Origin of the sequence: Nostoc sp. (assembly GCF_036917235.1) — a bacterium.
Taxonomy (GTDB): Bacteria; Cyanobacteriota; Cyanobacteriia; order Cyanobacteriales; family Nostocaceae; genus Nostoc.
Window position 1 is genome coordinate 57,672 of sequence record NZ_JBALDU010000090.1, and the last position, 115,343, is coordinate 173,014.

The window sequence follows — 115,343 nt, forward strand, 5'->3', positions numbered from 1 at the left end:
GCATCAACCTGTGTAGTTTCAGAATCCGCGCACTGCAACTGTTGCGTACTCTCTTGTACCAAAATTGCTGTTGCATCTAAATTAGGTTTTGGTAAATACTTCATTTCCCAGACTTTGAGCAAAATCAGGTATTCGTAGAATGCCTGCAATGTACACCAAGCGACTCCGGCGCGTCCATCTAAACATCCGCCTAAGATAAAATACATATATATAAACCGTAGCAACGGTCTGGCGGGCAAACGTAAAGACAAATCTTTCAAGGCACGCCGTCTTTCGACTTCTGATTTGCCAAAGAATAAATCTTGCCAGTTAACTTTTCCCTGTTCTAACTGATACAATGTTTCTTGAGCTTCATCCGTAGAATAACGGTTGTGCTTGTCAATCCAGCGGCTCAAACCTTTGCTAGAAGTGTAGTGTGGGTATGTTTCTTTTAAAAAGCTAGTTGCACCCTCACAAACTTCTCGTTCAGTATGACCGTAGTCTGTAAACCACACTTTACCGTGGCGGAAGAGTCGCATTTGGTAACGCGGATACTGTGTGCTGTAGCGAATCCAACGATTCATGAACATGACGCGTTCAGCCACGTAGTAACCGATGTAGTCTGGATTCTGACTTGTCTTTTCGCATTCCGCAAACAGTTCTGGTGTCATACGCTCGTCAGCTTCGAGAATATAAACCCATTGATGCTTCGGGGGGATAGACTCTAACATCCAAGTGCGTTGGCGTCCGTGGCTTTCAAAAGCGTGTTGGACAACGCGAATGGGATAGCGACTAGCGATTTCCACAGTGCGATCGCTACTGCATGAATCCACAACAATGATGTCATCTGATAACATTGCCGATTCGATACAAGCAGCAATATCTAGTTCTTCGTTATATGTCAGTATGTAAATTGAGAACATTACTCAAGTTTTATAGCGATTTTAGTCAGTGATAATTGCCTTGTTATTGTTATTAGCTATTAGGCGCATGGCAGTATCAGCCGTCAATAATATTTGGGATACTTCTTACTGCCATGCCAATAGTAGATTAGCGTGCGGCAGTTCTAGGTTTACCACCTTGTACAGCACCCCTACCTCTCAAGCCTGTCCAGCCGATGATAATGTAACCAATGGACAATAGCAAACTGCTAATACCAATCCGCAGTCCAGACTTCCAAGCAGTATCTTTAGCCTGTTGCAGTGCGTCGTCTCGGCGCTGGCGAACTTGGCTCAGTTGTTGAGTTTGCAGCGTTTCAATATCTGTTTGTTGTTCGATAGCTTTGTCAAGTAGTTGGGGATTTGTTTTAGCCTTCTTCAGTAACTCTTTGATATTTGCGGGAATTTGAGGGCTTTCAATTGCTTGCTTATATTTTTGGTCATCTTTGAGAATTTCACTAAACTGAGCTTTGGTTTGGTTTCGCAACTGGTCTAGTTGGGCTTTTCCTTGATCGGTATTTAGTTGTGCTTGCAATTGCGATAATCGAGTGTTTAGTTGAGTTTCTGCCTGATCTGCTTCTTGAGTGATTCGGTTGAGTGTTTGAGTCTTGGCTTGATTGACGTTATTTAGGTGCAGGGGAAAAATCAGCAAGAACATTAACCCTAAAATACTTGAGATAATCGCGGCGGGAAATCTTAAATCGATACCTTGGGGGCGATCGCTTGCTGGATCGGCATTCTCAATCCAATAGGCAGCAAACAGAAGCCCTAAACCGACTAGAGGAACAATTCCTCGATCGACAAGCGCTGTTGCCAAATTGATTTGCCATACCCGATCGGTGGGTTGAAAGGGTAACAACAGAATCAAAAAGTCAACGAAAAAGGACAAAATGCAGATTATTCCAACTACCTTAAGTGTGAGAGCAGTACTCACGGAAGTAAAACGGTTAACCATAGTTTTTCAAACTGGTGGAGAATACGAGTGATTTTCATATTTCAAGCTACTTGAATATTGTGCCCATGACTATGACTATTGTGTAAAAACACAAAGCAGACTCAATATTGGTAAAGGCTATCTGCCTCTTGGTTTTTAACTAGGCCACAGTAACATTTGTTATCTACAGTGTCTTCAGGAAATTCCTGGTATTTTAAGATACGAAGTTGATGCAGGGCTAGAGGAACAGACTGATTAATTACCTAATCTCCCTAATTGCAGTTCTCAATCGGTCGTAATACAGACCTTTTTTAGGGGATCACAGATGTCCATTGGTGTCAAATTAAATCGAAACCTTTGCAATAAGGTTGTATCGACTTATCGCCCAATTTGAGGAAGCAATTATTACTGAGAGCAGATGCTACTAGAAGTGATTGAGCTTATACTGGGTCGAGATTTCTGGGAGTATCTCGTTTGCTATACTTACAGTAGTTTTCTTTCGCATAAAGTAGAAAGCTACGGGTTTTGAGGCAGGAGGTAGAAACTCTTTATATCTGATGCGTGAGTCCTGCATTTTTTACCTCAGTTACTTGCAAACTCCTGTATTTATACTCTTTTTTGCTAATTCCTAAAAAAATGGGCAAATCAGAAATAATAACTAACAATCAGGTATGAACATTACTAGAATCAGTTCGTCGATGATTTTTGTTAGCAAAAAGAGTGAATTTGAAGGAGTTAGACTCTGAAAGGTTTTGAATTCAAAGGTGTTGAAAAACTTATTGGCCCAATAGCCGCGCTTCTCGGCTTTGTGTATTTGTTGCAATGGTATATTGGAGACTTGCGATCGCCTTCCGATCCCATCTTTGAAAATAAACAGCCGCCTTTGGTGATGAAACAGGGCGACCCCTATATCCGCGCTTTAATGCGAACCATCTCGGCAAGTGAAGCTAGTGGAAACCGTCCCTATTCGCTGTTATACGGTGGACAGCAAGTCAACGACCTCAGCCGACATCCTGAGATATGCGTCACAATTGTCACAGGTCCCAACACAGGTAATTGTTCTACCGCTGCTGGCAGATATCAAATTATCAACATTACTTGGTATCGTTTAGCCCCTCGTTATCACCCAAAGCCAATGCAGATGATGTTTTGGACTGCTTATAGTTTTGAAGCAGAATATCAAGATGTAGTAGTTTACCGTTGGTTAAATGATTCTAAAGTTTGGGGAACTGATATTTCTCAACAGTTGCGTCAAGGAAAGTTAAATGATGTTTTGCGACGACTCTCTCCCACATGGACAAGTTTGGGATATGGCATAGAAACTAATTCTGTGAGTAACTCTTTGCCCAAGGTTTATCAGAAAATGTTGCAAGAAGAATTAACCGCAGCTAAACAACCAGCAGCCCCGAATTTGCCACCATCCCCAATTCCTTCTAGCAAGGCAGTGAAGAAGTGAGGTTATCTTCATTTTTAATTTGCTGCGGACAAAAAACTTTTGATATTTTCCACAAATGCCAAGGTATTTTCAAAGTGGATATTATGCCCAGCATTGCTAATTATTTTTATCTCAGCAAATTCACATGTTTTAGCCATTTCTGTATTAATAGATATAAATTTTTTATCGTATTCACCGACTAGTAAAAGCATGGGAATTGTATTTAATTGTAGCTTTTCCCATAAAGAAGGTTGACATCCAGTACCCATAAAGCGCAGTGATTTCTCTAATTCCTGTGGATTATTCTGCAACCGACTTTCTACCATGCGATCGTATTCTGGATGATTTTTTACATAACCAAAAATCGGTTGATTATACCAATTTGATAGAAAAGCGGCAAAATCACTTTTTTCAAATATTCTTGTTAATTTTCTACCTATTTGTGTATCACTTTTAATCCTTTCTAATCGTTCTGCTGCTGTTGGTAAACCTGGAGAAGCTGACTCTAGAACAACTTTATGAAAACGTTCTGGAAAATGCAGGGCTAGGTATAAAGCCAATCTTCCACCCATTGAATAACCAACTAAAAAGCATTTGGCAATTTTTAACTGATCTAATAAGTTGATTAAAGCATGAGCAGTATTTGCCATTGTATAGTATTTGTCTTCACCAAAAATTTTGGTTTTGCCATGTCCGAAGAGATCGAGTGTTAAATAGGAAAATTCGTTAAATAGTAATTTTATGGCTTCATCAAATTCATCAATTTTACCCATGAAGCCATGCAAAAAAAGAATTAGTGGTTTATCTAGAGTGCTAGTTAAAGAATAATAAAATTGATAATTTTTTAAAATCATAATCTAGCTAAAAATCAAAGGTAAGCCAAAAAAGTATTCACCGGGGAAAATGATTTTACCTTGGGACAAGCAAAAAGTGTCTGAACTCACGGAAGTGCATGAAGTAGCAGAAAAATTTATTCAGGCGAATTGCTATGTGCCCTCAGTGCCAGGTATCGGATCTCTGAAATGTTGATTAATCCGTAAAAAAGTAGGCTGTAATTAATATTTACAAACTTCTAAAAGCGTTAAATGTTAATTACAAGTCTTGATGCAAGAGAATAAACACACTCCACTCCATTCCAAAAGATACACAAGGGAGGTGTCCTTTCGGAGCTAAAGTATCAAAAGTAACTTTATTGTAATTAATCCAGTTATCGTTACTATCTATTCTCCACCCAACGCGAGCCCCAAACTTTTCCCACACTTCTTGCTGATATTCACCATCAACCTTACCACCAACACTGAGGTAAATTTCTTTTTGAACGCTGAAGCCAAACTGCCCATTGCTATATTTTACCCACAAGCGGTCAATTGTGCGGAGGTCTTTGCAAGGAAAGTTCAACAGTTCTTTGTTTCTAATCCACTCGCCTTCTTTGCGGTCTACAGCCTGAAGCATCACTAAATAAGTTTCATTGTCAGCGTCTTTCCAATTTCCTGCTGCTAGGTAGTCGCGTAGTTTTCTGTAATCTATTCCTACTTCTGAACGCAAATCATCAGATGTATTTTGGTTAACTAATAAATTTGTTTGGTTAACTAATAGACTTAACCATGCTTGCATTGAGCGCGACCGTTCATCTGCTTCTAACTTCATTCCCTCAATAATTGCCAGATTTAATTGCTCACTAATACTTCGGTTGTGTTGCTTTGGTTCAATTAAATCAATTTGATGATATTTGCGATCCCAGGAACTTGTAGGATATTCACCTGTTACTACATAGTAAAGTGTTGCCGCCAAACCGTAAATATCTACTGTTATATCTTTACTACCCGTCATTTGTTCATAAGGAGCAAAGTTTTTATTACCAAAACTTCTAGAGAAGGAAGTCGCTGGGGCAATATCTCCAGCTAAACCAAAGTCTATTAAAATCGGTTGATTACCACCTCGCAACATGATATTACCGGGGTGAATATCACGATGCACTATTGAATTTTGATGTATTGCTGCTACTGCGTCACCAATTTGGCAAATGTATTTTATAGCTTCTATTTCTGATAATGGTGTTGTTACTTCACCTTCAATTAAATCAAACAAATTTTTACCAGCAATGAATTCCATTACTAAGCAGGGTGTATTGCTGTCACCTTCTTCAAAAAAATCAATTACTCGGACAATATTCGGGTGAGGTGCTTGGCAAAGTTGCCCTAATAATTCAGCTTCTTGAATGAATTTCTCTACATAGCGGGGATATTGTCTATCCTTTTTTAGGCGCATATTAGGAGTTTTAATCACAACTGGCAGGTGAATTCGGCTGTGTACGGCTTTATAGGTAATGCCAAAAGCACCTTGTCCTAACTCGTCTTCAATGATGTATTGACCATTGTGTAGTTGATGACCTTTATTCCAGTACATATTCTATATAGTTTAGTATTTTATGTTGTTGAGAAGTCATTAGCTGCATTTTGCGATGTCCAGATCCCCGACTTCTCAAAGAAGTCGGGGATCTAACTTTTTGGTAGTTCTGTTGGCGTTGATTTTTGTGTGGGTGAAGGCGAAGGTTTAATAAAAAACTCTCGAATATCTCCTTGGAAAATTCCTGTGAATATTGCTATTAATGCGAGAATCAAACCTATTACTGTAAGCCATAATTCCAAATTAAATTTTCTTGGTTGTGGCTGATCTGGATTGACAATAGGTGTAGGTTTTAATCCGAGTGAATCTAGCCAAGCTTGAATTGACTGGGGGCGTTTCTTTGGATCTAAATCCATTGCCCGCACAATACCAAGATTGATATTCTCGCTAATTTGAGGATTCCATTCTCTTGGTTCTTTTAATGCAATATTATTTTGCAGTCGTTCTTTGGCGCTAGTGGGTAGTTGTCCTGTCAATAAGTTGTAAAGTGTGGCTGCAAGTGAATAAACGTCCGTATACGCCCCTAGTTCAATTGTCTGTGAATACAGTTCCGGTGGTGTAAAACCTGCTTCGGCTTCTGTTTCTACATTGCTCACACTCAGCTTTTTACTGTCGATTCCCCGTGCTAGCCCAAAGTCAATTAACACGGCTTCTTTTGAACCAGCCCTAATCATAATATTGGCTGGCTTGACATCTCTATGCACCAAATTATTTTGATGCACTACTGTTAACGCCTCGCCGATTTGTTGGATGTATTGCAGGGCGTCTGGTTCTGGCAAAATATTCTTTTGGCGATGGGCGAGATCGATTCCGTCAATGTATTCCATCGCTATGCACCACAAATCGTCCTCTTGAAAGGGATCTTCTAAAAGGCGGACAATATGGGGATGTTTGCATTTAGCTAGTTTGAAGGCTTCTTGAACAAATCTTTCCTGTAACCTTCTGAAGTCTGGCTGGTTCTGTAATTGATCATCTAAGGTTTTGACGACAATGCGATCGCCTTTTTGATCCCTGGCAAGATAGGTAATGCCAAAACGTCCCCCCCCTAATACACTTTCAAGGGTATATTTACCGCTCTGCAATTGCTTTGGAACTGCCCAGACCATTAGCTATGACTGTGAGACACTTGTGTTAATTTTGGCATAAAGAACCCTCTGCCTGAGCCAATACACCAAATCTTACATCTCTATAAAATGTCTTGTCGTGCTAGTTAATTTTTTATTTTTCTAATTTTTAAGGCAAAAATCGATCTAAAGCAGCTTTTAACTGTTTAATTTCAATGTCAATATTACCCTCTTGTGCAGCTCTACCAATACACTCAGTTAAATGTTCATCCAAAACAATTCGCGCGACTCGATCCAATGCGCCTCGCACTGCGGCAATTTGCAGTAGAACATCAGGACAAGGGGTACTTTGCTGCACCATTGCCTTAATACCACGAACATGTCCTTCTATACGCGATAATCGATTGACAATTCGCCGTAAAGACTCTTCGCTATGGACATGAGGATGAGTCAACTCTCCAGTTCCATGAGTACGATCTGTATGCTCGTGGTCTGTATCGTGATAGTGGGAATGTTCGACTTGCTGGGATGTTGGCAAGGATTCCTTACCTAATCGGTTTGATCCATTCATGGGCTATCAAAAGGCTTGTATTACTAAGATCCTAGTCTAGTACTCTACCAACCCAAAATTTCTGGGTGAAGGTAAACCCCATTCACCTAACTTTACTACTGACGATTGGCTTTTTCTTGAGGAATAATCTCCGTTACTACCCTACCGCTAGAACTGCCACCTTTGACAACAATATTTTCTGTTTGCAGATTACCAACTGCTGTTTCACCCGCAAAATTTAATGGTGGGTCAATTTGTCGATAAACAACATTTCCCTGAGCTTCAACTAACTTATTATCTAAATACCAAGTTAGTGTATTGGATCTTAGAGACTGCCGACGCTGACCAATGGCGTTGACGTTACCTTTTAAATAAACGGTTTTTTGCGGTATTTTCATTTCACCTTGATTAGCTGTCACTGTGACATTTTCGGCACGATGGAACATTCGTGTGGGAGAGTTTGTGGTGACAGTTTCTGTGTTCATGTTCCAGGTCATAGAGTTACTAGCTATTTGCAGTGGTGGGTCTAGTAATTCTAGTTGAGCATTCTTTTGGACAGTGGCAATTTTTGTTTTTAAGTTGACTTCGGCAGAATTTCCCTTACCGCGATCGCTAATTTTATTATCTTTGTAGCGGTCAATTTCTAGGGGGCGATCGCCAATCAGTTTTTCTTCTTTAATATTCCAGATTAAATGTTCAGTTCTCACTTGCATCTGGGGATCGATAGAATTTGCTACCACTCCTCCAGAAAATTCCATCCGCTGTTCGCGGGTTTTTACTCGCACTTCCTGCGCTACTGCTTGTAGTTTTTTATGAGTACCGTTAATCTTGTTACGAACAATCAACAAATCTTCTTTGGGACGCCATTCTAATTCATTACCTTGCAACACAATCCCATTACTAGGATCTGTGGCAAATATCTTACCTTTAAGAAACAACTGCTTCCCATCTTGTTCTATGTCTGCTACATCTGCCTTGATTTGGTAAACAATTTTGCCATCTTGATATAGTTCACCATAAGGACTTTCAGCCTGACCAATTTGTTTTTCTTTGGTGTATTTTGCGGTTTTAGCCCTGACTTTCCAAATTGGTCTTCCTACTTCATCTGCTTGTTCTAAGGTGACATCAAAGAAAGTCAAATTGCTATCTTTGTTAGAGGAATCCGCAGTATTTTGTTGCGAGGCTGGAGGGGATTTGCCCCCGCACCCAACTAAACCAAATACCAAGAAAAAGGTCAAAGGTAAAATAAGAAAGGAGGGAGTGGAGGAGAAAATTTGAATTTTTCTCTTTCCCCATCTCCCTCTTTTATGAAATTGATACGTCATTATTCTTGGATTTCTAGGTGTCCATCACTAGTTCTTGGATCTTCCAAAAAACCGATCCCAGATAATGGGCGGTATGGATAGCTTTGGCGAGGAGTTTTTTGAATATCTTCTTTGATGGCTTCTAAATCAATGTAGCGATCGCTTACATTAATTAAGCTGTCACTGGTCATGGAACGCAAGCTCACTACTTCTACCCGCACGCCACGATAGCTGACTGAATTTACCGCATAAGCCAAATCCCCATCACCGCTGACTAAAACTGCGGTATCATAAGAATCTACTAACGCCATCATGTCTACTGCTATTTCTACATCCAGGTTAGCTTTTTTAGAGCCATCTGGTAGCTGGACTAAATCCTTAGCAATGACTCGATAGCCATTGCGACGCATCCACAGCAGAAACCCCTGTTGCTTCTCGTTTGTCCGATCTACGCCAGTGTAGAAAAAAGAACGCAGTAATCTAGAACCTCCTGTTAATCGACATAATAGCTTCGTGTAATCTATTTCAATACCTAGTTGCAGTGCAGCGTAAAATAAATTTGAGCCATCAATAAATATGGCAACTCTACCCCGATTCTCCAAAACCTGTTCTGGCGTAAAGATTGAATCATTTTCCAAATTATTCAACATCATTGTGATACCTCAATTTTTATCCCTGTTATTTTTGATACGAATTACCAACTTTTAGATGCTAGTCACAGCGGCTTATGATAATGTTCTGCGGCTAATTTAAATTGAGCCACGATAAATTTTGTGAGAAAATAAAAAATTGAACAAAATCAGAGTTTGATAAGGACTAATCGTTTTTCGGGGGTTCTATTCGCTGAAAAACAGGTTGGTGTTTACCCAACTGTTGTTTGCTCGATAGTAGTCCCCATGTAGCATGGGTGGCAAAAGGAGCATTAACTGAACTTTGTATGCGATCGTTAAAGTTTATTCCAAAGCCCAGTTGCTGATAAATATCGCTACTGATGTTCGGAATAATTGGCGATAGCAGATAAGCTGCTAGTCTAACCGATTCTAGAACTGCGTAGAGAACCTTTTCCACCGACTCCTGCTGTCCCTGTTTATATAATGACCAAGGAGCCTGTTCATCAATAAACTTATTACTGGCTTGCGCCAATGAAAGTATGGCCACGCAGGCTTGACTGAAAGCTAGCTCTTGGTATGCTTGTTTTACTTGTTCCCCTAGACGTAAACCAATTGCTTTCAAAGGATTTTCGTCAGGAATCCCTTCATTGCCGATTGATGGGACATTATTCTCAGCACAGTACTTTTTCACCATGCTCAAAGTGCGATTGAGCAAATTACCTAAATCATTTGCCAAATCTGCATTCAGAACATTAATGAACCTAACTTCATTAAAATCTCCATCCTTACCAAATTCGATTTCCTTAAGGAAGTAATAACGAACGGCATCACTACCATAGCTCTTAACTAATGCCACAGGATCGAGGGTGTTACCCAGACTTTTGCCCATCTTCTGCCCGTCTTTAGTCAAAAAGCCATGCCCAAAGACTCTCTCTGGTAAGGGTAAGCCTGCTGACAACAGCATTGCTGGCCAGTAAACTGCATGGAAGCGTAGAATATCTTTACCAATTAGGTGCAGGTTGATTGGCCACCATGTTTCTAACGCATTTGCTAAAGTCGGTTCTGCATCTGGTTCTAGTAATGCTGTGACATAACCTAGCAGCGCATCAAACCAGACATAGAGAGTGTGCTTGGGATCAACTGGTACGGGAAAACCCCAATCTAAATTCACCCGCGAAATGGAAAAGTCTTGCAACCCTTGATTAACAAAGCTGAGAACTTCGTTGCGCCGACTTTCTGGTTGAATAAAATCCGGTTTAAATTGATAAAATTCTGTCAGCTTAGTTTGATATTTGGATAAGCGGAAAAAATAGTTTTGTTCGTCTCGCCACTCCACTTCTTTGTTAGTATGAATTGCACAACGGTGTCCTTCTAGCAGATCTCGTTCTTCTTTGAATTCTTCGCAAGATACGCAGTACCAGCCTTGTTGTTGTCCTTGGTAAATATCACCAGATTCCCAGACTCGCTCAAAGAATTCTTTGACGATCGCTTGATGACGAGGCGCAGTAGTCCGACTAAAGCGATCGTATTGAATGTCTAATAATTGCCATAAACTGACGAAACTAGGGACAATTTCATCACAAAATTCTTGTGGCGCTTTGCCTAAATTTTCTGCCGATCGCTGAATTTTTTGCCCATGTTCATCTGTACCTGTAATTAGTAATACTTGATAACCCAGTAACCTCTGAAATCGCGCCACTACATCGGCTGCGATCGTCGTATAAGCACTGCCTATATGAGGGACATCGTTTACATAATATAGGGGTGTGGTCAGCGCAAATGTCAATTCTTTTTTATTCACTAGATTCATACAAAATAAAAATTAACTTATTAAAACGTTTTACATCTTACCTTTTATCGGCAAAACTAGGCGATTATACAATATTATTACCATTTTTTCCAATAACATCTTCATACTAGCAAATTTATCAAGTCCATAATTGTTTTGTAATATGCATCAATTAAACTCATTTTTACCTAAAAAATGGAAATTCACTAATCATAATTTTTTCGAATAGTTTATATTAGATGATATTATTGTGATCGAGAATACATAATCAAGAATACAGAAAATCTAGTTGCTTTTGTAGATTAGATATTTCTATCTTAAGACGGTCATGGCATTAGTAAAGAAATGTAAAAATTAAATTAAGACGAATTGCCATATTTACCGGAAAATATATTGATTAGGTATGAGTGGAAATAGCCCCCTAGAGATTTCTCGCGCTTTGGTGGCGGCATTCTCAACGCAAATGTTCCGCTATTACGAAGACCGCATTCCCCAGGATGCGAGCGTCTTGGTAGTCAGCAATCACCGCAGCTTTATGGATGCACTGATTTTAATGGCAGCGTTATCGAGTCCGATTCGCTTTGCTTGCCATCACTATATGGGACAAGTTCCAGTCATGCGAGAGATTGTCACCGGTCAATTGGGGTGTTTTCCCTTGGAAGATACTCAAAACCGCCAGCAAAGCTTTTTTTCGCAGTCACAGGTGCTATTGCAGTCCAAGCAGATGGTGGGAGTATTTCCAGAAGGGACTGCACCAATGGTGAAATTTACTCAGCCAAGCCAGGTGGGTGAGTTTCAGCGGGGATTTGCTCATTTGGCATTGCGAGCAAATGTGCAGGATTTAGCTATTTTGCCGATCGCGATCGCCTCCTTAGAAGAAGTAAACACCAATGGCTTCCCATTAAGACTTTTAAGTGTATTCGACCCTTCAGAACCTTTATTTAATCAAAATGGTTGGCATCCCTTGGTAATTTATCGTCGAGTCGCGGTGTTAATCGGTCGTCCTTATTGGATTACGCCCCAACATCATAAAAAATATCACGGCAAACAAGCCAGAACTGTTGTGGCTGAACTGACGGAACACTGTCACGGCGAAATTAGCAATTTACTGCTTCAAGGTTGCTATTAAAGCTATTCGATTTTGCATTTTGGATTGTCTGCACAACTTTGAGTAGCTTGTTCCGAGACTTTTTTGTTTTTGCTCAAAAGTACCGAAGCTAATAAAAGCAACAATTTGCAGTCCAAAAGTTTTATACCATTGACTAATGACTAATGACCAATGACTAATGACTATCACAGAAGTTGAGCTAAACCCTTGTTTTCTGACTCCTAAACGAGTACAGCCAGAGTATCCACTATTGGTATATTTGCCAGGAATGGATGGAACTGGTCAACTATTGCGATCGCAAACCGCAGGATTAGAAACTGGCTTTGATGTGCGCTCTTTGGCGCTCCCCCGGAAAGACCTTAACACTTGGGATGCCCTAACTAAGAGTGTATTGGACTTGATCGACACCGAATTAGAAAAAAGTTTTCAAAGACCAGTTTACTTGTGTGGTGAGTCCTTTGGTGGTTGCTTGGCAATGAAAGTGGCAATCCAAGCACCCCATTTATTTAAGCGAATTATCCTAATTAATCCAGCTTCGTCCTTTCATCTTCGCCCTTGGTTAAGTTGGGCATCCCAGCTAACTTACTTAGTGCCATCAGGATTGTATGATGTTGGCGCACTAGGCTTGTTGCCATTTTTAGCATCTTTGTCACGCATTTCTCGCAGCGATCGCCACGATCTGCTAAAAACGATGCGTTCTGTCCCAGTCGAAACCGTTCTTTGGCGGTTGTCTTTACTGCGAGAGTTTGATATTGATGAGGAAAAGTTAAGGCGTTTAACTCAACCAGTTTTGTTGATTGCTGGTGCTAGCGATCGCCTTTTGCCTTCTGTAAATGAAGTGAACCGGATAGCGAACATCTTACCAAATAACAAGATTGTGGTGTTGCCCAATTGCGGACACGCTTGCTTGCTAGAGCAAGATACTGATCTCTATGAAATTCTTAAGGATAACGACTTTTTAGAAAGTAAAGCTGATATAGGTAGAGTTAAAAAGTAAAAAGTGTGATAAACATAAATTCATGCAGATCGCAACCATTTTTTATTTTGCTTTTTAACTTTTGCTTAGTTCAGTGAGAAGATAGGGAAAAGGACATCTAATATCTCATCACTTTCAAACAATACTTGCGTCCTCAAAAACCTTAACCATGTATTTTTGGAGACTCTCAAATGGTTGCTCTCAAAGAATTCCTTGGACAAGAATTAGACAAATTGAATGAAGAACAACTCAAACAAGTTAGAGATTTTATTGCCTTCCTCAAATTCCGCAGCAGAAATATTAGCTGGCAAATAGATAAAAATCAAATAGCTGCTCTTTATACTGAATTTGCCCAGGAAGATCGTCAACTAGCTGAAGCAGGATTAGATGAATATGCAGAACTTCTTACACAAGAAGATTTCAAATGAGGGTTCAACGAGGTGAAGTATGCCTAGCCAATTTAGACCCTACCAAGGGTTCTGAACAAGGAGGCACAAGACCAGTTATTATCTTTCAAGATAATATAGTCGCAGAATTCTCTACCACTATCATCACCATTCCTTTAACAACAAATTTGCGTCGTGCGTCTTTGCCAACCTGTTTATTAATTCAAAGTAGTGAAGGTGGATTAGAACGGGATTCAGTTGCTCTTTGCCACCAATTGCGAGTAATTGATAAAACAAGATTGCAAATAAAAGTGGGCGTTCTGACTCCAGAAATACTCACTATTTTAGAAGGCAAAGTGTTGTTGACATTAGGTTATCAGTGGTAAAATCACAACCTCTGTCATCCATCTTATGTCTATAGTTAAAGCTCAGAATAATTCCTATTTACTCTGACGAATTGTACTTATCGAGAGATGTCAAAGCCCCTCAAACTTCGCTACAACCAAAAGATAGAGGCTTTACAAGATGGTGTCAAGCAATGGCAGACAAACCCCAAGAAATAGAGGTGAATAAATTAGTTAATTCACCCAGAGAAACTTCAGAAGCAGGAATTCAGGCTCAATCATCAATAGAAAATGAACCGTCTATAGTAGAGTCTTTGATTAAAACTGTTGCTGAGACTGGCCAAGCAGTTTTAGATACAGCAGTAGGGGTGGGAGAAGCGACGGCAAAAGAAACACACAAGTTAATTGAGCAAACAACTCAAACCAGCGGTCAGTTTGTGAATCGCCTCAGCGAAAATTGGCTGATTAGAAAACTATCTGGAGTCTTAAATCTCAATTGGCTGATTAATGATAGTAACCTTGTTGATTTGGAACAAGCAGAAGCGGCGGTAAACAAGCTTAAGAAACAGTATCCAAATGAATCACCCAACCAGCTTGCTCACCGAATCATGGTGGAAAAAGCAACTCAAGCAGCCACAGTTGGACTAGCCACTAGTTTTTTGCCAGGAATAGCAGTGGCATTGTTGGCAATTGATTTAACAGCCACAACAAAATTGCAGTCAGAAATGCTTTATCAAATTGCATCTGTCTACGGGCTAGATTTAAAAGATCCTGCCCGCAAAGGTGAAATTTTAGCAATTTTTGGGTTGGCTTTGGGTGGAGGGCGTTTGTTGAAAGCTGCGGGGTTAGGCTTGCTGCGAAATGTGCCCTTAGCTGGTGCAGTTATTGGAGCTAGTTCAAATGCGACGATGATCTATTCATTGGGGTATGCTGCTTGTCGATTTTATGAAACCAAGCTGGATGAATCAACTTCCTTGGAATCGCCACAGACATTAGCAACATTAAAAGCCGAAAGTGAAAAGTATCTAGAAAGTGCGATCGCTCAAGAAGCCGTCATGGATCAAATCTTAGTTCACATGATCCTTGCTAGTCATCCAGATAAGACTTTGGAAGAAATTTTGCCAGAATTACAAGCTGTAAAACTCAGTCCTACCTCGTTGGATTCCATTGCCCAAAATATCAAATCACCTAAATCTTTAGATATACTGCTCAATCAGCTAAATCGTGATTTTGCTATGCCCTTGCTCGTTCAGTGTGAAAAAATTGCCCAGCTTGACAATAAGACTACATCACTTGAGCAAGAAATAATCGCAGCGATCGCCAGCAAATTTGATATTGACACAAATGGAATTGGGGCATAGGGCATTAGGCAGAGGAGGTAAAAAAGTGGAGTTATGAGCGCAGTTCGCTAGTATCAGACACAAAAATAGCCATTTTTAATAACTTTAAAGCCTGCCAAATTCCAACGGCTTGGCAGGCTTTTCTAGTGTTTTACTAAACTAATGTTCTATCATTAATTTTTTTCCAAATATAACTACCTCTCTTTTTTTAAACCTTTTCCTTTTATCTAATCTAAGTTTTTGCCTAGTTAATTCCTGAGCTATTAATTCCTGAGCGCGGCTCTCAATTTTTATTTGGTTTTCTATCGGCTGTTCTTTAATTTTTTCTCTTAGGCTTTTGCCCATTCTTCTTACCCTTCTTCTTTTAGTTTTTTAAGATGGCTCTTGTACCGTGCATCAGCCTTTTGAATTAAGTGTTTATAAAAAAGTTTTTGGCTAACGCCGGATTTGTCACCTGCTACTAATAAAATGCCTTGCCTCAATGGGTCAAAAGCAAACGCCACACGCCAAACACCACCAAAAGCTGAGAATCGTAACTCTTTCATGTTTCCGTAGTTCGACCCTTTGAGCGTATCAACATGAGGACGTTTTGCTTGTGGCCCAAACATTTCTAATACCTGAGCCGTAGCAAGCAACTCATTTTTTACTTCTTGAGGTAGAGCATTGAACTCAGACTCGAAATCATCATGAAACTCAACTTGCCATTCCACTAATTTATTATGGTTAAAACTTCATACATTTTCAAGCGTATTATCGATCGACACTCTCAGCGGTAACATTAATTATAGCTACTGGCCCCTGCTCCCTCATCTCCCTCATTTCCCCTATTCCCAACTCCCCTCAGCATTAAACAAGAATTTTGAGCAATACTGGTACAAGAAGGAATATTTACACAAAATCCCAAAATGACAATTCAACCTAGTGATAAGCCTTTACTAGAGTGGGCAGGCGATAGTTTGGCAATTGGATTATTTGAAGATGCAGTAGAGTTAACCGGAGAACTAGCTACTTTAGATCAAAAGTTTTCTGGAGTCTTAAAAGAACTGATTGCCGAAGAAGAATTTAAAGGTAAAGCCAATAGCACTATTTTCACCCGTGTAAATGCTGGTAGCCCAGTGCGGAAATTGATTTTAGTAGGTTTAGGCAAACCAGATGCACTAAAACTAGATACTCTGCGTCGTGCTGCTGCGGCTGTAGCCAGGGTAGGAAAAAAGCAAAAAAGCAAAATTCTCGGATTTAGTTTTCCATTGTGGAATAACGATCCAGCAGCGAGTGCCCAAGCGATCGCAGAAGGTGTGGAATTAGCACTTTACCAAGATATTCGCTTTAAATCCGAACCAGAAGATAAAGGTTCACAAATAGAAAGTGTAGATTTACTGGGTTTTGGTGGACAAGAAGCCGCCATTACCCGCGCTAATCAAATTGTTTCCGGGGTAAATTTAGCACGGCAATTAGTCGCAGCACCAGCCAACGCAGTCACACCAATTACTTTAGCCGAAACTGCTCAAGCGATCGCCAAGGATTATGGTTTACAACTAGAAATTCTGGAACGAGAAGACTGTGAAAAGTTAGGCATGGGTGCATTTTTGGGAGTAGCCCAAGCTTCCGATTTGCCACCGAAATTCATTCACTTAACTTACAAGCCAGAAGGTACACCCAAAAAGAAATTAGCAATTATTGGTAAAGGTGTAACCTTCGATTCCGGCGGACTCAACATTAAAGGTGCTGGTAGCGGCATCGAAACTATGAAGATGGATATGGGGGGTGCAGCTGCTACCTTGGGGGCAGCAAAAGCAATTGCTCAAATTAAGCCAGATGTTGAAGTTCACTTTATTTCGGCGGCGGCTGAAAACATGATTAGCGGTCACGCCATGCACCCTGGAGATATTCTCACAGCATCAAATGGTAAAACAATCGAAGTGAACAACACCGATGCTGAAGGACGTTTGACCTTAGCAGATGCCTTGGTGTATGCCGACAAATTGGGCTTAGATGCGATCGTTGATTTAGCAACCCTGACTGGTGCCAACGTCATTGCATTAGGTGACGATATTGCTGGTTTGTACACTCCCGATGATGCTGTAGCTTCCCAGATTGAAAAAGCTGCCCAAACTTCAGGGGAAAAGATTTGGCGGATGCCAATGGAAGAAAAATATTTTGAAGGGTTAAAGTCTGGTATAGCGGACATGAAAAATACAGGCCCGCGTCCGGGTGGTGCAATTACTGCTGCCCTTTTCCTCAAGGAATTCGTTAAACAAACCCCTTGGGCGCACATAGATATTGCTGGCCCAGTGTGGACAGATAAAGAAAATGGCTACAACAGCGCAGGGGCAACTGGCTACGGCGTTCGGACACTAGTTGATTGGGTGCTAGGAATTGGTGAATAGGGAGTGAAGAAGGGAATAGGTTACAGGTTACAGGGTACAGATTATTCCCTGTCACCTGTCACCTTTCCCCTAATCCCAATGCCCCATACCCAATGCCCAATACCCGAAAATTCGTGCTATCTTGAGCTTGCCAGCAAAAATTGTTGCAATAGTAACAGAATTAATTTGGCGGTCAGAAAATTAAGCTTTTTCGGGCATTGCCATCTGGTAAAATTTGTAAGGTTTCTAGAAGCTGTGAGCAATGGGATCGACTCGCGTACGGATCGCAATTGACGCAATGGGAGGGGATCATGCACCTGGTGAAATCGTTGCTGGCGCATTGCGGGCAAGAGAAGAATTGGGTGTAGATATATTGTTGGTTGGCGATCCCCAACAAATAGAAGCTGCCTTGCCATCAAAAACAAGTTTAGGGCAGGTGGAGATCGTGACTGCTGAAGAAGCGATCGCAATGGATGAGGAGCCTTTAAATGCAGTTAGACGCAAACGCAAGGCTTCTATCAATGTGGCGATGGATTTAGTCAAGCAGGAAAAGGCAGATGCCGTATTTTCTGCCGGTCACTCTGGGGCCGCTATGGCATCAGCTTTGCTCCGCTTAGGCCGATTGCCAGGAATCGATCGCCCAGCCATCGGGACAGTTTTTCCGACAATTATTGCTGGTAAGCCAGTGCTAGTACTTGATGTCGGCGCTAATGTAGATTGCCGCCCCAAGTTTTTAGAGCAGTTTGGCGTTATGGGATCGGCTTACAGTAAGTATGTCTTGGGTACAGATGAACCGAAGGTGGGTTTGCTGAATATCGGTGAAGAAGACTCGAAAGGCAATGATGCAGCAGTCCGCGCCCACCAACTGCTACGCGAAAATTCTCAAATTAATTTTATTGGCAATGCTGAAGGGCGTGATGTGCTTTCCGGTCGCTTTGATGTGATTGTCTGCGATGGCTTTGTAGGCAATGTATTGTTAAAATTTGCCGAAGCCGTTGGAGAAGTGATTCTGCAAATTTTGCGGGAAGAATTACCCCAAGGATTGCACGGTCAAATCGGTTCCGCACTCTTAAAACCCAACTTGAAGCGGATTAAGCAGCGAATGGATCACGCAGAACATGGTGGTGCTTTACTGCTAGGCGTGGCAGGAGTCTGTTTTATCGGTCACGGAAGCTCCCAAGCACCTTCAATTTTTAATGCAATTCGCATGGCAAAAGAAGCTGTTGACAACCAGGTGATACAACGAATTCAGTCCCAATATATCCTAGAGCGCGAGAGCGGTTAGTCATTGGTCATTGGTCATTGGTCATTAGTCATTCGTCATTAGTCATTAGTCATTTGTAAAGGACAAAGGACAACTGACAAAGGACAACTGACAAAGGACAACTGACAAAAGACAAAAGACAAAGGACAAAAAGCTGATAGCTTGGGAGATTAAGAGTGCAAAACTTAGGCGTAGCAATCACCGGAAGCGGCTCGGCAGTACCAGCAACTTCCCTACACAACGAGACATTGAGCGAACTAGTTGAAACATCAGATGAGTGGATCGCTACAAGAACAGGAATTCGTCAGCGTCGATTAGCTCTGCCATCTGAGTCCTTGAGTGGACTCGCTACTGCCGCCAGCAGTCAGGCGATCGCAGCTTCAGGAATTAAAGCAGAAGACCTAGACCTGATTCTGCTAGCGACTTCCACCCCTGATGATTTGTTTGGTAGTGCTTGTCAAGTACAGGCTAAATTGGGAGCTACCAACGCAGTAGCCTTTGACTTGACCGCTGCCTGTTCCGGCTTTGTGTTTGGTTTGGTTACAGCAGCCCAATACATTAGAACTGGTGTCTACAGAAATGTACTGTTGATCGGGGCAGATATCCTCTCTCGCTGGGTAGATTGGGAAGATCGCCGGACTTGTGTATTGTTTGGTGACGGTGCTGGAGCAGTGGTGTTACAAGCTGCCAAAAGCGATCGCTTATTAGGATTTGCACTTAAAAGTGATGGTACTCAAAACCATTACCTCAACCTTGCTTATGCAGGTACTTCCCAAGAACTGGTGACTGATGTAAATATCACCAAAGGCACTTACCAACCGATTACGATGAACGGCAAAGAAGTCTACCGCTTTGCTGTCCAAAAAGTGCCAGAAATAATTGATAAAGCCTTGTTTCAAGCCAACCTCAGCGTTGACCAGATAGATTGGCTGATATTGCATCAAGCCAATCAGCGGATTATCGATGCCGTTGCCCAACGCCTGAATATCCCAGAACATAAAGTTATCAGTAATCTCGCCCAGTATGGCAATACCTCAGCGGCTTCCATCCCCTTAGCTTTAGATGAAGCAGTACGACAAGGTAAAATTAAACCCAATGACATCGTTGCTACATCCGGCTTTGGTGCCGGTCTTACCTGGGGCGCGGCAATCTTTCAATGGGGAAGATAAATATTTTGTCATTAGTCATTAGTCATTTGTCCTTTGTGAATGACCAATGACCAATGACAAATGACCAATGACCACTGACTATTGACAAATGACAAAAACTGCATGGGTGTTTCCCGGACAAGGTTCCCAAACGCTGGGAATGGGAATGGATTTACTAGATATACCGTCCGCTAAAGACAAGCTTGCCAAAGCTGAAGAGATTTTGGGCTGGTCTGTAACTGAAATTTGTCAAACTCAAGAAGAGAAGTTATCACAGACGCTATATACCCAGCCAAGTCTTTATGTGGTTGAAAGCATTCTTGCTGACCTGCTTCGAGAACGAGGACATCAGCCAGATTTAGTTGCTGGTCACAGTTTGGGAGAATATACTGCCCTTTATATAGCGGGTGTCTTTGAGTGGTCGGCTGGTTTATATCTGGTGAAGCGCCGTGCAGAACTCATGGATAGTGCCGTCGGTGGTATGATGGCAGCTTTGATGAACTTTGACCGCGAACAGTTAGAAAAAGTCATTGCTCAAACGCCTGATGTGGTAGTAGCAAATGATAATAGTTCGGCTCAAGTGGTAATTTCAGGTACGACTGAGGCTGTACAAGCGGTGATGACTCAAGTTAAAACAAAGCGTGCTATTCCCTTAAAAGTTTCTGGAGCATTTCATTCACATTTAATAGCACCAGCAGCTGCGGAATTTCAAAACATTCTAGAATCTGTGGAATTTCAGCCAGCTATTGTGCCAGTACTGTCTAATGTAGAACCAATTCCGTCTATTGATGCCGAGATTTTAAAGCAACGCCTGAATAAACAAATGACTGGTTCTGTAAGATGGCGAGAAATTTGTCTGCAATTACCAGTTAACGGTATCGAGCGAGTAATGGAAATTGGCCCTAGTAAAGTGTTAACTGGCTTGATTAAACGTAATAGCCCTGATTTAATATTAGAAAATATCCAGAGTGCTGCTAATTTGTCTGTTTAATTTTTTTTAGCTTCTATCGGTAGGGTGACGACAAATTCTGCGCCCAATCCTTGCGTGGAATTATAATCAAGTTTACCTTGATGTAGTTCAGTCACAATTTGATAGCTGAGAGATAAACCCAATCCAGATCCTTTACGCACATCTTTAGTTGTGAAAAAAGGATAAAATAACCTTGTTAAAGTTGTGTCTGCAACTCCAAGACCATTATCTGCGATCGCAAGGTCTAGGTGTTGCGATACGATAAGAGTTCGCTGAAACTCGGATAAGGATTTTTGAGCAATTTAATCACTACAGGTAATGAGTCAGTTTCTCGATAACCGCGATAAACCAGGGTTCGAGAACCGTTGTAGAGTTTTTCGCTAACCTTGTATCCAGGAATACTGACTGTAGTGAGAAACATACTGTTAAATTCTAAATATTTCTAGATTTAGTGTTCCCCAATGAGTGAAGTAATTCATCTCTATAGCTTTTTTGCGTTTGATTCGGGTGTTGCGATCGCGTATGCTAAATTCAGTTTGATTTGCATTATCTTCTGTGGACAAAAACCGCGAACCGTTGATCAGTCTGGCACTTTACCACGCCTTTAAATGGTCAGTCGTCAGCCCGATGCTTCACGCTTATTTTCGAGGCCAGATTCATGGTGCGGAAAATGTCCCCAAATCAGGGCCGTTATTAGTAGTGAGTAATCACGCTAGTTATTTCGATCCGCCGATTGTCTCTAATTGTGTACGTCGTCCAGTGGCGTATATGGCGAAAGAAGAGTTATTTAATATCCCCGTTTTGGCGCAAGCGATTAAATTGTATGGTGCTTACCCAGTCAGCCGGGGAAATGCCGATCGCAATGCCATCCGCTCCGCCTTAGAATATCTCAATAAAGGTTGGGCTGTCGGTGTTTTCTTGCAAGGTACTCGCACCCCAAATGGTCGAATTACAGACCCCAAAAGAGGCGCACTGCTGCTAGCCGCGAAAGCAAAAGCCCCAATATTACCAGTAAGTGTCTGGGGTACTGAGAAGATTTTACAAAAAGGCTTGTCCCTACCTCACGCAGTTCCCATCACCGTCAGAATTGGTAACTTGATTGATGCTCCTAGTTCCAGTAATAAAGAGGAATTGGAAGCGTTGACACAAAAGTGTGCCACAGTAATTAACGAAATGCATGATTTAGGACGATGAATCTAGAGAAACTACAGATATATGCTTTAGGGAGGTAGAGATCGCTATTAGATTACTCTAATCTTAAACTCTATTCCTCTAGCCATAAAGTAAAGGACTTCCAAAAAATAAATCTCAATCTTACAGGGTGGCTAACTTGATCGCGCTAAACAACTAGCGTTTTTATGGCTTAATTACGAATTACGAATTACGAATTATGAATTATTATGAGCGGCTTTGAAGCCAAGAATTTTTGGGAGCGATTAAATAATCTGGCATTAGTTCGCTTTTTGCTTTTGGTTGCTTCTGGCTGGGCAATTGTACAACTTTTAGCTTATTTTGAATCGGTCATTGTTATTTTTACATTTGCAGCAATTTTAGCTTTTTTGCTCAGTTATCCTGTACAAGGGCTGCGGCGTTTTTTGCCCCACGGTATAGCTGTTGGTGTCGTTTTCTTGCTCAGTATTGTGATTATAGGCGGTCTGATAATTACTGTGAGCTTAACGGTTTTATCTCAAGGACAACAATTAATTAATAGTATCACTGCATTTTTAAATTCTTTAGTACCTTTATTAGAGGGAGTAGAAGGATTTTTGCGTAACCGTAATTTACAGATAGATTTAAGTTTTATTGAAGAACAATTGCGAAATCAAGCTGTATCAAGCCTTGTAACTAGTTTAGCTATTTTACAAGGGTTTATGACAAACTTTGTAACTTTTATATTGATTGCAGTTGTGGCTTTTTTCATGCTATTAGATGGAGATAAACTGTGGAATTTTATTTTAAAAATAGTACCAAAACAGCGCCGTAATAGATTTACAAATATCATCAGAAGGTCTTTTTTAGGATTTTTTAGAGGTCAGTTGCTATTAAGTGGATTTTTAACAATTTCGACGTTCCTAGTTTTTTTAATATTAAAAGTGCCTTTCGCTTTGATACTTTCAATAATAGTTGGAATTGTTGATATAATTCCAGGCATAGGCGCAACATTAGGAGTAAGCACAGTTACTCTATTTGTTTTGTCTCAAGGTGTTTGGTTAGCAGTCAAGGTATTAATAGCTTGTATTGTCCTCCAACAGATACAAGACAACTTGATTGCTCCCAGAATTATGCAAGGCGCGCTGAATCTTAATCCTGTAGTGGTGTTTTTTGCTTTATTAGTAGGGGCTAGAGTAGCAGGATTATTAGGTGTTTTTATATCTATTCCGATCGCAGGAGTAATTGTGTCTTTATTTGAAATTGATGAAATGAAATCTGAAGTTTAGTTATTGGTCATTTGTCAGGAACTCGGAACTAGTGAATAATGTAAAAATAGCCATTTACAAATAAACATTGGGAAGTAATGTCGGATTTAAGAGCGGAATTAACAGAAATTTTGGATGAGGCAGAGTGGGAATGGTTAATTCCTCATGTACAACGAGATGCAGTAATTTTGGTGGCACTTGATCTAGACTTGGTGGATGTTGGAGTAGCGATCGCCAGTGATAACATTCCATCAGTGGAACAGTGGATTGATAAACAATTAATTACCAAACCCACAACAGTACAAGTGGGAGAATGGAATGGCGATCGCACTAAGCGATTTAATACTCTCATCGTTCAGCCTTACGTTCTGGCGCAAGAAATAGTTGCTGCTTAATTGGTTTCTATGTTGTTTTCGATGACAGTTGGCGTTGGGGTATTTGCTTATAAAAGATAGCTTGGCGTGCTATTTGTTACTAGATTATTACCACTGACTAACTGGCTGATTTGATTAAAGCAAAATTTTCTCCTTTAAGATTTATCCATCTAGGAGCTAGAATTGTTACCATAATTTCAGATTAGATGTTGAAACCTTGATCCAATCTGAAACCTTAGAATTATTAGAATGGCATCGCCTGTGCCAGCACCTTGCCACCTTTGCCGCAACTAAGCTGGGGGCGACAGCTGCGCGTCATCTGAAAATACCTGATTCTCAGACCCAAAGCGAACAGTTGTTAGAGCAAACTAAAGAAATCTACCAACTAGAAACTCGCCTGACCACGGGACTCTCATTTGAAGGCATTCAAGATATTGGCGATTCCCTAGAACGAGCAGAACGCAGTGGAGTTCTGGCAGGAGAAGAACTGTTAGCGATCGCCACCACCCTCGCGGGTGCGAGAAATTTGCGCCGTGTCATCGACAATCAAGAAGATTTGCCGATATTGACTGAGTTGGTTGCCGATTTGCGGACTTATCCAGAACTAGAACAGGAAATTCACCGCTGTATTGATGAACGGGCCCAGGTAACTGACCGCGCGAGTCAAAAACTGGGAGAAATTCGTACAGACTTGCGGCGATTACGCAGCCAAATTACCCAAAAGCTGCAAAATATCTTACAGGCAAAATCTGGGGCAGTTCAAGAACAGCTGATTACGCAACGGAGCGATCGCTTTGTTATCCCCGTAAAAGCACCCCAAAAAGATGCCATTCCCGGTATAGTTCACGATACCTCTACCAGTGGTGCAACGCTATACGTAGAGCCGAATTCGGTAGTGCCTCTAGGCAACCAACTAAGGCAAATTATCCGAAGAGAGCAAGCCGAAGAAGAAACGATTCGCCGAGTTTTGACTGAACAAGTAGCCGCAGTTAAACCAGATTTAGAGAGATTGTTAGCGATCGCTACTACTTTGGATCTGGCAACTGCTAGATCCCGGTATAGCTACTGGTTAGGAGCGAATCCCCCGCGATTTATCCAGCGAGAAGATAAGGAAATCATTACCTTGCGGAACTTGCGACATCCTCTGTTAGTGTGGCAGCAACAGCACGAACAAGGGCAACCAGTAGTTCCTGTAGATTTACTGATTAGCCCACAAATTCGGGTAGTGACAATTACTGGGCCTAATACTGGCGGTAAAACTGTAACCTTAAAAACCTTGGGGTTAGCAGCATTAATGGCCAAAGTGGGTTTATTTGTCCCCGCCCGCGAACCAGTGGAAATACCTTGGTTTGATAAAGTGCTGGCAGATATTGGGGATGAACAATCCTTACAGCAAAGTTTATCCACATTTTCTGGACACATCCGCCGGATTAGTCGGATTCTAGAAGCATTGGGGAATGGGGAAGCAGAGGAGCAGGGGAGCAGGGGAGCAGGGGAGCAGGGGAGCAGGGGAGCAGGGGAGCAGGAGACTGGAGTTATTTCTCCATCACTCAGCACTCAGCACTCAGCACTCAGCACTCAACACTCAGCACTCAGCACTCAGCACTCAGCACTCGTTTTACTTGATGAAGTCGGCGCAGGAACCGATCCAGTGGAAGGTAGTGCTTTAGCGATCGCTTTGTTGCAATATCTTGCCAACCATACCCAGCTAACGATCGCCACTACTCACTTCGGCGAACTAAAAGCCCTGAAATACGAAGACGATCGGTTTGAAAATGCCTCTGTAGAATTTGACGAAAGTACTTTGTCGCCTACTTATCGTCTGCTGTGGGGCATCCCCGGACGTTCTAATGCCTTAACCATTGCCCTGCGCTTGGGATTGAAGCCAGAAGTTGTACAACAGGCAAAAACCCAAGTGGGAGAGGCCACAGATGAAGTTAACCAGGTGATTGCTGGGTTAGAAGCGCAACGCCGCCGCCAAGAAACCAAAGCTGCGGAAGCCCAAAGTTTGTTGCAGCAAGCGGAACGTTTATACAAACAAGTATCCGCAAAAGCCGCAAGCTTGGAGGAAAGGGAAAGCAGTTTGCGGGCTTCACAGGAAGTAGCAGTGCAACAAGCGATCGCTCAAGCAAAAGGTGAAATTGCCCAAGTTATCCGCCGCTTGCAGAAAGGTACGCCCACAGCCCAAGAGGCCCAGCAAGCAACTAATGCTTTGAATCAAATTGGCCAGCAATATCAGCCAGCAACGCCAGCAAAACCAAAAGTTGGGTTTATGCCCAAAATTGGCGATCGCCTCCGTGTTCCCAAATTGGGACAGGTAGCAGAAGTTATAACTGCCCCCGACGAAGATGGCGAGTTAAGCGTTCGCTTTGGGCTAATGAAGATGACTGTGAAGTTGCAAGATGTAGAATCTCTAGATGGTCAAAAAGCCGAACCAATCGTCAAACCCAAACCAGCCCCAGCACCAGTAACGCCACCACTGCAAACTGTCCCAGAAATTCGCACCTCGCAAAACACTATCGATTTGCGCGGTAAACGGGTGGCTGATGCCGAATACATTTTAGATAAAGCCATTTCGGAAGCTACAGGGCCAGTCTGGATTATTCACGGCTATGGCACTGGTAAGCTACGACAAGGAGTTCACGCCTTTTTGCAACAGCATCCCAGAGTGAACAACTACGAACCAGCAGAACAAGCAGATGGCGGTAGTGGTGTTACCGTTGCTCATATCAAATAAAGAGCAGGAATGCTATGTTACTTGAACTGAATCAACTAATTGTTAGAGCCGGTCATCAGTTGTTGATTAAAGATGTCTCCTGGTCGGCATACAAACGCATTTTAGCAGAATTGGGAGACAATCGCAGTTCTCGCATAGGTTACAGTCAAGGGGTGCTGGAAATAATGGCTCCATTACCAGAGCATGAAGTAGCTAAAGTTATTATTGGGGACTTGGTAAAAGTTTTATTAGAAGAACTCGATCTCGAATTTTGGAGTTTGGGTTCTACGACTTTTGATCAAGAAAGCATGGATGCTGGGGTAGAACCCGATGATTGTTTCTATATCCAAAATGAAGCTAAAATTAGAGGCAAAGATAGAATCAATTTAGAAACTGACCCGCCTCCAGATTTTGCTATTGAAATTGATATCACCTCCCGGACTCGTTTCAATAATTATCAAGCTTTGAGAGTACCGGAACTGTGGCGATGGAATGGAAGCAAGTTGGAAATAAACGTACTTTTCGATGGTGAATATATAGAATCAAATACCAGTTCGATTTTCCCAGATATCCCAATTTCACAAGTAATTCCTAAATATTTGATGCTAAGTAAAACCAATGGCAGAAATGCCACAATGAAAGCATTTCGTGCGTGGATAATGCAGCAAATTAATAGCCAGATTTAGTTAAAATCGTCTAAAATTAAAAATCGCAATAGTCTTTAGTACCTGTAATCTCTGCCCATCTCGCTGATAGTAACTTGGCATAGTCTAGGGGAAATAACCCATAGGAACCCAAAGAATATCCATCATTTACTTCAACTAACAATGTTTCTCCTTTATCGGTGCAACCAAAATCAATCGCATAACCGTTTGGAGCAGATTTATAAGCCTCTACCGCTTTTTCAATAACTCTATAATCAAAAGTGGTTCTCCAATCTCCCTTATAGATTCTCACGTCAAGAATTTTCCGATACCTGACAAAACACCGCCACTCTGCAAGGAAATTGACAGGTTCAGAACACCAAACTTCAGTATCTTCAAACTCATCGCCACAACTAATTAAATCCTTAGTGCTTCGTACTAATCTACCTGTAAACTTTTTGGAAGCATAAGCAGGTTTAATAAAGATATTCCATTCTTCTGGATGACTGGCAATGTAATTAATTTTTGATTTCCAGATTTTTCTACCTAAGAATTCCTGTAGTTCTGGTGGATAGTTAATTTCAACTGGACAAGTGATGTTTAATTTTTTGAGAGATGAATAGAACGCATCAATATATCCAACCACAACATTCTCTGGTTTTAAATCCGTAAAGGATTCTCCTTTAGTAAAAGAAATAATTTCCCAGCCCATTTTCCTGAAGCTATCGTAAGCAATAAAAAAATTGATACTAGCAAATTCACCTTCAGAGTCTTTTTGGATATAAACTTTCATCAAAGAGATAATTCCTTAAACAAGATAATTTAAAGCGTTTATTAAGCTATCTGACTTTTACCGTTAAGTCTCAAAAGGCTTATTCAGAATCGATTATGGAGAAGATGCAAAATATACAGGGCGTATATTACCAACTAAGTTGGACAAAATCACTAGGTCAACATCTTCAAATGCTAAGGAATGTGAATTAAATAAAGTACAACTCTTAATTTATGTAATCTAATGTTGGGTTACGCTGTCACTTCACCCAACCTACAAAGAATTGTAAGTTAATAAATCCACGTTCCTAACTTTATCAAACTTTTAGTTTGTCCTCAGTTTTATGGAGGTATCAATCGTCCTGTCCTGATGTTATCCAGCCTGTCGTTAATAGGACTTACGCAAGACTAAACGCGCCTAGGGGCAATTCATAAATTACCCCTACCTGAAAATCAGGCTTTTGGCTATTATTTGCGTAAGTCCTGCTGAAATAACAGGCTGCACACAAGGGAAACTGGTGTGGGATGACCTCCAGCAGCAAGAAGCGCCTTTAGCAAACAGGTAAAATATTTGTATAGTAATTATGTATACATAAAAAGCCAGTAATAAACATAAAGAAATTTCAAAATTTAAAACTGCAAATAAATTAAGAGGTATTCTAAATAATTAGCGTTTAGTATTCAAAACAATAGTTTATTTATACTCTTGTACGGAACTAGCAGCGAAAGTCGGGTAAACCTTAACTAGAATTGATAATTTTCTACTTTGTCCAAAATAAATTTTCATCTAGAGTAGGACAGAGATACCTGCTGTTTACCACATAGAAAATGGGAAACCAACCTTGATTCTGAAGAGTCTGGTTTCAAAATGGGTAACAGCAACATCCCCTATCAGCTTGATCACCTATGCTAAAAGTTATGCACTCGGCCGCCAACTCAGCCACTCCAAATTCCCAATGGGAGGATTTAATCAAGCTTCCAGCCCCAAACACAGTTCAATGGGACAATATCAAAACCCAATTAGACTTGGTGCTGTTGGCGCTAGAAACCTTAACTGGGATTGGTTCAGAGGCTATGCTTTCGGCGGCAACCGATCTGAATTTAGAGTCAAGAGTGCCAGACCGCGTAGCTTTATGGCGATTACGCCAATCAAATCCTCTACGCAAAGGTCAAGGAGGGCGGAAAAAGCTAGATGTCGAAGAAGCGCGATCGCTTGTTTTGATCATCTGCTATCTAGCCAAACAGCACCAGGAATTGATTCGCCGTGCTGTCGGTCTGTTAGAACAAATGGCAGAAAATAACCGGGAACCTCACCAGGCTGCTTTACTTGGAGACTATATTGATGCTTTTTGCAACACCTACCAAGAGCGAATGGAAGAGGACGAGCAAATCTCAACGGATTTACTAACCAATCTGGCCCTAAAACTGCTTGTAGATTTACTTTTTTACAGCGCTCCTGGTGGGCATCGCCGTCTCTGGCTAGCACTTATAGACCGTTCAACAAAATTTTAAATTTTAGATTTGAAATTCTTCAACCAAAATTTGCTCATGAAAGTTTGCTAGGTAAGGATTCCTTTTTGATGGTCATTAGCTCTTGGGCAATGCACAATCAGCAATGCTTCCTCCTTACACACCAGTTTGCACAACAGAAGGAACCTGACAAATTGCTAAGTGGAGGAATCCACCGTTCCAACTTTTCTTTGCAAGCAACTGGCTTAATTTTTGCAAAATCCCAATATAGTCTTCTTCGCAGTTCCTGTCATGCCTCTATCAAATTCAGTTATTCGTTGCTACACACCACCAACTTGCACGCTAGAAGTATTCGCACAAAGCTCACCTCTGTCTCGTTGGATGGGGAAAACTGTCCTCAAACATTTGAGCTTTGAGCTACGTTTTGACGATCCCCGACTACCAGAAGAACAAAGAGTTCCAATTCGGGGCGATCGCGATCAACTCGAAGCTTTATGTGATGCTGTTACCAACTATGTACAGCAATTTCTCCAACAGTCTCCAGAAAGCTTTTGGGTCAGTTTCTCCAGTACCCAAGAGTCAAGCACAGCACTGGATGAGCCAGAATTAAAGTCTTCAACAAAAACATTAAATGCCTTTAGTACCCAGATTCCAGGAGCAAATATCTACTTAGAACCAAGTAGCTATTTAACTCACAACCTATTTCTTGGTTCTCTTGCCAACTATTCATCTGGCCCCGTAATTCAACTCAGTCTGCTGCAACTATTCGATTTGGCAAGTGCTTTAGATGAATATTCAACTGATGTCATGGCACTTCCAACTCTCAACAGCACGAGTTCGACTCTGAGGTTTCCTGCTTGGGCGCCTATTGCCGCAGTATTAGTATTAGGTATAGGTTTTTTACCAGTTACTTGGCAATATGCTAACAACATTCGAGAAAAGCAACAGCAGACAGCCAAAAGATCGGATTCAGCAGCGGTAAAAACTGCTCTAGAACCTTCATCGTCACTAAACTTTCCCACACCTGAACCTGGGCTAACCCCGCCATCAAACAATTTGCTAGGTTCTACCCCTCCACTTTCCACATCCACTTTACCCCAAGCACCTCTAACAGCTCCTAGTTCTAGTTTCTCTCCAGCACTACCAAATACATTGACAATACCTCAAGGGACAACTGCAACCCTTCCTAGTAATCGAGCGATGCCTCCGGCGAGCTTCTCTACGAGTCGCTCCGCGAACACTAACACACCATCCAGCAAAATCCCAGGTCAGGAAATTGCCATATTACCAAATCTGGGACAGAATCCAACCGGGTCAAATTCCCAACCCGGTGCTATTCCTCAACTGCGGAATTTGCCACCCAGACTATCTTCTAACGCCAATAGCTTACCAACTAATATCTCACCAGTACTGCCTCCATCTCTTGACACCATACCCAATAATAATCGTGTCAATACCCCAACCCAACCCTCTCCACTAACCTCACAACAACTAGACGAAAGAATCAGTTCCTTACAGCAATCTTCTGCTGGAGAGAAACCTACTTCACAACTTCCCTCTTCTAGAACCGCTGCTAATAATCCATTTATCGATCAATTAGGGGACGCAAGTAAAAACCCCACATCCAGAGAAGTAGCTACTGGCACATTATTTGACACAACTCAAGTAGCAGAAGCTAGAGAATATCTAACAAAGCGTTGGCAACCACCTACTGGACTGGGACAAACATTAGAGTACAGTTTGATAGTTGGTGTTGACGGCACAATTGAACGAATTTTTCCCCTTAATAAGGCAGCAAGAGAATTCGTTGATAATGCCGGGATGCCTGAAGTTGGCAAACCTTTTGTTTCCGCCAATAAAAATGGACAAAATGTCAGAATTCGAGTTGTTCTCAGTCCCGATGGCAAGGTACAGACTTTTCCAGATGAATAACTAAACTCATCCTTTTAATGCCACTTGTAAAACTGGTACAAATCTTGTGCCAGTTTCTACTGACTACATTGCTCTTGAGCAAAAGTGTTGAAGTCCAGTTATGAAACTGGTCTTACTATTGATACCAGTAAACCTACCAACAAATATAATTACTGTTAACACCAATTCTCCAAAACTAAACTATAGATACAAGTCTGGAAACCCAGATTAAATTTTACGCTTCTTAATTACGAATTAATAATTGGTATTAATAACTCATATCAAAGGTAAGAAATATGCAAACAATTGGTACCCAAAAAGACAGTGCAGCTTGGGTTATTCAAACTTGGGCAGCTTTTGTGATTTCTATTTCTATGACCAGCTTCGGTATTGTAAATTTACCTGTAAATGGCTGGGTGAAAGGCTTTATGGGTATGGGTATGGCTTTCTCTGTTGGCTCAACTTTTACTTTGGCAAAAACTACTAGAGACTTGCATGAAACAAGAAGATTAACTGCGAGGTTAGACGAGGCAAAAGTAGAAAAATTACTTTCACAACACGATCCTCTAAATTTCAAATGAAGGGAGTTAGCCCTTATAGGGAATTCAAAATTATCCTTGCATCAGAAATTAACTATATAACAAAAAACAAAAGGACTGGATATACCAGTCCTTTATTATATTGATTTAACGTTTTTATCTTAATAACGGGATTTTTTGGTTTTTAATTTTTGCTTTTTACGCCGACGTTCGCTAGCAGCAACTGCTTGTTCTACAGGATAACCCACTATAGGAATTACCTGATATTTGCGCTCGTCTTCTAACTTTCTCAGTTCAGTGTAATCAACCCAATGAATGCAATCAACTGGACAAGTGTCAATTGCTTCTTGGATAATTTCCTCAGCGTCCCCATCTTGCCGAACCACGCGCGATCGCCCGTAATCTGGTTCAATATAAAAGGTGTTACGAGCAACATGAGCGCAATGCTTGCAACCAATACAGGTGATTTCGTCAACATAAACACCATTTTGGCGTAATATACCACCCAATTCCGGTTCTAAACCAGAACGTTCTGGGGCATCCCGCAAAAAACCCCCTAATTCTGGTTCAAAACCGGAACGGTTATCGTCTTCTTCTTCCGGCGACGGCAGAAAATCAGCCATTACGCACTCCAGCGCTGTACTACTAGGCGAATTGAACCATCTTCATTTTTCTGTTGTTCAGAAACTTGAAAACCAACACGAGCTGTTTCTTTCACAACTGTTTGATAAGCATAGTGCTGTGTTACCTGGCGCAAAAATCCATCTACAGACAAATCTTGCTGCCAATATTGCAAGTCAGCCACCAGTTCATATTCTTTGCCATTCCATCTAAAACCGATGTCATAGCCATTTTCCTGCTCAATACTAACTTCCGCAGGATGGGTTTGACCGCGATAGCCACGGACTTCACGTGGGCCGGGTTTCCAGTCTACTCCCAATTCAGTCAAAGCATCTTTCAAAGAATCAAGGTTACGGATTTGAGTCTTAATTTGGCTAAAGTGTGACATGGTGGTTGTGAATTAATAACACTAAACTACTGTGAAAACTTACCAATCGCTGTAAGTGGTGTGTGTATTCGCCACATTAGATTGCTGCACCTTCGCGGCGAAATATTCTGAGGTTGGCTCATGATTAAGTACTTGCCCCAGCTGTGCCTCTATTGCTGCTGTAACTTCAGCGCAAGAATTACCCACAATGCCAGTGACTTTCTCTTGTACCCGACCGTCTGGATAGATTATGAACTCTAATGTCTCCATTCTTTTGGTCAACCAGGATAAGTACGCTTAAATTGTACTGCCTTAGCAGAAGGCTACAAATATAGCCCTAGGAACATTTTTAGATACAAACTCGCCATTTGTTAACTAATGTTCCATATTTCAACATATATATCTCAGAATCTTTACGAAACTTATTAGTATTATAAGCATACACATCAGTATTTAGTTAGTTTCTCTTAACCTCATTGATTAGTCAAGGTAGCTAGTGGAGCTAGCTAAGTAAGCTGCAAAAGTCCTAAGAATAAGCATTAGAGGTAGTATAGCCAGCAAGATAATTAACAAAAATATAAAATTTATTGAAAAACTTTATTCTTAGCATTCGATCTACCTTATTATTTTCCAGATAGGTTGGATGCATTGCAGTATCAGTCTAAAGCAAGATAGTGTGGTATACGTATGTGTTGTATTAGGTATTTTATATAGTTACTTTAGCTGGCATCTGGTGTAGAGGGATTTTTAGACTGCGATCGCCATTTTCTGCCATTGGTTAGATTTACCAACCTCGACTCTAGACTAAATATGTACAAATTTGCCCCAGCTTGGGAAAAGGAGCAAATAGTCTTTGGTGCTGCACGACCTGAATACACTGACAAGAATGTTCAGGATTGGATAGAATTCATGAAGCGCCAAGATATCAAGCGTGTTTGCTGTCTTCTTGATGAACAACAGCTAGCTTCTTACTCTAATCTTCTGGACACCTACAAACAGGAATTTGGGAATCAGCTAATTTGTTGGGTAACGATTGTAGATTTCCATTTATCTAATTTAGAAACCCTCACACAGAAAATACTTCCTTTCTTAATAGAAGCTGACAAACAAAATGAGAAAGTTGTTGTACACTGTTCTGGTGGAATTGGACGTACTGGACATGTGTTAGCAGCATGGCTAGTTAGTGTCCAAGGATTATCAAATCTGCAATAAATGCTGTCAAAAGAACAGGTAGAAATCCTTATGAAGCTGCGATCGCTGCTGTGTTTAGAGGTAGAAATCCCTTGACAGTTGTAAAAGAGCTTAACGCGCTTCTGAATGATTGCCGTCTCGCAGTGAATAAAACATTTTGATGCTATTATCCACTGTAATCAGTCTATTGATGAGGTAAATTATATGGCAATGGTTCTAGATAAAGTAGTTCCTTTTGGGAGATCAATGGATGAATATATAAAAATATTCAATTTAACAAATGCAGATTTAAATAAAAGAATTATTGGGATTGGTGATGGCCCGGCAAGCTTTAATGCAGAACTGACACGTCAGGGTAAAAGTGTAGTTTCTGTTGATCCACTATACCAATTTTCCAGTGATGAAATATTGCAAAGATTTAATGAAGTGGTAGATAACATCATCAATCAAGTCAAGGCTACATCAAATGATTGGGTATGGAGCTATCATAAATCCCCGGATGATTTGCGGCACAATCGAGTCAAAGTTATTCAAGAATTTCTGTCTGATTATGAAACTGGCAAAAAAAGCAACAGATACGCAGTCGGTGAATTGCCAAAATTAGCTTATGATAATCAGGAGTTTGATATAACTCTTTGTTCGCATTTATTATTTTTATATTCAGATCATCTCGATTACGATTTTCACTTAAATTCAGTAGGTGAGATGCTGCGTATTGCTAAAGAAGTCAGAATATTTCCCCTGATAACTTTAATGTGGAAACATTCACAACATTTAGATGAAATAGTAAAATATTACACTTCTAAAGGTTACAAGATAGATATTGAAAAGGTTGAATACGAATTACAGCCTGGTGGAAACCAGATGTTGAAGATAACTAGAGATTTTATATAATTCGTATTCATAACGCTCAGTTTTTCAATAATTTTTAATGCGATCGCGCTTTCAGCTATACGTGTAATATGCTTAGGCGTAACCTAAACTAGACATGACTGTTTACATTACAGCAGGCGATCTCTAACCTGCTTTAACACTACAATAATTACACAATTAATTCTAGATTGATATTTTTTTCAATCCAGGCGATACCTTTGGGGAGAATTACACAGAAACGATTCTCATAATGGATAAGTGCTTCATCATCTAATGCTTTCAAAATTTGCGTTCTATATCTACTTATATTTGTATATCTAATCCATTTCGTCAAATCTGAATCACTAATTTTATCTGGCTGTTTGTAGTAGAGAATAATTAAAGTTTTGTCTTCAGAATTTAGTTTTGTATTTTGAATTCGTATAAAACCATCAATTTCTGTTATTAAAGGTATTTTTGTTTCGTTAATGCTTGCAACAATTTTTCTTGCTTCATCAATACTATTAGTATGATAATTACGTATAAGTTCAATTAAAATCCAGTCTGCTGAATGTGCTACAAGTAGAGAATCAGAGTAATTTGGATCTACTTCCCCGCCCACATGAGCAACATTCCTTTTATTTCTAATATCAAGAAGAACTCTTGTTAATTGAGGAATAAAAAACCGGATACCCTCTGGTAAATTTGTGTTGGAAGTAACACGATTGATTATTTTCTGAGTATCTAATTGTTTTCCAAATGGTGTAAAACTACCCGTATCTAGAAATTCAATTAAACGTAGAATACATTCACTGAAACGAGCAGCATTTAATTCAGTCGGACGAAACTTTTTTAGAAAAAAGTTTTGTTTAATATTTTGATACTCATTAAGCAATACAATCAGAATATCTTTTGGCAGCTTAGAAGATAAAGCTGTTTCAATATTGGATCTTTGAATACTCACAATTTCTATAATTACTGAACAGGATCTTCGTTAAGCCATTCTTCGACAAGACTTTCAGCTTCAGATGTAAGATAATATAAATTTTCATGAGTACGACCAAAGTATTTGCTGTAGTCTTTGGTATTAGTCAAGGCTTTCGTAAAATTATCTTTTTTCACTGAAACAGTTTGATATCTTTTGGTGAGGTACTCGTATGCTAATCCTGGTTTCACAGCATCTTGAGTTTTTAATTCTTTGATAATGTCGTATAAGGCAAGAAGGGCATACTTAACGCCAGTATCTAATTTTCGTACATCGAAGCTGTCAAACCTTGATGGTAATTGAAGCCACTCTTCGATTTTTTGAGTTTCTTCTTTTGTTATTCGAGAACTTCGACTAGAATTCTTCCTAGTTGACTTTGAATACTCAAAACCAATAACATCTTGGTTTTGCATTTCTACAAGAATTTTATTGACTTCTATACGTCCACTAGGATTAATTTTAAAAGTTCCATCAGATTTAATAAAGAAACGGCTTGCAATATCATTCAGATGTGTTGAATAATTTTGATCATATACTCCATTTGTTTTAGCAGCTTGATTCAAGTGTTCCTTATTAGGAACTGGTTCTTCGTGAAGTAAGTTATAAGCCCAAACATAAAGTAAACTAAATCTTTGTTGTTGAGCTTTTTTGTTCTTGCCCTTGTAATCAGGGTTAATTGAAATAAGAATACCCTGTCCATCTTTTTCAAAATAATTTGAAGGGGCATGAGTTTCAATATTACTTTGAACCGTAGTATTAATAATTTCTTCCTGCAAAGGCTTATCATAGCTGGACTGTCCTTCTTCTAGTGGTTTCTGAAAAGGAGGTAAGACAGGCTGTTGTTCGCGAGTTACAACGCGCTGAGAATTTGTCACTTGAGTTAAAGGTACATAACCCCCCATAACAGATGCAACTTTATCAATTGAAGTATCAGTAAAAGATAAACTGACCTTCCTTGAATAATGGCTATCCGATTGTTCTTCTTCCAGAGAAAAATTATTCATAGAAGCAGAACTAGGTTGAGGTATATTCATGAGAGTTCCACAACTGAGGCACTTGCTTTTACCCTTAAGTAGATAAGCACCACATTCTAGATTTAGGCACTTTACTTGCTGCTCACAACTAACACAGAAGTTATACGCCTCATTAATTGGAACATTACAATATGAGCAGTTCTGCACGGCTTTCTCTTCTTAATTTTTCTTTATGTATTTAATAGTGAACACGTAGCTTCTATGTAATTAGTCATGGTTGAGCGTAATTATTACACTGACAATCCCAATCAACACGAATATCCCAAGATAACCTTAAAAGTACTACTAGAACAAGTGCGTAACCACTTTTTGAGAAAAAAGGCATCTATCAGCCTCAGAACCCAGAAAAATACGGCGTAATTAACCTTTCTAGCTATCAAGAAAGACACTAAATACTAAAAGCTGTCAACTCAACTCCACAAATTGGCTATGAATTCAGAGCAAGCGAACAAAACAATCCGCATTGGAGTATGGTTTCTACGGATTAGCAAAAGCTGCTGCCAAGGTACTTACTGGCAAACGGAAAATGATTTTAGCCGTAGCAGTAGATCAAAAAGGCTACGCTTACCCTGGTGATGGTTTAAATACTGTGTTTCCTTTTACTCTGATTCAAATTTCCGCCAGAAGTCTATTGACTTCTGTTAAATCTATTGAGAAGCTAATAGTTAGGTTTACTAATTAATAGAAGTGCATCAAACTTGTGACAATACTGACGGGCAAAATAAATCGATCGCAACCTCAAGAAGAACCAAAACCGTTGATTTTGGAAACTCAGGGACTCACACGCCGTTTTGGTAAGTTAACCGCAGTTAACAACCTGAGCATATCTGTGGAACAGGGCGAAGTGTTTGGACTGCTTGGCCCCAATGGTGCAGGGAAAAGTACAGTTATTAAAATGTTGACAACCTTGCTACCTATCAGTGCAGGGAAAGCAACCTTAGCTGGCTATGACGTGACTCGTGAATCTAATCCTGTAAGACGGGCTATCGGCTATGTACCCCAGGCGCTCTCTGCTGATGGTAGTCTCACGGGTTACGAAAATCTTTTAATCTTCGCCAAGCTGTATGGAATACCTGCCAAAGGACGCGATCGCCGCATCTATGAAATTCTAGAATACATGGGTTTACAAGATGCGGCGAAACGTTTGGTACGAAACTACTCTGGGGGGATGATCCGCAAGCTGGAAATTGGCATATCAGTTCTACATCAACCCCAAATTCTGTTTCTTGATGAGCCGACTGTTGGACTAGATCCCATAGCTCGAACTCAAGTATGGCAACTTGTACTACAACTCTGTGCTGATTACGGCACAACTATATTTTTAACAACCCACTTTTTAGAAGAAGCGGATAGCTTATGTAACCGAGTGGCGATTATGCAGCAAGGTGAAGTCGTTACTACAGGTACACCGAGCGATTTAAAAGCTTCTTTAAATAACCCAAATGCAACTTTGGATGATGTCTTTATTCACTATACAGGCGACCAGTTAACATCAGGAGTCAACTACCGTGACACAGCAAGAACCAGACGTACTGCTCAACGGTTGGGTTAAAGCACCACCCACTGTCCGAGTAAATTTGATCTCTGCAATTAAAGAGCTAGTTACGAAAACCCTGGCGATCGCAGAATTAGAAATACGTAAACTCCGCCACGATCCCACTGATTTAATAGTTCGAGCTGTGCAACCAGCTTTATGGCTCCTAATATTTGGGCAAGTTTTCTCTCGGACTCGCGCCATTCCAACAGGAAACTTACCTTATTTGGACTTCATTTCTGCTGGCATCTTGGCTCAGAGTATTTTGTTTGTGGCAATTTTTAGTGGTGGGATGACGCTAATCTGGGAGCGAGATTTAGGGATTGTACATAAATTTTTAGCTAGTCCTACACCTCGCGTGGCGATGGTGTTGGGCAAAGGTTTAGCATGTGGGGTACGGTGTTTATCTCAGGTAATATTCATTTACGGATTGTCATTTTTATTAGGTGTCAAACTAAATCTTCATCCCCTAGCTATTCTCCAAGTGCTACTGCTGGTGATGCTGGGGGCAGGTTCCTTTTGTATTTTCTCATTAATTATTGGCTGTTTGGTGAAAAGCCGAGAAAGGATGACGGGTATCGGACAATTGTTAACCATGCCGTTATTTTTTGCTAGCAATGCCATATATCCCATCTCGTTGATGCCCAGTTGGTTAAAGTTCATTTCCCATTTAAATCCGTTGACTTATCTGGTTGACGGCTTACGTAGCACCATGCTGTTGAATGGCACTAGCATCTATGGTTTTGGTCTGGATTGTACAATTCTCTTATTCACATTAATCATTTTAGCCATCCTTGGTGGAAAACTTTATCCACGGGTGGCCATGTAACTAGGAGAACAACAAGCCCATGACCTTGGATAAACCTAATCAAGGTGCAACTTCCGAAGAATGTGCCGCTAGAGTAATGGAAACAGTTCCATTAGTGATGCGGTTTATCCGAGCGGATATGCGTGCCCATAGTGCCGCTTTTTTATCTATACCTCAGTTGCGATCGCTAGCATTTATCAACCGTAATCCTGGTGCTTCATTATCTGACTTAGCAGAGCATTTAGGTGTCACCTCTGCCACGGCATCAGCAACCATAGAACGCTTGGTACAACGGGACTTCGTGAAACGGATTGCTCATCCTCAAGAGCGGCGGCGGGTGCTGCTCAATTTAACTGAAGATGGAAAACATCATCTCAAGCAATCCCAAGATCAAACTCGCGCTCATATTACTGACTTGCTCAAAGGTCTTTCAGAAGACCAAATTTCCAACATTGAAGAAGGCTTAACTCTACTAAAAAATGTCTTCGAGAAAACAGAACTCAAAGCCCCATAACTTTGAGGTTGCACAACATGATCCCTTTGCAGCCTTTAAGTTTCGAGACTATCGGCTATTTACCATTGGACGGCTGGTGCTGTTCGTGGGGTCGCAAATGCAAACTGTAGCGATTGGCTGGGAACTCTATGAGCGGACTAACTCAGCGATCGCTTTAGGTGGTGTGGGACTGGTCCAAGTCTTGCCGATGATTGCTCTCACCTTGATTGTCGGACATATAGCCGATCGCCGCGATCGCAAACTCATCATGTTATTGTCGGTGATGTTGCTTGCTCTCTGCTCGCTGGCTTTGGCAGTGCTTTCCTATACTCAAGGTGCAATTTTTCTAATTTACGCTTGCTTGTTATTAACAGGTGTCGCCAGGGCATTCCTCAAACCAGCCAGTGATGCTCTAATGTGGCAGTTGATACCTATCAGTGCGTTTACCAATGCAGCAACTTGGAATAGTAGTAGTTTTCAGTTAGCCGCAGTCATTGGCCCAGCCTTTGGAGGATTCGGAATTGCGCTACTGGGAAATGCTACAGGCGTATATGTGCTAGCTGCGATCGCCGCGTTGCTGTGTTTTATTTTAACGCTGGCGATCAAAGAGCAAAAAGTCATTCGCGCAACTGAGCCAATCTCACTCAAAGCGCTATCAGCCGGTGCTAAATTTGTTTGGCAGAATCAGTTAATTTTAGCAGCGATTACATTGGATATGTTTGCTGTATTGTTGGGTGGTGCGATCGCGCTTCTCCCCATTTTTGCCAAAGATATTTTACACGTGGGGCCAGTGGAGTTGGGATATCTCCAAGCAGCTCACTCCATCGGTGCTTTGACTATGGCTATCACCCTAGCCTATTTACCACCGTTACGCAAAGCAGGCCCAGCCTTATTGTGGTCAGTAGTTGGCTTTGGGATTGTCACAATTATCTTTGGACTTTCTCGTTCGTTTTGGCTGTCTATGTTAATGCTGACCCTTGGTGGCGCACTAGATAGTATTAGCGTTGTGATTCGCCATACATTAGTTCAAATCAGAACACCGGATCATTTACGTGGTCGAGTTGCTGCTATCAATAGCGTGTTTATTAGTGCCTCAAATGAATTAGGAGGCTTTGAGTCAGGCTTAACTGCGGCTTTATTTGGCCCAGTGATTTCTGTTGTGGGTGGTGGAATCGGCACAATTGTAGTAGTGATTGCTACAGCCATGATTTGGCCGGGAATTCGAAAGTTAGGGGCTTTGCAGGAGTATAAATAAATGAAAATGTGAGTATCAGATGATGAAGTGATAGCCACTACTGAGTCTTCCATAAATAACAAAAATCCTACCCTATGCAAAAGCTACAAGATAGTAATTCTTATTTCTTGCTGGGGTAGGATTTTTGTTTAGCAAAATTAGCACATCGCGTAATTAAAAGGTAGACAAATCTGGAGTTTTAGGATGATGTCTAACTTCAATTCGCCCTTAAATTTATGTAATTGGCACTAAGCTTCAAAAGTTGCATCCAGGCGATCGCACAGATATTAAGCTGTCGATTGGGATATAGAAGATTCTGGCTGACGACAGAATAGGCTGAAAAGAACTCCTAGTAAGGCTTTGTAGAGTTCTTTGATTGGTTTATATAATTTCCAGTCTGCAATTGTCAATTCCACGAAAAATTTATGTTTCTAGGATTTTAGAGATTTTTTAACTCGCAATTATATACAAATGTTCTCAAGTAAGTTATTATTCTCATGATGATTTGATAGTAATTATAATTAATAAGGTTATCCATGCTTTTTCCCTTCTTGATCATGTTCCGAGAGGGCGTTGAAGCTGCGCTCGTCGTAGGTATCATTGCCAGTTATCTCAAGCAAACCGGGCGTACCTATTTGATGAAGTCAGTGTGGGTTGGCATTGCGCTAGCAACCTTTTTTTGTCTAGTTGCTGCAATTATTTTGCAAATAACCAGTCAGGACTTTCCGCAACAAGAACAGGAATTATTTGCAGCTGTAATTTCTATCGTTGCAGTTGGGGTTCTCACCTGGATGGTTTTCTGGATGCGCCGTGCTGCTCGTTCTCTTAAAGGGGAGTTACAGTCTCAAATTGAAACTGCCATTCAGTCGGGGGATAAATGGGGACTAGCACTGGTGGGGATGGCATTCTTTGCCGTCCTGCGGGAAGGTTTGGAAACAGTAGTGTTTCTCCTAGCAACATTCCAGCAAAATTTGGGAATTCAAGCTCCCGTGGGAGCATTGTTTGGATATGCAGCCGCAGTAGCCGTCGGTATAGGCATTTATCAAGGTGGTATCCGCATCAATCTAAGGCGATTTTTTAAATGGACAGGAGCCTTCATTATCCTGGTTGCTGCTGGACTGTTAGCAAGTGGGGTGAGAGCTTTCCATGAAGCCGGAGTGTGGAATTTACTGCAAACAGTAGTATTCGATGCTAGCGGGGTACTTCCCAATAATGGGTTTCTAGGTTCACTGTTGGTGGGATTTTTTGGATATAACGATGCTCCGACCATTAGCGAGGCGATCGCCTATTTTGGCTATCTAATTCCTACCATGTTGTTGTTCTTCTTGGGAGAGAACGCCAGACAGAAGAATACAGCTAGACATTCCTAGCAACTTCAATAATTTTTAGGACAATACAACCATGAAAAATTTTTTAAAGCACTCAACAATTATCTGTCTGATTGCCTTGACAGTCGCTGCCTGTGAATCCAACAAATCAAGCGATACTTCTGGGAGTAATTCTCCAGAAGCTAAAGTAGCCAGTGATACTTCTAGCAGCAATTCTGCGGAAACTGCTTTGACTGTGACAGATAAAGGTTGCGAACCCAATCAGCTGACACTGACATCTGGGCAAAACAGTTTTGTAATTACCAATAAAAGCAGCCAACCTTTAGAGTGGGAAATTTTGTCTGGGGTGAAAGTCATAGAAGAACGGGAAAATATTGCTCCTGGCTTCGTTCAAAAACTTAAAACCAATCTAGAAGCAGGTGAGTATGATATGGCTTGCGGTTTACGCAGCAATCCCAAGGGGAAACTCACAGTGAAGACAGGAGTTGGAGATTCTCAAGCCAAAGGGACTGTAGATCAGGGTAAATTAGTAGGTGCGATCGCAGAGTATAAAGTGTATGTCACCAAAGAAACTGACCAACTGGTGGCAGACAACAAGACCTTCACAGATGCCGTAATTGCTGGCGACCTTGCCAAGTCTCAAAAACTCTATGCCTCTACCCATGTTCACTGGGAACGCGCAGAACCAATAGCCGAATTGTTCTCTGACCTCGATAAAACGATGGATTCCCGCGCTGATGACTTTGCCAAAAAAGAGGCTGACCCACAATTCACTGGATACCATCGCATCGAGAAAGCTTTATTCCAAGATAAAACCACAAAAGGCATGAAACCTTTTGCCGAAAAGCTACAGAAAGATGGACTAGAGCTACAAAAGCGTATTGCCTCCTTGACCATTGAACCGAAAAATATGGTTGGCGGTGCCGCTGGCTTGATTGAAGAAGTGGCTGCTACCAAAATTTCTGGGGAAGAAGACCGTTATAGCCATACTGACCTCTGGGACTTCAGCGCTAATGTAGAGGGTTCTCAAAAGATTGTGGAGTTATTGCGCCCCGTCATCCAAAAAGCCAACCCAGAACTACTGGCACGTGTGGATACAAATTTCACCAAAGTTAACCAAGGACTTGCTAAGTATAAAACCCCTGATGGTGGTTTTGCTACCTACGACAAGGTGAGTGAAACAGACAAGAAAGATATGAAAACAGCGATCGCTGCCCTTTCTGAAGATTTGTCTCAGCTGCGTGGCACTCTAGGCGTGAACTAATTTTTGAATAATTCCTAGAGGAGTAAACTATGTCTAGTTCGGAGCAACCAAGTTTACGCATTACTCCCCGCATCAACCGTCGTGACTTGCTCATCGGGATGGCAGCAGCCGGTGGAGTAGCTGCTTTGACCAGTTTGGGTTATCGCACTCTTTTAGAACCTACCGAAGACCCATCTGAAGAGACTGTGCCATTTTTTGGGATTCACCAAGCAGGTATTATTACCCCTGCCCCGGCTTCTGCCCTAATGGTGGCATTTGACACAACTGCGAAAACCAAAGCAGATTTGGTGCGGTTATTTAAAACCTTGAGCGATCGCATTCAGTTTCTCATGGCAGGGGGAACACCCAAGCAACGCGACCCCAAATTTCCACCCAGTGATTCGGGAATTCTTGGGTCTATAGTAGTTCCCGATAACCTCACCATCACCCTAGCAGTGGGCGAATCACTGTTCGATAACCGTTTTGGACTTGGCAACTTAAAACCCAAGCGGTTAAACACCATGCCAGGTTTTCCCAATGACCAACTTGACCCAAATTTGTGTCATGGGGATATACTGCTGCAATTTTGTGCCAACACTGAGGAAGCGAACATTCACGCTTTGCGGGATATTATCAAGAATCTGCCTGACTTGATAACTTTGCGTTGGCAAATAGATGGGTTTCTACCACCCAATACTCATAAAAAGCTTGGCAAAACCACGGTGCGGAACCTACTTGGTTTCAAAGACGGGACGGCAAATCTAGATGCTAGCAATGAAAAGTTGATGAACCGGATTGTCTGGGTACAGCCAAATAACGGCGAACCAGCTTGGACAGTAGGAGGAAGCTATCAAGTGGTGCGAACGATCCGCAACTTAGTCGAACGTTGGGATCGTACACCACTACAGGAGCAAGAGACAATTATTGGGCGCAATAAAGATTCTGGCGCACCTTTGGGGATGAACCACGAGAAAGATATTCCCAATTATGCTCAAGATCCCAAAGGTCAACAAATCCCCCTAGATGCTCATATCCGCCTTGCTAATCCCCGCAAATCAGAATTGGGTTTGATTCTGCGGCGTGGTTTCAATTATTCACGCGGGTTTGATAAAGCTGGACAGTTAGATATGGGTTTGTTGTTTGTCTGTTTTCAGGCTGACCTAGAAAAGGGCTTTGTAACGGTGCAAAATCGCTTGATTGGGGAACCTTTGGAGGAGTATATTCGCCCCATTGGTGGTGGATATTTCTTTGCTTTACCTGGTGTTAAAGCTGTTGGAGGTTATCTTGGTCAGTCATTACTAGAAGCTTAATTTTTAATTTTTTGACGGTGGTTAGCCGCTTGCGATCGCTGGTGCTTGAGATTAACTCAAAACAATCTTAGTTATGATGGTAGATATCAACCTTGTTTCTAATCCACAATATTGAATACTAGATCGTTTTCATCGGTGAGCATTATGAGCAATAACCTTGCGGTAGACGCTGTAAAGTCTTTTAACTTAGGAGACTTCGATGAATAAGGAGTCGCCTTTTGTAGAAACTGACGGATTGCTCTTGTATAAACAAGAGTGCAAGACTCCAGAATTCTTAAACTCATCTTTTTGCATACATCTATTTGGTGAACTAGTTGTCGTAGATCACTATGTACTGTTGTTTCCTGATTCAGAAACTCTCACAGATTACGCTAAAACTCTGGTCAACTATGATGCCAAAATCACGGAAGGGCCAGGAAAATGGCCCGATGATTTTTGCCCAGAGCAAAGCTTATTACCCGAAGATGCTAGTATGTACTTTCTCTCAGCCTTAATGCCATCAGGTATGATTTTGGTACTACTTGCGCCTAACACGCCAGATGAACAGATCGCTAGCTTATTCCAGGAGCAAGGTTTTAATACTGTCCACCACGTCGCCATTATTGTTGATGATATCTATGCAGCAGCAGAGGTGTGGCATAACAAAGGCTTTATTGCTCTGTCTATGACTCCTCAAGAGGATGGTTCCTTATGCCAATGGTTTTTTCGCAACTGGGCAGGTCAAATTATAGAGCTAATCTGCCGCCAATGGATGGGTAAAGAGACTTTTTCCTGCGAGAATATCGCTGGTTTACGCCTTTCAGAATTGGCAGCCTAAATTTATAATTCGTAATTCGTAATACTCGCCTCCGGCGAGAAGCAAGCTAGGTAATTCATAATTATTTGGTCAAGTATGCTTCGCGCGACGGTGGTTAGCAGCTTGTAATAATAGAGACTCTGCAAAAGCGATCGCATCAGTTGCAGATTTACCACCAGCTAACTGCGCTAATTCTTCCCGACGGGTGTTTAAATTATCCAAGGTAGTAACTCTAACAACAGTACGTTGTTCAGCATTTCCATTGTTGGCTTTTTTACCTTTGCCTTGATTAATAGTTTGCTTATCTACACGAAAATGCCGATCGGCCATTGCCGCAACTAAAGGTTGATGGGTAACACATAATACTTGGTTGCGTTGACTTAGCTGGTATAATTTTTCCGCGATCGCTTGGGCTACCCTTCCCGAAACCCCGACATCAATTTCATCAAATACCATTGTCCCAGCCGCATCAACCTGAGAAAAACAAGCTTTCAGCGCCAGTAAAAAGCGGCTCATTTCCCCACCAGAAGCAACTTCTGTTAAAGGTTGCAGTGGTTCTCCAGGGTTGGAACTAAATGTAAACGTAATTTTATCTGCTCCCATAGCAGTTGGGAAAGCTGGTAATATTTCAACCAAAAATTTCACTTTTTCCATCGCTAGGGGCTTGAGTTCAGCTATCAAACGTGATTCTAAATTAGCAGCCGCCTTTCCCCGTAGTTGAGTTAACTGATTACTTGTTTGGGTGAGTTTTTCAAAACAAGCCTTTTCTTGCTGTTCTAACTTTTCGATAGATTGTTCGCTGTCATTAAGTTGGGCTAATTCCCCTTGGATACGTTCGTAATAAGCGATCGCTTCTGTAAGTGTCGGCCCATATTTGCGGCAAATTTGCTTTAACTCCTGAATTCGTTCTTCCACCTCCTCCAATCGGTGCGGATCGGCTTCCAATCCATCCCCATAAGCATTAATCTGCCTTCCCACTTCCATTACCGCAGCTTGCGCGTCCCGCACTAATTCTAATAGGGGTTGTAGTTGGGTATCGTATTCTACCATGTCATTTAATGTCGCCTCACTGTCTCCCAATAAATCTCCGGCGGCGGGAGTTTCATGATCGTTTTGATACAAAGCCTGATAAACCTTGTAACTCATTTGTTGCAAATCGACGACATGATTTAGGCGTTCCCGTTCTTGTCCCAACTGTTCCAATTCATTAGGTTCACTGAGATTAGTTGCTCCCAATTCTTGCACTTGATAAGTGAGCAAGTCGAGTTGTTGTAAGCGTTCCCGTTCTGATGTCCGGCGTTTTTCTAGTGCTAAATGCGCTTGTTGGTAACTACTAAAGCTCGTGGCGACTTTATGACGCTGCTGCATTAGAGAGTCACCACCATACAAATCTAACCAATCGCGGACTTGAGCCGATTGTCCCACTTGTACAGTTTGACCTTGGGCGGTAATTTCCACCAAGCGATCGCGCATTCCTCCCATGATCTGCCGATTTACCAACACACCATTCACCCGCGATCGACTGCGGATATTACTAGCAGTGGCTGTAATTTCTCGGCTAATGACTACAGAATTTTCATCAAGCAAATCTATTTCTTGTTCAGTCAACCAAGCGGCGAGGGGGGCGTTTGAGGTAAAAGTAGCTTCAACCATCGCCCGACTTGTCCCCGTGCGAATGACTCGACTAGAGACTTTACCGCCCAAAGCGGCATCAATGGCATCCAAGATAATCGATTTTCCAGCGCCGGTTTCACCTGTTAACACATTTAGTCCCGCGCCAAATTCTAATTCCAATTGGTCAATTAGAGCAAAGTTTTCGATTCGCAGGCAAAGCAACATCAAGCCAAATTCTCCATGAGGGCAGATGCCGGATACTTCTAACTTACAAGATAATAAGTATGATCTTTCAGCAACTAGCAATACCTATTACTATTGAACTAGTATGCCCGTTTAAGTGTAGCAGACCTAATAGTACTAGGGAGTAAGGAGAGCAGAGGGAGATGAGGAAAAAATACCCAATGCCCCATTCCCAATTCCCAATTTCTAAACATATTGTTACAATACTTAATGTGATCGTTCTGACTGGTGGCCTTCTTCATGATTGTTAAGACACTTCCCCCTAGTTCCCGACCGATTCAGGAGGACAGTCGCAACGGCACAAATCGCCGAAGTGACGAACTGGATGTTATTGATGTAGTGCCAGAAGATGGTACATCAAGTTTAGTTGTACGCTCACCAAGACTCTTAGCAGCCCAAAATGTGAGAACAACAGCCCAACCTGAGACGCTTTACGATCCCGTAGGCATAGCGGCGCATTACCAAAATAAAAAAGTGCAAGTTTTACGGCGGATTTTTGCCGTATTGGGCCCAACTCTATCCTTTGCTTTTGGATTGTGGTCGGATAGTAAACGGGGAATTGTCGCCAAAAATGACCGTCGCCGAGCCACTCAGCTACGAGTATTGCTGACCCAATTAGGGCCTGCTTACATCAAAATTGGCCAAGCTTTATCCACCAGACCGGATCTAGTTCCTCCCGTATATTTAGAAGAATTAACTAAACTACAAGACCAATTACCGCCTTTCCCCAACGAAATTGCTTACCAGTTTATCAAAGAAGAATTAGGCGCACCTCCAGAAGAGGTTTACGCAGAACTGTCGGACCAGCCAATTGCTGCGGCTTCATTGGGGCAAGTATATAAAGGTAAGCTAAAAACTGGTGAAGAAGTCGCTGTTAAAGTTCAACGCCCCGACTTAAGAGAGGGAATCACCATTGACTTGTATATCTTGCGTAACCTCGCCGCTTGGGTGCAGAAAAAGGTTAAACGGGTAAGAAGTGACTTAGTTGGGATTCTCGATGAATTAGGCGATCGCATCTTTGAAGAGATGGACTACATCCATGAGGGTGAAAATGCCGAAAGATTTTTTGAATTATACGGTCATATAAAAGACATATACGTTCCGAAAATTTACTGGGAATACACTAATCGCCGCGTCTTGACGATGGAGTGGATTAACGGTACTAAATTAACCCAGACAGAAGAAATTAGCGCTCAAGGTATAGATGCTCGTTATCTAATTGAAGTGGGTGTGCAGTGTTCCCTGCGCCAGCTGCTAGAACATGGATTTTTCCATGCAGATCCCCACCCTGGTAATTTGTTAGCTACAACCGATGGTAAATTAGCTTATCTCGACTTTGGGATGATGAGCGAGATTAAGCCACCACAGCGTTATGGTTTGATTGAAGCGATCGTTCACGTCGTCAACCGCGACTTTGAAGGATTAGCAAAAGATTACGTTAAATTAGATTTCTTATCACCAGAAACCGATTTAACACCAATTATCCCAGCTTTTGCGAGAGTCTTTGCTGATGCCGAAGGAGCTAGTGTTGCCGATCTTAATATTAAAAGCATTACCGATGAGCTATCGGCTTTGATGTATGAGTATCCTTTCCGCGTACCGCCCTACTACGCTTTAATTATTCGCTCTCTGGTGACGCTGGAAGGTATTGCAATATATATAGATCCCAACTTTAAAGTCCTCAGCGAAGCTTATCCCTACGTTTCCAAACGCCTGTTAACAGATCCAGCACCGCAATTAAGAGCATCATTGCAAGATTTGTTATTTAAAGATGGCAGATTTCGCTGGAATCGCTTAGAAAACTTGTTAAAAAATGCGCGTAATAGTCAAGACTACGACTTTAATTTAGTGCTAAATCAGGGGATAGAATTTCTGTCATCTGAACGTGGTGCTTTTATTCGTGACAAACTAGTAGATGAATCTGTTAACGGACTTGATGCTTTAGGTAAAAATGTTTTGCATAACTTTACCTCCTTGTTGCGAGAACGCGTAGGATTGACAGCAGTGAATAAAACTCCAGCGGCCACGGTTGAACAACAACAAACCTTAGAGCATATCAAACGTATATTAGGTATTCTCCGAGAAACAAGAGGCTTTGACCCAGTGCAAATTACATCCCAAATTGCCCAGTTATTGGTAAATTCAGATGTACAACGTTTAGGTCAACAAATAGCCAACCGCTTTACTCAGAAAGCTGTAGCCAGGTTAATTCGGCAATTATTGGCATCTTAGTAAAAATTATGAGTTAAATAAAGTTTTTAACTCATAAATCATTCATTCTAGCAACTATATAACCCAACTCTTCTAGCTTTTCTAAGAGGATGTTTGAAAAGTTTTTTTGGTAATATCTAAGCCTCGAAAACCTAACCCCCCAGCCCCCTTCCCTACAAGGGAATGGGGGTTTCAAAGCCTCTCACCGAAACGGAGAGAGGTTTGGAGAGGGGTTTTGAGTATACTTTATAACTTTTCAAACAACCTCTAAGACCTTAGTTGCACTTTGAGCAACGCTTTCCTGGTTAGTTTTGCATTCGACTTCAGGACAGAGTGGTATTTTATAAGGATCATCAATACCAGTGAAGTACTTAATTTCCCCTGATCTTGCTTTTTTATATAAATTTAATACGAAGCATGGCGATGTATAGGACAGACTACACCTACGCATTTTCTCTACCCTAACAACACAATTTGCCGCTATATTAACAAAACTTGCTGATCGAGTTTTCAAATTATTAAAGTTTTAACTAATTTTTACATTCAGTATATATACAGTTTATTTTTTAACATAATAGTCTTTATTATAACAGTAGATTACTAAACAAGATTTACTGCTAAGACATTATAAAAAACTAAGTTCAAAATATCTGCAAAGTTAGATCCAGTAGAGTTTTATGGCGGCGCGACCTATTTTCTGGGGGCGATTCCTTTAAGTGCTGTTTCCGGTACAGACTTGTTTATTGACAATGATGCCACACTTAGTGGTCTGTGTGATTAACCCTCTTTTGTCAGAGTGGGAGAACCCAATCGCCCAATCGCTTACAGGGCTTTAATTTCCACTTTTTGTCTATAAATTTTAGTTTCTGTTAGAAAATAAAGCCTCAAACCTAGATTAAATCAAAGTCTCAGAATTTAGCTTCGATTATTGTTTTCCAAGAGTGACAAAACAGGGTTAATTTTGAGAGTTTCGTCGTGAGCGATTTATCAGTCAATTTCAAGGGTTTTAGCCCTGACTACAAACTTTCACAACTCATCAAAACCAATGACATCAATCACTAGTACACTTTGGCATAAATTTGTTCACCTTTAACAAGTTGCTCAGAGCAACTTGTCTACTTAATTGAGGAGATAGCTGGATTTACGCCATGCAGTACTAGTGTTTTGTGCCAGTAATTTTCGGGGTTCGTAGTTAGTAATTTACTGCTCAATTTGAAGGGCTAGAGCCACTGAGTATATTTTGTATTTAACTAAGTCTAAAGTTCCTCAACAAAATTTGAAATTTAATTCAACTGATTTATGCTGTCCACTTTTCCCACTACTGCCCTAGAAGAGAATAACTTAATTCAATGTGATGCCGATCGGGGATTTATCTCCTGGCTAAGTCAAGCCGGAGGCTCAGTTGCCATCACCACCTACCAAGCCGGAAAACTAGCACTAGTAGGCTGGAATGGGGAACAGATAACCATGCTGTTACGCCAATTTTCCAAACCAATGGGATTGGCAGTGAATGGTTCACGATTGGCACTGGCTACCCATCATAAAGTCTGTTTATTAGCCAATGCCCCCGCCTTAGCTTATGAGTTTTTAGAAGACCAGCCCGGACGCTACGATGCCCTCTACTTGCCACGGATGACATATTTTACAGGCGACCTGAACATTCACGACCTGGAATTTGGCAGAGAAGGGCTGTGGATTGTCAACACCCGCTTTTCGTGTCTTTCTAGCTTGAGTCCAGACTTTAGCTTTGTACCGCGCTGGCATCCCAAATTTATTTCTGAAGTTGTTCCAGAAGACCGCTGCCACCTGAATGGGTTAGCGATGGTGGATGGCAAACCCAAGTATGTGACTGCCCTCGGTGCGACAGATACCGTCGGGGGATGGCGACCAGGTAAAGCCAACGGTGGAGTCGTAGTGGAAGTAGAGAGCAATGAAATTATTGTAGATGGATTATCAATGCCCCATTCCCCAATTTGGCATGACGGGTTTTTGTGGTTACTCAACTCTGGTGCAGGGGAAATATGGCGCATTCATCCAGAATCAGGAGACAAACAAGTAGTTTGTGTACTCCCTGGATTTCTGCGGGGGTTGTGCTGCGTCGGGTATTACGCCCTAGTCGGATTATGCCAGATTCGGGAACGGCATATTTTCGGAGGGTTGCCTATTACTCAACGGTTTGAGCAATTGCTGTGTGGCGTGGCAGTCGTGGATTTACGAAATGGGCAACAGGTGGGAATGCTGAAGTTCACCGCAGGCTGTCAAGAACTTTATGATGTACAGTTTCTTGCTGGTGTACAGCGTCCGATGGTTTTAAATCAGGAACGAAAAGAAATCCGTCAAGCATTTACTGCCCCAGAATTTAACTATTGGCTGCGACCGAGTGCAGTGATTCCTAATGACTAAGAAATCTGTTTAATCAGGCCGTAATTGTTGAAATCAAATTTTTAGTTTTTTCAGAGGTTTTTTCATGAATGAATTCAAAGTCAATACCACCACCATTGGCAATCAATCTAACTCCACAGTAGCAATAGATACAGATGGGGACTTTGTTATTTCCTGGCAAAGTGATGGTCAAGACGGAACTAAGATATATGCCCAACGCTATAACACTGACGGGACATCTCAAGGGGATGAATTTCAAGTTAATACTGGCACTACTGGCAATCAATATAATCCCGTAATAGCGATAGATACAGATGGGGACTTTGTTATTTCCTGGCAAAGTGATAGTCAAGATGGGACTGATATATATGCCCGACGCTACAACAATCTTGGGGTGGCTCAAGGGGGCGAATTTAAGGTTAATACCTACACCACCAGCGACCAAGCTAATCCCATAGCAGTAGCGATGGATTCAAGTGGGGACTTTGTTATCTCTTGGATTAGTTTAGAGGAAGGGTTTAGCTATGAGATATATGCTCAACGCTACAACAATCTTGGGGTGGCTCAAGGGAATGAATTTAAGGTTAATACCTATACCACTAGCGATCAATATAACTCTACAGTCGCAATGGATGCAGATGGAGACTTTGTCATTTCCTGGCAAAGCTTTGGTCAGGACGGGTCTAGTAATGGGATATATGCCCAACGCTACAACAATCTTGGGGTAGCTCAAGGGGGCGAATTTAAGGTTAACAACTACACCATCAGCAACCAAGCTAACCCCACAGTCGCGATGGATACATATGGGAACTTTGTCATTTCCTGGCAAAGCGATGGTCAGGATGGTTCTATTAATGGGATATATGCCCAACGCTACAACAATCTTGGGGTGGCTCAAGGGGGGGAATTTAAGGTTAATACCTACACCACCAGCGACCAAGCTAATCCCACAGTCGCGATGGATGCAGATGGGAGCTTTGTCATTTCCTGGCAAAGCTTTGGTCAGGACGGGTCTATTAATGGGATATATGCCCAACGCTACAACAATATTGGGGTGGCTCAAGGGGGGGAATTTAAGGTTAATACCTACACCACCAGCGACCAAGCTAATCCCACAGTCGCGATGAATGCAGGGGGTGACTTTGTCGTTTCTTGGCAAAGCGATGGTCAGGACGGGTCTGGTAATGGGATATATGCCCAACTAAACACTAACAATGGGATTCCCCCGATAATCTCTGCTTCTGCCTCTGCACTGGCATACACCGAGAACGCCACTACAGTCATCGACTCAGGCATCACCGTCAGTGATGAAGACTCCCCCAACCTAGCTAGTGCCACCGTCAGCATTACCAGTGGTTTCGCCTCTGCTCAAGATACCCTCACCTTCACCAATCAAAATGGGATTACGGGCAGCTACGACAGCAGTACAGGTGTCTTAACCTTAACTGGTAGTTCTACTGTTGCTAACTATCAAACCGCACTACGTTCCATTACCTATACCAACAACAGTGATAACCCCAGTCTTACACCTCGTACTATCAGCTTTATAGTTAATGATGGGGCTGTTAATAGTACTGCCATTACTCGCGATATTAATATTACGGCGGTGAATGATGCACCTGTTGCTACTGCCACCAACTCTGCCCTGGTATACACCGAGAACGCCACTACAGTCATTGACTCAGGTATCACCGTTAGCGACTTAGACTCCCTCAACCTAGCTAGTGCCACTGTCAGTATTACCAATGGTTTCGCCTCTGCTCAAGATACCCTCGCCTTTACCAATCAAAATGGGATTACGGGCAACTACAACAGCAGCACAGGTCTTTTAACCTTAACTGGTAGTGCCACCATTGCTAATTATCAAACTGCACTACGTTCTGTTACTTATACCAACAGTAGTGATAACCCCACTACTACACCTCGTACCGTCAGCTTTGTGGTCAATGATGGGACTGATAATAGTACTGTTGTTACCCGCAATATTAATATTACGGCAGTGAACAATGCGCCCATTGCTACTGCTACCAACTCTGCTCTGGCATACACCGAGAACGCTACTACAGCCATCGATTCAGGCATCACCGTCAGCGATGTAGACTCTGCTAACCTAGCTAGTGCTACTGTCAGAATTAGCAGTGGCTTTATTTCTGCTCAAGATACCCTCGCCTTCACCAATCAAAATGGGATTACGGGCAGCTACAACAGCACCACAGGTGTCTTAACCTTAACTGGCAGTTCTACTGTTGCTAACTATCAAACCGCACTACGTTCTATTACTTATACCAACAACAGTGATAACCCCAGTCTTACACCTCGTACCATCAGCTTTATAGTTAATGATGGGACTGCTAATAGTACTGCCATTACTCGCGATATTAATATTACGGCGGTGAATGATGCGCCTGTTGCTGTTAACGATAGCATCACCACAAAAAGAAACATACCCGTTATTATTAGTGCTACTACTCTGTTAAGTAATGATAAAGATGTCGATGTTAGTGATGTTTTGAGTATTACTGGCTTCACCCAACCTAGCCAAGGAACCTTAGTTAACAACAACGACGGTACTTACACTTATGCCCCTGTCCAAAACTATTATGGCTTCGATGGCTTCACTTACACTATAAGTGATGGGCACGGAGGCAATAGTACTGCTACCGTCAACTTGACTATTAATCAGTACAATGTGATTAATGGTACTTTAGGTGCAGACAACCTAAATGGTACAGTCAATATTGATATCATCTCAGGATTGCAGGGTAATGACACGCTCCAAGGACTAGGTGATAATGACACTCTTGATGGCGCTGATGGAAATGATTCCTTAGATGGTGGTGCAGGAGTTGACAGTCTCATCGGTGGTAAAGGCAATGATATTTATATCGTAGACAACCTGAACGATATTATTATTGAAGGCTTAAATGCAGGCACAGATTTAGTTAAGTCTTCGGTGAGTTGGGTGTTGGGAAATAATCTGGAGAACTTGACCCTGACTGGAAGTGGGGCAATCAATGGTACTGGTAATAGCTTTAATAACATCTTGATTGGCAATACTGGCGCTAACATTTTGAGTGGAGAAAATGGCAATGATAACCTCTTTGGTGATTCCGACAATGACACCTTGTTGGGTGGTGCAGGCAATGATACCTTAGATGGCAGTTTAGGATCTGATAGTCTTGATGGTGGAATCGGTAATGACACTTATATCGTAGATAACGTGAACGATATTATTATCGAAGGCTTAAATGCAGGTACAGATTTAGTTAAGTCTTCGGTGAGTTGGGTGTTGGGAAATAACCTGGAGAACTTGACCCTGACTGGAAGTGGGGCAATTAATGGTACTGGTAACAGTCTTAAGAACATCCTGATTGGAAATACTGGCGCTAACATCTTGAGTGGAGAAGATAGCAATGATAGCCTAATTGGTGGTACAGGCAATGACACCTTGTTGGGCGGTGCAGGTGATGACACCTTGGATGGAGGTTTAGGGGCTGATAGTCTCAATGGTGGAGTTGGCAATGACATTTATACTGTAGACAACGTAAACGACTTGATTACTGAAGGCTCAGATGTAGGCACAGATTTAGTCAAATCTTCGGTGAATTGGGTGTTGGGAAATAATCTGGAGAACTTGACCCTAACTGGAAGTGGGGCAATCAATGGTACTGGTAACAGCCTTAATAACATCCTGGTGGGAAATAGTGGTGCTAACACGTTGAATGGAGTTGATGGCAACGATAGCCTGTTTGGTAGCTCAGGTAATGACACCTTGTTAGGCGGTGTAGGCGATGACTCCTTGAATGGAGGTGCAGGGACTGACAGTCTTGATGGTGGAGTCGGTAATGATATTTACACTGTAGACAACGTAAACGACTTGATTACTGAAGGCTCAGATGCAGGCACAGATTTAGTCAATTCTTCGGTGAATTGGGTGTTGGGAAATAACCTAGAGAATTTGACTCTGACTGGAACCGGGGCAATCAATGGTACTGGTAATAGTCTTAATAACATCCTGATGGGAAATAATGGTGCTAACACATTAACAGGAGGAGATGGCAATGATAGCCTTTTTGGTAACTCAGGCAATGACACCTTGTTCGGTAGTGCAGGTGACGATCTAATGGCTGGTGGAGTTGGTCGAGATGTATTGACTGGTGGAACTGGGAAAGATAGCTTCAACCTAACTGGTACCCGTACTGGAGGGTATGATACGATCGCTGATTTTACTCTTGGAGAGGATACTATCTTGATTTCCAAGGCTGAATTCGGACTGGTTCAATCTCAAAATACTACGCTCGATTCGGGACTGTTTCGACTTGGTACCACTGCGATAACAGCAAGCGATCGCTTTATGTACGATCAAACTACGGGTAATCTTTTCTTTGACGCGGATGGGACTGGTAAGGCTGCACAAGTTCTTCAAATTGCCCAGTTCTCCAATCAGGTAGCGCTTAGTAGTGTAAATATTACTATCATTGCCTAACGCAAGCTAACTATAGCTTGCATTGAGAAATTACCCAGTCAGAGACAGAGCAACTCTTGCTGGGTAATCTTTTATAAATACACATTTGAGTGCAATATAACTGCAAACTTTTAACTTTCCTCTTGGGAATAACCATTTTTCTCGCGTTTGAGGCTTTCTTGTAAGGCTTGAATTTGTTCGCGTCTGGCTTCCAACTCTAAGGAACGCCTTGCTAAGTCTTGGTTTTGCAACGTCAGGGATTGTCGCCAATTTTGTGCTCGCTCGGCCTCATGCTGCAAAAATTCCGGGGTAATGCCGATGGTGAGGTAGCTTTGTATGAGATGGAGTATCCAGTTGGTGGCATCTTCTATTTTTTCAATATCGCCTGTAGGGGAAAGTTCCACTAAGACAAGCAAGTTTTCACTCATGGTCTTTCCCTTTCCCAGCAAAATGAAAGCCTCTTCGGGAATTATCGCCCACAAGTTATCAGCTTCTTGACGCGCCAATAAGCGTAACTGGTGCTGGTCTAAAAAATCGTTTTTACGCACCTGGGCTAGATATAGCATGAGGGTCGCTTCGCTCCAATTCAAAATTCAAAATTCAAAAAAAATTTAATAAAAAAATAAATGCCAGAATTCATATTTTGTTAATTGGTAATGGGTAATTGGGAATTATTTACACTCCCATTACCCATTACGGTTATCCTAAGCCACGCAGGCGATCGCTACGACAACCCCTTGAGGCGATCGCGCAAAATTTCTGCTTGCTTTTGTGCTTCTGCTAAAGCTTCCCGTGCTCCCTGTACCACGTCAGCCCTAGCTCTATCTACAAAACTAGGATTGTTTAATCTGGTACTCAGAGATTGAACTTCAGCTTCAGCTTTACTCAAGCTTTTTTCTAGCTTGGCACGTACAGCTTCAATATCTACCACACCGCTGAGAGGAATTAGCACCTGTATTGTACCAATTACACCTGCGATCGCATTTTCTGGTTCTTGCGGTTGTTCTAATTCTCTCTGCGGGAAAAACTGGCTCCATAACCTACGTCTTGCTTGAGCAGTTAGTAAATTTTGGCTAGCAAACCACGCTGTGTAACTAAAACCAACTAGTTCAAAGAAAGTTCCGATGATGGGAGTGTCATCAATGGCATTTCCCGCAGCTAAACCCACTCTACCAAAGATAATGGCCACGATAATTAAGCCAATTGTCTTCAAACCCCTTTGAGGTTTTTTAGCAGCAACAGTTTGGTTTTCTTGTTTGTCAGTAATGGTTAAAGTCTCAACCTTCGCCAAATCTTTAATATAATCTTGACCAGCAGTGAGGATTTCCCGCTCTTTCTCACTTTCAGTTTGCAAATTCGCTGTCACTTTTACCCCTGGCTTAATATCCGCTTCAGCACGCAAATTCCGAATTGTGCGGATAGTAGCAATCAGCAATTCAAACTGTTCTTCTAAAGCTGGATTAATTAGGTTCGCGTCTATCTGGGGATAGATTTGTAACGGTAAAGTTTGCGGGGAATCTGCTGGTTGTTGAGTAAAAGTTTGCCAAATTTCTTCGGTAATATGAGGCATGAAGGGATGAAGCAGTTTCAAAATTCCCTCCAGAACGTAGCCAAGAGTTTGCTGTGCTACCCTCCGTGATTCTGGGTTTGCACCTGTTTGCAGCCTAGATTTCACCAGTTCAATATATTGATCGCAGAAATCACCCCAGATGAATTCGTAGAGTCCTTTTGCTGCTTCCCCTAAACCGTAATTATCGATGTAATTCGTGGTTTGTTTGATAACTTGATGATACCGCGAAATAATCCAGCGATCGCTCAATTCGGTAGCGACTGGGTTCCCCAATTGTTGCGGCGTTTGTCCATCCAAATTCATCATTACAAACCGGGCAGCATTCCACAACTTATTTGCAAAGTTACGGGATGCCTCTACAGATGCCGATTCATCCTTTTTGCGATCGTATTCTAAGCGGATATCTTGCCCAGCGCCAGCCACTTCTCTAATTAGGGTGTAGCGCAGGGCATCAGTACCATATTTGTCAATTAATAACAACGGGTCAATACCATTACCTTTGGTCTTTGACATCTTCTGGCCTTTTTCATCCAGCACCAGTCCGTGGATGTAAACCGTTTGGAAAGGCATTTGCCCCGTAAAATGCCCAGCCATCATTGTCATTCTGGCTACCCAGAAAAAGATAATGTCAAAGCCTGTTACCAAAGTGGTAGTCGGGTAGTAAGTTGCTAAATCCTGAGTTTCTTCCGGCCAGCCCAAGGTTGAAAATGGCCAGAGTCCAGAAGAAAACCAGGTATCAAGCACATCTGGATCTTGTTCTAACTTGACATTTTCACCAAATTGTGATTTGGCTTTTTCCCAAGCTTCAGTTTCCGATTTTGCCACTACAAAGGGCGTGTTATCGGTAATTTGCCCACCCGTTTCACTGATAGCGTACCAAGCCGGAATTTGGTGTCCCCACCATAATTGGCGAGAGATACACCAATCTTTGAGTTTTACTAGCCAATCACGATAGACTTTTGTCCAGCGTTGGGGGACAAACTCTGGAGAGGTTTGCTGGTCGAGGAATTCGAGAGTGTTGTCAGCTAGGGGGCGAATTTTGACGAACCACTGAGTTGAGAGGAGAGGTTCAATAGGTACTTTACCGCGATCGCTGTAGGGAACGGTATGTTTATAATCTTCTATCTTCACCAAAAAGCCATCTGCTTCTAGGCGAGAAACCACATTTTTTCTAGCAACAAAGCGGTCTTGTCCTTGAAATTCTCCAGCATTGGCGTTGAGAGTGCCGTCTTTATTCATAATGTTGATCAACGGCAGATTGTGACGCTTACCCATGTCAAAATCGTTCGGGTCATGGGCGGGAGTCACCTTTACGCAACCTGTGCCGAAAGTGGGGTCAACAAATTCATCGCCAATAATGGGAATTTCTCGTTGTAGAATGGGCAGAGTTAAAGTTTTGCCAATGAGATGTTTGTAGCGATCGTCATTGGGATTAACTGCTACTGCTGTATCACCCAGCATTGTTTCTGGTCGAGTTGTCGCGACCTCTACAAAACCGGAACCATCGGTAAGTGGATAGCGGAAATGCCAGAGATTTCCATTCACCTCTTGGTTTTCCACCTCTACATCAGACACAGCCGATTGAGAAGCGGAACACCAGTTAACTAAATATTCACCACGATAAATTAAGCCTTCCTCATAGAGGCGAGTAAACGCCTCGACAACTGCTTTAGATAAACCCTCATCCAGGGTAAACCTTTCCCGCGACCAGTCCACCGAGACACCTAAGCGTCGCAGCTGATTCAGAATCGTTCCTTCAGACTCCGCCTTCCATTGCCAAGCGCGTTCTAGGAATTTTTCGCGCCCCAATTCGTAACGAGTCTTACCCTCTTTTTTGAGTTGATTTTCCAGCATACTATGGACAGCGATGCTGGCGTGGTCAGTTCCGGGTAGCCACAGGGTATTGCGCCCCTGCATCCGGTGGTAGCGCACGAGGGTATCAATCAACGCACTTTCAAAAGCGTGACCTATATGTAAGTTACCGGTGACATTTGGCGGTGGAATGACGATGCAGTAGGGTTCGCCGCCTTTGTTGGGGTCAGCTTTGTAAACTTGGTTGTCTTCCCAGAATTTTTGCCACTTGGCTTCAGTGGAAAAAGGGTCGTAAAGACTGGGGAGATTGGGAATAGTTGCGGTCATGCTGGGAAAACTAACTATGGAAGGACTCTAATAAATTTTGCCACAGGGTTGGAGGCTGGTTTGTTTAGCAATTCTCGAAATCGTGGGTTTACCCCTTAAAACATCTGGAAATGCGAAATCTATTCTTGACCCTTGTAGCTATCTTGGTAAATTCCGTAGCTGACATCTGTAATATTCGCTCAGAAAGACTCATGAAATTGAAACCAGGTTTATTTCAACTCATCGTGTTCGTTATGACTGTATCGTTACTTGCTTCTTGTGCGACAACCCCAGAAGCAAAACAGTCAGATTGCATTTCCAAAACGTCGTCGAACCCTAAACAACAACCCAATAACTGTTCACCCTCATCTAATAGTAGCGGCACAAGCGGTTACTCCGGTGGCAGTAACAATAGTCGCGGCGCAAGTGGTTACTCTAGTGGCAGTAACAATAGTAGGGGCACAAGTGGTTACTCTGGGAGCAGTAGCATTAGAAGAAACAGTTTTGGTGATTCATCAGAGGTCGGTACTTCTAGCAGTTCTTCCAAGGGTCGTAGTGGTTTTGGTAGTTTTGGTCGCGGTGGTCATGCGGGTGGATAAAAGAGTTATGAATATTTTCAACAGTCCTCAACGAAAGCGTCTATTTCAGTCCATGAAAATGGGTTGGTACAACTTTGCTCCTATTGAAGAAGGAACAGGTATACCTCTAACTGACCAAGAAACACCTTACGCTCTTTATTATTGCCATCAAGTTTTACCGCAGACGATACAAGAAATCCGGCAAGCATCGGAATTAGTCGGTAGTGTTTTAACCCAAGCGTGGGGAATTATCCGCACTCTTGATGAGGATACACTACTTTACTATGGATTTCCTGAAGATACCATCAAGTTAGTTAAATATGACTTCCTCGCACCATTTTGTATGCGTCTTGACTGGTGCTGGAATCCAGAAACGGGGATAAAAAAAGTAGTAGAAACTAATCCCCAAACTCCTAGTTTTTGGTTTGAGTGTACGGACGGAAATAACAAAGTTGCCCGACATTTTGGATTGCAACAACCAGATTTAGATGCTCAAAAAATCTTAAAAAGAACACTCAATCAGCATATAAATAAAGCCGCATTAAATTTGGGTAAACCAATTACAGACTGTCGTGTGGCATTTACAGCTTTGAATAATGCCGAAGACTTAGGGACTATGCGATGGTTGAGCAAGAATTTGGAGTCCAAAAGTGCCATTTTACCCTTAGAATATCTTGGCATCAAAGATGGTGAGTATCTATTTGACCAGAGAACAAAAAAACCAATAGATATCCTCTTTCTGTGGTATCCAGTGGAATGGTTAATCCATGATACTGATGAAAAAGGTGAAAGATTATGGCCGGCTCTAGAACAACTAATTTTTGAGAATAAAATTGTGATTGTGAACTTTGGTTCTGCCTTTGCACTGCAACCAAAGAGTGTATTTGCCCTAATTACAGATTTGGGATATGACTTTTTTGCTGAGAAAGATGCAGGGACAGTCTGGGAATATTTTCCTAAAACATCACTGAGTGCAACAGGAATAGGTAATTCATATTTTGCTAAACCTATTTTAGGAAGAGAAGGTGAAGGAGGATTTGCAGTTAATTCAGGAAATATCTCTGCGCGTAGTAGTAATAATGACCCTTGGTATACACAACAAAATTATGTGTATCAAGAGTTATTAGAGTTTCCTAAACTAGAAATTGATGGTAAGTCAATGACTCAGGTTTGGGGAGCATGGCTATACAACAATGGTAATGACAAGTTTATATCTGGAGGTGTAGGAATGCGTCTTTCTGAAGGGGAAATTACAGATAACTTATCCTATTGGTGTCCTATTGGATGCTAATTTTAATAGCATCGATAATTAGAGGCAAACATGAAACCTCAAACCACCACCCCTTCGCCCTGGACATACCTACCCACCCTATATTTCACCTCCGGCATACCTTACGTCATCATCAACACAGTTTCCGTAATCTTTTACAAAAAACTCGGAATCGATAACGCCCAAATTGCCCTTTGGACAAGCTTTCTCTATCTACCTTGGGTCATCAAAATGTTTTGGGGCCCAATTGTCGATATTTACTCTACCAAACGCAAATGGATACTTTATACCCAATTTGCCATGTTCTGCTGCTTGGCTTTGATAGCCTTCTCCTTACAACTGCCAAATTTCTTTTTCATCTCCCTCGCATCATTAACAATAGGAGCATTTATTTCTGCAACTTATGACATTGCTACAGACGGCTTCTACCTGCTGGCTTTATCTCCAGAACAACAAGCGTTTTTTGTCGGCATTCGCTCACTATTTTATCGAATGGCTGTCATTTTTGGTTCTGGAATATTAGTAGTCTTAGCAGGTCAGCTTGAAGTATCTCTCAATAATATTCCTTTAAGCTGGACTATAGCTATTGGCTTCTCAGCTTTAATTTTAGCAATTTTGTTTATTTACCATCGCCTAATTTTACCCTTACCCGAATCAGACAACCAACGACAAATACAAGCTAGGGAAAATATACCTTTTTGGGCAATTATTAGCTCATATTTTGCTCAGGATAAAATTATCAATATTTTAGCATTTATCTTACTCTACAGATTTGGGGAAGCAATGCTTGTAAAAATAGCCTCTTTGTTTTTATTGGATAAACCAGAAGTAGGTGGTTTAGGGCTATCAACATCAGATGTGGGATTAGTCTACGGAACATTTGGGGTAATCTCCCTAATCTGTGGAGGAATTTTAGGAGGTTTATTCATTTCAAAATATGGATTAAAAAAGTGTTTGTTTCCTATGGCTTTAGCTTTGAATTTACCTGATATATTTTATGTGTATATGGCTTACAATAAACCTTCCCTAACATTAGTGTATCCCTTGGTTTCACTAGAGCAATTTGGGTATGGTTTTGGATTTACAGCTTTTAGTGTTTATTTAATGTATATCTGCCAAGGCGAATATAAAACTTCTCATTTTGCTATTTCCACTGGCATTATGGCTTTAGGGATGATGCTACCAGGTTTAATTAGTGGTTATCTGCAAAAAGCTTTTGGCTATCCATTATTTTTTATCTTGGTTTGTTTATTAACTATTCCTGGGATGATTGCTCTGTTTTTTATACCTTTAAAAGAAGAAGGGAAGCCTCAAAATAATTAACATTATTACAGTTTATGAGTTATGTTTTAGGAATAGATGGTGGCGGTAGCAAGACTGTTTGTATCTTGATGGATGATTCGCGTCAATTGCTAGGTCGTGGTGAAGACGGCCCATCTAATTATCAAAGTATAGGTATCGAAGCAACTTTACAATCTATTCAATCAGCAATTTATAATGCGATTGAAGCAGCAATAATTACAAATAGCGTGAATATTAACGCGATATGTCTGGGTTTAGCAGGTGTAGGTCGTGCAGCAGATATCGAAATCGTAAAAGGTTTAGTTAAAGAGTTACAGAATAACAAATCTCTGCCTATTACTTGGGAATTACAGCCAGCGAATATTGTAATTTGTAACGATGCTTTAATTGCTTTAGTTGGTGGAATTGGTCAGCCTGTAGGAATTGTAGTTGCAGCCGGTACTGGCTCGATAGTTTTTGGACTAAATCATCAGGGACATACTAAGCGAGTCGGCGGTTGGGGGTATATTTTAGGAGATGAAGGTAGTGCCTATAAAATTGCGATCGCAGGCATGAACGCAGCATTAAAATCTTATGATGGACGAGAGATATCAACGAGTTTGATGGAGGGTTTCAAACAACATCTTGATTTGGAAAATATAGAAGATTTAATAGAAGTAGTATATCGCCGAGAATGGGGAGTTAAACAGATAGCAGCTTTAGCACCAGTTGTAGATTTGGCAGCAGCGTCAGGTGATATAGTAGCGAATATGATAATTGATGATGCTGTAAAAGAGTTAGTAAAAGCTACATCTACAGTAATTGATGCAATTTTTACTGCCGACTCAGTTTTAGAAGTAGTCACAACGGGAAGTGTATGGCGTGGTAGATGCAATATCCATGAAAGATTTGCAGCATCTCTTCTTAAGAAGTATCCTAATGTAAAGGTGATATTTCCGAGGCATGAACCTGCTTATGGTGCTGGTTTGTTAGCATTACAGACAACTCAAAATTGACGCGAAGAAATCAATAATAGGAGTTTTCAGTCTGTGAATATGCGCCCCAAAAAAGTTACTATTTCAGACCAAGCTGCGGTGCAAGCACTAGAATCATAACGATAACCGTCGTCGCGCATGAATGTATGTTCTGCTTCATACAAGAAAACTTGGTGAGGTATGTTAGCATTGTCCATTGCTTTTATTATGGTTTGGCGATCGCTATCTGGTATATGAGGGTCAAGAGTACCAAACACCATTAGCATCTCGCCTTGAATTTCATTTACCCTCTGGATTGTATCGGCTACCTCTTTACCCAGTTTACCACTGGGAATACCAGTAGGGTAACAGCAGACACAAGCCCGAATTTCGTTTTGAAATGCGGCGCGGAAGGCTAAATGTCCACCAATACAAAAGCCGAGAGTGCCTATTTGATTTGGAGAAACCGCACTCTCTGTTTTCAGAAATTCAATCACAGCAAGGCAATCGGCATCATATTCAGCAACCGAGGTTCGACGCGCATCGTCATTACCGCGCATCCTTCCCAGATCGTCTGGCTCAATTACTAAACCAACTGGCTCAATTCGGTGAAAAATTTCTGGTGCTGCTACTACATAGCCGTATCCTGCTAAGTAATTAGCTAGACGAATCATTGCATCACCTAACTGATAAATATCACTGTAGAAGACAATACCAGGGTGTTTTCCTACTGCTTTGGGAGCCGCAACATAAACACGCATTAAGCTGCCATCTACTCTTAACTCAACGTTGCGCTTAGTGATTTGCACTTTTTGTCCCCGTGTTACGCTTGCTGTCATTAGCTTCTACACTATAACGCCGCAGCATCCGGTTACTTTCAATCCACAATTTGGCGTTCTTTTTCCAGTGAAAGTTTGTTGCGATTGCATTTCTCAAGTAGTGAAGTGCTTGAATTTGGTGTAGTATGCCACAATAATAATTTTAGTTATTGTTATCAGGCCAAATGACAGAAGTTTTTGTAAATCCAGAATGCCCATTTTCATTAAAAAGCTTTGACCTTCTTGCACAATTAAAGAAACATTCAAGTCAAGATTTTTATTCAAAGCATGAAGAAGATTTTCAAACTTGTCTTGAACTACCTATTAAACAGCTATTACACTATCTTACTGCTCAATTATCAGGTGAAATCATAAAAAAACTTAATATGGAATTTAATTTATTTAATTTAGAGGTTAATTTTTCTCAACCTTATTTTGAATATAATTTCTTCCCTAAAGAATTGAAGTCACAAATTAAATTTAATAATGCTCATTTCTTTATACGAGTCACACAAAATGGTTTCTGGTTTGGTTTGCATGTTTCTGAGAGAAGTCCTGACAGGCAAACATTTATTAAAAATGTTCAAACTAATACAACTCTTAAAGAAATTCTTATTCAGAATACTGTAGTTTCTGAGAAATGCGATCTCTTTTCTAAGTCTAGCCAAGAAATTAGTCCAATTAATCGTTTAGCTGACTGGTTAAAAATTGTAGCTCGTCTAAAAAGCGCGACTAAGTGTATTCAAGTTACTAACTATATTACATATTATCAAGTATCAACTTTTGACTATCAACAGCTAGCTAATGAAATAAAACAGCTATTTGAAGGAATTTTCCCTTTATTTTTGGCTGCAACGTGTGATGAACCAATTACAGCTATTGAAGAATATTTACATCAAACTAATATAAAAAATGGTAAATATTACTGCCGACAAGGAGTGAATAAATATCAAGAAGGAAACTACCAAGATGCTATTAAACAATTTGATATAGCTTTAGAGCAAGCTCCAAATATAGCCGATGCTTATCGATACCGAGGAAAAGTAAAAGCTGAATCAGGATATACTGACGATGCTATATATGACTATAATTATTTACTACTGATTCAACCTAAAAATTACGAAATTTATGATGAGCGAGGTTATATTTACTATAATCTTGAAAATTACGAGAAAGCACTTGATGATTATAACCAATCTTTACATATTAATCCTAACTTTGCCTTGGCATATTACCATCGAGGACTTACATACTTAGAACTCGAAAATCAGCAAAAAGCTTTTGAGGATTTATGCAGAGCTACAGAATTATTTGACAAGGAAAAAGACGTGGATAATTACGAAGAAGCACAGCGTATCCTCAAAACTATTTATCCAAACTATTCTGAACCTTTGTTTACAGAGATTAGTCAGAATATCCGCTCTAAAGGTCTGCGTATTTCTGAAAGTATCTTGCGACGCTACCACTTAGCCCTGAAGACGAGAAAATTTGTAATTCTTTCAGGAACTAGCGGAACTGGCAAGACTTGGCTTACTAAAGCTTACGCTGAGGTAGTAGCGGCTGAATACCTTTTAGTTCCTGTGGCTCCTAATTGGACTACTAACGAGGATTTGCTCGGCTACTTCAATCCAATGGATAAAGAATACCATTACACTACGTTTAGTCATTTTTTAGAAAAAGCAGCCCAAGAGTATGAGCAAGCTCAAACAGAAAAACGCACCCCTAGACCTTACCATTTAATCTTGGATGAGATGAACTTAGCACGGGTAGAGTATTACTTTGCCAAGTTTCTCTCAGCGATGGAAGTTAGGATGCGTGAAGGACTAGCCCAAATTGAACTTGCATCGGAGAAACAAGTTTTGTTACCACCTAACCTTTACTTTATTGGCACAGTCAATGTAGACGAAACTACTCACAATTTTGCTGACAAAGTTTATGATAGAGCGCAAATGATAGAACTTGAGGTTTGTCATAATGATTTATTTGAGCATTTGGGTGAAGTTGACTATCGTGAAATTTTAATGGAAGTTTGGGATAATCTGCACCTAGTAACCCCATTTGCTTTTCGTGTTTTAGATGAAATCAATAACTATGTGAATGAAGCTAAAGTTTTAGGTATATCTTGGGAAGAAGCTTTAGATGAACAACTGTTACAGAAGATTTTGCCCAAATTAAAAGGTGCTGATGATAGGGTAGGAGAAGCCCTTAAGACATTTGTTGATATTGCTGCTGAAAATAAACTTAATCTAAGTCACGCTAAAGCTAGCAAAATGCTAAAAACATTTGAACAACATGGATTTACTTCCTACTTCTAAACTGAGTTTTCTTAGCCGCGAAGGCGAGATTATAGATGCTCCAAGTGAGTGGCAACCTGCTTGGTTGGAAGTTCATGTACCTCAAGAAAAATTACAACAAACACGGCTTTGGCTTCAAGATAAAAAACTCCCGCTTTTGGTAATGGATTTGAGTGGAAAGTTTCGAGTACTAGCTGAGTGGCCTCGCTCAAACCCTGGTTACTACCAACTGCGACTTGAGTATCAAAATGAGATTGAGGAACAGACAATTGCGGTTTGGCCTCAGAAAATTAGTCGTGAAGCCTTTGCTCAGATGCTAGAGGATCTCGATTCTCGTCTGCCAACCTCAGTAGCGATAGGCTTACAGCGTACCGGGGGTTTAGCTGGTCTGAAATTACCACAACTAGGTGAAACTACTTTAGCTCAGGAACTACTTCGCTTACGTCGGGCTATTAATGGCACAGGCAAAAGATTAGGGCTGAGTGAGATTTTGAGCCAACTTGCTCGCAATCCTCATCAAATCCTCAAAACTAATGAAATTTGGGTTCGGCAAGATCAAGTCCGCAGACCTCCTCTTGGTGGGCTGGTTCAAGCTTTTTTTCGAGGGCATAACTTGGATGTGAGTGGAAGACCGATTCGCGTACCGGATGTCCGAGTTGAGCATACTGTTGATGTTTATGAGAACCAGTTGGTTAGGTTATTTTTTGAGCTTGTCAATCAGAGACTTAGACGAGTTCGGCAAGCTTTTGAAGCTGACCCTAAAGGTAAGCCTTTGGAAGAGATTAAGTCTCTATTTTTCCAATTAAGAAAGGCTCGTCAACAAGCAGTTTTTCTGGATGAGGTGAGCCAGCCTAAATATTTGCCCAATCAAATTACGATGGTTTTGTTAAACCGTCCACTTTACCACGCTGCTTTGGAAGGCTATCTAGAATTTATCAGAAGTCCTACTGTGCATTTGGATGATTCAGACCTTGATGCACCTTTGGAGAATCTCTACAAACTTTACCAAATTTGGGGAACTTTGTGGATAATTGCAACGCTATTGGAAGTAGCTATACACAAAGGATATCAAGTTGAAACCCAGTGTTTAGTTGCTAGGGATAAAACGGGAGTCTACGTCAGAATTTTACCCAATGGACAACCAGCATTAGTTTTAATTCACCCACAACACAAGACAAAAATTAAGTTAATTCCTGAACGAAGCTATGGCAAAGATGGAGAACTGCAAAGCGCCAGCGTTACATTGCGCCCTGATGTAGCAGTAGAGATCAAACTAGCTAATGGCTCTCAACAAGTCTATTTATTTGATCCCAAGTACAAACTTGAGAGTGAGCCACTGGAAAACACCAGCAACGAAGGAAAACCTAAAACTGCTGATATTCAGAAGATGCACACTTACCATGACGCTATCCAAAACAGAGAAGGTAGGCAAGTAGTTAATTATGCTGCGATTATTTACCCTGGCTCCTATGTATCTCATTCCAACGCTGAAATTGAGGCTCTTCCAGCTTATCCTGGGGCTGAAAGTAGCCTACAGGAGCATCTGCGTCGCGTGCTAAATAAAGCCCTTGAAGTTTCCTGACAATGAACCATCTAGGCTTCTGATATCGGACTTGAAGAACTCGGCAAATTGCATTCATGGCATAAATCAGATCATCTACAAAATACCCGAAGTTTTTCTACCATGATTGCGATCGCTTAATATCCCCAGTGAAAGTTTGTCATGTTTGCCTTAATGCACCCATTACTTATGAGTGTAGACTAGTTATAAATCATACCAATAATTAGTAAAGGGGATAGATGACATTCGCTTGCTGCGAAGCACCCATCCCCGAATAGCTGCCCAGATGATGAACCTGGAATCTATAGTCCGGTATCTAATCATCCAAGTATCGTCCGAGATATATCGATTGTCACTGGGATAGATACTGATTTAAAAGATATCTACTAAAAGATGCACTGTTTATTAACCCCTTTTTCTCTCTCCCATCGCCAACAGCGCTGTCCCGTAAGCTGCTTCTGTATAAACTGACGCTACTACAGGAATCTGCAAATTACGCGCTCTAATTGCAGTCCAAGTATCATTCGCCGCGCCACCGCCAGCAGTATAAACACGGTTCAGTTTGTTTGCTCCCATTTGCTGTAATAATTCATACCCTCGCGCTTCTATGCGGGCAATGCTTTCTAACAAACCATGCAGAAATTCCACTGGATTATCTGGGCGTGGTTCCAAACGTGGGGCTAGATTGGGATCGTTAATGGGAAAGCGATCGCCTACCCTCAACAACGGATAATAATCTAACTCGCTGGCAATTGAAGCATCAATCTCCCGACTAAGGCTTTCTAACTCAGCATTTGTGAAAAATTGCTTGAGTACAGCACCTCCAGTATTCGAAGCACCCCCAGTCAGCCACAAATCCCCCAATCGATGGCTGTAAATCCCATATCTAGCATCTTCTACACGGGTACGACTTAACAACTTTAGTACTAACGTTGAACCAAGGGAAGTCACGGCTTCACCAGGTAATTTTGCGCCACTGGCAATAAAAGCGGCAATACTATCAGTTGTACCTGCACACACCAGACAATCACGGCGGAAAGCGAACTTATCCGCAATTTCAGGACGTAATTCGGCAATGGGAGTACCAGGAGTTAAAACCTTAGGTAGCTGAATCGGTATTTGCAACAATTCTAGCCATTCTGGGTATTTCAAGTCTTCCACGTCATAACCCAGCTTTAAAGCATTATGATAATCGCTAATCCCCAACTGTCCATGTAGGAGAAACGCCAGCCAATCTGCTTGATGCAGAAAATATCTAGCTTCACTAAATGAGGGTAATTGTCTCATCCACAAAAGTTTAGCTAGGCTGGAGGTGGCACTTAATACGGTATGATTAGGGGGCGCAATACTCCTCAAATCCTGTAGGACAGATGATCCCCGCGCATCGTTGTACATCAAGGGTGCATCTGTTGGATTGCCAGCAGCATCGACCAGCAAGACTGTGGAAGAAGTACCATTAATTGCGATCGCTTTAATTTTTCGGCGCAACTCTTCAGGTATTTGTTCCACCAGCATAAACAAAGCCTCCTGCCAAATTTTCGGCGTAACGGTAGCTGGTGAGTCCTGGAAGGGATATCGCACCTCAGCCTGAATAAAAGAGCCTTTCTCGTCAATCACCACGCCGCGTGCGCCAGATGTGCCGAAGTCAACACCCAAATATAAATTCATAATTTTTATAAATTTTTTTAATAGAGAATAAATAAGAACTACTGACTAATAACTGCTTTTGTTGCATCTTGTAACAAGATATTCCCCAATTCTGGCAAAACAAGGAAAAGTAGTAAACGAACTGTTCAAAATCTATTCAGGTTAGGAGGTTTTCAGCCATGCCTATCTTAGATACTCTGTACATCGCTCAGATATCTTCCATCTCAGATACTCAAGTCTACATCGCTCTAGTTGTAGCCTTGATTCCAGGAGTTCTAGCTTGGCGATTAGCCACAGAACTTTACAAATAACGCTCCGATGTGACACAGTTAAAAAGCTAATAATCCTGGCAGTACGGGGTGCAATTTCCAGATTTTATGGCTTTATGCCATAAAATCTGGAAACCTTGCACTTACGTAAGCCAGGTTATTTTTTAACTAATGCGACACTTGTAGCTATTTCAAAAAAATGAAGTAATATGACAGCTAAATCAAGCATTCAGGAGTGCTGATATCTGAGTACTGAGTGCTAAGTGCTGAGTGCTGAGTTGGAAATCTCACTCAGCACTCATAACTCATAACTCAGCACTCTTGATAGTACTTCCTTCACTAAGCGAGGTTATTTTTTAGCATCATGAACGCGATTCAACCATCTAGACCACCGTCACAACCTATACAAAAACGCCGTGTCACTCCTCGACCAAAGCGGCATCTTCGTCAACGTTCTTACCAGGTGATGGCACTGGAAAGCACAGCCAAAATAGCGGTCAATCTTGTGATTACAGCCGTTGCAGCATCTGCTTTAACACAACTCTTGCCTTATCATTGGTTACAGCAAGAAAAATTGCGAGAAATGAGTACTGAAGTTAAGCTGATGGAAGGACATGTCAATGGTTTGCAGGCAGAATTTAGCCGTAACTTTGATCCGCAAGAAGCTAAAATTATTAGACAACGACAAGGATACCGATTCGATCCCAGCCAGCGTCAGATCGTGTTGATGAATCAAGATCGCCGAGAAGATGAGCAAACAGACTCGTCACCCTAAGACAAATGGCGAATTTGGGATTATTTAGGTTTATTGTGATTCAGGCTACGTATAAACCGGGTGTTAATTTATATTATTGCTAATAAATAATGGTTAATAGCTAATTTTTGAATAGCTATGTAGTTATCATCTATTAGTCATTAGCGATACAGCGTCACTAAACTCTAGTTCAAAATTAATCAATTATTTTGAATTTTGAATCTCCCAGAAGAACTAATCTACCAATTAGGACGCTGATTGAGATAGTAACTCATCTAGCCAATTTTCGAGTTGTAAACGCAAGCGACAACCAGTAATATCCTTATCGTTCTCGAGAGAGGGCAGTTGAGTAAGGGCGCGACGATAATCAGCGATCGCACAATTCCAGTCGCCCCAAAGATGGTAAGTCCTGCCGCGTTCAGCCCAGATATGACCTTCTAGTTGACCGAAAAGCAGTGCTAGCTCAAAATTCTCAATTGCCACCTCGTATTGTCCCAAATCACGCCAGGTAATACCTCGGTTAATCCATGCCCGGACATGGTGAGGTTTCAAATCAATTGCTCGATCGTAGTCGGCAAGTGCTACTGCTAATTTTCCACAAGCCGCGTAATAATTTGCTCGGTTATTATAAGCACTAGCCAAATATGGATTAAGTTTAAGGGCGGTGTTGTAGTCGTAAAGCGCTTTTTGCCTTTGGCCACTTTGGAAATAAATTAGCCCCCGGTTATTGTAATCAACGGCATTGTGGGGGTGGCGGCAAATTAGTTGGGTTAAAAGTGCGATCGCTTCAGTATAATCTCCTTGTTGAGCCAACCTCAAAGCACAAGAGCGCAAGTCGCTATCCCCGAAAGTACATTTGCTGCGATCGCTTTTCCTCCGTTCTTGAAGTTTTTTTGTAGTATTTAGAACATACTTATATTGGTTACTTTGCTGGTCATCGTCAGCTAAAAATGAGTGAATATTCATCTTTCCCTGCTTGAAATCCCTGCTTTGTTAAATAAAAGTCTAGTTTTTTAACGCTGGTGATTTTACCACTATGTCTATTCTCAAGGTACTTATGGTTGCTTTAAAGCCATCTTAAGACTGAGATTTAAACTACTCACACCAGTAGAAATCTACCCCTTAAATAAACAATTGCTCCTCAAACCTAATCATAGATACTTGATCCCGAAGATGAATTCCCGAAATAGCAGACGTTAATCTCAAAGACTAGTCAAGTAGTGAGAGCAGCAAATTGGTAGAATGCCAACAAGCCATTCGTTAAAGAGGGAATGTGGAAGCAGGAAAAGCAAGGGGAGAGTAATTAATATCCAATGCCCCATGTCCCATTCCCTAAATTCAATTTTTAAATTTTGAGAAATTTCCCGATGACAACCGCAACTTCTTATCCCAATGCCCCTGATTTAGCAACCGATGATTACATTGTGATCGGCTTGGCAACCTGCTTCGTCAAAGAAGATGGAGAAGTTTATCAAATCGAAGTTATAGAACCAATACCTTCTGCGGCTTTGGAAGCTCTTTTAAAGGGCATTCCTACCTCCTATAAGCTGGCTCATGCCACAACTTTGGGATCTGTGCTGGATGGAGATTCACAACTGCTGCCAGATGGCTTCCCAGAGTCGGCTCAGTTTGGAGAGGAATTTGTGCCACGGGCATTTGCAGCAGCTCGTACCTACAAGCGTCGTGAATCTGCAAAATCTTTAATTCCCTTAGGTACAAACTACACTGATTTTAAGTATTCCATTGAGCGTAAGCGGGTATTAAACGCCGCTAGAGTAGTCACCAAAGAAGACAACGTTAAACAGCATTCTCATACTCACAAAGTTCTTTAAGTAATTATGCTAAAACTTTACGGTGGCGCTCGTAGTCGAGCATCAATTGTTCACTGGTATTTAGAGGAATTAGGAATTCCCTACGAATTCGTAAAGCTTGATATGCAGGTGGGTGAACACCTCCAGCCTGCATATTTAGCAATTAACCCATTTGGTAAAGTTCCAGCCATTGTTGATGAGGATTTTCAGCTTTTGGAATCTGGGGCAATTTTGCTGTATCTTACCGATAAGTATAGTAAAACTCCACTTTCACTCCAAGAACGTGCTGTATTTTCCCAATGGGTATTGTTTGCCAATGCTACCCTTAGTCCAGGGATTTTTGTAGAAGCAAATCGGGAGCGGGAAATGCCCCGCTTGTTAACTCCGTTAAATGAAATTTTCAGTAAGCAACCTTTTTTACTTGGCAATGATTTCACTGTTGCTGATGTAGCAGTGGGGTCTATTTTGAATTACATTCCCATGATACTGAAGCTAGACCTGAGCCCCTATCCAGCGATGTTGAACTATATGAAGCAGTTATCTGAGCGTCCGGCATTTCAAAGAAGTATTGGCGGATGAGCTTAAAATAATTCGTAATTCGTAATTGAATGATTAACTACGAATTACGAATTTTTTAACGATAATTTGTAAATTGCAAAGCAACTGGGTAATCTTCTTGTTTTAGTCGCTGCATCACAACTTGTAAGTCATCTTTAGATTTAGCAGAAACCCGCACAGCATCCCCTTGAATTGAAGCTTGTACCTTTTTGAATTCGTCGCGAATCAATTTGGAAATTTGTTTGGCGATTTCCTGACTGATGCCTTTTTTGAGTTTGATTTCTTGACGCACGCGATTACCACTGGCTGATTCAACCTTGCCAAAATCAAAGATTTTTTGGGAGAGGTTACGCTTTGCGGCTTTTTCTCGCAAAATAGTGTGTACAGAATCTAAGGTAAACTCGCTGTCAGTACTAACGTTAATGCTTTCTTCGACTAACTCGACAGTAGTTTCAGTGTCTTTGAGGTCGTAACGACCTTTGATGTCTCGTATAACTTGATCAACAGCGTTAACCAACTCTTGTCGGTCAAAGTCGCTCACAATGTCAAAGGAAAAAGTAGAAGCCATAAAACATTTTAGATTTTAGATTTTGGACTTCGACTTCGCTCAGTCGAACGATTTTGGATTGGGAAAACTGTTCCCCAGTCCCCAGTTTCCATGCCCCAATTAACTAATAGCTTGGATGATGCTCAAGAAAAAGAGAGTGGCACAGCTAAAGATGCCAATGGCAAACATGAGCGATCGCAAAAGGGGTATATTCAAAATATAAAAAATCGAGTATAGCAAACGGGCTACGACAAAGCCGATCGCAGCTACTTGGGCTGTAAAAGAATTTACACCAGTTACATAAGCCATCAGTGCGGCTGCGGCAAATATCATAAAGGCTTCAAAGGTGTTCTGATGTGCCCAAGTAGCCCTTTGGGCATAAGGTGGCAATTTATCAAACAGGGCGCGAGGAGTAGAAAGCATTTCCGGGCCAATACGCACACGGGCATAAGCTACTGGCAAAAATGGCACATAAATGAGACAGGCAGCAGCAGCTATCGAGTACAAAAAAATTATCATTACTTATTAGTCATTGGTTATTAGTCATCAGTCATCAGTCATTAGTCATAAGTCAAATACAAATGACAAAAGACAAATGACAAATGACTAATCAAAGTAGAAAAGCGTCACCACTTTTCTTTGTTCTTCTGCATCCTGACAAGTTTGTAGCAGGGTGCGACTGTCATGAAACGCAAAACAGATTAGTTGTTGGCAACGGGAAACAATTTCCTTGTTGCACAAGTAACTAGCTTCCGCCAGAGACAGAGTATCATTACTGGGATTTTCGACTAGATGCATTACCTGTTCTAGTTGCTGGCGCGATTCTAAAGGCTGGCGTTCCAGGCTTTGGGGTAGAATCACCGTCAACAAATTTGCATCAGCCCGGGTTGCTCCCTTTATAGCCGCGGAATTTGTCCCTGTAGCACCAGAAGTAATGATTCGATTACCCGATAAAACTAGGGCATAAGTCATCATTTCAATAAGATTCTGATGCGTTATCGGGACGTGACGAGAACCTAGCAAGGCAATTCTTTTAGAACCTGTTTGCTGGATTGTCGCCAATTCTTGGGCTAATGTATCGAGGTTAATAAGGTCTGTTGATTGGCTCAAAGATGGAGATAATCAGACTAAACGACCCAGATATTTTACCAAACAGCGTGTAGATGCGAAGAAAACTTAAGTTAGACATTGCGACTAATTTTCGATTCTTTGGTTCAGTAACTCCATTACTTGGTTACACAAGGCTAGCCAATGTGTTTCGTAACTAATGCCATTTAGGAGAGTTAAATACTGAAATTTGCCTGATTCTGGCAGTTCTTGCGGATTATGAAAGTAACGCTGTTCTAAGTTATGGTACGTAGACAATTTTTTTTATGGGCTTTTTGGTGATTTTCTAGCTTTGCCAAGATAATTTCCTTAGGAACAATATTGCCAGCAAAAATTTTAACGAGTAAATCATCAATTGGCGTGGGTTCACAAGGTTGAGCATTGGTGCTGATGGCAGTGTTGGTATTTGGCACGAAACTTATTTAATCGAACCGGGAAGATATGAGGCGATTTACGGGAATACGCCTGTCTCTGGATTAGCTGCTGCAACTAAGCACGTCCCAGCTATGGGGCGGAGGGAGACAGCACGCCGGCGCCTGGGAGGTGACGGCGAGCCAGCTGTACCCTCACCAGCAATACAGCCTCCTAACTGATAATTAGACCTCTTGCATAAATCAAAAATAAGAAAGAACCCCACCCCGCCAAAGCTACGCTTTGTCTCCCCGCTCTTCGAGAGGGGAGGGGTTGGGGGTGGGGTGTTAGGGACTTTTGGTCTACTGAGCATTGATGCTCTTAATAGTTTGAGTTGATGAATCTAAGACAATGCCGCTGCGGGAGTTAAACCTAATTTGGATAACAAACGCTCAATGTCAAAATGCTCAGACATCAACTGACGAATATACTGAACCTTAATCGGCTCGTGGACACGAACTTGACCAAAAGTGCGGTCAACAATTCCGACAGTAGTTAGGGTATCTAAATCAACAGACAAAATGGGTATTTCTAGTTCTTCAGCGCGACTGAGAATGAACGGTGGGGGTGGTAGTTGCCCAGTGAGTATTAAACATTGGGTAGAAGTTTCCAAAGCCGCTTGCTGAATTTCCACCCGATCGCCTCCTGTCACCACTGCCATATTCCGGCGTTTGCGGAAATATTTCACAGCTGAATTGACATTCATCGCTCCAATTGCCAGACTTTCTACCAACAAATCCATGCGATCGTTGCGACAGAGAACATCAGCCTTTAACTGCTTGACTAGTTCGCCAACACTCACACTGCGGAGCAAATCGCTGTTTGGCAGCGTTGCTAGCACCGGAATTCCCTGCTGTTCCAAAAATGGTAGCACGAGAGTTTCAACTGCTTCTAGTTGAGTGACAGGGATATCATTGATTACAACTCCAATCAAGCGATCGCCCACACGCCTTTTAGCAGCCAATAGCGCCTCAACCGAAAGCAACGATTTATAGCGGGCTACTAACAGCACAGCAGCATCCAATACTTCAGCCATTTGCAGCAAAGACAAATCAAACAAATTGCCTTCAGACAAATCACCAGGCCCTTCCAGTAACACCAAATCTCCTTGAGATTTATGTAAGTATTGCTGTATTAAGGACTGCTGATAATCGGTTTTGTCTTCTCCTCGCAAGCGCTTTTGCACATTTGGTTCATCCAAAGCCAGCATTGTAGGTGCAACGCGGTTTTCCGGCAAATTGAGGCTAAGAGCGATGAACTGGACATCTTCCTCAATTACGGTTCCACTGGACGAATTGAAAGACGTACCGAGTGGTTTACCGTAAGTAATATCCAGACCTTTTTGCTGTAGCTGATGAGACAAACCCAGAACAGTTGCAGATTTACCGCTGTAATTCTCGGTCGATCCAATCAGCAAATATTTAGGGGATTTTGGCACACATGCACTCCTAATTTCAAAAGTCAGAAGAACCCAGCTAGGTGTTTCCTAATTCTAGTTCCTTCTGGCAAAAGCCTCTCGCTCTCACAAATTAAGCTTTCCCAGAATTACCTTCTGATTGAACAAGCAAGGGAGCTACTTATGGGTAGGCTTTTCAGATTAGACTAATTTTTTGGGTTTTAGAACCAATAAAGATTGTCTGAAACCTTAAAACTAGGTTCAATGCCTTCTAGGTTTCTAGCTGTTCCAGTTCCCGACTACGGGAGTTGGCGATGTTCTATGCTACTAAAGTGGTGACTTATCCCAAACACTCTGCTTCTAAAATTACGTTAAATCGATCGCCTGGTAGTAGTATTTTATTTGCTAAAATTTAGCTCGTAAATACGTATAAGATACAAGAGTGGTAATGAAACTACCCATAATTAAGGTAAAAACCTTTCTTCGCTAAGTAAGATTTAGGTTTAAAAAAAGAGGTATTGATATGAACACAAACTTAGAAGAATTTTCATATCTCTGGGAGGACTCTGATTGGGCACTCTTAAAATTCAATGCTTCACCTTCAGAAAAAGAACCAAGATATGCAATTGTAAACACGAGAACTAAACATGGTTTGCTAGTTAGTGATGATACTCTCTATCAGGATCTCAAAGAAACTATGCGTAAAAAAGGAGTTCGTATTGTTTCAGGTTTATGATACGTAGATGAAAATCAATTATTCGTGGATTAAAACTTGTGCTATTTTAGCTGGTCGTAAATGCCGCCAAATGGGACTATAAAAATATGTTGGTCGTCTCAAGGAATTACAGCGATGCCTTCGGCCGGCTACGCCTACGCAGCACAGATATAGTGTCTTTTAGATCGGTTGGTATGAGCAGTTATGGGTAGGTGCAATGGAGTTTTGGGCTGATTTAGCTCATAATTTGATGCGTCTCAAGCCCAGTAAACTACCCTATTTTCAGAAGGGTATACGTGCTATGACTGTTATCCAGTATGCTTTGTACTCACTTTATCACCCCTTCGAGTGAGTACTGTTAACCGTTGATCCATTGAGCAAGCGTAACCATATTTGTGCCGATTTTTCCAAGTACTGCGATCGCAGGCAAAATCATTTAATACTTTACTCAAAAGCCCAATACCTGCATTGATTTTTCAAGTACTTCTTTGGGGCGAAATGGTTTAGTTAGATATAAGTCTGCACCAACCTCAATTCCTTTTTGTTTATCAAATTCCTGTCCCTTAGCTGTCAAGATTATAATGTAGATTTCAGTCATTTGCAGGTCGTGTTTTACAATATGGCATACTTGCAGTCCATTCATTTTTGGCATCATTACGTCAAGAAAAACTAGGTTTGGTTTTTCAGTTTTGATGGTTTCGAGAGCTTCTTCTCCATTTCTAGCAGTTAGAAGTTCAACACCCTCATCTTCTAATGCTTCTAAGGCTTGTTCCATCAAAATCAAGATATTGGGTTCATCGTCAACAATTAGAATTTTCTGGGTCATAGGGATTGGGGATTGGGGATTAGGAATTAGGGACTGGGGATTGGGGATTAGGAGAATTCCTTCCCAGTCCCCAGCACCAGCGGTTACTGTTCTGACAACATAATAAAAAATACATTTTCCAACTCCTTCTCAAACCGTAGGGTTTTCACCAAATCGGCTTCTTGAGAGAAGATAGAATCGATGATGATCATGTCCGGTTTGGCTGACAGGGCTTTATAAATGCATTCTTGTGGATTGGAGGCTTCAATCACACTGTATCCCTGAGTTTGCAGTACATCTGATAGGGTTTTTAAGGCTGATGCATTTTTATCTACAACCAATACCTTTTTACTAGAAGTGCCTTGATAAAGCAATGAGCCAATTTCGTTGAGGAGTTTTTCTGTATCAATGGGCTTGGTAAGATAGCGATCGATGCCAATGTGGTAGCCCCGTTCTTTGTTTTCAATAATCGATAGAATGATAATTGGAATGTCTGCGGTCTGAGGATCGTTTTTGAGAACTGCTGCCACATCAAAGCCGTTAATTTGGGGCATCATCACGTCCAAGAGAATCAGATCGGGACGGGCTGTTTTAATTTGATGAATTGCATCCATGCCATCTTTAGCTTCTCGAACATTGTAGCCTTCGTTTTCCAGTTGTTGACGGAGCAGTTCCCGAATGTTAGCGTCATCATCTACAACCAAAATGGTTTTACGGTTTTGGTTCAGCACAGCATTTTTGGTGATGACGTGTTCTTTGAGTTGTTTGACAAGCGTATCCAAATTAAGATTAGCAGTGGTTTTTTGATCGCTGGCGTAGGTGGGAATAATGAACGAGAATATACTGCCTTTACCTGGTTCACTTTCAACCCAGATTCTACCGGCGTGATGATCGACGATTTGTTTACAGATGGGCAGCCCTAACCCAGTGCCTTTGGGTTTGTCGGTGAGGGTGTCGCCAACTTGGCGGAATTTCTCGAATACTTTTGGCTGGTCTTCAGGTGCAATCCCAATACCCGTATCGATGACGCTGATGCAAACACCGTCATTTCCTTGTTTGACGCGGCAGGTGACACAACCAGATTCGGTAAACTTAACTGCATTGGAAATCAGGTTGATTAAAACTTGCAGTAACCGGTTGCGATCGCCTACTATCTGAGGCAGTCCAGGTTCAATCTCGCTGACCAACTGCAAGCCATTGCTTTCAAACAACCCGGCGGTAGAATTGGTTGCCCAATCGAGTAATTCGCTGGGATCGATCGGCTGCATCTGCCATTCCACCTTACCTGCTTCCATCTTGGCGATGTCCAGGACATCGTTAATCAAAGACGTGAGCCGTTCTGCTTCCGACACAATAATGTTGAGATTGTCAGCCACCCGCTTAATCGTTTTCTGAAGCTTACGATCTTCGGTAGAAATCATTGGGAACACATCTGTTTCCAGCTTTTCTTGAATGATGGACGCAAAACCAAGAACAGAAGTCAGTGGCGTCCGCAGTTCATGGGAAACTGTTGAGATGAAATCGGTCTTCATCTGGTCGATTTCCTTTTCTGCCGTCACATCTCGAATCAGCAGTGCAGAACCGAAGCAGGCAGAGGGTTCTGAATCTGCCGTCTTTTTGAAAATGGCGGTTGCTACTGCTTGACCAATGCGTTCCTTCGTCAGTGCAACTTCGGCAGAAAAAACTTCTTTGGGATGAGACTGAGTTCGTGTAACCAGGTCTGCTAAACCAGATATCGGCAATTCTCGGTAGTGACCGTTGAGGGCGGTAGCTGTCAATTCATACATAGCTAAAAAGGCAGGATTGAAGTGGGTAATTTGTCCTGCGGTGTCTGCCACTAACAAACCATCTGCTAAGTTATCTAAAATGGCATTTAATCCCTGCGCTTCAGCTAAGGTATTTTGCAGGGCAGCTGTCCGCTCTACAACTCTGGCTTCCAGTTCTTGATTCAGTTGCCGCAGAGCGATTTCTGCTTGTTTGCGGGCAGTGATATCGGTATTAATTTCTAGCACCGCACAGGGCTGACCAGAGATGTCACGTTGCAGAGTCCATCGACTCTGGACGGTAATCAGTTTGCCATCATGGGTGACATGTTGCACTTCTCCTTCCCAATTACCTTGCTTTAATAACTCTGCGATGATTTCTTCTTTTGGTTTGGGAAAGGTTTTTTTGAGAAAAGACTGAATACATTTGTCTTTTACTTCCTCACGCGTCCAACCGTAGAGCCTTTCTGCACCCTGATTCCAGTGAGAGATTCTGTCGCTCATGTCGCGGACGATGATGGCATCACTGGAATGATTTAACATATCCAACAAACGTTGATTTTCCGCTTCTGCCAGCTTGCGATCGTGAATATCGGTGCAGGCTCCAATCCATTCCCGAATGCTGCCGTCTTCTTCTAGGACAGGGGTACCACAGACCCAAAAGTAGCGGTATGTGCCATCTTTGCCACGTAGCCGATATTCAGTTTGGTAGATACCTCGGTTTGCCACAGCAGCATTCCAAACTTCTGTGGATCTGGCACGGTCATCGGGGTGAATTGGATCGAGCCAGCCCCAACCCTCAACTTCAGCTTCGCTCTGCCCCGTATAGGCCATCCAGGTGAGCATTTCACTGCTTATTCCCAGTCCTTCCGGGGTAGCTCCCCAGACGATTTGAGAAGTGGCAGTTACTAAAGAGCGATATCGTTCTTTAAGACGCTGATTTTCGGCTTCTGCCAGCTTGCGATCGTGAATATCGGTGCAGGTGCCAATCCATTCTCGAACACTGCCATCTGCTTCTAGGATGGGCGTACCACAAACAAAAAAGTGGCGGTAGCTGCCGTCTTTGCCACGTAACCGATATTCGGTTTGAAAGAGAGTCCTATTCGCCACAGCATTACTCCAGGCAAGGGCTGTGTGGGTACGGTCATCGGAGTAAATCGGATTGAGCCAGCCCAAACCCTCGATTTCATCTGCACTCTGACCTGTGTACGCTAACCAGGTAGACATTTCATTACTCACCGCCTCTCCTTCAGGGGTAGTCACCCAGACAATTTGCGAGCTGGCGGTGACCAAAGAGCGAAACCGTTCTTCGTTCTGTTGCAGAGTTTGTTCTCCTAGTTTGCGATCGTGAATATCGGTACAGGTGGCAATCCACTCGCGGATGCTGCCATCTGTTTCTAAAACAGGAACTGCATTGCCAAAAAAGTAGCGATAATTGCCGTCTTTGGCACGAATCCGATATTCAAGTTGATAAAGACTCCGGTTCGCCACAGCAGCACTCCAAACTTCAGCACTCAGGGCACGGTCATCGGGATGCATAACTTCCAACCAGCCCCAGCCCATCATTTCGGCTGCACTCTGACCTGTATATGCCTCCCAACCGACTATTTCAGAGTTCACCATTCCTTCTGGCGATGCCGTCCAGACCATTTGGGAACTAGCAGTTACTAAAGAACTATATCGTTCTTTAAGACGCTGATTTTCGGCTTCTGCCAGCTTGCGATCGTGAATATCAGTGCAGGTGCCAATCCACTCCCGAACACTGCCGTCTTCTTCGATAACGGGGGTACCACAGACCCAGAAGTACCGATAGTTGCCATCCTTGCCACGAATTCGGTATTCAATTTGGTAGAAGCTGCGGTTTGCCACGGCTGCACCCCAGACTTGGGCTGTGCGATCGCGATCGTCAGGATGAACGGCATTAATCCAGCCCCCATTTTCCGTTTCCGCTAAACTTTGACCTGTATAAGCTACCCAGCTTACCATGTCAAAGCAAATTCCTTCTGGTGTGCTTACCCAAACAATTTGTGCAGTAGCTGTCACCAGAGAGCGGTATCGGGCTTCACTCTGTTTCAGGTTTTGTTCACTATATTGGCGTTCTTGCTGGGCGCGTCGAAGGTCGCTGATGTCCTCCACGCTAGACCAGATCAGCCGCTCCCCATCCTTCTCAATCATCAGTCCAGATAACCTGACCGGAACCAAGTGCCCATCTTTGTGGATGTACTCCTTCTCATAAGGCCCATAGCGACCAGTTCGTTCCAAGTCTTTTAGGCTAGATTGCTCCGTAGCAGCATATTTTTCTGGGGTAATTTGCCAGTAGGTAAGATCCAAGGTTTCTGGAACAGTACGCCCCAAAATGGCAGCAAAGGCGGGGTTGATGTTAATTAGTGTCCCATCTGTTCGGCATAGTGCTAGCCCAACAGGACATAGTTCAAATAGCTGACTGTTGTATTCATCGAGTTGGTTAAACATGGTTGAGGTTTCTTTAGTGGCGTATTTGGGTAGGATTAGAACAACAGAACCAAGACAACAAAGTGGCGTAAAGCTTTAACGAAATTGGGTTACGTTGGAACATCTGATAAATTTGATCGGGTGATGCACCTTCCACATCTGGACTCTGCTGTGAGAGTCGCTGAATTAGTTGAGTGTGGCGGATCAGCAAATCCGTCGGTTTGAGCATTGGAGTTGTTGATGGAATAAACCCGTCGGCATCGGGAGTGGGAGATGATTCGGTTGCGGGAGTTGGTGAGGCAGAGATGCAATTCTGTTCTTCAGTAGCATCCACCAATGCACAATTTAACGGAATCTGAATCCAAAATTCTGTGCCTTCACCTGGTTGAGAACGACATTTGAGCATTCCCCCATGTTTGTCTACAACAATTTGGTAGCTGATTGCCATGCCTAACCCGGTTCCCTTACCAATATCTTTCGTGGTGAAGAAGGGATCGTAAATGCGGCGAATTACTTCCTCCTTCATGCCAGGACCGTTGTCGGCAATGCGAATTACAACGGACTGTTGGTCAATAGCTCTGGTACGAATAGTTATTTGAGGACTATTTCTGACTCCTGAATTTTCTATACCTTCTTCCAAAGCATCAATGGCATTTGCCAGGATGTTCATAAACACCTGATTCAACTGTCCGGGATAACATTCAATCAGGGGAAGTTTTGCATAGTCTTTAACAATTTCAATTGCCGGACGATGAACATCTGCTTTCACGCGATGGTGAAGAATCATTAACGTTCCATCGATACCATCGTGGATGTTCACGGCTTTCATTTCAGCTTCGTCATGGCGGGAGAAGTTTTTCAGCGATTGGACAATTTCGACGATGCGACCTGTGCCCAGTTTCATCGAATCTAGCAATTTGGGGAAATCCTGCATAATAAATTCCAGGTCTATATTGTCTAACTCTGATTCCAGTTCTGGAGGAGCAACAGGTAGGAATTTCTGATATTTTTCCAGCAAGTGCAACAAGTCTTGCGCATATTCGGCAACATACTTTAAATTGCCGTAAATAAAATTAACCGGGTTGTTGATTTCGTGGGCAACTCCGGCAATGAGTTGCCCAAGACTGGACATTTTTTCGCTTTGGATTAACTGAGTTTGAGCTAATTGCAACTCATGGAGAGCTTGCTGAAGTTTCTGTGTCTGGGCTTTCGCTTGGACGGCTGCTTGAGTGCTTTGCTCGTAAAGCACAGCTTTATCAATGGCGATCGCTGTTTGAGAGGCAAAGATACTCACAAGTTTCAGGTGTTCAGCCTTGTATGAGTCAGTTTTGGATGTGCCAATTGCGATCGCTCCCAGTACCCGCTCCTTTGCTCGCAACGGTACACAAATCATTGCACTAACATTTTTTTGCCCCTCTAACCGAGGATCGGCTTGCACATCATTGACAAGTTCTGCTCGGTTGGATTGCACAATGTTGCCGATAATTCCCTTACCCGGTTCCGGCTGATTATGGTCAAAAAACACTCCAAATTCGGCAATGATTTCAAATGCAGTTGCATCTGGACTCAAAAGCAAAATCATCCCCGCAGATGATTCAATTAATTGACTCAATTCTTGCAGCACGAGTTGGGCAATCTGTCGCGTATCTAAACTTGTTGTGAGTTGAGTTGAGATATCGTCAAATAGATCAATTTCTTGATATCGCTCCAGCAATTCTTTGGCGAGTACTTTCTTCTCAGCTTCCTGCTTTGCCAGAAATGAGAGCAAATTTGCAACTAGAGTTGCCTGTTCTCCGCCAACAACCCAACCGAGGATTTCTCCTGAAACCTCGATTGGATAACGGTTTTCTACAGTTTGCTCTCCAATGCTAATCAGTTTCGTGCCGTCTACTAGTTCAACATCAATGGCAACGTTGAACTGGTAGATTAAGCTATGAAGGAGAGATGGCAACTCTTTTTTGTTGAGCATCTTTCTGAGGCTAACTGCGGACATGAAACACCTCATCTAGAGCAGGTTGCGAATTTCTGGCAATTAGTGTACGTGTGTTCGTGTAGCGTCTCGCAGAGAAACCTACAGCGTATTCCAACTTTCTGCCTCCTACCTCCTGCCTCCTGCCTTTTTCACCGTAGCTATGCGTACCCCTTCCCTGCGGGACGCTCCGCGAACGGATAAGCAAGCTACGCCCAGCATTTCCAGAAAAGAGAGGAATTGTCATAAAAATCTAGGAATATAATAATTTACTAATTAAGACTAGTTTTCCCAAAAACATTGGCGATATAACAGCGAAGTTGAGCGGTAGTAAATACCTTTAAACTCCTTACTAGAGGCATCCTTCCGTCTGTGTAACTTGTTTACTTTTTGATGAGTTCTATAAAAATATAAGTAAAAATTTTACATATTAAACAATCTATAGGTTTAAATTATAGTTAGTTGATGTCTCTTATTACTACTATTCGTAAATTAGGAATCAGCTTTTTTGAGTATGTGGGTGAGCGCATTTATGAGATTGGAGCAATCCCTTCTAGTGTATAAAAAGAAGCTGCGATCGCAGCTTCTTTTGGTAATTTTAAAAAGTATTTAGTAAGCGCTAGTTTTAGTTAGATCCGAGAATCGCGAAAACGAAGTCTGAGTAATCGCAGCCAGCGCAACCACATTTGTGCAGGTTGTTCAAAGAAGGTGAAAATATCACCAAAACCTAAATTAGTTTTGTGATGATGTAACCAGTGTCTCTCAGGAGTGGTAATAAATAGAATTTGACATAAGATATTTACAGCCTTTGGAGTTTCCCAACCTAGTACACTTATGTGTCTCCACCATACATGAAACTGACCAAGCAGTAATCCAGAGATAACGCCAATAGGAGAGAAAGACCACAAGACTACTGCTACAAGTACATAAGGTAAAGCTCCCAAGATACCATCTAAAAGAACCTGGGGATTAAAAGTCAAAATAGCATAGTGGCGGAAGTCCTTCTTCCAGGAGTGGTGCGTTTTTAAATGAAGGCTACCAAAAACGTGCTCGGGTACGTGATAAAAGAATGTAGATAGAAAATCGCCAAAAAACAGTAATAACCAAGCAACAGCGATAGCCTCAAGCATTTGTACTCCTCAAGAATAGTTAAGAAAACTCCACAGAAAATATGCAAGTCTCACGCTGTGTGCATAAACACCTAGTTTTCCGCCACTAAAGCAGCATCTGTGCGTCTTATGTGTCTAGACTCCAGCTAATTTGGCTCAGAGTATATGTAATTGGTTTAGTTGCAGTTTCTATGGATCTCCAATCCTTAATGTAGTAATTAGCAACTCGTAAGAACCTCCAATTTGACTTTTAACTCTGGGTTAATGGTATCAATACATCTAAAACCCGATTGAGATACAGTATTTTGCTATAGTTACTACACAATCTTCTTACTAAGGCATACAGCGTAAGCAAAGGTTGAGTTAAACTTAGTACAAATTTAGGTTAAGGCTTTCTACAATATTGTTAATTCTAAATTTATTGCAATTAATCTTCGATTATGACTCGATTTAGAATGATATAAATAGATATTCTGCCAATACTAATTGAGTTTTTGAGGTGAACCAAGTAGATTTATAGTTTAATTGAAACGCTGTATAATTTGGTTCGTCTAGAATTAACTAGATGCCATATATATTTTCTGTAAATCGAGTAATAATATCGCTTTCAATCTGCACTTTAAATAAATGAATTAACATTAAAAAGACAGGGATAATTTTAGAATTTATCTTTATTTGCTAAGTGCGTTTGGATTCCCTTACTCTAGATCATTAGCTCACTCTTGTTGTAGACACTCGCAACTTTATGTGTCACCCTTGTGCTGTAGTTGCTGTTGCGCATAGCTTGCTATGCGCAGGGAACGGGTAGGCATTAGACTACAGCCTAAGCTAAAAGGGATAAAAATTAAATGATAGAGTAGCAAATATTGATTTTTCCTTTATCATTTATAGAAAAGTTAGTAAATCAGTAAAGCACACCTGTAATATTTATTTACAACGTGTCCTATTGAAAGGGTATCTCAGTATATCCAAAATTTAGGTTACTTTCCATTTGGAAGGTAAAATCAGGATTTGAAGTTATGATTACACGATTTATCTATTTCAGTATGAACAAAAAATGGGCGGTCAAGCGAATCACTATAAACTTGGCATCAAATGAAGCCAAAAACCTTGAAAAATATTGTGAACAGACAGGCAGACCAGCAACGGATGTAATTAGAGAACTTATTCGAGCCTTGCCACTGACGAAATAAAAGTAGATTTGCGAACTATTTCACCTTGGTTCATTTTCAAGATATAAGTATTAAAATTTGGTTTAATTGGGGAGCATCTCACTTTTGGAAAAAGCCTAGCGAATGGAATTCGCGGTTACATGGACAAAACCCGCCTACGCGGGTTTCCAATTTCTTAAGTCCGCGCAGGCGGACTTCTCTGACAGACGCTACGCGTAGCTTGCTTCTCCGTTCGCGTAGCGTCCCGTAGGGAAGGAGTACGTTTGTGTAGCCGCGATTTCTGAGCGCCAAGTATATTTGCAAAACTGAGATGCTCCCGTTTAATTGGAGGTCTTAAATTCAGAGGCAGTAATTTTTTGTGATTATTGAGAGGAACGTAAAAATTTAGTTTATGGCGTGCTGCGTTCATTCATGGTGGGCGCGCCGAAAATAAGATGACACGATCGCTATTATTGAGTTGCACAATGAGGAGTGAGAGAATATTTTTTTGGTTCGGTGACTATCCTTATTCTGTCGTAATCTTCGTTAGAAAATAATCTCTAACCCATATTGCTTAAAATTTTTGCAACAAACAACAGTAGTGAGGTAGCAAATATACAGTCGTGAGGATTTAATCTATGATTACTGCTCTTGCAATTACTCACCTCAGAGTAAAATTAGAAACCTTTGTCCAAATCTGCAACACCTTCTACTTCAGCTAGAACTCTTCTGGACTGGCGCTTTTCAGACTTGGCGTCAACGTTCAGCAGCAGGTCAAGGCAAAGCTTGAATGAGTTCTCGAATCACGTCTATTGCTAGTTTGCCTGTCTGTTCGCAATACTTTTCAAGGTTTTGGGCTTCATCTGACGTCAAGTTGATAGTGATTCGCTTAAGCGCTCTTTTTTGACTGGAGGTTGTCAAACGGGGAAATTTAAGTGCAGCAGTTTTATTCATTGATTGATAAGCTAGATATATACAAAACTTTCTTTATCAAGATTGCCAATTCTGAGCTATCTTTACCAGTGAAAATCGATATTTTGAGATTGAACTTAAGCTTTACGCCCCAAAAATATTACGGATAATACGAAGTATTAAATAACTAGTACCATACGTAATAAATCTGTCATCACCAAATGCAAGAAGCTTTCGGCTGAAGAGATGGTGTCAGCAATACCCTACAGTCCAGATAGTCTGTTGAGCAAACGGTGTTGAATTATCGAGATAAGTGGATGCCAAAGGTGCTTTTTATCAGTGAATATTTTGGTAATATACCTGTTTTAAATTCTCTGCAACATGAGATTATCCGTTTGTTATGGCTATTACCCCATATCTATAGCAACTTAGTACCGCAAGGCGGAATTAAAAATTAAAAATTAAAAATGAATACAGTATAAGGGTTTCGTTGATTTGGAATGGTGAGGCAGTCCAGTCTTCTCCCAAAGGGAGAGGCTAGCGCCAAGGGGTTCCCCCATGAGGAACTGCCGTTAGCGAGCCTACCCCTACGGGGAAGCAAGCTACGCTTTTAGCGTCTGTCTTTGCTACGCAACGCTACCGCGAACGACACGCTGCGCGAACGTAGAGAGCGTCACGCGTTAGCGCCGGCGGCAAGCGAGTCATCGAGCGTCAGGGTTGGTTTATTTCCGCCGTGTTGTACTAGTAGATAATTCCTTTTAATAAAAAGTTATTAAACGAACAGTGAGTTAATACATGACTTTACAGAATTGGAGACGTAAGCGTGGCGTTGCACTTACTACCAAGGGATTACAAAAAATTAAAGAAGCAAAGCATCAGTCAGAAGCAAAAGAAAATTTTGGAAATCGGTATACTCTTGAAGAAATGAGTGTACGTTCTGGTTTATATTCCGCTACCATCTCGAAAGTATTGAATCGGGAAGGAGGAGTTGACAAACAGACTATTGAGAAGCTTTTTTCAGTTTTTAACTTAAAAATAGATAAAAGTGACTATTCAAGCTCAAATACTCGTCTAGATTGGGGAGAGGCTATCTTTAACTCCGCTTTTTATGGGCGTGTAGAAGAACTTATTACATTAGAGCAATGGATTCTCAATGAGCACTGCCAATTGGTTGCAATATTGGGAATAGGAGGTATTGGCAAAACAGGACTGTCTGTAAAGTTTGCTCAAAACATTCAGGACAACTTTGAGTATGTGATCTGGCGATCGCTACGAGAGGCACCGCCTGTTAAAATTATTCTAGGTAACTTAATCCAATTTCTATCTGACGAACAAGAAACAGAAAGTAACTTACCAGAAAGTTTTAGCGATCGCGTATCGCGACTACTCTATTATTTACAAAATTATCGCTGTTTAGTGATCCTTGATAATGCAGAATCAATTCTCCGCAGTGGTAGCCGCGCCGGACTTTACCCTGAAGGATATGAGGAATATGGTGAGCTTTTAAGACGGGTAGGAGAAGCAACTCACCAAAGCTGCTTAGTGCTTACTAGTCGTGAAAAACCCAGAGAAATAGCATTTTTGGAAGGACAAGCACTACCTGTTCGCTCATTGCCACTGAGTGGATTGAAGGTGGCGGAAGGGCAAGAAATTTTAAAACTCAAGGGACTATCGGCAGCAGAAGATGAATGGAAAGTAATGATTGAACGTTACGCAGGCAATCCATTAGCTTTAAAGATAGTTGCCACAACCATTCAAGATGTTTTTGATGGTAATGTGACTGGATTTTTGCAACAAGACACGGCTGTTTTTGGAGACATTCGCGATATTTTAGAGCAGCAGTTTGAGCGCTTGTCAGATTTAGAAAAGGAAATAATGTATTGGCTAGCGATTAATCGTGAGCCAATGGCGCTTCCAGAATTGCGAGACGATATTATATCACAAGTACCGCAAGCAAAATTAATGGAGGCTGTGGAATCTCTGCTAAGGCGATCGCTAATCGAGAAGGCTTCTCTACCAGAGGCTGCGCGTAGCTTGCTTCCCGGTAGGGGTACGCTAATGCCAACGCCTACGCTGATTGAAAAAAGTGAAGCATTATTCACACTTCAGCCTGTGGTCATGGAGTATATGACTAGTAGATTGATAGAACAGGTCTGTGAAGAGATTGTCACTCAGAATATTGAGTCCTTTAGGCGCCATACTTTGATAAAGGCGACTGGTAAAGACTATGTTAAAGATATTCAGATTCGCCTTATCCTTAAACCAGTTATAGATGGGTTATTTAACCACTTAAGAAGTAAAAAAAATATTGAAAGTAAGTTAACTCAAATTCTTGCAAGACTGCGAGAAGAATCTCCGCTAGAACCAGGGTATACGGCTGGCAATATTTTCAATCTGCTTTGTCATCTAGAGACGGATCTAAGTGGCTATGATTTTTCTTATCTGACTGTTTGGCAAGCAGACCTACGTAACGTAAATTTACACAATGTAAATTTTGCTCACGCCAATCTAAGTAAATGTGTTTTTGCTGAAACACTAGGGGGAATTCACTCAGTGACATTCAGCCCAAATGGAAAACTTTTAGCGACAGGAGATACTAATAATGAGATTCGCCTGTACCAAGTTGCGGATGGAAAACAACTGCTTATTTTCAAGGGGCACAAGGGTTGGATCTGGCCAGTTACTTTTAGTCCTGATGGTCGTGTTCTCGCCAGTGGCAGTGATGACCAAACAGTCAAGCTATGGGATATTAGCAGTGGGCAATGTCTAGCAACCTTAGAGGGTCATAGCGGTGGAATATGGTCTGTTTCCTTCAGTTCGGATGGTAATATACTGGCAAGTGGCAGTGAAGACACAACGGTGAGGTTGTGGGATGTTAGCAGCGGTCAATGCATTAAGATTCTACAGGTATCCAGTCGGGTATGGGCAGTCGCATTTAGTCCTGATAGTAAAATACTTGCGAGTGGAAATGACGATCACACGGTGAGACTGTGGGATATCAGCATCGGTCAATGTATTAAAATCTTGCTAGGACACACCCATAGGGTGCAGTCTGTTGCCTTTAGCTTGGATGGTTCGCTAGCTAGTGGTTGTCATGACCAAACATTAAGGGTGTGGAATATCAGCAGTGGTCAATGTCTTCAAATTCTACAAGGTCATACTGACTTAATAAATTCAGTTGCCTTTAGTTTAGATGGTCGTAAGTTAGCAAGTGGGAGTGATGACCAAACAGTTAAGGTGTGGGATGTGAGTACAGGTGGATGCATCAAGACTTTGAAAGGACATGGTAGCAAGGTGTGGTCAGTTGCCTTTAATCCTAATGGTACAACGCTAGCGAGTGGTAGTGATGACCAAACGGTTAAGCTGTGGGATGTGAGTACAGGTGGATGCCTCAAGACCTTCCAAGGTTACTGTAATGGGATATGGTCAGTTACCTTCAATCCTCAAGGCACCATACTTGCTAGTGGCAGTAGTGACCAAACGGTGAGGTTATGGGATGTTAGCACTGGTCAATGCCTCAAAACATTGCGGGGGCATAGTAATCGGGTTACATCAGTTTCTGTTAACCCAGACGGTAGCATCCTTGCTAGTGGTAGTGAGGATCTAACGGTGAAACTATGGGATATTAACACCAGTAAATGTCTCAAAACTTTGCACGGACATAGCAATAGAATATTATCAGTGGCCTTTAGTCCCAATGGCACGATGCTGGCCAGTGGTAGTGAAGACCAAACAATAAGACTGTGGGATGTTAGCACTGGACAATGTTTGCGGATTCTGGAAGGACAAACTCATCGGGTATGGTCAGTCGCTTTCAGCCCAGACGGTCATACATTAGTCTGCGGTTGTCACGATCAAACAGTAAGGCTGTGGGATGTTAGCACTGGGCAATGTTTGCGGATTCTGCAAGGTCATACTGACTGGATCTGGTCAGTTGCCTTTAGTCCTGATGGTACAACATTGGTAAGTAGCAGTGGTGACCAAACAGTAAAACTATGGAATGTTAGCACCGGATTGTGTCTTAAAACTTTGCATGGACATACTAATTGCGTATATTCCGCTGTTTTTAGTATGGATGGTTGCACATTAGCAAGTGGTAGTGGAGACCAAACTGTGAAGCTGTGGGATGTCAGCACAAGCAACTGCGAGAAAACTTTATCAGCACACACTAAGTTAACCTGGTCAGTTGCTTTTAATCCTAAAGGTAATACTTTAGCGAGTAGCAGTGAAGATGGGACGATTAAGCTTTGGAATATTTTGACAGGTGAATGCCTGAAAATTCTTTTTAGCTCTAGACCTTATGAAGCCATGAACGTTACTGCTATTACAGGTGTAACTTTGGCGACTATTGCCACTATAAAAGCTTTAGGAGCGGTTGAGCATCAAGATTAGCAGTACTTTGGTACTACAGTGATTGCTAATTTGTTCTTCATTCAATATATTGAGATGCTCTCAAGTTCTACACTTGTCGTTGATAAAAGAGATGTTTCTGAAGCAAGTGAAATTGTGAACTTGTTACCCTCAACTTCATCTACCCTGCCTTACTGTGCAGTATATCCTCCATCAATTATCATATTATGTCCCGTGATGAAGGAAGTCGCATCTGAGCACAACCAAACCACCGTTTTTGCAATTTCCTCAGGCTTGCCAATACGTCCTATTGGATGCGCTGTTGGAAGTTGAGCAATTAAATCTACGGGAAGACTAGCTAGCATATCAGTTTCTATAGCACCCGGACTCACGACATTGACTCGAATACCAGATTTAGCATATTCTATTGCTGCTGTTCTAGTTAAGGTAATGACTGCGCTTTTCGTGGCAGAGTAGATTGCATAACCAGGTACACCAACGACAGCACCGACGGAAGCCACATTTACGATCGCCCCGCTGTTCTGTTTGAGCATTGCCCTGATTTCGTACTTCATGCAGAGCCACGTTCCTTTAAAATTTACGTTAACCAGACGATCCCAGTCTTCTTCGGATATATCATCGATGATTAAGCCAGAATTGCCCCCAATCCCAGCATTATTGCAACCGCAGTCTAGACGACCATAAGTTTTTACAGTTTTATTGACCAGTGCCTCCACTTCCGCAGCATTTGAAACGTCGGTCTTGACAAAAATAGCCTCACCTCCTGTCTCTTTTATCAAGCGCACAGTCTCCTCACTTTCAGCGAGCCGACGGCTAGCAACCACGACTTTTGCTCCAGCGCTGGCAAATGCGATCGCTGTTGCCCGACCAATACCTGATGAGGCCCCTGTAACGAGTGCGACTTTCCCATGTAATAGACCTGTCATAGGTGTGTTCCTTCCCTTTTGATTGCTTTGTTTTGCACCAACTGATAGCTATTTGCGTTTCCGTAGCGATACTGCACCTACACCAAAAGTTAAGACTCCTAACACAGCAGAAGTTTCAGGGACAGGCACTGGCTCAAGCGCTGAAAACGCTAATTTTCCGATTAGCTTATGAGTGGCAGTCGTTGGATGGACTTCATCCCAGAATAAAAACTTGTCTGGAATACAGATAACTTGCTGTGTGGTAACTTCAATAGGCACCACTGGTGAATCTCCGATGCACGAGTCAGTTCCATTCGTGAGACTGAATTCCTCCGGCTTTGCAACGATCCGATTAAAAAGAGAATTAACATCAAGAGGAATAATGTTGACATTAGGGTTTAGTTCCTGACTCAAAAGGTTGAGGTTTGTGGTCAAGCTGGAATTATGTTTATTGGTAAAAGTGCTAAGTAAGCTAGAAACTTGACTATTATCGCCTGTAACTGGAAACTTTCCTAAATCTGGCAGATTCAATACCATAATATCTCTAGCTCCAACAGCAGCAAGCGATTTTACAGCCGTTGATAAATTTGTAACTGCCTGCGTAGGGTTGGGAGTGCCTTGGAAAAAGTAATCTAAATAATCATTAACACCCGCCCACAAGATGTAGAGGGAGTTTGGATCGGCAGACGGATTTGCTGTCGTAAAGCTGTTGATTTGTTGTTGTAATCCTGGTAGAGTGCTGATTCCTATATTCTTGAATCCTGTAGTTGCACCACCGAAGGCAAAGTTTGTGTTCGGATTGAAAGTTATCCCTAGATCGGAGGCGAGATATTCCACCCAAACCGAACCATTGGAAAAACGTTTATTAAAGTAAAGTGGATTTGGGGGAACGATTCCGTTAGTTGCATTAAATACATTACCCGTATCGGAAAAGCTATCTCCAAAAACATAAATCTCGTCATAATCCTTTGCCGAGACTTTGAGCGGAAATATCAAAGATAACAGGTAAAAGCCCGCCGCCAGAATTTCTTTTTGCACAATTAACTACTGAGTATGATTTAAATATTGATAGATAACTTTAACAAGGAGCAAAGCTACGATCTAAGGAACTTTTCAGTGCTGATTCAGGTTCGCCCTGATGTGGAAAAAGACCTAGCGCTACGTTACCCCAACGCATCACACTTGCAGAGGCGACTCCTGCTGCACCAAAGCCATAAACGAGAACCAAATCATTTTCACGAATTTTACCCATCTGTGCAGCGTGATAAAGATTGGCCACGGTAAGTACTGGCCCAATATTAGCGTACAGAGGATAGAGGTTAAGGGTGCGCTCTGAGTCAATACCAAGTACACGTACACAGAAGCTTGAAAACCAAGCTGTGGCTGTATTAAAAAGAAAAAAGTCAATCCGATCGAGAGTTAAATCGGCTGCCAAAATAGCACCTTCGCAACAGGTACGTAAAAGCTGCGCCGATTCTTCACTGAGCGCATTTTTTGCGTCCTTGTTCATCTGCATACGAATTCGTGGATTGCCTTGCTTGTTTTCTGTAATATTTAAGGTTAATAAGTCACAGAAACAACTCGTATTAACAGTTTTTGTACTGAGTATTCCTTGGTTAGGTTTGACTGAACCGATAACAAAGGCTCCAGCACCATCGCCAAGAAACCAGGAAACGGTATCGTCCTCATCGACAAAGCGAGAGTAAGTGCACGAAATTACTACCAGTACATTGCGGTACTCACCTGCTTGTACTAAAGCAGAGGCAGTTTGCAATGCTACTGGGGTAACACCACAAGCTCCATCAACATTCCATGCAGCACCTTGCAGTCCCAGTTTTCGGGCAAGGAAGGCGGCATTACCAAATCCGATTTGTTCGGGCCAAATCGAGGCTACGAGCATAAGATCGACTTCTTCAGGATTAAGCTTCGCTGCTTTGAGAGCATCACGAGCTGCACGCTCTTCTAGCATCAGCGATGATTCACCTGGAGCAAGTACCCGCTGTTCGACAGTACCACGAAAAGGATCTGACAGATATGGCAACATCTCCAAGTCAAACTCGTTGCTGGGGGTAGAGCCAGCAAGCGAAAACAGCTTTCCCAAGCTTTTTTCCTCGACTTGAGCAACTATATCTGGGTATTTCTCTCTGTAATAATCTTTTGTACGTCTGACGCTGGGAAAGTTAACTGCGATCGCGCGAATACCTACTGGGTGATGCACCATGACAAATCTCCTCTTAGTAATTCGTAGCACTTTGTGCAATCAGATTGTGAATATGACTCTTAATTGGTGCAAGCCGGGTTGGGTCAATTACTACGTCAACAACGTACGGACAGGTCGAGGCCATCGCTTTCTCTAAAGCTGCTTGGATTTCAGGTTCCGTTTCAACGCGGATGCCCTCAGCTCCCATTCCACAAGCTATCTTGACAAAGTCCGCCTGCGGAATCTCTACATCTACATCTTTGAACCCTAACAAAGCCATTCCCTGGTCGCACATACTATAGCGCCCATCGTTTAGTACAATCCAAACAGCAGCAACTTGGTATCTTACGGCCGTGCTTATCTCATTGTTCATTAGCATGGCACCATCTCCAACTATGGCGACAGTCTTACCATTGCGTGCCAGTGAAGCACCCACAACACCTGTGACGAAATGACCCATAGATGCAAACCTGGTACTGGCTCGAAAACGACCTGGTTTGGCAAATCGCAGTAAGTTAATTGCCCAAGCTAGCGAGTTTCCTCCTTCAGCCATGACAACCGCATCGCTCCCTTCAACTATTTGCCGTTGAATTGCATCCATGAGTACTTCGGGTCGCACTAGTCCCTCTGCACGTGGATTAAGTATTACAGGCTTAGAACAAGGCAGCAACATTTCTGTTAACTGATTTGGGTGTTGTGGAAAGTACTTTAGCAGTGCCTTTACAAACATTCCCACATCGGACTGGATGGCAAACGTTTCGGCAGATGGATATGCAGTTCCTGGAACCTCTGGGTCGATATCGATATGCACGAACCCTCGTTTTGGAATCATCGCACAATTCCAGAACGAAGTCCACTCACTGAGGCGCGTTCCTAGCACCAACACTCGTAAAGGTCGTTGTTCTTGCATATACGTTAAAACTGACGTATGTCCAGCAAAACCTGTAACACCAACAAATTGAGGATGGTTTTCAGGAAAAATGCCCTTGCCTCTAGGTGAACACATCACTGCCGCTCCCGTCGCTTCTGCAAGCTGACGAATTTCTGCTGCTGCACCCCGCGCACCAAAGCCCACCCAAATGGCAAATGGTCCTTCTGAAAGCAACCGCGTACATTCTGCAATAGTTTCCTCATTTACGGCTGCGGGAGCAAAAGAGAAAGCCACTCGTGGCAATGATGTCTTAACTGAACTAGTTTGGATATTAGTGGAGATATTTAAGTGTGCTACAAAACCATCTGGTCGGGCTATACCAAGTGCCAACCGTCGATGAACCTTTGAAAGTTCATCGCTGCATTCGAGAGTTGTCGCATAATGAAACAGTGGTTCTGATGTGAACAGTCCCCCACTAGGCATGGTGTAAGTGCTGGTTTCTTGGAATGCCCACCTTCCACGCTGCGATGCCGATGTTGAAGGTGACAGAAAAATAACTTTAGCACCCTCCCAACGTGCAGCAAACAAGCCAGTTAATGCATTCGTAATCCCTGGGCCTATTGTAGTAAACACTACGACGGGGCGATCGCTAGCAAAGTGCGCCTCAATGGCTGCAAAAGCGGCTCCAGCTTCATGGCGAAAGTGCAACACCTGGATAGAACTTTGATGTAATGCAGCCCACACTGGGGCGATCGCACCTCCTGATACACCAAAGGCATACTGTACTCCCATATCTTCCAGGATTTTTACCACTGCCTCCGCTATCGAAAAAGTTTCGGATGGCTTGCTATGAAATGGCTGTTTACTTGAGTTTAATTCTTTAGTGGTATTTGCTTGTGTATCCTGAAATTTAACATCCATACAAACTATACTTAGGAATAATTTCCTTTCTGGAATAACTATTATCCCACACCTCAACTTAGTAATATTGTAATATCAATGTAATATGAATTTGTTTGGATAACGCTAATACAACTTCGGTGAGCAATGCTCTTTAACGCAGGTATAACTGTAAAACGATCTTGGCGGTTCACTTTGTCAATCTTTGAGTAACCTATAAGTTCCGCGTTGCCCTGATATATAAAAATGTTCAGAGACTTCAAGAACAGTAGATGTGGCGATGCCTGCGGCGGGCTGCGCCAACGCGGACGACTTCATCCGTCTTTTGGTTTGTGAAAACTGAATGCTATTAATCAAGCTCTGGAGTATAAAAAAGTGATTGAATTAAAACAGTATAAGGCTTTAACTTTCGATTGTTATGGAACCCTAATTGATTGGGAAAATGGCATCTTAGGAGTGCTAAAGCCACTTCTGCTGACACACAACACTAATTTGGATAACGATCAAATTCTTGATATTTTTGCTAAATTTGAAGCAGAACTCGAAATTGGAGAATATATCAAATATCGAGAAGTTTTGAAAAAAGTAGTTCAGAAATTTGGTGGACGATTTGGTTTTGAGCCAACTGCTGACGAACTAAATTCACTTGCCAATTCGATTCAGCATTGGCTGCCTTTCCCCGATACAGTTGAGGCACTTAGAACTTTAAAGCAAAAGTTTAAGCTGGTAATTATCTCAAATGTAGATGACGATCTCTTTGCTTTCTCGGCAAAGCACTTGGAGGTGGAATTTGACGAGATAATCACAGCAGAACAGGCAAAAAGCTACAAACCCTCCTTCAACAACTTCAGACTGGCTATTGAGAGAATTGATTTGCCGTTAGAGCAGATATTACACGTTGCGGCTAGTGTATATCATGATATCGTGACAGCTAAGTCTCTGGGATTATCAACAGTCTGGGTAAATCGTCGAGCAGAGCAAGGGGTTAGTGCAAATTTACCAGCAGTCACTCAACCTGATTTAGAGGTGCCTGATTTGAAGACTCTCGCTGGTTTAAGTTCACAGTAATTTGCTGATTTGAATTTAACCACGAGAGGAACAAAAAGGAGATCGTATTTAGATAGAGAGATGCCAAAGAAAGAATTTGTTGTTAAAAAACTAAACAGGGATTGCAACATAGATTGATTCTGTCTTACTCTAGAAAAAATACTAGGTCAGTTTAATTTTCTTAAACTTTGGAAACCACAGCATATAACTGGTTTTCCAGGATCAGCGCCCTGCCGATAACCTTGTTCAATAAAACACTTTGATAGCCTAAAACGATGAAAGCATCTGCTAATTTTGACTTTGAAGACGAGAAATTCAATGCACCGCCTTCTCAAGTCCTTCCCTGGTGTCAGATGATTAATCCTCGGTATGGCACAGATGGTATACAATCTCACGGTTTGGCGATTAAGCTGGATAATGCTAATGCTGTCGGCTTTGTGCCAGATGATAATTGGCAGCAAGTTGAGCATGAATTTAGCTCTGGAGTAGAAACAGTCTTTATTAGCGCTACTCCACGCTTGGTTATAGTGCGTCGGGGGCCATTGTCTGTTAAAGACCGGGAAAGTGGTCTAAAACTGGGTACGCTCAAAGATAATTATGATGCTTTTTTAGCCGACAAACTTAAATTTAAAACCTTTACTCGCTATCTAATTTTTATAGTGGGTGAGAATAAAAAGTTTTTACATGAATCACCACTACAACTAACTCTCAATGGTGCAGCCGGAGCCAGTTTTAGCAAAACCTACTGCGAAAATCAACAAGGCAGAGTAGTAAGTGGATTCGTTGCTGAACTAGAAAAAGCTTACGCTATCTACCGCAAGCAACCTTTGACATCAAAAGGGCCTTTGTTCCACGCTCACGGGATTTTTTGTCCCATCATTGAGTGTGAAGAAAGAGGTATTGAACCAAATACAGTTTTAGTAGCTTCAACTGTGGACTATAAACATCCCACTGTAGGGACTTTAACGCAATATTTAATTGCTTCCGATGCTCTTGAGTCTGCAATGATTTGTAAGACTTTTGAAGAACACAAAGATTTTGGCAAGGAACCTGTAAAATCAGAAACGCCTAAATTGGCAATGGCAGGAGTTTCCAACTCTTACGTTTATGCTGATGAAGATGATTTTGCTTATCCGCCGTACTAAGGAGAGTGAGGAGTGATGAGTTTTGAATTAATAACTCCTAACTCCTAACTCCTAACTTCTAACCTCTAACTTTATTCTTTGAGCAGCAAATAATATAATGAACCATTACCGCCTGTGATACCAGCGCGATCGCCCGCTAGTTTACCAGACCCCATAAAATAATCTACCCGGCCCGGTCCTTTGATGGCGCTTCCTGTATCTTGATCAAGCACAAAGCGGCTGACAGTACGCCTCTCTAATTTGCCACCATTGACAGGATAGGGAAATGAATTGTAAATCAGTGCTAACGCTCCCGGAGGCATGAGAGACTTATCTGTAGCAATGGAACGTTCTGCTGTTACTGGCACATGAATACTACCAGTAGCACCTCTACCGCTTGTTTCTTGGAAGAAAATAAATCGTTGCCAGCGGGGCAGATAATTGTTCAACTCCTGGGGCTTTTGTCGGAAATAACTAATCATACGTGGCATTGTCAATCCATTTAGTGGAAGTTTGCCATCTTTTGCCAGTTCTTTACCGATACTAGTCCAGGGGTAATCAGTTCCACCTGCATAGCCAACTGACGTTGTTTTGCCATTAGTTAACTTAATTTGGGCAGAACCTTGGATATGTACCATGTATGCGTCAAAGCGATCGCGAAACCAAAGCAGTTCTAAACCATGTAATTTACTCTTATTCCCTTTTAAACCATCCTTCCCTTCCAAATCAATTCGTTTTGGATGAGGTTTAGGCCATTGGCTGAAATTAGGTGGTAGCCGATAAAGAGGATACTTATATATTGCAGTTCTGACACGGCTAGCGGTGTAAACAGGTTCGTAGTAAGCAGTGAACTTAACAGTACCCTTGCCATCGTTACCCACAGATTGGTAGAAGACAAACTCACGACTGACAGCGGCTTGTAGTTGCGCTGCTGACTGAGAACCGACAACCAGTTGGCGGAAACGTAGCAAACTCCGGCGGACGCGATCGAGGGTAATTTCCCGAACTGGATAATTTTGATATGCTGCGATCGCGTCACCCTTTGTTAGATAAACCAGACTGTTATCAATAGAAGCTAATAACGCTTTGCGATCGCCTCCGGTGGGCGAAGCGCCAACACCTGTTTTACCTCTTTGACTCCAAATTTGCTCATCCCAACCCAAGCAAGTCGGCCGGACTGTACAATCGCTTCCGATAGTGATTGGTTTTAGCGGCGGCGCGATCGCAGGAGCGATCGGTATTGGTATAGGTGGAAGATCGGGAGTAGTCGGTAGTGGCAACGGCAGTAAGTTAGGAACCTGAGCAACAGCCGACCAGAGAGGGTTTACGAGGGCAATTCCTAGACTCAAGGAAAGCAAAGCAAGGGTTTTTCTCATCATTTAGTTGAATCTTTCAACACTGGAACTAAAAATCGGTTCTACCCGGATTGCCACAATCCGAGAAGGGCGTACTACCATATATTCCCCTTGAATATTTTTGATCGGCACGCTAATAAAGTCATTAGAAGCAGATTTTGGCACAAGTTCGCCGCTATACCATTTCTGAAACTCTTGAATAGTAGGAAAACGTACTTCTTCTCGGTGGCCGCTTTCCAGTAGGATGTATACGGCATATTCGTTTGCAGTTCTAGCCATAAAGTTGAATCATTTAAAAAACATTCAACCCATTGTTAACCACGTAACCCCCGAATGAAAAGGGTAAGCATACGGGAGGTTGGGAGCAAGGGAGAAGGAGTAGGGGGAGCAGGGGAGCAAGGGAGCAGGTGAGTAGAGGAGAATTTGCAGTAAGTTTTTTCCCTCTGCCCCTCTGCATCTCTGCCTCCCCTGCTCAATACTCAATGCCCAATGCCCAATGAATAACTCTTCACTCTAGACGCCTAATCCTTTAAGCAGTTCCTTAAAAAGTGTAAGTTTACATTAGCTTTTGCATAACTCTCTAATCAACCTCTGAAAAGTCATTGGCATTGTTGAAAAACAGTTATTCAGGAGGCGAAAATTATGAAACTTTACTATCGTGGTCTGAGCTACGAATATAACCAAAACAAAGTTGGCAGCAAAAAAACAGAACAGCCGTTTCAACCAGTTCCTCAAGTTGGGCCAGCTTATAATTTGATGTACCGTGGTGTTAACTATTGTGTCGATCCAAATTCTAAATCGGCAGAAGTTCCTCTACCACTAGTAGCCTATAAACTGAGCTTTCGGGGAATCACCTATTTTGTAAATAAAAATCAATTAGGAGAAGTTAGCGTAGTCTCTCAACCAACAACTACCTCAAAAGCTGAGGCACTGGCGATTTCTGAGGAATTATTAAAGCTTCAACAATAATATGCCTGCAAGCCGCTCTGGAGTTTAGTTAGTCATAAACTTGTAATATAATCCTCAAAAAACCTTGCTTGAAATTTTGGCACTACCTACTTTCTGTCTGAACAAACCTTACCAAAGCTGGTAGTTGTGTCAAGATTAATTTGAGGAATTAAGGCTTGTGACACAATGTTAGGACAATTATTAGACGGACGTTACCAAGTCCTCCAGATATTAGGTGGAGGTGGATTCGGTCAAACCTACATAGCCCAAGATACCCATCGGCCAGGTTTCCCAAAATGCGTTGTCAAACACCTGAAGCCCGTCACTCGTAGCCCTGAATTTCTCAAAACTGCCAGACGGCTATTTACTAGTGAGGCAGAAACTCTAGAACAACTGGGCTACCATGACCAGATTCCTCGGCTTTTAGCCTATTTTGAAGACAACCAAGAGTTCTTCTTGGTGCAAGAGTTCATTGAAGGACATACCCTAAAAGCGGAACTATTCCCCAATCAACGTTGGACAGAAGATCGAGTCATTCAACTACTCCAACAAGTCCTGGGTATTCTACAATTTATTCACAGCCACAACGTTATTCATCGAGATATCAAACCGGACAATATAATTAGGCGGCAACAAGACGGTAAGTTAGTGCTGATTGACTTTGGCGCTGTTAAACAAGTCCAAACTCAACTGCTCACAATTGCAGGGCACACGGGGGCTACTATTATTATTGGTACTCCCGGATATATGTCTACAGAGCAGGGACAAGGTAAGCCCCGCCCCAATAGTGATATTTATTCTTTAGGCATTATTGGTATACAATCGCTGACAGGGTTACATCCGATAAACTTTGAGGAAGACCCAAATACAGGAGAAATTTCTTGGCAGCATCAAGCTAACGTCAGTTCTGAGTTGGCATCTGTGCTATCTAAGATGGTGCTACATCACTTTAAACAGCGCTATCAGTCTGCGGCTGAAGTTTTACAGGTGCTTAAGAATCTCGATACTAGAGGAGAAGCGCAATCACTTCAGCTACCATCTTTGACACCCAAAGAGCAAGAATATTATCGTAAAGATTACCAGGTAGAAGTGCAATCACTTCAACTACCAGATTTTACACAACCGCCTCAAGCTTCGCTTATTCAACAAAACTCAATTGGGTATCCGACTGCTTCTATTCTGTCTGGGAAAAGTTACAACCGCTTAGAAACAATTCTTTTAGAATTTGTCGGTCCCATCGCCTCAAGATTACTACGACAAGTTGCGGCATCAGCGTCCAATTTGGAAGAATTAATTAGTCAATTAGCCCTTCATCTTCGAGAAAATCAACAAATTGATTTTAAGAAGAAAACAACATTTCTACTAGAGAAACCTACTCTATTACAAGAACTTACTGTAAAATCCAACCAATCTGATATTAACTCAAATAATTTAGCAAACCAAGAATCTCAAGTAATCAGTGAAAAATTTCTGGAAGAGTGCGAACGTGAGTTGGCTGATTTTATTGGCCCAATAGCTAAGTTTCTAGTTCAAAAAGCTAGGAAATCTTCTGGACAAATCTCTCGTGCAGAATTTGTGAAAATTTTAGCATCACAAATCCCCGAACCTCAAAAAGCTTTGCAATTTGAGCAACGCTTACTATCTTGAATTTGTAAAAATTGCCTTTTTGTCCTTGTTAATTAAGAATTACGAATTATTAGCCTTGATTATTCAGCATCTCCAGAGCTATTTTCAAGCTAGCTTTCATCCGATTAAATGCTTCTGCTAACCCGCCAATTTCATCATGAGAGCTTTCTTCAAAATCAGCGCTCATGTCACCAATACTAACTTTTTGAGCTATTCTCTCTATTCTTCTGATGCGCTGAATCACATATTTTGTAATTAAGAAGTTAATTAAGAAAACTACGATCGCAAAGATCGCAATTAAAAGTCCCATTATCAATATCCAAGTCTGCTTGGCATTGGCAAAAATATCTTGAGAAGGGACAGAGATTATTTGAGCAGAAACAATCTGATTGAGTTGCCAGCCAAAACCATTTTCTGAGCCATAATTTAGCAACTGGCTTTTAGGAGCCTGATCTGGTGTAGAATGGCATCGCAAACATTTGGCTTGTGTAATCTTTAGTGGTTGTGCAATGTAAAATACTTCGCCTTCTGACAATTTACGAAAGCCTGTAATTTCTAGAGTATTAGGTTCGTTGCGAAAACGCTCGACAAGTTGAGTTTCAAAATTATCAGCTTTATCAGCTAAATTGGTTGGATTAAGTGTTGCATCCTTATGAAAAAAGTTTTTAAATTCAGGCTTTTTACGAAAATTTTCAAAAACCTCTTTAGAGGAAAAAGTTGGTACTACTTCAGGCATGAATGTTGGGTTAGTATCTAATCTAGGTTCTAATAGGGGAGCAATACGATTTTGTGTATAATCTCTAACTGCATTCACCATTTGGATGAGAATCTCCGCTTGAGAACTTACTTCATTTTGCGCTCTCCCTTGAAGTACACTGGATAAGGCAACACCACTTCCCAAAATACTGATGATGAAAACTAATATTAAAAGCAAGTTAAATTTAGCACCTATTTTTAAGTTTTTTAACGTAATGTTGTTTAACATAACCTAAGCAACCAAGGTGGTCTGTGAGTTTGTCTAATATTTATTTATACCTGTTAGAAAGCATCTCAACAATATTTAAATAAATATTAATTTTTTACTGCAATATAACCTCTTTAGGCAGCAGTTAAATTTATCTAAATTAGTCCTGAAAGCCAAATTATTTCCTTAACCATAATTAGTGATGTTTGTGCGATTTCCCCGTCGTTTATTTCTGTTTTATCTACTAGGTTTTACATTTGCTGCCTGCAAACCACAAGATGGAGATGGGGTTGAGGGCACGTTAACTATTGGTGTCATCAACTATGGTGGAGGCGAACAGATAATTAATCAATATGCTAAATTTAATAGTTACTTAGGTGAAAAAACAAATTCATATATTCAGCTAGAGCCTGTTTTTAATGAAAATAGAGCGGTTGAGCGCCTTAATGCTCGTGCTTGGTCATTGGTATTTGCTCCACCGGGTTTAGCGGCTATTGCGATCGCACGTCACCAATATATTCCCCTATTTCCTTTAATAGGTATTAGTAATTTACGTTCAATCTTCGTTGTTCGTAAAGATAATCCGATCGCTGACTTGAAACAATTGCAAGGCAAAACAGTGGCTTTAGGACAGTTAGGTTCAGCAACAGGATATTATTTTCCTCTTTACAATCTTTATGGTACAACGCTGGCTGAGATACTGTTTGCACCCACACCCAAAACAGCACTGGAATTGGTCGCTCAAGGAAAAGCGATCGCCTGTGCCGTATCGGAGGCAGAATTAAGTCTCTACAGTTCACAGTTGGCGCCAACCGAATTCCGTATACTATTTAAAGACCCTCATTATGTACCATTGGGCGTAGTCTTGATTGGGCCGAATGTAGAACGTAACCGTCAAGAGTTTATCCGCAAAGTGATGAGTGAATCGTCTTCAGATTTAGCTCAAGAAGTGGGGTATGTACCCAATGGACAAGTACCAGATTACAAATACATGATTTCTGTCGTCGATCGGGTAAGCTCAATTAGTTCCAAGCTGCAAAATAAACCTGTTCGTTTATTCTAAGTTAAAGCAATAATAATACTTTCAGCCTTTGCTTTCTCTAAAAAAAGCCCTCCTGTTAAAGAGAGCATTGTTATTGCTAAATTTTGTAAAGTATAAACTGACAAGAAAAAACAGCCAGCAAGTTTGATTGGGAAATCAGGTCAAAAAAACAATTTGAATCGTGCTAGCTGGTTTTTAATCGTCTCTGTCAGAATTTTATTCAGTTCTGTAGTGTCTTGAAATTGTAAAATTTGCTGTGTCGGTAAGTCGAAGGGAAATTCACCTTCAAAATCTGGGCGTTGCATTTGCGCTAGTAGAATCTGTTCAGACCGTTTACTTTGGATGGCATAGCCAATCTCAATACAGACATTGGGACTGGGAATTAATTGGGAGGCTTGTTTACCTTCAATACTAGCAATGGGCGTGGTGTCAGCTATAAATAATAAACTCTTACGGATTTTCCGCATGATTGTGCGGTTAATTCGGAAAGTAGCACCGCTAGGACGAGAGGATTCTATTAATGTTAGGGGAAGACGCGATCGCAAGTTTAAATTGTCCAAACTTTTTCGCAGTTCTTCTTTGAGAATATTCGTCGCTGCGGTGTACTCAGTTTGATACGATAAAAAAATAGTTGGTTCTAACTGAGCTAACACCGCCTGCTTGGTGAAATAAATTTCATGACTAATTAAGTCAATGTTAGAGACGCAATAGCCGCCACTACCTTCAATATAAAATTCAATATTTTCCCCTTCTAAATAGCGCCCAAACCAAGTTGATTTCTTAACTTCGTCACTGTCTTCCAAAAAGTCTGCTCGCAATGCTGATTTCAGCAGGCTTTTTTTGCTTAAGCGAATGTCCGGCAGACGTTTTTCCAGTTCTGGAATCGGCTCATAATCCTGTAGATACCACGCTCTGAGCGCAATTATTGACATAAGGCGCTATTTTAACTGTTTCTCGCTATTCAACTTCGTATAATCTTACACCCAGAGGAGTCCCTATTTTCAGACTTCTTTTTAAATACAACAAGACCCAAGCCTCTACTCGCTGAACTATCTCCTCTTTTTGTTGATTATAGCCAGGGATGCACTAACTTCCATTACTTTTGTAAACAAGTAATGAAAATCAGTTACAGTGCCCCCTAATCTTCCACATTTCAGGAAACAGTAGTTTTCGTGTTGGGTGTTGCTGTATTTTGACGAGACAGATGTAAGTTAAACAGCGTCTTATACCTCTTACTAACATTTCAAATGCAGCTGTTATATCTGCCACGGGAAGCTTTTTTTTAGCTTCAACTATTAAATTATCACTTGTAGCTGGGAGGAATTTATTTTGCAACTAAACTTTACTTTTAAATGATTTTTAATCAAATTCATATTGCACACCTTGGATCGGTGATAGATATTTTTTAGCCTATATATTAAGAAAATTATCATCTATCTTTTGGATGAATTTAAAAATTGCTCAGTCCATTTTTAAGTTTTGAAACTAACAATTGAGCATTAGTAAATAACCAATAGTGATTCTTTGCCTACGTCGTCATCCCCCAATCCCGCTAGTTAACTATTTTGGCTGGAGGCTTGACGGGAATTTCAATCCAGAACTCTGTACCTTTGCTAGGTTCTGAAATGCACTCCATTATTCCCCCATGTTTTTCGACAATAATCTGATAACTGATTGCTAGTCCCAATCCTGTACCTTTGCCCACAGGCTTAGTAGTGTAAAACGGGTCAAAAATTCGCTTTTTCACGTCTTCATTCATTCCGGGACCGTTGTCAGTAATCCGAATTAGTAGACGAGAGTTGTCCGCTGAGACTTTAGTGGAAATCTGGATAGTTGGAATTGGGTATGAATTATTCTCCTTGTCACCCCGAACCCGCCACTTTCCACGCCCTACTTCCAGAGCATCTATGGCATTGGTGAAAATATTCATGAATACCTGATTCATTTGACCGGCATAACATTCCACCCGTGGGATGTTGCCATAATCTTTAATTATCTCAATGCGTGGAAATTCAGCATTTCCTTTCAGCCGATGTTGCAAAATTAATAAAGTGCTGTCAATGCCTTCATGCAGGTCAACGCGCTTGTTTTCAGACTCATCCAAGCGAGAAAAATTGCGTAACGACAGCACTATTGAGCGGATGCGATCGGTTCCTACTTGCATTGAGGTCATGATTTTTGGAAGGTCTTCTACCAAAAATTCAAAATCGATCGCTTCGATCGCAGCTTTAATTTCGCTATGGGGATGGGGATAGTGTAGCTGGTAGAGACGTAAAATTTCTAGTAGTTGTTCGGTGTAGTCACTCGCGTGGCACAAGTTACCGTAAATAAAGTTAACGGGGTTGTTGATTTCATGGGCGACACCCGCGACCAACTGTCCTAAGCCGGACATTTTTTCGGTCTGAATCAATCTTGTCTGTGTTTCTTGGAGTTCATGTAGGGTCTGCTCTAACTGAGCAGCTTGATTTCTGGCTTCAGTTTCAGCCTCAGAGGTTTGTTGGTATAGTTGTGCTTGTTGAATCGCGATCGCAGCCTGATCTGCCAGCTGCTGCAATAAATTAATTTCTGTATCCTGCCAATTTCTAGGAGCCTCACACTCATGGGCAATTAGTAGGCCCCATAGTTCCACACCCATATTAATCGGAACTATTAAGTTTGCTTGCACTTGCAGACTCTGCAAAAACTCTCGATGACAATCACTTAAAGAAGCCGTTGAAAGGTTGTTAATTGCCCGTACCCTACCCTGACAGTATAGACGGGTATACTCATCAGGAAAGCATTCTGGTGGTGGATTCACTCCTAAAACTGACTGCCAATTGCCATTAATTTCTTCCACAATCACTGATTTAGTCTTCAGGTAGAAAATCAGCACTCGGTCGGAATTTAGCAGGGGACGGACTTCCCGAACTATGGATTGCAGAGTTGCCTGCAAGTCTAATGTGCGGCGAATATGCTCTGTGACTTGCTTGATTACTTTGGTAAACATTAATGATTTTTGCAGTTCAGCTGTTTGCTCTTGCACCTGCTGTTCTAGGTTGGCATTCAGGGATTGTACCTGTTTATACATTTGCTGCTGCTGAATTGCCATTGAGAAATGATCGTATAACGCTTGTGCCAAAAAGATGTCTTCCAACTTCCACTCAGCTGATTGCCCCTTTTTCTGCTCTCGCCAAACCTCAAAGGAAAGCTGGGGTAAAAGTTGTCGCCGATTTTGTTCGCATCGTCCCGCCCACAAGATTTCTGTTTCAAATTCAGAGCGAAAAATACTTAATACACCGATAAATTTTTCGCGGTAATGTAGGGGAATCAGCATGAGTCCGCGAATTTGAGTAGAACGGAATGCTAAAGCCAAAACTCGCAAACGTGGTTCTTTATAGAGGTCAGTAGTTGCCCAAATATTACCTTGTTGAAACTCAGCCATCCAGTTTTGCCAGACGGGATGCTGTTCGATAATACTGTTATCTAACTCGTAGGAGAGTCCTGGTTGGTCGCCCCAGGTGTACAATTCTTGAGTCTCTGCAATGTAAAGTCTGCCACCGACTCCACAGAAAGCAGTAATAACTTCTTCTAATGCTCCTTGTAATTGGATTGTCGGCAGTTTATGCAATAGTGTAGTGACTTGATTAATAGTAGCTTCTCGCTTTTGCTTGGCGTGGGCTTCAGTGAGTAAATTACTTTGAGCGATCGCGATCGCTACTTGGTCAGCAACTTGCTGCAACACTTTTAGTTCTCGCTTCAAAATCTTTTGCGGTTCACTGTGGTGAGCTACCAACAATCCCCACAATTTGGGTTTTGCTGATTCTTCTTGGGGGTCGCAATCTAAAATTGGTACTACCAGCGAAGACTGTACGCCCATTGCTTTTAGGTATTGAATATGGCACTGGTCTACCTGCCGATAGTAGATATTAGTTTCTAAACGTTTGCCAGTTTCTTTTGATTGTAGAGGCGATAGCCCGATCTTCCCATTTGCCACATCAACAATCGAACGTTGCCCGACTAACAAAAACATCTCTCTGGCAGCTTTTGGAATATCATCAACTGGGAAGCGCTGCCCCAATAAGGATGGCAGACGTTGCTCATGAATAGATTCAGCAATGACTTCACCACTACCATCAGTATCAAAACGATACACCTTTACCCGATCTGCGCCCAAAAATAAACGCACTTGGCTAACGGTAGTTGTTAATATCTCTTGAAGGTCGAGCGATCGCCTGATCTGTTTTGTCATCCGGTGCAGTAAATTTCCTTGGTCAAAGCTTTGCTGCAACTCGTTTGGTTTATCCCTAAGTGTCATTGCTTATATACACCATGACTGAAGTATAATTTTTTATATATTATTTATTTTTCGCTGATGAGAATTTTCAACTTACAATGCTTTGATTTGCATTCCATTTGAAGAAATTCTTGCTACAAATGCGTTGCTAGGGGCATACATACAAATATTTTTGGAAATGGATTAGAGAATGTTTGCAAAGTATCAGATATTTTGGTTGATCCCTGTAGCCCTTGTAAAGTTGATTTAGGAAGATATCAAACCGTTGTATCATTAAAGACTTTTAAAGTATCATATCAAGCCTAAAGCTAAGAATTTTTTAATTATTGATACTTATTAATTTTATATTCTCAATCATTAAACTATTCCAGTAATTTTACTTAATTTAGAACTGGAATAATTTATTGAAATTAAAAATATTTTTTTAACGTTTTTGCCCATTCATTCAATTAATTAAAATTTCTTCAAAGCAATAACTAAATTAGTAGTAATTTTTTAAAATATTTTTTGTTGGGGAATTTTATTATTCCCCGTCTAATTACTGACTTTATATTGAATGTAACTATTTTGATTAAATTATTCGTAAATTACTGTTAAAGAGAGTAAATTACGAATTTCTTCACGCACACTCATGAGAGTTTTACCGAGATGGTTTTGACCGCTTTTATTAGCACCACAGCCCCAAAAAGAATCGGTTGGGGAATTTTCAACCAAAATTTCATTACCTGTCTTTAAGAGAACTTCTCGAATATCAGTATGAGTGAGAAACTTTTTGAGTACAGCTTCTCGCATAATTTGAGTTTTGACCAAATCCCAGTCTCGACGCAGTTGGCGAGTGCTACATCTTCCCAAGATGGCAGCTTCTTCTGGGGTGGTGGCAGCATGGATGAGAGGTATAATTGCCGCATCTGTGCTGCCTACAAACTTTTGCGCTTGATAATAATGCTCAACCGTTGGCCAGTAAGCACCCTCGATGTGGATTTCGTGGAGAGAAAAGTTAGAAAAACAGCCATAAGGCTGCCAAACCTTATAAAAGTAAATGGTCATTTGAAAATTGCTCTTTTATATATATCAATTTCACTCTAGCTGAGTAGGTAAAGCCTTAACAAACTCTCTAGACGTAAACTGAAACATCAACTGTAAGACTTTAAATATTTGGTGAAATTAAATATGCGTTATCCAGAACCCTTGTAGAGACGTAGCACTACTACGTCTCTACATTTTTTCTACCAAATGTCTCTTCAGTAGAGTAAGTGGCAGGGGTAAGCTTTTTTAGAATGGGATGAGATGGGTTACTTTGATGTTCGTCGATTAACTAGGGTAGCGCTAGCTTGGTCAACAGGCATTAGGACAACTTCATTAATATTGACATGGGGCGATCGCGTCACACAGAAAAATATTACATCAGCCACATCATCTGCTGTTAGGGGTGTAACTCCTTGGTAGACTTTGTTGGCACGTTCAGTATTTCCGTGAAAGCGTACCTCGCTAAATTCCGTTTCTACCATACCAGGATCGACAGAAGTTACACGGACTTGCGTACCCAACAAGTCTTGTTTTAAACCTTCAGAAATGGCTTTCACAGCAGCTTTGGTAGCACAGTAGACATTGCCACCGGGATAGGTTTGATGTCCGGCGATGGAACCTAAATTTACCACATGACCGCGATCGCGACTTACCATTCCCGGAACGACATAGCGGGAGACGTAAAGTAAACCCTTAACGTTAGTATCAATCATGTCTTCCCAGTCTTGAAAGCTGCCTTCGTGTAACTTGTCTAAACCACGACTCAAGCCAGCATTATTAATGAGAATGTCGATATCAGACCAAGCAGAGGGTAGAGTCGCAATGGCAGATTCAACAGCATTGCGATCGCGCACATCTAGTTGTAGTAAATGAATTTCAGTACTAAAATCTTTACTCAGAGTATCTGCTAGCTGCTGCAAACGTTCTAACCGTCGTGCTGCTAAAATCAGTTTTGCACCTGCACCAGCGAAGATTTTTGCACAAGCAGTACCAATACCACTACTTGCACCAGTAATCAAAATAATTTGATTTTTTAGGGAAATCATTAGGATAGTTAGGAGTGAGGAGTTAACAGTTATGAATTATGAATTAGCACAAGTTTCATCGTTCATAATTTATCATCAGTCGGTCTATAACTCCTAACTCCTAACTCCTAACTCCTAACTACTTCTTCACCACTTGCAAGCGCTGAGTTACCATCGTCATTCCATTACCTCGCAGGATGACAGCAGAAACCCATTGGCTACCTGGGGTCGATGGTGCTTGTCCTACTTTAAACAGTCCACCAGATGTCAGTAATTCCAAATCCACGGGTGTAGGGTTAAGAAATTTATCTGCTTGGATAGATTCTTCTAGCGCCGTTCCTAGTATAAAATCATCACCAAGTGGCTCTTGGACGATCGCATCAAAATTATACTTCTGACCGACTTGCACTTGCTGTGGTAATTTAATATCAATTTGGGGCGGGTTGCTGCCAGAGGTAAGTAAGGTGCGTTCGGACAAAATGTCTTGGCGGACTATTTTTCCACCTTCAATGCGCTGACGCGATTTAATCGTGGCATTGAGTGCTAATTTATTACCGTTACCAGAGGGTAAGCCAGTTATCTTTGTTTCTGTTTCAGCAATAATCCCATTGGCTTCAGGTTTTGAAGATAGCAGTTTCGTGCTGTATTGCAATTTCGGATATCGTTGCCAAAGTGAAGTCAAAGACTTTTCCAGAGTTTGGAGGTTTAATCCATCGCCATGAGTGAAATTGGGACTGTAGAATTGCAGCACCCCTCTGACATCGCCTCGGCTAGCAGCGCTATCAACTTGTGTCAATAGGTTTGTTAGAGCAGTTGGTGCATTTTGGGCTGTTGTGGCTTGGGATAATTGCTGTGGCGTCGTCGCCTGAGTACGTTGCCAACCACTTGTTAAACCAATGGTCAGTAGGAACGAAACTAGCCAAATATTTGCTGGAAATTTGAGTTGTCGTCTCACTAAGGCGGTAATAATGTTAGTCATTGGTAAGAATTTACTGATTTGATTAGAGAAAGTAAGCAAATTGTTTTATCTTAGTTAAGCTAGACGCTAAACGGTAGAGGTTTGATGGCAAACGCACCGATACGATTATTAATAGCTGCCAGTGGGACTGGTGGACATTTGTTTCCAGCGATCGCCCTGGCCCAAAAACTTCCAGATTATCAAATAGAATGGCTGGGAGTACCCGATCGCCTAGAAACTCAACTTGTCCCCAAACAGTATCCCTTGAATACTATTGCAGTTGAAGGGTTTCAGCAAGGGTTTGGACTTTCCTCGATTCGCATTTTTGGTAAACTCGCCCTTTCGATTCTAGAAGTCAGACGAATTCTCAAACAGGGAAATTTTCAAGGGGTGTTTACCACAGGGGGTTACATTGCCGGGCCAGCCGTGATTGCGGCACGTTCTCTCGGTTTACCCGTGGTTTTCCACGAATCTAACGCCTTACCAGGTAAAGTAACTCGCTTTTTTGGCCCTTGGTGTAGTGCGGTAGCCTTGGGATTTGAAGTAGCTGCTAAGTATTTACCTCGTGCCAAAAATGTCTATGTTGGCACTCCTGTAAGAGAGCAATTTCTTGATGGGGCAATTAATGCACCACTGGATTTAGCTATTCCTGATGGTGTGCCTTTAATTGTTGTTTTTGGTGGTAGCCAGGGTGCTGTTGCAGTAAATAAGTTGGTGCGCGAATCTGCAAAAGCTTGGTTTGATGCTGGTATTTATGTAGTACATTTAACTGGCGATCGCGATCCCGAAGCAGACAGTCTCAAACATCCACAGTACATAGCCTTACCTTTTTACAACAATATGGCAGCATTGTTGCAACGAGCAACTCTTGCTATTAGTCGTTCTGGCGCAGGTAGCTTAACAGAATTGGCAGTGTGTGGAACGCCAGCGATTTTGATTCCTTACCCCTTTGCCGCAGAAGACCATCAATCTTACAATGCAGACGTATTTACTTCATCGGGTGCAGCGTTAACGTTGAAGCAATCTGAGTTGACGACTGAAGTATTGCAAAATCATGTGTTGAATTTATTGCAGTCACCGCAAGAGTTAGCAAATATGAAGGAAAAAGCTTATGCGATCGCAGTTCCTGATAGTGCCGAAAAGTTGGCGCAGTTAGTGCGTGAGGTGATAGAAACATCAAGTTGATGATTTAGTATTAGAAATTTATTTTCCCAGTTATGAATATGTTATTTAGCAAAAAACTTCGCTTCACAGTAGGTTCTGCTGCCTTATTACTTGTCAGTTTAGCAAGTAGCTATCTATATACCCACTCAAAAACTAAACAGCTAGCTCAAGAAAATCAGTCATTTACTCAACAAGAAAATTCTGCTCTACTTCAATCACAGATTTCTCTGACCTCAAATCAAGCTGACGCTCAACTTAATTCAAGGTTTCAAAATGCTTTTTCATCTCGACAGAATTTGTTAGCAACATCTGCACCCTATCCAGTTGTTGATGAGTTCAAAAAATATAAATTTAACATTAATGGCAGCCAAATTGCTACTCCAGGAAAACTCCCAAATAGTAAGGTTAAATTCAATCAAGGAGATTTATTAGCTGTTCTCGTTAATACTAGAAAATATTTTCAAGATTATGCTTCCCAAGACCCAGATATTATGCGTACAGGAGTGCTTGCTACTCAAGGAGTTGCTGTAGCAGATGTCCTCAAAACTTTGGATTTCATGATTGCTGTTTTGAAGGAGGATATTGCTAATAACCGGGCTACTCGTTTACAAGACTCTAATTTTATTAATACCAATTTCCGAGTTATTAAATGGTCTGCCTATAACCCTAAAAGTAAACAGAAAAAACAATTACGAATTACCAAATATGCTGTATTTACTCACCCTGGTTCCCGCAAGAAAACCTCTACTTTTAATATACCGATTTATAGCTTAAAAGATAACTCTAATAACGATAAGTTCTACACTCGATACACAAAGCAAGATGTTTTGTCTGGTATTTATGAACCAGGTGGTAGAGAATTTGGAAAAGTTACAACTCTTGCTTATCTAACCAGAAATGGCTTAGAAGAAGCAATTATGGAAGGAACAATCCTGATTAATTTTACCGATGGTGATAAGGCCTTTTTTAATGTAGATAGAAACAATGGAATAGCTTATATCCGCGGATTAAAGGCAACAGCACAAAAGCGTTATTGGTATTTTAGAGAAGTTGATGATATTAAAGGCTATGGATACAAAATAGATGCAAAAATTTCTATCAAACCCGGAGTTACTTTTGCTGGAGATGTTTTAAATATTGGTTTAGGTAAGGTGGTTGTGATTGAGCATACTCAAGGTGGTCGCAAACATCTGCAAATGGGAGTCATCGCCGATACAGGCGGAGCATTTTTACCCAATCT

At 41.6% G+C, this 115,343-nt stretch carries 102 protein-coding genes and 1 pseudogene (2 of these 103 cut by a window edge); 54 read left to right on the forward strand and 49 right to left on the reverse strand.

Annotated features, from left to right (window positions below; translation table 11 throughout):
• Together V7K44_RS24985 and hpsJ-B are read right to left on the reverse strand one after the other, a co-directional pair.
• Positions 1–902, reverse strand: the 5' portion of a protein-coding gene (locus tag V7K44_RS24985; protein ID WP_334935430.1) for a glycosyltransferase family 2 protein. It extends 7 nt beyond the left edge of the window; only the first 902 of its 909 coding nucleotides appear in the window; the start codon lies at positions 900–902; its stop codon lies off the left edge, out of view.
• Between the two features lie 127 nt (positions 903–1,029).
• The gene (gene hpsJ-B, locus V7K44_RS24990; RefSeq protein WP_334935432.1) at positions 1,030–1,872 is read right to left on the reverse strand and encodes a hormogonium polysaccharide biosynthesis protein HpsJ; all 843 of its coding nucleotides are present in this window, start codon (positions 1,870–1,872) and stop codon (positions 1,030–1,032) included.
• A 787-nt stretch (positions 1,873–2,659) separates the two neighbouring features.
• Here hpsJ-B and V7K44_RS24995 point away from each other — a divergent pair.
• Positions 2,660–3,307, forward strand: a complete 648-nt coding sequence (locus V7K44_RS24995; protein ID WP_334935434.1) for a glycoside hydrolase family 24 protein — start codon at positions 2,660–2,662, stop codon at positions 3,305–3,307.
• A 14-nt stretch (positions 3,308–3,321) separates the two neighbouring features.
• On the opposite strand, the gene menH is transcribed toward V7K44_RS24995, so the two are convergent.
• The 7 genes from menH to metG form a co-directional block, all read right to left on the reverse strand.
• Positions 3,322–4,140: a 2-succinyl-6-hydroxy-2,4-cyclohexadiene-1-carboxylate synthase gene (gene menH / locus V7K44_RS25000; protein ID WP_334935436.1), complete on the reverse strand. Its 819-nt coding sequence runs from the start codon at positions 4,138–4,140 to the stop codon at positions 3,322–3,324.
• 238 nt (positions 4,141–4,378) lie between these two features.
• Positions 4,379–5,692 (reverse strand): serine/threonine-protein kinase, encoded by a 1,314-nt coding sequence (locus V7K44_RS25005; protein WP_334935438.1) that lies wholly within the window; start codon positions 5,690–5,692, stop codon positions 4,379–4,381.
• Positions 5,693–5,784: 92 nt separating this feature from the next.
• Positions 5,785–6,798 (reverse strand): serine/threonine protein kinase, encoded by a 1,014-nt coding sequence (locus V7K44_RS25010; protein WP_334935442.1) that lies wholly within the window; start codon positions 6,796–6,798, stop codon positions 5,785–5,787.
• A 127-nt stretch (positions 6,799–6,925) separates the two neighbouring features.
• Positions 6,926–7,327 (reverse strand): metal-sensitive transcriptional regulator, encoded by a 402-nt coding sequence (locus V7K44_RS25015; protein WP_334935444.1) that lies wholly within the window; start codon positions 7,325–7,327, stop codon positions 6,926–6,928.
• A gap of 95 nt (positions 7,328–7,422) precedes the next feature.
• Complete coding sequence (gene lptC, locus V7K44_RS25020) at positions 7,423–8,631, reverse strand: LPS export ABC transporter periplasmic protein LptC (protein WP_334935446.1); 1,209 nt, start codon at positions 8,629–8,631, stop codon at positions 7,423–7,425.
• A complete protein-coding gene (locus V7K44_RS25025) occupies positions 8,631–9,260 on the reverse strand; it encodes a LabA-like NYN domain-containing protein (protein WP_094348455.1) in 630 nt (209 codons plus the stop codon). Before V7K44_RS25025 ends, lptC begins: the two co-directional genes overlap by 1 nt.
• Before the next feature lie 166 nt (positions 9,261–9,426).
• On the reverse strand, positions 9,427–11,031 hold the full coding sequence (gene metG, locus V7K44_RS25030) for a methionine--tRNA ligase (protein ID WP_334935448.1): 1,605 nt from the start codon (positions 11,029–11,031) through the stop codon (positions 9,427–9,429).
• 382 nt (positions 11,032–11,413) lie between these two features.
• Here metG and V7K44_RS25035 point away from each other — a divergent pair, with 382 nt between their 5' ends.
• The 5 genes from V7K44_RS25035 to V7K44_RS25055 all read left to right on the forward strand — a co-directional run bounded on the left by V7K44_RS25035 (position 11,414) and on the right by V7K44_RS25055 (position 15,185).
• Positions 11,414–12,139: a lysophospholipid acyltransferase family protein gene (locus V7K44_RS25035; protein WP_334935450.1), complete on the forward strand. Its 726-nt coding sequence runs from the start codon at positions 11,414–11,416 to the stop codon at positions 12,137–12,139.
• 157 nt (positions 12,140–12,296) lie between these two features.
• The gene (locus tag V7K44_RS25040) at positions 12,297–13,115 is read left to right on the forward strand and encodes an alpha/beta fold hydrolase (protein WP_334935452.1); all 819 of its coding nucleotides are present in this window, start codon (positions 12,297–12,299) and stop codon (positions 13,113–13,115) included.
• Positions 13,116–13,285: 170 nt separating this feature from the next.
• Positions 13,286–13,522: a hypothetical protein gene (locus V7K44_RS25045; RefSeq protein WP_334935454.1), complete on the forward strand. Its 237-nt coding sequence runs from the start codon at positions 13,286–13,288 to the stop codon at positions 13,520–13,522.
• Positions 13,519–13,866, forward strand: coding sequence for a type II toxin-antitoxin system PemK/MazF family toxin (locus tag V7K44_RS25050; RefSeq protein ID WP_334935456.1), 348 nt, complete (start codon positions 13,519–13,521; stop codon positions 13,864–13,866). The genes V7K44_RS25045 and V7K44_RS25050 overlap by 4 nt, the downstream gene beginning before the upstream one ends.
• Positions 13,867–14,018: 152 nt before the next feature.
• Positions 14,019–15,185 (forward strand): EcsC family protein, encoded by a 1,167-nt coding sequence (locus V7K44_RS25055; protein WP_334935458.1) that lies wholly within the window; start codon positions 14,019–14,021, stop codon positions 15,183–15,185.
• A gap of 138 nt (positions 15,186–15,323) precedes the next feature.
• Here the strand turns inward: V7K44_RS25055 and V7K44_RS25060 are convergent, their stop codons facing one another.
• Complete coding sequence (locus V7K44_RS25060) at positions 15,324–15,509, reverse strand: hypothetical protein (RefSeq protein ID WP_118166954.1); 186 nt, start codon at positions 15,507–15,509, stop codon at positions 15,324–15,326.
• Between the two features lie 5 nt (positions 15,510–15,514).
• On the reverse strand, positions 15,515–15,874 hold the full coding sequence (locus tag V7K44_RS25065) for a type II toxin-antitoxin system RelE/ParE family toxin (RefSeq protein ID WP_334935459.1): 360 nt from the start codon (positions 15,872–15,874) through the stop codon (positions 15,515–15,517).
• A gap of 195 nt (positions 15,875–16,069) precedes the next feature.
• Between V7K44_RS25065 and V7K44_RS25070 the strand changes: the two genes are divergently transcribed.
• The 4 genes from V7K44_RS25070 to fabD all read left to right on the forward strand — a co-directional run bounded on the left by V7K44_RS25070 (position 16,070) and on the right by fabD (position 20,933).
• A complete protein-coding gene (locus V7K44_RS25070; RefSeq protein WP_334935462.1) occupies positions 16,070–17,551 on the forward strand; it encodes a leucyl aminopeptidase in 1,482 nt (493 codons plus the stop codon).
• 241 nt (positions 17,552–17,792) lie between these two features.
• Positions 17,793–18,815 (forward strand): phosphate acyltransferase PlsX, encoded by a 1,023-nt coding sequence (gene plsX / locus V7K44_RS25075; RefSeq protein ID WP_322739628.1) that lies wholly within the window; start codon positions 17,793–17,795, stop codon positions 18,813–18,815.
• Between the two features lie 155 nt (positions 18,816–18,970).
• Positions 18,971–19,963: a beta-ketoacyl-ACP synthase 3 gene (locus V7K44_RS25080; RefSeq protein ID WP_334935467.1), complete on the forward strand. Its 993-nt coding sequence runs from the start codon at positions 18,971–18,973 to the stop codon at positions 19,961–19,963.
• 88 nt (positions 19,964–20,051) lie between these two features.
• Positions 20,052–20,933 (forward strand): ACP S-malonyltransferase, encoded by an 882-nt coding sequence (gene fabD / locus V7K44_RS25085; RefSeq protein WP_334935470.1) that lies wholly within the window; start codon positions 20,052–20,054, stop codon positions 20,931–20,933.
• Here fabD and V7K44_RS25090 read toward each other — a convergent pair.
• On the reverse strand, positions 20,930–21,214 hold the full coding sequence (locus tag V7K44_RS25090; protein WP_334935646.1) for an ATP-binding protein: 285 nt from the start codon (positions 21,212–21,214) through the stop codon (positions 20,930–20,932). The two genes, fabD and V7K44_RS25090, sit on opposite strands and share 4 nt — an antisense overlap.
• Positions 21,157–21,333: a hypothetical protein gene (locus tag V7K44_RS25095; RefSeq protein ID WP_334935654.1), complete on the reverse strand. Its 177-nt coding sequence runs from the start codon at positions 21,331–21,333 to the stop codon at positions 21,157–21,159. The genes V7K44_RS25090 and V7K44_RS25095 overlap by 58 nt, the downstream gene beginning before the upstream one ends.
• A gap of 134 nt (positions 21,334–21,467) precedes the next feature.
• Here V7K44_RS25095 and V7K44_RS25100 point away from each other — a divergent pair, with 134 nt between their 5' ends.
• From V7K44_RS25100 to V7K44_RS25120, 5 genes are all read left to right on the forward strand, one after another.
• Positions 21,468–22,106, forward strand: a complete 639-nt coding sequence (locus V7K44_RS25100) for a lysophospholipid acyltransferase family protein (protein WP_334935472.1) — start codon at positions 21,468–21,470, stop codon at positions 22,104–22,106.
• A 206-nt stretch (positions 22,107–22,312) separates the two neighbouring features.
• Complete coding sequence (locus V7K44_RS25105) at positions 22,313–23,350, forward strand: AI-2E family transporter (RefSeq protein WP_334935474.1); 1,038 nt, start codon at positions 22,313–22,315, stop codon at positions 23,348–23,350.
• A gap of 77 nt (positions 23,351–23,427) precedes the next feature.
• The gene (locus tag V7K44_RS25110) at positions 23,428–23,724 is read left to right on the forward strand and encodes a DUF2288 domain-containing protein (protein ID WP_334935476.1); all 297 of its coding nucleotides are present in this window, start codon (positions 23,428–23,430) and stop codon (positions 23,722–23,724) included.
• Between the two features lie 196 nt (positions 23,725–23,920).
• Positions 23,921–26,440: an endonuclease MutS2 gene (locus V7K44_RS25115; protein WP_334935479.1), complete on the forward strand. Its 2,520-nt coding sequence runs from the start codon at positions 23,921–23,923 to the stop codon at positions 26,438–26,440.
• A 14-nt stretch (positions 26,441–26,454) separates the two neighbouring features.
• Positions 26,455–27,105, forward strand: coding sequence for a Uma2 family endonuclease (locus V7K44_RS25120; RefSeq protein ID WP_334935481.1), 651 nt, complete (start codon positions 26,455–26,457; stop codon positions 27,103–27,105).
• 16 nt (positions 27,106–27,121) lie between these two features.
• Here the strand turns inward: V7K44_RS25120 and V7K44_RS25125 are convergent, their stop codons facing one another.
• Positions 27,122–27,856: an ATP-grasp domain-containing protein gene (locus V7K44_RS25125; protein ID WP_334935483.1), complete on the reverse strand. Its 735-nt coding sequence runs from the start codon at positions 27,854–27,856 to the stop codon at positions 27,122–27,124.
• 884 nt (positions 27,857–28,740) lie between these two features.
• On the opposite strand from V7K44_RS25125, the gene V7K44_RS25130 reads away from it, so the two are divergent.
• The 3 genes from V7K44_RS25130 (at position 28,741) to V7K44_RS25140 (ending at position 31,796) form a co-directional block, all read left to right on the forward strand.
• Positions 28,741–29,346, forward strand: coding sequence for a DUF3038 domain-containing protein (locus tag V7K44_RS25130; RefSeq protein ID WP_069069205.1), 606 nt, complete (start codon positions 28,741–28,743; stop codon positions 29,344–29,346).
• Positions 29,347–29,595: 249 nt separating this feature from the next.
• Positions 29,596–31,236 (forward strand): DUF4335 domain-containing protein, encoded by a 1,641-nt coding sequence (locus V7K44_RS25135; RefSeq protein WP_334935485.1) that lies wholly within the window; start codon positions 29,596–29,598, stop codon positions 31,234–31,236.
• A 275-nt stretch (positions 31,237–31,511) separates the two neighbouring features.
• Positions 31,512–31,796 (forward strand): YiaA/YiaB family inner membrane protein, encoded by a 285-nt coding sequence (locus V7K44_RS25140; protein ID WP_289796743.1) that lies wholly within the window; start codon positions 31,512–31,514, stop codon positions 31,794–31,796.
• A 119-nt stretch (positions 31,797–31,915) separates the two neighbouring features.
• Here V7K44_RS25140 and V7K44_RS25145 read toward each other — a convergent pair whose 3' ends face one another.
• The 3 genes from V7K44_RS25145 to V7K44_RS25155 are packed head-to-tail and all read right to left on the reverse strand — an operon-like array spanning position 31,916 to position 33,012.
• On the reverse strand, positions 31,916–32,377 hold the full coding sequence (locus tag V7K44_RS25145) for a ferredoxin (protein WP_334935489.1): 462 nt from the start codon (positions 32,375–32,377) through the stop codon (positions 31,916–31,918).
• Positions 32,377–32,763: a DUF1257 domain-containing protein gene (locus V7K44_RS25150; RefSeq protein ID WP_334935491.1), complete on the reverse strand. Its 387-nt coding sequence runs from the start codon at positions 32,761–32,763 to the stop codon at positions 32,377–32,379. The genes V7K44_RS25145 and V7K44_RS25150 overlap by 1 nt, the downstream gene beginning before the upstream one ends.
• A gap of 39 nt (positions 32,764–32,802) precedes the next feature.
• The gene (locus V7K44_RS25155) at positions 32,803–33,012 is read right to left on the reverse strand and encodes a DUF2997 domain-containing protein (protein ID WP_094328129.1); all 210 of its coding nucleotides are present in this window, start codon (positions 33,010–33,012) and stop codon (positions 32,803–32,805) included.
• Between the two features lie 540 nt (positions 33,013–33,552).
• Here V7K44_RS25155 and V7K44_RS25160 point away from each other — a divergent pair.
• Both V7K44_RS25160 and V7K44_RS25165 read left to right on the forward strand, forming a co-directional pair.
• Positions 33,553–33,954 (forward strand): protein-tyrosine phosphatase family protein, encoded by a 402-nt coding sequence (locus V7K44_RS25160; protein ID WP_334935493.1) that lies wholly within the window; start codon positions 33,553–33,555, stop codon positions 33,952–33,954.
• 183 nt (positions 33,955–34,137) lie between these two features.
• Positions 34,138–34,827 (forward strand): SAM-dependent methyltransferase, encoded by a 690-nt coding sequence (locus tag V7K44_RS25165; RefSeq protein WP_334935495.1) that lies wholly within the window; start codon positions 34,138–34,140, stop codon positions 34,825–34,827.
• Positions 34,828–34,975: 148 nt separating this feature from the next.
• Here V7K44_RS25165 and V7K44_RS25170 read toward each other — a convergent pair whose 3' ends face one another.
• Positions 34,976–35,749, reverse strand: a complete 774-nt coding sequence (locus V7K44_RS25170; RefSeq protein WP_334935497.1) for a hypothetical protein — start codon at positions 35,747–35,749, stop codon at positions 34,976–34,978.
• An 11-nt stretch (positions 35,750–35,760) separates the two neighbouring features.
• Positions 35,761–36,804, reverse strand: coding sequence for a hypothetical protein (locus V7K44_RS25175; RefSeq protein WP_334935499.1), 1,044 nt, complete (start codon positions 36,802–36,804; stop codon positions 35,761–35,763).
• A 463-nt stretch (positions 36,805–37,267) separates the two neighbouring features.
• Here V7K44_RS25175 and V7K44_RS33295 point away from each other — a divergent pair, with 463 nt between their 5' ends.
• The 5 genes from V7K44_RS33295 to V7K44_RS25200 are packed head-to-tail and all read left to right on the forward strand — an operon-like array spanning position 37,268 to position 40,894.
• Complete coding sequence (locus tag V7K44_RS33295) at positions 37,268–37,486, forward strand: hypothetical protein (protein WP_442940715.1); 219 nt, start codon at positions 37,268–37,270, stop codon at positions 37,484–37,486.
• 18 nt (positions 37,487–37,504) lie between these two features.
• Positions 37,505–38,356, forward strand: coding sequence for an ABC transporter ATP-binding protein (locus V7K44_RS25185; RefSeq protein ID WP_334935501.1), 852 nt, complete (start codon positions 37,505–37,507; stop codon positions 38,354–38,356).
• On the forward strand, positions 38,313–39,167 hold the full coding sequence (locus V7K44_RS25190; RefSeq protein ID WP_334935503.1) for an ABC transporter permease: 855 nt from the start codon (positions 38,313–38,315) through the stop codon (positions 39,165–39,167). The genes V7K44_RS25185 and V7K44_RS25190 overlap by 44 nt, the downstream gene beginning before the upstream one ends.
• Before the next feature lie 19 nt (positions 39,168–39,186).
• The gene (locus V7K44_RS25195) at positions 39,187–39,660 is read left to right on the forward strand and encodes a MarR family winged helix-turn-helix transcriptional regulator (protein WP_012410989.1); all 474 of its coding nucleotides are present in this window, start codon (positions 39,187–39,189) and stop codon (positions 39,658–39,660) included.
• Positions 39,626–40,894, forward strand: a complete 1,269-nt coding sequence (locus V7K44_RS25200) for an MFS transporter (protein ID WP_334935506.1) — start codon at positions 39,626–39,628, stop codon at positions 40,892–40,894. The genes V7K44_RS25195 and V7K44_RS25200 overlap by 35 nt, the downstream gene beginning before the upstream one ends.
• Positions 40,895–41,160: 266 nt before the next feature.
• On the opposite strand, the gene V7K44_RS25205 is transcribed toward V7K44_RS25200, so the two are convergent.
• A complete protein-coding gene (locus tag V7K44_RS25205; protein WP_334935508.1) occupies positions 41,161–41,289 on the reverse strand; it encodes a hypothetical protein in 129 nt (42 codons plus the stop codon).
• 120 nt (positions 41,290–41,409) lie between these two features.
• Between V7K44_RS25205 and efeU the strand changes: the two genes are divergently transcribed.
• From efeU to V7K44_RS25225, 4 genes are all read left to right on the forward strand, one after another.
• Positions 41,410–42,243: an iron uptake transporter permease EfeU gene (gene efeU / locus V7K44_RS25210; RefSeq protein WP_334935510.1), complete on the forward strand. Its 834-nt coding sequence runs from the start codon at positions 41,410–41,412 to the stop codon at positions 42,241–42,243.
• Between the two features lie 31 nt (positions 42,244–42,274).
• On the forward strand, positions 42,275–43,465 hold the full coding sequence (gene efeO / locus V7K44_RS25215) for an iron uptake system protein EfeO (protein ID WP_334935512.1): 1,191 nt from the start codon (positions 42,275–42,277) through the stop codon (positions 43,463–43,465).
• 29 nt (positions 43,466–43,494) lie between these two features.
• Positions 43,495–44,754 carry an iron uptake transporter deferrochelatase/peroxidase subunit gene (efeB, locus tag V7K44_RS25220; RefSeq protein WP_334935514.1) on the forward strand — a complete coding sequence of 420 codons (1,260 nt, stop codon included), beginning with the start codon at positions 43,495–43,497 and terminating at the stop codon, positions 44,752–44,754.
• Between the two features lie 199 nt (positions 44,755–44,953).
• Positions 44,954–45,571 carry a VOC family protein gene (locus V7K44_RS25225; protein ID WP_334935516.1) on the forward strand — a complete coding sequence of 206 codons (618 nt, stop codon included), beginning with the start codon at positions 44,954–44,956 and terminating at the stop codon, positions 45,569–45,571.
• A gap of 69 nt (positions 45,572–45,640) precedes the next feature.
• On the opposite strand, the gene recN is transcribed toward V7K44_RS25225, so the two are convergent.
• Positions 45,641–47,389 carry a DNA repair protein RecN gene (gene recN, locus V7K44_RS25230; protein ID WP_334935518.1) on the reverse strand — a complete coding sequence of 583 codons (1,749 nt, stop codon included), beginning with the start codon at positions 47,387–47,389 and terminating at the stop codon, positions 45,641–45,643.
• Positions 47,390–47,647: 258 nt separating this feature from the next.
• Between recN and V7K44_RS25235 the strand changes: the two genes are divergently transcribed.
• Positions 47,648–49,639 (forward strand): ABC1 kinase family protein, encoded by a 1,992-nt coding sequence (locus V7K44_RS25235; protein ID WP_334935520.1) that lies wholly within the window; start codon positions 47,648–47,650, stop codon positions 49,637–49,639.
• Between the two features lie 235 nt (positions 49,640–49,874).
• On the opposite strand, the gene V7K44_RS25240 is transcribed toward V7K44_RS25235, so the two are convergent.
• On the reverse strand, positions 49,875–50,069 hold the full coding sequence (locus tag V7K44_RS25240; protein WP_442940716.1) for an adenylyl-sulfate kinase: 195 nt from the start codon (positions 50,067–50,069) through the stop codon (positions 49,875–49,877).
• A gap of 848 nt (positions 50,070–50,917) precedes the next feature.
• Here V7K44_RS25240 and V7K44_RS25245 point away from each other — a divergent pair.
• Positions 50,918–52,021 (forward strand): TIGR03032 family protein, encoded by a 1,104-nt coding sequence (locus tag V7K44_RS25245; RefSeq protein ID WP_334935523.1) that lies wholly within the window; start codon positions 50,918–50,920, stop codon positions 52,019–52,021.
• Between the two features lie 64 nt (positions 52,022–52,085).
• Positions 52,086–56,486 (forward strand): beta strand repeat-containing protein, encoded by a 4,401-nt coding sequence (locus V7K44_RS25250; RefSeq protein ID WP_334935525.1) that lies wholly within the window; start codon positions 52,086–52,088, stop codon positions 56,484–56,486.
• A gap of 110 nt (positions 56,487–56,596) precedes the next feature.
• Here the strand turns inward: V7K44_RS25250 and V7K44_RS25255 are convergent, their stop codons facing one another.
• The gene (locus V7K44_RS25255; RefSeq protein ID WP_334935527.1) at positions 56,597–57,031 is read right to left on the reverse strand and encodes a hypothetical protein; all 435 of its coding nucleotides are present in this window, start codon (positions 57,029–57,031) and stop codon (positions 56,597–56,599) included.
• A gap of 158 nt (positions 57,032–57,189) precedes the next feature.
• On the reverse strand, positions 57,190–60,174 hold the full coding sequence (locus V7K44_RS25260) for a valine--tRNA ligase (protein ID WP_334935528.1): 2,985 nt from the start codon (positions 60,172–60,174) through the stop codon (positions 57,190–57,192).
• 191 nt (positions 60,175–60,365) lie between these two features.
• Between V7K44_RS25260 and V7K44_RS25265 the strand changes: the two genes are divergently transcribed.
• Genes V7K44_RS25265 through V7K44_RS25280 form a run of 4 tightly spaced genes read left to right on the forward strand, consistent with a single transcriptional unit; the run spans position 60,366 to position 64,298 of the window.
• The gene (locus V7K44_RS25265) at positions 60,366–60,752 is read left to right on the forward strand and encodes a hypothetical protein (protein WP_334935529.1); all 387 of its coding nucleotides are present in this window, start codon (positions 60,366–60,368) and stop codon (positions 60,750–60,752) included.
• Between the two features lie 7 nt (positions 60,753–60,759).
• Positions 60,760–62,022: a glutathionylspermidine synthase family protein gene (locus V7K44_RS25270; protein WP_334935531.1), complete on the forward strand. Its 1,263-nt coding sequence runs from the start codon at positions 60,760–60,762 to the stop codon at positions 62,020–62,022.
• A gap of 30 nt (positions 62,023–62,052) precedes the next feature.
• Entirely contained in the window at positions 62,053–63,324 is a 1,272-nt protein-coding gene (locus V7K44_RS25275; RefSeq protein ID WP_334935533.1) for an MFS transporter, read from the forward strand.
• A gap of 14 nt (positions 63,325–63,338) precedes the next feature.
• Positions 63,339–64,298 carry an N-acetylglucosamine kinase gene (locus V7K44_RS25280; protein ID WP_334935535.1) on the forward strand — a complete coding sequence of 320 codons (960 nt, stop codon included), beginning with the start codon at positions 63,339–63,341 and terminating at the stop codon, positions 64,296–64,298.
• Positions 64,299–64,324: 26 nt separating this feature from the next.
• On the opposite strand, the gene V7K44_RS25285 is transcribed toward V7K44_RS25280, so the two are convergent.
• Positions 64,325–65,065 (reverse strand): dienelactone hydrolase family protein, encoded by a 741-nt coding sequence (locus V7K44_RS25285; RefSeq protein WP_334935648.1) that lies wholly within the window; start codon positions 65,063–65,065, stop codon positions 64,325–64,327.
• 194 nt (positions 65,066–65,259) lie between these two features.
• Between V7K44_RS25285 and V7K44_RS25290 the strand changes: the two genes are divergently transcribed.
• Together V7K44_RS25290 and V7K44_RS25295 are read left to right on the forward strand one after the other, a co-directional pair.
• Positions 65,260–67,389 carry an McrB family protein gene (locus tag V7K44_RS25290; protein ID WP_334935537.1) on the forward strand — a complete coding sequence of 710 codons (2,130 nt, stop codon included), beginning with the start codon at positions 65,260–65,262 and terminating at the stop codon, positions 67,387–67,389.
• Positions 67,367–68,950, forward strand: a complete 1,584-nt coding sequence (locus V7K44_RS25295; protein WP_334935540.1) for a DUF2357 domain-containing protein — start codon at positions 67,367–67,369, stop codon at positions 68,948–68,950. Before V7K44_RS25290 ends, V7K44_RS25295 begins: the two co-directional genes overlap by 23 nt.
• Positions 68,951–69,334: 384 nt before the next feature.
• Here the strand turns inward: V7K44_RS25295 and V7K44_RS25300 are convergent, their stop codons facing one another.
• Positions 69,335–70,597: an FGGY-family carbohydrate kinase gene (locus V7K44_RS25300; RefSeq protein WP_334935542.1), complete on the reverse strand. Its 1,263-nt coding sequence runs from the start codon at positions 70,595–70,597 to the stop codon at positions 69,335–69,337.
• A gap of 200 nt (positions 70,598–70,797) precedes the next feature.
• On the opposite strand from V7K44_RS25300, the gene psaM reads away from it, so the two are divergent.
• Both psaM and V7K44_RS25310 read left to right on the forward strand, forming a co-directional pair.
• The gene (gene psaM, locus V7K44_RS25305; RefSeq protein WP_040630342.1) at positions 70,798–70,887 is read left to right on the forward strand and encodes a photosystem I reaction center subunit XII; all 90 of its coding nucleotides are present in this window, start codon (positions 70,798–70,800) and stop codon (positions 70,885–70,887) included.
• 322 nt (positions 70,888–71,209) lie between these two features.
• Positions 71,210–71,620 (forward strand): hypothetical protein, encoded by a 411-nt coding sequence (locus V7K44_RS25310; RefSeq protein WP_099102317.1) that lies wholly within the window; start codon positions 71,210–71,212, stop codon positions 71,618–71,620.
• A gap of 225 nt (positions 71,621–71,845) precedes the next feature.
• Here V7K44_RS25310 and V7K44_RS25315 read toward each other — a convergent pair whose 3' ends face one another.
• Positions 71,846–72,565, reverse strand: a complete 720-nt coding sequence (locus V7K44_RS25315) for a tetratricopeptide repeat protein (RefSeq protein WP_334935545.1) — start codon at positions 72,563–72,565, stop codon at positions 71,846–71,848.
• A gap of 401 nt (positions 72,566–72,966) precedes the next feature.
• Here V7K44_RS25315 and V7K44_RS25320 point away from each other — a divergent pair, with 401 nt between their 5' ends.
• Positions 72,967–73,431 carry a hypothetical protein gene (locus V7K44_RS25320; protein WP_334765774.1) on the forward strand — a complete coding sequence of 155 codons (465 nt, stop codon included), beginning with the start codon at positions 72,967–72,969 and terminating at the stop codon, positions 73,429–73,431.
• A gap of 6 nt (positions 73,432–73,437) precedes the next feature.
• Positions 73,438–73,989 (forward strand): glutathione S-transferase family protein, encoded by a 552-nt coding sequence (locus V7K44_RS25325; RefSeq protein ID WP_334935547.1) that lies wholly within the window; start codon positions 73,438–73,440, stop codon positions 73,987–73,989.
• Between the two features lie 55 nt (positions 73,990–74,044).
• Here V7K44_RS25325 and V7K44_RS25330 read toward each other — a convergent pair whose 3' ends face one another.
• From V7K44_RS25330 to V7K44_RS33300, 4 genes and pseudogenes are all read right to left on the reverse strand, one after another.
• Complete coding sequence (locus V7K44_RS25330) at positions 74,045–74,536, reverse strand: YajQ family cyclic di-GMP-binding protein (RefSeq protein ID WP_012411046.1); 492 nt, start codon at positions 74,534–74,536, stop codon at positions 74,045–74,047.
• Between the two features lie 99 nt (positions 74,537–74,635).
• Positions 74,636–75,034, reverse strand: a complete 399-nt coding sequence (locus V7K44_RS25335; protein ID WP_334935549.1) for an MAPEG family protein — start codon at positions 75,032–75,034, stop codon at positions 74,636–74,638.
• 87 nt (positions 75,035–75,121) lie between these two features.
• Complete coding sequence (locus V7K44_RS25340) at positions 75,122–75,625, reverse strand: DNA recombination-mediator protein A (protein WP_100902618.1); 504 nt, start codon at positions 75,623–75,625, stop codon at positions 75,122–75,124.
• 84 nt (positions 75,626–75,709) lie between these two features.
• Positions 75,710–76,035, reverse strand: a pseudogene (locus V7K44_RS33300) (hypothetical protein).
• Here V7K44_RS33300 and V7K44_RS25350 point away from each other — a divergent pair.
• Positions 75,997–76,215, forward strand: a complete 219-nt coding sequence (locus V7K44_RS25350) for a monooxygenase family protein (protein ID WP_334935554.1) — start codon at positions 75,997–75,999, stop codon at positions 76,213–76,215. The pseudogene V7K44_RS33300 and the gene V7K44_RS25350 sit on opposite strands and share 39 nt — an antisense overlap.
• Before the next feature lie 161 nt (positions 76,216–76,376).
• Here the strand turns inward: V7K44_RS25350 and V7K44_RS25355 are convergent, their stop codons facing one another.
• The gene (locus tag V7K44_RS25355) at positions 76,377–77,471 is read right to left on the reverse strand and encodes a phosphotransacetylase family protein (RefSeq protein ID WP_334935556.1); all 1,095 of its coding nucleotides are present in this window, start codon (positions 77,469–77,471) and stop codon (positions 76,377–76,379) included.
• Between the two features lie 481 nt (positions 77,472–77,952).
• On the opposite strand from V7K44_RS25355, the gene V7K44_RS25360 reads away from it, so the two are divergent.
• Positions 77,953–78,165 carry a hypothetical protein gene (locus tag V7K44_RS25360; RefSeq protein ID WP_334935558.1) on the forward strand — a complete coding sequence of 71 codons (213 nt, stop codon included), beginning with the start codon at positions 77,953–77,955 and terminating at the stop codon, positions 78,163–78,165.
• 427 nt (positions 78,166–78,592) lie between these two features.
• Here the strand turns inward: V7K44_RS25360 and V7K44_RS25365 are convergent, their stop codons facing one another.
• From V7K44_RS25365 to V7K44_RS25385, 5 genes are all read right to left on the reverse strand, one after another.
• The gene (locus tag V7K44_RS25365) at positions 78,593–78,970 is read right to left on the reverse strand and encodes a response regulator transcription factor (protein ID WP_292751273.1); all 378 of its coding nucleotides are present in this window, start codon (positions 78,968–78,970) and stop codon (positions 78,593–78,595) included.
• Between the two features lie 83 nt (positions 78,971–79,053).
• Entirely contained in the window at positions 79,054–83,184 is a 4,131-nt protein-coding gene (locus V7K44_RS25370; protein ID WP_334935565.1) for a PAS domain S-box protein, read from the reverse strand.
• A gap of 13 nt (positions 83,185–83,197) precedes the next feature.
• A complete protein-coding gene (locus V7K44_RS25375) occupies positions 83,198–85,156 on the reverse strand; it encodes an ATP-binding protein (RefSeq protein ID WP_334935567.1) in 1,959 nt (652 codons plus the stop codon).
• On the reverse strand, positions 85,143–85,379 hold the full coding sequence (locus tag V7K44_RS25380; RefSeq protein WP_334935569.1) for a hypothetical protein: 237 nt from the start codon (positions 85,377–85,379) through the stop codon (positions 85,143–85,145). Before V7K44_RS25380 ends, V7K44_RS25375 begins: the two co-directional genes overlap by 14 nt.
• A gap of 382 nt (positions 85,380–85,761) precedes the next feature.
• Positions 85,762–86,262: a fatty acid hydroxylase gene (locus tag V7K44_RS25385; RefSeq protein WP_334935571.1), complete on the reverse strand. Its 501-nt coding sequence runs from the start codon at positions 86,260–86,262 to the stop codon at positions 85,762–85,764.
• Positions 86,263–87,287: 1,025 nt separating this feature from the next.
• Here V7K44_RS25385 and V7K44_RS25390 point away from each other — a divergent pair.
• The 3 genes from V7K44_RS25390 to V7K44_RS25400 all read left to right on the forward strand — a co-directional run bounded on the left by V7K44_RS25390 (position 87,288) and on the right by V7K44_RS25400 (position 92,696).
• On the forward strand, positions 87,288–87,434 hold the full coding sequence (locus V7K44_RS25390; RefSeq protein ID WP_094348756.1) for a ribbon-helix-helix protein, CopG family: 147 nt from the start codon (positions 87,288–87,290) through the stop codon (positions 87,432–87,434).
• Positions 87,435–88,621: 1,187 nt separating this feature from the next.
• A complete protein-coding gene (locus V7K44_RS25395; protein ID WP_334935573.1) occupies positions 88,622–88,762 on the forward strand; it encodes a hypothetical protein in 141 nt (46 codons plus the stop codon).
• A gap of 337 nt (positions 88,763–89,099) precedes the next feature.
• Complete coding sequence (locus tag V7K44_RS25400) at positions 89,100–92,696, forward strand: NB-ARC domain-containing protein (protein ID WP_334935575.1); 3,597 nt, start codon at positions 89,100–89,102, stop codon at positions 92,694–92,696.
• Between the two features lie 149 nt (positions 92,697–92,845).
• Here the strand turns inward: V7K44_RS25400 and V7K44_RS25405 are convergent, their stop codons facing one another.
• The 4 genes from V7K44_RS25405 to V7K44_RS25420 are packed head-to-tail and all read right to left on the reverse strand — an operon-like array spanning position 92,846 to position 97,572.
• Positions 92,846–93,601, reverse strand: a complete 756-nt coding sequence (locus V7K44_RS25405) for an SDR family oxidoreductase (protein ID WP_334935578.1) — start codon at positions 93,599–93,601, stop codon at positions 92,846–92,848.
• Positions 93,602–93,649: 48 nt separating this feature from the next.
• The gene (locus V7K44_RS25410; RefSeq protein ID WP_334935580.1) at positions 93,650–94,618 is read right to left on the reverse strand and encodes an SGNH/GDSL hydrolase family protein; all 969 of its coding nucleotides are present in this window, start codon (positions 94,616–94,618) and stop codon (positions 93,650–93,652) included.
• A 40-nt stretch (positions 94,619–94,658) separates the two neighbouring features.
• A complete protein-coding gene (locus tag V7K44_RS25415; RefSeq protein ID WP_334935582.1) occupies positions 94,659–95,801 on the reverse strand; it encodes a 3-oxoacyl-ACP synthase III family protein in 1,143 nt (380 codons plus the stop codon).
• A 13-nt stretch (positions 95,802–95,814) separates the two neighbouring features.
• Positions 95,815–97,572 (reverse strand): ScyA-related TPP-binding enzyme, encoded by a 1,758-nt coding sequence (locus V7K44_RS25420; protein ID WP_334935585.1) that lies wholly within the window; start codon positions 97,570–97,572, stop codon positions 95,815–95,817.
• A 354-nt stretch (positions 97,573–97,926) separates the two neighbouring features.
• On the opposite strand from V7K44_RS25420, the gene V7K44_RS25425 reads away from it, so the two are divergent.
• Together V7K44_RS25425 and V7K44_RS25430 are read left to right on the forward strand one after the other, a co-directional pair.
• Entirely contained in the window at positions 97,927–98,619 is a 693-nt protein-coding gene (locus V7K44_RS25425; protein ID WP_334935587.1) for a haloacid dehalogenase type II, read from the forward strand.
• 254 nt (positions 98,620–98,873) lie between these two features.
• Positions 98,874–99,743 carry a DUF5895 domain-containing protein gene (locus V7K44_RS25430; RefSeq protein ID WP_334935589.1) on the forward strand — a complete coding sequence of 290 codons (870 nt, stop codon included), beginning with the start codon at positions 98,874–98,876 and terminating at the stop codon, positions 99,741–99,743.
• A 71-nt stretch (positions 99,744–99,814) separates the two neighbouring features.
• On the opposite strand, the gene mltA is transcribed toward V7K44_RS25430, so the two are convergent.
• The gene (mltA, locus tag V7K44_RS25435) at positions 99,815–101,098 is read right to left on the reverse strand and encodes a murein transglycosylase A (protein WP_334935650.1); all 1,284 of its coding nucleotides are present in this window, start codon (positions 101,096–101,098) and stop codon (positions 99,815–99,817) included.
• Between the two features lie 3 nt (positions 101,099–101,101).
• A complete protein-coding gene (locus V7K44_RS25440; protein ID WP_094348386.1) occupies positions 101,102–101,356 on the reverse strand; it encodes a hypothetical protein in 255 nt (84 codons plus the stop codon).
• A gap of 363 nt (positions 101,357–101,719) precedes the next feature.
• Between V7K44_RS25440 and V7K44_RS25445 the strand changes: the two genes are divergently transcribed.
• Complete coding sequence (locus V7K44_RS25445) at positions 101,720–102,046, forward strand: DUF4278 domain-containing protein (RefSeq protein ID WP_334935591.1); 327 nt, start codon at positions 101,720–101,722, stop codon at positions 102,044–102,046.
• A gap of 165 nt (positions 102,047–102,211) precedes the next feature.
• Positions 102,212–103,672 carry a serine/threonine-protein kinase gene (locus V7K44_RS25450; protein WP_334935593.1) on the forward strand — a complete coding sequence of 487 codons (1,461 nt, stop codon included), beginning with the start codon at positions 102,212–102,214 and terminating at the stop codon, positions 103,670–103,672.
• Positions 103,673–103,721: 49 nt separating this feature from the next.
• Here V7K44_RS25450 and V7K44_RS25455 read toward each other — a convergent pair whose 3' ends face one another.
• Positions 103,722–104,636: a Tll0287-like domain-containing protein gene (locus tag V7K44_RS25455; protein WP_334935595.1), complete on the reverse strand. Its 915-nt coding sequence runs from the start codon at positions 104,634–104,636 to the stop codon at positions 103,722–103,724.
• A 181-nt stretch (positions 104,637–104,817) separates the two neighbouring features.
• Between V7K44_RS25455 and V7K44_RS25460 the strand changes: the two genes are divergently transcribed.
• The gene (locus V7K44_RS25460; protein ID WP_334935597.1) at positions 104,818–105,678 is read left to right on the forward strand and encodes a phosphate/phosphite/phosphonate ABC transporter substrate-binding protein; all 861 of its coding nucleotides are present in this window, start codon (positions 104,818–104,820) and stop codon (positions 105,676–105,678) included.
• A gap of 140 nt (positions 105,679–105,818) precedes the next feature.
• On the opposite strand, the gene V7K44_RS25465 is transcribed toward V7K44_RS25460, so the two are convergent.
• The 5 genes from V7K44_RS25465 to V7K44_RS25485 all read right to left on the reverse strand — a co-directional run bounded on the left by V7K44_RS25465 (position 105,819) and on the right by V7K44_RS25485 (position 112,960).
• The gene (locus V7K44_RS25465) at positions 105,819–106,589 is read right to left on the reverse strand and encodes a hypothetical protein (RefSeq protein WP_334935599.1); all 771 of its coding nucleotides are present in this window, start codon (positions 106,587–106,589) and stop codon (positions 105,819–105,821) included.
• A 620-nt stretch (positions 106,590–107,209) separates the two neighbouring features.
• Positions 107,210–109,951: a GAF domain-containing sensor histidine kinase gene (locus V7K44_RS25470; RefSeq protein WP_334935601.1), complete on the reverse strand. Its 2,742-nt coding sequence runs from the start codon at positions 109,949–109,951 to the stop codon at positions 107,210–107,212.
• A 555-nt stretch (positions 109,952–110,506) separates the two neighbouring features.
• Positions 110,507–110,977, reverse strand: a complete 471-nt coding sequence (locus V7K44_RS25475; protein ID WP_334935603.1) for an NADAR family protein — start codon at positions 110,975–110,977, stop codon at positions 110,507–110,509.
• Between the two features lie 245 nt (positions 110,978–111,222).
• A complete protein-coding gene (locus V7K44_RS25480) occupies positions 111,223–112,002 on the reverse strand; it encodes an SDR family oxidoreductase (protein WP_334935605.1) in 780 nt (259 codons plus the stop codon).
• Positions 112,003–112,120: 118 nt separating this feature from the next.
• Positions 112,121–112,960: a nuclear transport factor 2 family protein gene (locus tag V7K44_RS25485; protein WP_334935607.1), complete on the reverse strand. Its 840-nt coding sequence runs from the start codon at positions 112,958–112,960 to the stop codon at positions 112,121–112,123.
• Between the two features lie 84 nt (positions 112,961–113,044).
• Here V7K44_RS25485 and murG point away from each other — a divergent pair, with 84 nt between their 5' ends.
• Positions 113,045–114,124 carry an undecaprenyldiphospho-muramoylpentapeptide beta-N-acetylglucosaminyltransferase gene (murG, locus tag V7K44_RS25490; RefSeq protein ID WP_334935609.1) on the forward strand — a complete coding sequence of 360 codons (1,080 nt, stop codon included), beginning with the start codon at positions 113,045–113,047 and terminating at the stop codon, positions 114,122–114,124.
• A gap of 32 nt (positions 114,125–114,156) precedes the next feature.
• Positions 114,157–115,343 carry the 5' portion of a hypothetical protein gene (locus V7K44_RS25495; RefSeq protein WP_334935611.1) on the forward strand. It continues 109 nt past the right edge of the window, so only the first 1,187 of its 1,296 coding nucleotides appear in the window; its start codon is at positions 114,157–114,159; its stop codon lies beyond the right edge, outside the window.

Coding starts and splice junctions, on each gene's coding strand:
- V7K44_RS25200 (WP_334935506.1), top strand. CDS start 39,626: ATGTCTTCGAGAAAACAGAACTCAAAGCCCCATAACTTTGAGGTTGCA.
- V7K44_RS25255 (WP_334935527.1), bottom strand. CDS start 57,031: ATGCTATATCTAGCCCAGGTGCGTAAAAACGATTTTTTAGACCAGCAC.
- V7K44_RS25360 (WP_334935558.1), top strand. CDS start 77,953: ATGAACACAAACTTAGAAGAATTTTCATATCTCTGGGAGGACTCTGAT.
- plsX (WP_322739628.1), top strand. CDS start 17,793: ATGGGATCGACTCGCGTACGGATCGCAATTGACGCAATGGGAGGGGAT.
- V7K44_RS25050 (WP_334935456.1), top strand. CDS start 13,519: ATGAGGGTTCAACGAGGTGAAGTATGCCTAGCCAATTTAGACCCTACC.
- V7K44_RS25295 (WP_334935540.1), top strand. CDS start 67,367: ATGGATTTACTTCCTACTTCTAAACTGAGTTTTCTTAGCCGCGAAGGC.
- V7K44_RS25460 (WP_334935597.1), top strand. CDS start 104,818: ATGTTTGTGCGATTTCCCCGTCGTTTATTTCTGTTTTATCTACTAGGT.
- V7K44_RS25005 (WP_334935438.1), bottom strand. CDS start 5,692: ATGTACTGGAATAAAGGTCATCAACTACACAATGGTCAATACATCATT.
- V7K44_RS25420 (WP_334935585.1), bottom strand. CDS start 97,572: ATGGATGTTAAATTTCAGGATACACAAGCAAATACCACTAAAGAATTA.
- V7K44_RS25165 (WP_334935495.1), top strand. CDS start 34,138: ATGGCAATGGTTCTAGATAAAGTAGTTCCTTTTGGGAGATCAATGGAT.
- V7K44_RS25265 (WP_334935529.1), top strand. CDS start 60,366: ATGAAATTGAAACCAGGTTTATTTCAACTCATCGTGTTCGTTATGACT.
- V7K44_RS25280 (WP_334935535.1), top strand. CDS start 63,339: ATGAGTTATGTTTTAGGAATAGATGGTGGCGGTAGCAAGACTGTTTGT.
- V7K44_RS25160 (WP_334935493.1), top strand. CDS start 33,553: ATGTACAAATTTGCCCCAGCTTGGGAAAAGGAGCAAATAGTCTTTGGT.
- efeB (WP_334935514.1), top strand. CDS start 43,495: ATGTCTAGTTCGGAGCAACCAAGTTTACGCATTACTCCCCGCATCAAC.
- V7K44_RS25105 (WP_334935474.1), top strand. CDS start 22,313: ATGAGCGGCTTTGAAGCCAAGAATTTTTGGGAGCGATTAAATAATCTG.
- V7K44_RS25250 (WP_334935525.1), top strand. CDS start 52,086: ATGAATGAATTCAAAGTCAATACCACCACCATTGGCAATCAATCTAAC.
- V7K44_RS25395 (WP_334935573.1), top strand. CDS start 88,622: ATGCCAAAGGTGCTTTTTATCAGTGAATATTTTGGTAATATACCTGTT.
- V7K44_RS25275 (WP_334935533.1), top strand. CDS start 62,053: ATGAAACCTCAAACCACCACCCCTTCGCCCTGGACATACCTACCCACC.
- V7K44_RS25335 (WP_334935549.1), bottom strand. CDS start 75,034: ATGATAATTTTTTTGTACTCGATAGCTGCTGCTGCCTGTCTCATTTAT.
- V7K44_RS25470 (WP_334935601.1), bottom strand. CDS start 109,951: ATGACACTTAGGGATAAACCAAACGAGTTGCAGCAAAGCTTTGACCAA.
- V7K44_RS25110 (WP_334935476.1), top strand. CDS start 23,428: ATGTCGGATTTAAGAGCGGAATTAACAGAAATTTTGGATGAGGCAGAG.
- murG (WP_334935609.1), top strand. CDS start 113,045: ATGGCAAACGCACCGATACGATTATTAATAGCTGCCAGTGGGACTGGT.
- mltA (WP_334935650.1), bottom strand. CDS start 101,098: ATGAGAAAAACCCTTGCTTTGCTTTCCTTGAGTCTAGGAATTGCCCTC.
- V7K44_RS25040 (WP_334935452.1), top strand. CDS start 12,297: ATGACTATCACAGAAGTTGAGCTAAACCCTTGTTTTCTGACTCCTAAA.
- V7K44_RS25120 (WP_334935481.1), top strand. CDS start 26,455: ATGTTACTTGAACTGAATCAACTAATTGTTAGAGCCGGTCATCAGTTG.
- V7K44_RS25405 (WP_334935578.1), bottom strand. CDS start 93,601: ATGACAGGTCTATTACATGGGAAAGTCGCACTCGTTACAGGGGCCTCA.
- V7K44_RS25060 (WP_118166954.1), bottom strand. CDS start 15,509: ATGGGCAAAAGCCTAAGAGAAAAAATTAAAGAACAGCCGATAGAAAAC.
- metG (WP_334935448.1), bottom strand. CDS start 11,031: ATGAATCTAGTGAATAAAAAAGAATTGACATTTGCGCTGACCACACCC.
- V7K44_RS25450 (WP_334935593.1), top strand. CDS start 102,212: ATGTTAGGACAATTATTAGACGGACGTTACCAAGTCCTCCAGATATTA.
- efeO (WP_334935512.1), top strand. CDS start 42,275: ATGAAAAATTTTTTAAAGCACTCAACAATTATCTGTCTGATTGCCTTG.
- V7K44_RS25440 (WP_094348386.1), bottom strand. CDS start 101,356: ATGGCTAGAACTGCAAACGAATATGCCGTATACATCCTACTGGAAAGC.
- V7K44_RS25325 (WP_334935547.1), top strand. CDS start 73,438: ATGCTAAAACTTTACGGTGGCGCTCGTAGTCGAGCATCAATTGTTCAC.
- V7K44_RS25070 (WP_334935462.1), top strand. CDS start 16,070: ATGACAATTCAACCTAGTGATAAGCCTTTACTAGAGTGGGCAGGCGAT.
- V7K44_RS25225 (WP_334935516.1), top strand. CDS start 44,954: ATGAATAAGGAGTCGCCTTTTGTAGAAACTGACGGATTGCTCTTGTAT.
- V7K44_RS25330 (WP_012411046.1), bottom strand. CDS start 74,536: ATGGCTTCTACTTTTTCCTTTGACATTGTGAGCGACTTTGACCGACAA.
- V7K44_RS25015 (WP_334935444.1), bottom strand. CDS start 7,327: ATGAATGGATCAAACCGATTAGGTAAGGAATCCTTGCCAACATCCCAG.
- V7K44_RS25485 (WP_334935607.1), bottom strand. CDS start 112,960: ATGACTAACATTATTACCGCCTTAGTGAGACGACAACTCAAATTTCCA.
- V7K44_RS25315 (WP_334935545.1), bottom strand. CDS start 72,565: ATGAATATTCACTCATTTTTAGCTGACGATGACCAGCAAAGTAACCAA.
- V7K44_RS25455 (WP_334935595.1), bottom strand. CDS start 104,636: ATGTTAAACAACATTACGTTAAAAAACTTAAAAATAGGTGCTAAATTT.
- V7K44_RS25320 (WP_334765774.1), top strand. CDS start 72,967: ATGACAACCGCAACTTCTTATCCCAATGCCCCTGATTTAGCAACCGAT.
- V7K44_RS25270 (WP_334935531.1), top strand. CDS start 60,760: ATGAATATTTTCAACAGTCCTCAACGAAAGCGTCTATTTCAGTCCATG.
- V7K44_RS25155 (WP_094328129.1), bottom strand. CDS start 33,012: ATGGAGACATTAGAGTTCATAATCTATCCAGACGGTCGGGTACAAGAG.
- V7K44_RS25095 (WP_334935654.1), bottom strand. CDS start 21,333: ATGTTTCTCACTACAGTCAGTATTCCTGGATACAAGGTTAGCGAAAAA.
- recN (WP_334935518.1), bottom strand. CDS start 47,389: ATGTTGCTTTGCCTGCGAATCGAAAACTTTGCTCTAATTGACCAATTG.
- V7K44_RS25260 (WP_334935528.1), bottom strand. CDS start 60,174: ATGACCGCAACTATTCCCAATCTCCCCAGTCTTTACGACCCTTTTTCC.
- V7K44_RS25140 (WP_289796743.1), top strand. CDS start 31,512: ATGCAAACAATTGGTACCCAAAAAGACAGTGCAGCTTGGGTTATTCAA.
- menH (WP_334935436.1), bottom strand. CDS start 4,140: ATGATTTTAAAAAATTATCAATTTTATTATTCTTTAACTAGCACTCTA.
- V7K44_RS25175 (WP_334935499.1), bottom strand. CDS start 36,804: ATGAATATACCTCAACCTAGTTCTGCTTCTATGAATAATTTTTCTCTG.
- V7K44_RS25400 (WP_334935575.1), top strand. CDS start 89,100: ATGACTTTACAGAATTGGAGACGTAAGCGTGGCGTTGCACTTACTACC.
- V7K44_RS25055 (WP_334935458.1), top strand. CDS start 14,019: ATGGCAGACAAACCCCAAGAAATAGAGGTGAATAAATTAGTTAATTCA.
- V7K44_RS25025 (WP_094348455.1), bottom strand. CDS start 9,260: ATGTTGAATAATTTGGAAAATGATTCAATCTTTACGCCAGAACAGGTT.
- V7K44_RS25445 (WP_334935591.1), top strand. CDS start 101,720: ATGAAACTTTACTATCGTGGTCTGAGCTACGAATATAACCAAAACAAA.
- hpsJ-B (WP_334935432.1), bottom strand. CDS start 1,872: ATGGTTAACCGTTTTACTTCCGTGAGTACTGCTCTCACACTTAAGGTA.
- V7K44_RS25145 (WP_334935489.1), bottom strand. CDS start 32,377: ATGGCTGATTTTCTGCCGTCGCCGGAAGAAGAAGACGATAACCGTTCC.
- V7K44_RS25390 (WP_094348756.1), top strand. CDS start 87,288: ATGAACAAAAAATGGGCGGTCAAGCGAATCACTATAAACTTGGCATCA.
- efeU (WP_334935510.1), top strand. CDS start 41,410: ATGCTTTTTCCCTTCTTGATCATGTTCCGAGAGGGCGTTGAAGCTGCG.
- V7K44_RS25035 (WP_334935450.1), top strand. CDS start 11,414: ATGAGTGGAAATAGCCCCCTAGAGATTTCTCGCGCTTTGGTGGCGGCA.
- V7K44_RS25430 (WP_334935589.1), top strand. CDS start 98,874: ATGAAAGCATCTGCTAATTTTGACTTTGAAGACGAGAAATTCAATGCA.
- V7K44_RS25290 (WP_334935537.1), top strand. CDS start 65,260: ATGACAGAAGTTTTTGTAAATCCAGAATGCCCATTTTCATTAAAAAGC.
- V7K44_RS25245 (WP_334935523.1), top strand. CDS start 50,918: ATGCTGTCCACTTTTCCCACTACTGCCCTAGAAGAGAATAACTTAATT.
- V7K44_RS25475 (WP_334935603.1), bottom strand. CDS start 110,977: ATGACCATTTACTTTTATAAGGTTTGGCAGCCTTATGGCTGTTTTTCT.
- V7K44_RS25310 (WP_099102317.1), top strand. CDS start 71,210: ATGAACGCGATTCAACCATCTAGACCACCGTCACAACCTATACAAAAA.
- fabD (WP_334935470.1), top strand. CDS start 20,052: ATGACAAAAACTGCATGGGTGTTTCCCGGACAAGGTTCCCAAACGCTG.
- lptC (WP_334935446.1), bottom strand. CDS start 8,631: ATGACGTATCAATTTCATAAAAGAGGGAGATGGGGAAAGAGAAAAATT.
- V7K44_RS25135 (WP_334935485.1), top strand. CDS start 29,596: ATGCCTCTATCAAATTCAGTTATTCGTTGCTACACACCACCAACTTGC.
- V7K44_RS25150 (WP_334935491.1), bottom strand. CDS start 32,763: ATGTCACACTTTAGCCAAATTAAGACTCAAATCCGTAACCTTGATTCT.
- V7K44_RS25045 (WP_334935454.1), top strand. CDS start 13,286: ATGGTTGCTCTCAAAGAATTCCTTGGACAAGAATTAGACAAATTGAAT.
- V7K44_RS25465 (WP_334935599.1), bottom strand. CDS start 106,589: ATGTCAATAATTGCGCTCAGAGCGTGGTATCTACAGGATTATGAGCCG.
- V7K44_RS25385 (WP_334935571.1), bottom strand. CDS start 86,262: ATGCTTGAGGCTATCGCTGTTGCTTGGTTATTACTGTTTTTTGGCGAT.
- V7K44_RS25125 (WP_334935483.1), bottom strand. CDS start 27,856: ATGAAAGTTTATATCCAAAAAGACTCTGAAGGTGAATTTGCTAGTATC.
- V7K44_RS25380 (WP_334935569.1), bottom strand. CDS start 85,379: ATGACAATTCCTCTCTTTTCTGGAAATGCTGGGCGTAGCTTGCTTATC.
- V7K44_RS25010 (WP_334935442.1), bottom strand. CDS start 6,798: ATGGTCTGGGCAGTTCCAAAGCAATTGCAGAGCGGTAAATATACCCTT.
- V7K44_RS25365 (WP_292751273.1), bottom strand. CDS start 78,970: ATGACCCAGAAAATTCTAATTGTTGACGATGAACCCAATATCTTGATT.
- V7K44_RS25130 (WP_069069205.1), top strand. CDS start 28,741: ATGCTAAAAGTTATGCACTCGGCCGCCAACTCAGCCACTCCAAATTCC.
- V7K44_RS25235 (WP_334935520.1), top strand. CDS start 47,648: ATGATTGTTAAGACACTTCCCCCTAGTTCCCGACCGATTCAGGAGGAC.
- V7K44_RS25370 (WP_334935565.1), bottom strand. CDS start 83,184: ATGTTTAACCAACTCGATGAATACAACAGTCAGCTATTTGAACTATGT.
- V7K44_RS25240 (WP_442940716.1), bottom strand. CDS start 50,069: ATGCGTAGGTGTAGTCTGTCCTATACATCGCCATGCTTCGTATTAAAT.
- V7K44_RS25300 (WP_334935542.1), bottom strand. CDS start 70,597: ATGAATTTATATTTGGGTGTTGACTTCGGCACATCTGGCGCACGCGGC.
- V7K44_RS25195 (WP_012410989.1), top strand. CDS start 39,187: ATGACCTTGGATAAACCTAATCAAGGTGCAACTTCCGAAGAATGTGCC.
- V7K44_RS25480 (WP_334935605.1), bottom strand. CDS start 112,002: ATGATTTCCCTAAAAAATCAAATTATTTTGATTACTGGTGCAAGTAGT.
- V7K44_RS25415 (WP_334935582.1), bottom strand. CDS start 95,801: ATGGTGCATCACCCAGTAGGTATTCGCGCGATCGCAGTTAACTTTCCC.
- V7K44_RS25375 (WP_334935567.1), bottom strand. CDS start 85,156: ATGTCCGCAGTTAGCCTCAGAAAGATGCTCAACAAAAAAGAGTTGCCA.